The organism is Brevibacterium sp. CT2-23B (assembly GCF_013168765.1).
GTDB classification, from domain to species: domain Bacteria; phylum Actinomycetota; class Actinomycetes; order Actinomycetales; family Brevibacteriaceae; genus Brevibacterium; species Brevibacterium sediminis.
Genome location: NZ_JABBYK010000005.1, coordinates 113,134 through 227,717 on the forward strand (window position 1 = coordinate 113,134; position 114,584 = coordinate 227,717).

General features: G+C 66.2%; 101 protein-coding genes and 1 tRNA gene (2 of these 102 only partly in view). 54 read left to right on the top strand and 48 right to left on the bottom strand.

Translation table 11 applies throughout. The features are described from left to right. The 4 genes from HIM68_RS13495 to HIM68_RS13510 form a co-directional block, all read left to right on the top strand. Positions 1 to 202, top strand: partial view of an alpha-ketoacid dehydrogenase subunit beta gene (locus tag HIM68_RS13495; protein WP_172172984.1) — the final stretch only. Its footprint begins 914 nt before the window's first position; only the last 202 of its 1,116 coding nucleotides appear in the window; its start codon lies off the left edge, out of view; the stop codon is at positions 200 to 202. Then, positions 202 to 1,725 (top strand): dihydrolipoamide acetyltransferase family protein, encoded by a 1,524-nt coding sequence (locus HIM68_RS13500; protein ID WP_253903967.1) that lies wholly within the window; start codon positions 202 to 204, stop codon positions 1,723 to 1,725. The genes HIM68_RS13495 and HIM68_RS13500 overlap by 1 nt, the downstream gene beginning before the upstream one ends. Positions 1,726 to 1,962: 237 nt before the next feature. After that, positions 1,963 to 2,265: a DUF3311 domain-containing protein gene (locus HIM68_RS13505; RefSeq protein ID WP_172172986.1), complete on the top strand. Its 303-nt coding sequence runs from the start codon at positions 1,963 to 1,965 to the stop codon at positions 2,263 to 2,265. Continuing rightward, positions 2,262 to 3,776 (top strand): sodium:solute symporter, encoded by a 1,515-nt coding sequence (locus HIM68_RS13510; protein ID WP_172172988.1) that lies wholly within the window; start codon positions 2,262 to 2,264, stop codon positions 3,774 to 3,776. Before HIM68_RS13505 ends, HIM68_RS13510 begins: the two co-directional genes overlap by 4 nt. A gap of 26 nt (positions 3,777 to 3,802) precedes the next feature. Here HIM68_RS13510 and HIM68_RS13515 read toward each other — a convergent pair whose 3' ends face one another. Genes HIM68_RS13515 through HIM68_RS13525 form a run of 3 tightly spaced genes read right to left on the bottom strand, consistent with a single transcriptional unit; the run spans position 3,803 to position 8,030 of the window. After that, positions 3,803 to 5,008, bottom strand: a complete 1,206-nt coding sequence (locus HIM68_RS13515; protein ID WP_172172990.1) for an acyl-CoA dehydrogenase family protein — start codon at positions 5,006 to 5,008, stop codon at positions 3,803 to 3,805. Then, the gene (locus tag HIM68_RS13520) at positions 5,005 to 6,393 is read right to left on the bottom strand and encodes a beta-ketoacyl-[acyl-carrier-protein] synthase family protein (RefSeq protein WP_172172992.1); all 1,389 of its coding nucleotides are present in this window, start codon (positions 6,391 to 6,393) and stop codon (positions 5,005 to 5,007) included. The genes HIM68_RS13515 and HIM68_RS13520 overlap by 4 nt, the downstream gene beginning before the upstream one ends. After that, complete coding sequence (locus HIM68_RS13525) at positions 6,390 to 8,030, bottom strand: class I adenylate-forming enzyme family protein (RefSeq protein WP_172172994.1); 1,641 nt, start codon at positions 8,028 to 8,030, stop codon at positions 6,390 to 6,392. Before HIM68_RS13525 ends, HIM68_RS13520 begins: the two co-directional genes overlap by 4 nt. 121 nt (positions 8,031 to 8,151) lie before the next feature. On the opposite strand from HIM68_RS13525, the gene HIM68_RS13530 reads away from it, so the two are divergent. Then, entirely contained in the window at positions 8,152 to 8,892 is a 741-nt protein-coding gene (locus HIM68_RS13530) for a DUF402 domain-containing protein (protein WP_172172996.1), read from the top strand. A gap of 41 nt (positions 8,893 to 8,933) precedes the next feature. Here HIM68_RS13530 and HIM68_RS13535 read toward each other — a convergent pair whose 3' ends face one another. The 7 genes from HIM68_RS13535 to HIM68_RS13565 form a co-directional block, all read right to left on the bottom strand. Continuing rightward, complete coding sequence (locus HIM68_RS13535) at positions 8,934 to 10,421, bottom strand: amino acid permease (RefSeq protein ID WP_172172998.1); 1,488 nt, start codon at positions 10,419 to 10,421, stop codon at positions 8,934 to 8,936. Positions 10,422 to 10,515: 94 nt separating this feature from the next. Further along, positions 10,516 to 11,919, bottom strand: a complete 1,404-nt coding sequence (locus HIM68_RS13540) for an aspartate ammonia-lyase (protein WP_172173000.1) — start codon at positions 11,917 to 11,919, stop codon at positions 10,516 to 10,518. 74 nt (positions 11,920 to 11,993) lie between these two features. Further along, on the bottom strand, positions 11,994 to 13,016 hold the full coding sequence (locus HIM68_RS13545) for an asparaginase (RefSeq protein ID WP_172173002.1): 1,023 nt from the start codon (positions 13,014 to 13,016) through the stop codon (positions 11,994 to 11,996). Continuing rightward, positions 13,013 to 13,729, bottom strand: coding sequence for a FadR/GntR family transcriptional regulator (locus tag HIM68_RS13550; protein ID WP_172173004.1), 717 nt, complete (start codon positions 13,727 to 13,729; stop codon positions 13,013 to 13,015). Before HIM68_RS13550 ends, HIM68_RS13545 begins: the two co-directional genes overlap by 4 nt. Positions 13,730 to 14,107: 378 nt before the next feature. After that, entirely contained in the window at positions 14,108 to 15,502 is a 1,395-nt protein-coding gene (locus HIM68_RS13555) for an NAD-dependent succinate-semialdehyde dehydrogenase (protein WP_172173006.1), read from the bottom strand. Between the two features lie 343 nt (positions 15,503 to 15,845). Further along, positions 15,846 to 18,299 carry a pyruvate dehydrogenase gene (locus tag HIM68_RS13560; RefSeq protein WP_172173008.1) on the bottom strand — a complete coding sequence of 818 codons (2,454 nt, stop codon included), beginning with the start codon at positions 18,297 to 18,299 and terminating at the stop codon, positions 15,846 to 15,848. Positions 18,300 to 18,301: 2 nt separating this feature from the next. Continuing rightward, positions 18,302 to 19,318: a 1-aminocyclopropane-1-carboxylate deaminase gene (locus HIM68_RS13565; RefSeq protein ID WP_139467694.1), complete on the bottom strand. Its 1,017-nt coding sequence runs from the start codon at positions 19,316 to 19,318 to the stop codon at positions 18,302 to 18,304. A gap of 185 nt (positions 19,319 to 19,503) precedes the next feature. On the opposite strand from HIM68_RS13565, the gene HIM68_RS13570 reads away from it, so the two are divergent. The 5 genes from HIM68_RS13570 (at position 19,504) to HIM68_RS13590 (ending at position 24,585) form a co-directional block, all read left to right on the top strand. Further along, positions 19,504 to 20,163 carry a GntR family transcriptional regulator gene (locus HIM68_RS13570; RefSeq protein ID WP_172173010.1) on the top strand — a complete coding sequence of 220 codons (660 nt, stop codon included), beginning with the start codon at positions 19,504 to 19,506 and terminating at the stop codon, positions 20,161 to 20,163. A 143-nt stretch (positions 20,164 to 20,306) separates the two neighbouring features. Continuing rightward, positions 20,307 to 21,332 carry a PHB depolymerase family esterase gene (locus HIM68_RS13575; protein ID WP_172173012.1) on the top strand — a complete coding sequence of 342 codons (1,026 nt, stop codon included), beginning with the start codon at positions 20,307 to 20,309 and terminating at the stop codon, positions 21,330 to 21,332. Between the two features lie 58 nt (positions 21,333 to 21,390). Next, positions 21,391 to 22,104, top strand: a complete 714-nt coding sequence (locus HIM68_RS13580; protein WP_172173014.1) for a FadR/GntR family transcriptional regulator — start codon at positions 21,391 to 21,393, stop codon at positions 22,102 to 22,104. Beyond that, positions 22,101 to 22,913, top strand: a complete 813-nt coding sequence (locus HIM68_RS13585) for a creatininase family protein (protein WP_172173016.1) — start codon at positions 22,101 to 22,103, stop codon at positions 22,911 to 22,913. Before HIM68_RS13580 ends, HIM68_RS13585 begins: the two co-directional genes overlap by 4 nt. A 127-nt stretch (positions 22,914 to 23,040) precedes the next feature. Next, entirely contained in the window at positions 23,041 to 24,585 is a 1,545-nt protein-coding gene (locus HIM68_RS13590) for an AbgT family transporter (RefSeq protein WP_172173018.1), read from the top strand. On the opposite strand, the gene HIM68_RS13595 is transcribed toward HIM68_RS13590, so the two are convergent. Next, positions 24,512 to 25,633: a diaminopropionate ammonia-lyase gene (locus HIM68_RS13595; protein WP_172173020.1), complete on the bottom strand. Its 1,122-nt coding sequence runs from the start codon at positions 25,631 to 25,633 to the stop codon at positions 24,512 to 24,514. The two genes, HIM68_RS13590 and HIM68_RS13595, sit on opposite strands and share 74 nt — an antisense overlap. After that, positions 25,630 to 26,907 (bottom strand): M20 family metallo-hydrolase, encoded by a 1,278-nt coding sequence (locus HIM68_RS13600; RefSeq protein WP_172173022.1) that lies wholly within the window; start codon positions 26,905 to 26,907, stop codon positions 25,630 to 25,632. Before HIM68_RS13600 ends, HIM68_RS13595 begins: the two co-directional genes overlap by 4 nt. 142 nt (positions 26,908 to 27,049) lie before the next feature. Here HIM68_RS13600 and HIM68_RS13605 point away from each other — a divergent pair, with 142 nt between their 5' ends. The 4 genes from HIM68_RS13605 to HIM68_RS13620 all read left to right on the top strand — a co-directional run bounded on the left by HIM68_RS13605 (position 27,050) and on the right by HIM68_RS13620 (position 30,410). After that, complete coding sequence (locus HIM68_RS13605; protein ID WP_172173024.1) at positions 27,050 to 27,979, top strand: LysR family transcriptional regulator; 930 nt, start codon at positions 27,050 to 27,052, stop codon at positions 27,977 to 27,979. Between the two features lie 360 nt (positions 27,980 to 28,339). After that, on the top strand, positions 28,340 to 28,954 hold the full coding sequence (locus tag HIM68_RS13610) for a DUF6230 family protein (RefSeq protein WP_139467688.1): 615 nt from the start codon (positions 28,340 to 28,342) through the stop codon (positions 28,952 to 28,954). After that, complete coding sequence (locus HIM68_RS18835; protein WP_216657145.1) at positions 28,954 to 29,571, top strand: DUF6114 domain-containing protein; 618 nt, start codon at positions 28,954 to 28,956, stop codon at positions 29,569 to 29,571. Before HIM68_RS13610 ends, HIM68_RS18835 begins: the two co-directional genes overlap by 1 nt. Then, positions 29,568 to 30,410 (top strand): hypothetical protein, encoded by an 843-nt coding sequence (locus HIM68_RS13620; RefSeq protein WP_172173026.1) that lies wholly within the window; start codon positions 29,568 to 29,570, stop codon positions 30,408 to 30,410. The genes HIM68_RS18835 and HIM68_RS13620 overlap by 4 nt, the downstream gene beginning before the upstream one ends. 96 nt (positions 30,411 to 30,506) lie before the next feature. Here HIM68_RS13620 and HIM68_RS13625 read toward each other — a convergent pair whose 3' ends face one another. From HIM68_RS13625 to eat, 6 genes are read right to left on the bottom strand one after another with little or no spacing between them, the layout of a single operon-like run. Beyond that, entirely contained in the window at positions 30,507 to 31,310 is an 804-nt protein-coding gene (locus HIM68_RS13625; RefSeq protein WP_172173028.1) for a type 1 glutamine amidotransferase, read from the bottom strand. 29 nt (positions 31,311 to 31,339) lie between these two features. Continuing rightward, complete coding sequence (locus HIM68_RS13630) at positions 31,340 to 32,116, bottom strand: 3-oxoacyl-ACP reductase (protein WP_139467685.1); 777 nt, start codon at positions 32,114 to 32,116, stop codon at positions 31,340 to 31,342. A gap of 43 nt (positions 32,117 to 32,159) precedes the next feature. Continuing rightward, a complete protein-coding gene (locus HIM68_RS13635; protein WP_172173030.1) occupies positions 32,160 to 33,527 on the bottom strand; it encodes an aldehyde dehydrogenase family protein in 1,368 nt (455 codons plus the stop codon). Continuing rightward, positions 33,524 to 34,294 carry a gamma-glutamyl-gamma-aminobutyrate hydrolase family protein gene (locus tag HIM68_RS19045; protein WP_172173032.1) on the bottom strand — a complete coding sequence of 257 codons (771 nt, stop codon included), beginning with the start codon at positions 34,292 to 34,294 and terminating at the stop codon, positions 33,524 to 33,526. The genes HIM68_RS13635 and HIM68_RS19045 overlap by 4 nt, the downstream gene beginning before the upstream one ends. Next, positions 34,275 to 35,693 carry a glutamine synthetase family protein gene (locus HIM68_RS19050; protein ID WP_172173034.1) on the bottom strand — a complete coding sequence of 473 codons (1,419 nt, stop codon included), beginning with the start codon at positions 35,691 to 35,693 and terminating at the stop codon, positions 34,275 to 34,277. Before HIM68_RS19050 ends, HIM68_RS19045 begins: the two co-directional genes overlap by 20 nt. Positions 35,694 to 35,740: 47 nt before the next feature. Then, positions 35,741 to 37,177, bottom strand: a complete 1,437-nt coding sequence (gene eat, locus HIM68_RS13650; protein WP_139467681.1) for an ethanolamine permease — start codon at positions 37,175 to 37,177, stop codon at positions 35,741 to 35,743. A gap of 188 nt (positions 37,178 to 37,365) precedes the next feature. Here eat and HIM68_RS13655 point away from each other — a divergent pair, with 188 nt between their 5' ends. Next, positions 37,366 to 38,112 (top strand): FadR/GntR family transcriptional regulator, encoded by a 747-nt coding sequence (locus HIM68_RS13655; RefSeq protein WP_172173036.1) that lies wholly within the window; start codon positions 37,366 to 37,368, stop codon positions 38,110 to 38,112. 72 nt (positions 38,113 to 38,184) lie between these two features. Beyond that, positions 38,185 to 38,994, top strand: a complete 810-nt coding sequence (locus HIM68_RS13660) for a MerR family transcriptional regulator (protein ID WP_172173038.1) — start codon at positions 38,185 to 38,187, stop codon at positions 38,992 to 38,994. 158 nt (positions 38,995 to 39,152) lie between these two features. Here the strand turns inward: HIM68_RS13660 and HIM68_RS13665 are convergent, their stop codons facing one another. After that, the gene (locus tag HIM68_RS13665) at positions 39,153 to 39,620 is read right to left on the bottom strand and encodes a DUF2871 domain-containing protein (protein WP_172173040.1); all 468 of its coding nucleotides are present in this window, start codon (positions 39,618 to 39,620) and stop codon (positions 39,153 to 39,155) included. Positions 39,621 to 39,765: 145 nt separating this feature from the next. Between HIM68_RS13665 and HIM68_RS13670 the strand changes: the two genes are divergently transcribed. After that, a complete protein-coding gene (locus tag HIM68_RS13670; RefSeq protein WP_139467678.1) occupies positions 39,766 to 40,251 on the top strand; it encodes a hypothetical protein in 486 nt (161 codons plus the stop codon). A gap of 115 nt (positions 40,252 to 40,366) precedes the next feature. Here HIM68_RS13670 and HIM68_RS13675 read toward each other — a convergent pair whose 3' ends face one another. Beyond that, positions 40,367 to 41,911, bottom strand: a complete 1,545-nt coding sequence (locus tag HIM68_RS13675) for an 8-oxoguanine deaminase (protein ID WP_172173042.1) — start codon at positions 41,909 to 41,911, stop codon at positions 40,367 to 40,369. Between the two features lie 450 nt (positions 41,912 to 42,361). Here HIM68_RS13675 and HIM68_RS13680 point away from each other — a divergent pair, with 450 nt between their 5' ends. Further along, positions 42,362 to 43,972 (top strand): nucleobase:cation symporter-2 family protein, encoded by a 1,611-nt coding sequence (locus tag HIM68_RS13680; protein WP_139909599.1) that lies wholly within the window; start codon positions 42,362 to 42,364, stop codon positions 43,970 to 43,972. 148 nt (positions 43,973 to 44,120) lie between these two features. Here HIM68_RS13680 and HIM68_RS13685 read toward each other — a convergent pair whose 3' ends face one another. From HIM68_RS13685 to HIM68_RS13700, 4 genes are all read right to left on the bottom strand, one after another. Next, a complete protein-coding gene (locus tag HIM68_RS13685) occupies positions 44,121 to 46,334 on the bottom strand; it encodes an HNH endonuclease signature motif containing protein (protein WP_172173044.1) in 2,214 nt (737 codons plus the stop codon). A gap of 172 nt (positions 46,335 to 46,506) precedes the next feature. Next, positions 46,507 to 47,184 (bottom strand): HAD family phosphatase, encoded by a 678-nt coding sequence (locus HIM68_RS13690; RefSeq protein ID WP_172173046.1) that lies wholly within the window; start codon positions 47,182 to 47,184, stop codon positions 46,507 to 46,509. Positions 47,185 to 47,335: 151 nt separating this feature from the next. Next, positions 47,336 to 48,085, bottom strand: coding sequence for a M50 family metallopeptidase (locus tag HIM68_RS13695; RefSeq protein WP_172173048.1), 750 nt, complete (start codon positions 48,083 to 48,085; stop codon positions 47,336 to 47,338). A 121-nt stretch (positions 48,086 to 48,206) separates the two neighbouring features. Further along, positions 48,207 to 49,313: a Gfo/Idh/MocA family protein gene (locus HIM68_RS13700; protein ID WP_253903968.1), complete on the bottom strand. Its 1,107-nt coding sequence runs from the start codon at positions 49,311 to 49,313 to the stop codon at positions 48,207 to 48,209. 202 nt (positions 49,314 to 49,515) lie between these two features. On the opposite strand from HIM68_RS13700, the gene HIM68_RS13705 reads away from it, so the two are divergent. From HIM68_RS13705 to HIM68_RS13715, 3 genes are read left to right on the top strand one after another with little or no spacing between them, the layout of a single operon-like run. Beyond that, the gene (locus HIM68_RS13705) at positions 49,516 to 50,430 is read left to right on the top strand and encodes a PhzF family phenazine biosynthesis protein (protein WP_172173050.1); all 915 of its coding nucleotides are present in this window, start codon (positions 49,516 to 49,518) and stop codon (positions 50,428 to 50,430) included. After that, a complete protein-coding gene (locus HIM68_RS13710; protein ID WP_172173052.1) occupies positions 50,427 to 51,398 on the top strand; it encodes an isoprenylcysteine carboxylmethyltransferase family protein in 972 nt (323 codons plus the stop codon). The genes HIM68_RS13705 and HIM68_RS13710 overlap by 4 nt, the downstream gene beginning before the upstream one ends. Positions 51,399 to 51,443: 45 nt before the next feature. Then, complete coding sequence (locus HIM68_RS13715; RefSeq protein WP_139467664.1) at positions 51,444 to 51,875, top strand: YdeI/OmpD-associated family protein; 432 nt, start codon at positions 51,444 to 51,446, stop codon at positions 51,873 to 51,875. Here the strand turns inward: HIM68_RS13715 and HIM68_RS13720 are convergent, their stop codons facing one another. Further along, a complete protein-coding gene (locus HIM68_RS13720; protein ID WP_139467663.1) occupies positions 51,876 to 52,301 on the bottom strand; it encodes a VOC family protein in 426 nt (141 codons plus the stop codon). Positions 52,302 to 52,399: 98 nt separating this feature from the next. Here HIM68_RS13720 and HIM68_RS13725 point away from each other — a divergent pair, with 98 nt between their 5' ends. Next, on the top strand, positions 52,400 to 52,882 hold the full coding sequence (locus HIM68_RS13725) for a MarR family winged helix-turn-helix transcriptional regulator (RefSeq protein WP_172173054.1): 483 nt from the start codon (positions 52,400 to 52,402) through the stop codon (positions 52,880 to 52,882). A gap of 81 nt (positions 52,883 to 52,963) precedes the next feature. Here the strand turns inward: HIM68_RS13725 and HIM68_RS13730 are convergent, their stop codons facing one another. The 4 genes from HIM68_RS13730 to HIM68_RS13745 all read right to left on the bottom strand — a co-directional run bounded on the left by HIM68_RS13730 (position 52,964) and on the right by HIM68_RS13745 (position 57,146). After that, positions 52,964 to 53,437 (bottom strand): VanZ family protein, encoded by a 474-nt coding sequence (locus HIM68_RS13730; protein WP_172173056.1) that lies wholly within the window; start codon positions 53,435 to 53,437, stop codon positions 52,964 to 52,966. Positions 53,438 to 53,517: 80 nt separating this feature from the next. Then, complete coding sequence (locus tag HIM68_RS13735) at positions 53,518 to 53,985, bottom strand: VanZ family protein (protein WP_253903969.1); 468 nt, start codon at positions 53,983 to 53,985, stop codon at positions 53,518 to 53,520. A gap of 128 nt (positions 53,986 to 54,113) precedes the next feature. Further along, positions 54,114 to 55,193, bottom strand: coding sequence for an NAD(P)-dependent alcohol dehydrogenase (locus HIM68_RS13740; RefSeq protein ID WP_172173058.1), 1,080 nt, complete (start codon positions 55,191 to 55,193; stop codon positions 54,114 to 54,116). A gap of 162 nt (positions 55,194 to 55,355) precedes the next feature. Continuing rightward, entirely contained in the window at positions 55,356 to 57,146 is a 1,791-nt protein-coding gene (locus HIM68_RS13745) for a bifunctional 3'-5' exonuclease/DNA polymerase (protein ID WP_172173060.1), read from the bottom strand. 161 nt (positions 57,147 to 57,307) lie between these two features. Here HIM68_RS13745 and HIM68_RS13750 point away from each other — a divergent pair, with 161 nt between their 5' ends. The 9 genes from HIM68_RS13750 to HIM68_RS13790 all read left to right on the top strand — a co-directional run bounded on the left by HIM68_RS13750 (position 57,308) and on the right by HIM68_RS13790 (position 67,262). Continuing rightward, a complete protein-coding gene (locus HIM68_RS13750) occupies positions 57,308 to 58,681 on the top strand; it encodes an FAD-binding oxidoreductase (RefSeq protein ID WP_172173062.1) in 1,374 nt (457 codons plus the stop codon). A gap of 138 nt (positions 58,682 to 58,819) precedes the next feature. Then, positions 58,820 to 59,254, top strand: a complete 435-nt coding sequence (locus HIM68_RS13755) for a YciI family protein (protein WP_172173064.1) — start codon at positions 58,820 to 58,822, stop codon at positions 59,252 to 59,254. 10 nt (positions 59,255 to 59,264) lie between these two features. Continuing rightward, positions 59,265 to 60,518 carry an RNA polymerase sigma factor gene (locus HIM68_RS13760; protein ID WP_172173066.1) on the top strand — a complete coding sequence of 418 codons (1,254 nt, stop codon included), beginning with the start codon at positions 59,265 to 59,267 and terminating at the stop codon, positions 60,516 to 60,518. Between the two features lie 84 nt (positions 60,519 to 60,602). Next, a complete protein-coding gene (gene mvk / locus HIM68_RS13765; protein ID WP_172173068.1) occupies positions 60,603 to 61,565 on the top strand; it encodes a mevalonate kinase in 963 nt (320 codons plus the stop codon). Then, positions 61,562 to 62,578: a diphosphomevalonate decarboxylase gene (gene mvaD, locus HIM68_RS13770; protein ID WP_172173070.1), complete on the top strand. Its 1,017-nt coding sequence runs from the start codon at positions 61,562 to 61,564 to the stop codon at positions 62,576 to 62,578. The genes mvk and mvaD overlap by 4 nt, the downstream gene beginning before the upstream one ends. Next, complete coding sequence (locus HIM68_RS13775; RefSeq protein ID WP_172173072.1) at positions 62,575 to 63,705, top strand: phosphomevalonate kinase; 1,131 nt, start codon at positions 62,575 to 62,577, stop codon at positions 63,703 to 63,705. The genes mvaD and HIM68_RS13775 overlap by 4 nt, the downstream gene beginning before the upstream one ends. Beyond that, positions 63,695 to 64,855, top strand: a complete 1,161-nt coding sequence (gene fni, locus HIM68_RS13780; RefSeq protein WP_139467653.1) for a type 2 isopentenyl-diphosphate Delta-isomerase — start codon at positions 63,695 to 63,697, stop codon at positions 64,853 to 64,855. The genes HIM68_RS13775 and fni overlap by 11 nt, the downstream gene beginning before the upstream one ends. Beyond that, positions 64,852 to 65,955, top strand: a complete 1,104-nt coding sequence (locus tag HIM68_RS13785; protein ID WP_172173073.1) for a hydroxymethylglutaryl-CoA reductase — start codon at positions 64,852 to 64,854, stop codon at positions 65,953 to 65,955. Before fni ends, HIM68_RS13785 begins: the two co-directional genes overlap by 4 nt. After that, on the top strand, positions 65,952 to 67,262 hold the full coding sequence (locus tag HIM68_RS13790; RefSeq protein WP_172173075.1) for a hydroxymethylglutaryl-CoA synthase family protein: 1,311 nt from the start codon (positions 65,952 to 65,954) through the stop codon (positions 67,260 to 67,262). Before HIM68_RS13785 ends, HIM68_RS13790 begins: the two co-directional genes overlap by 4 nt. Positions 67,263 to 67,441: 179 nt before the next feature. On the opposite strand, the gene HIM68_RS13795 is transcribed toward HIM68_RS13790, so the two are convergent. Next, a tRNA-Leu gene (locus tag HIM68_RS13795) sits at positions 67,442 to 67,525 on the bottom strand. A 547-nt stretch (positions 67,526 to 68,072) separates the two neighbouring features. Here HIM68_RS13795 and HIM68_RS13800 point away from each other — a divergent pair. From HIM68_RS13800 to pknB, 7 genes are all read left to right on the top strand, one after another. Continuing rightward, a complete protein-coding gene (locus HIM68_RS13800; protein WP_172173077.1) occupies positions 68,073 to 68,945 on the top strand; it encodes an FhaA domain-containing protein in 873 nt (290 codons plus the stop codon). After that, positions 68,942 to 69,451 (top strand): FHA domain-containing protein, encoded by a 510-nt coding sequence (locus HIM68_RS13805; RefSeq protein WP_172173079.1) that lies wholly within the window; start codon positions 68,942 to 68,944, stop codon positions 69,449 to 69,451. The genes HIM68_RS13800 and HIM68_RS13805 overlap by 4 nt, the downstream gene beginning before the upstream one ends. Then, positions 69,448 to 70,872, top strand: coding sequence for a protein phosphatase 2C domain-containing protein (locus tag HIM68_RS13810; RefSeq protein WP_172173081.1), 1,425 nt, complete (start codon positions 69,448 to 69,450; stop codon positions 70,870 to 70,872). The genes HIM68_RS13805 and HIM68_RS13810 overlap by 4 nt, the downstream gene beginning before the upstream one ends. After that, positions 70,872 to 72,464: an FtsW/RodA/SpoVE family cell cycle protein gene (locus tag HIM68_RS13815; protein WP_139909579.1), complete on the top strand. Its 1,593-nt coding sequence runs from the start codon at positions 70,872 to 70,874 to the stop codon at positions 72,462 to 72,464. Before HIM68_RS13810 ends, HIM68_RS13815 begins: the two co-directional genes overlap by 1 nt. Continuing rightward, a complete protein-coding gene (locus tag HIM68_RS13820) occupies positions 72,461 to 73,930 on the top strand; it encodes a penicillin-binding protein 2 (RefSeq protein ID WP_172173083.1) in 1,470 nt (489 codons plus the stop codon). Before HIM68_RS13815 ends, HIM68_RS13820 begins: the two co-directional genes overlap by 4 nt. Beyond that, on the top strand, positions 73,927 to 75,747 hold the full coding sequence (locus tag HIM68_RS13825) for a protein kinase (RefSeq protein ID WP_172173085.1): 1,821 nt from the start codon (positions 73,927 to 73,929) through the stop codon (positions 75,745 to 75,747). Before HIM68_RS13820 ends, HIM68_RS13825 begins: the two co-directional genes overlap by 4 nt. Positions 75,748 to 75,864: 117 nt before the next feature. Then, positions 75,865 to 77,754: a Stk1 family PASTA domain-containing Ser/Thr kinase gene (pknB, locus tag HIM68_RS13830; RefSeq protein ID WP_172173087.1), complete on the top strand. Its 1,890-nt coding sequence runs from the start codon at positions 75,865 to 75,867 to the stop codon at positions 77,752 to 77,754. Between the two features lie 91 nt (positions 77,755 to 77,845). Here the strand turns inward: pknB and HIM68_RS13835 are convergent, their stop codons facing one another. From HIM68_RS13835 to HIM68_RS13850, 4 genes are all read right to left on the bottom strand, one after another. Next, positions 77,846 to 78,358, bottom strand: coding sequence for a GyrI-like domain-containing protein (locus tag HIM68_RS13835; protein WP_139467643.1), 513 nt, complete (start codon positions 78,356 to 78,358; stop codon positions 77,846 to 77,848). Between the two features lie 159 nt (positions 78,359 to 78,517). Then, the gene (locus tag HIM68_RS13840; protein ID WP_172173089.1) at positions 78,518 to 79,162 is read right to left on the bottom strand and encodes an aminodeoxychorismate/anthranilate synthase component II; all 645 of its coding nucleotides are present in this window, start codon (positions 79,160 to 79,162) and stop codon (positions 78,518 to 78,520) included. Then, positions 79,159 to 79,326: a hypothetical protein gene (locus tag HIM68_RS13845; protein ID WP_167443994.1), complete on the bottom strand. Its 168-nt coding sequence runs from the start codon at positions 79,324 to 79,326 to the stop codon at positions 79,159 to 79,161. Before HIM68_RS13845 ends, HIM68_RS13840 begins: the two co-directional genes overlap by 4 nt. 1 nt (position 79,327) lies before the next feature. Further along, entirely contained in the window at positions 79,328 to 80,470 is a 1,143-nt protein-coding gene (locus HIM68_RS13850) for a class E sortase (protein ID WP_367647538.1), read from the bottom strand. A 264-nt stretch (positions 80,471 to 80,734) separates the two neighbouring features. On the opposite strand from HIM68_RS13850, the gene HIM68_RS13855 reads away from it, so the two are divergent. Beyond that, positions 80,735 to 81,439 carry a cell division protein CrgA gene (locus HIM68_RS13855; RefSeq protein ID WP_172173091.1) on the top strand — a complete coding sequence of 235 codons (705 nt, stop codon included), beginning with the start codon at positions 80,735 to 80,737 and terminating at the stop codon, positions 81,437 to 81,439. Between the two features lie 431 nt (positions 81,440 to 81,870). Here HIM68_RS13855 and HIM68_RS13860 read toward each other — a convergent pair whose 3' ends face one another. Continuing rightward, a complete protein-coding gene (locus HIM68_RS13860; RefSeq protein ID WP_139909574.1) occupies positions 81,871 to 82,572 on the bottom strand; it encodes a rhomboid family intramembrane serine protease in 702 nt (233 codons plus the stop codon). Positions 82,573 to 82,610: 38 nt separating this feature from the next. Next, positions 82,611 to 83,153: a peptidylprolyl isomerase gene (locus HIM68_RS13865; protein WP_139467639.1), complete on the bottom strand. Its 543-nt coding sequence runs from the start codon at positions 83,151 to 83,153 to the stop codon at positions 82,611 to 82,613. A gap of 175 nt (positions 83,154 to 83,328) precedes the next feature. Here HIM68_RS13865 and HIM68_RS13870 point away from each other — a divergent pair, with 175 nt between their 5' ends. After that, positions 83,329 to 84,069 (top strand): hypothetical protein, encoded by a 741-nt coding sequence (locus HIM68_RS13870; RefSeq protein WP_229664020.1) that lies wholly within the window; start codon positions 83,329 to 83,331, stop codon positions 84,067 to 84,069. Positions 84,070 to 84,273: 204 nt separating this feature from the next. Here HIM68_RS13870 and HIM68_RS13875 read toward each other — a convergent pair whose 3' ends face one another. Then, the gene (locus HIM68_RS13875) at positions 84,274 to 85,527 is read right to left on the bottom strand and encodes a CynX/NimT family MFS transporter (protein WP_172173093.1); all 1,254 of its coding nucleotides are present in this window, start codon (positions 85,525 to 85,527) and stop codon (positions 84,274 to 84,276) included. Positions 85,528 to 85,556: 29 nt separating this feature from the next. Continuing rightward, on the bottom strand, positions 85,557 to 87,296 hold the full coding sequence (gene argS, locus HIM68_RS13880; protein WP_172173095.1) for an arginine--tRNA ligase: 1,740 nt from the start codon (positions 87,294 to 87,296) through the stop codon (positions 85,557 to 85,559). 87 nt (positions 87,297 to 87,383) lie between these two features. Here argS and HIM68_RS13885 point away from each other — a divergent pair, with 87 nt between their 5' ends. Next, positions 87,384 to 90,707, top strand: coding sequence for a S41 family peptidase (locus tag HIM68_RS13885; RefSeq protein ID WP_367647539.1), 3,324 nt, complete (start codon positions 87,384 to 87,386; stop codon positions 90,705 to 90,707). A gap of 171 nt (positions 90,708 to 90,878) precedes the next feature. Here HIM68_RS13885 and HIM68_RS13890 read toward each other — a convergent pair whose 3' ends face one another. Beyond that, positions 90,879 to 91,517: a hypothetical protein gene (locus tag HIM68_RS13890; RefSeq protein ID WP_367647540.1), complete on the bottom strand. Its 639-nt coding sequence runs from the start codon at positions 91,515 to 91,517 to the stop codon at positions 90,879 to 90,881. A gap of 225 nt (positions 91,518 to 91,742) precedes the next feature. Here HIM68_RS13890 and HIM68_RS13895 point away from each other — a divergent pair, with 225 nt between their 5' ends. The 5 genes from HIM68_RS13895 to HIM68_RS13915 all read left to right on the top strand — a co-directional run bounded on the left by HIM68_RS13895 (position 91,743) and on the right by HIM68_RS13915 (position 97,070). After that, complete coding sequence (locus tag HIM68_RS13895; protein ID WP_172173099.1) at positions 91,743 to 92,576, top strand: enoyl-CoA hydratase-related protein; 834 nt, start codon at positions 91,743 to 91,745, stop codon at positions 92,574 to 92,576. Positions 92,577 to 92,638: 62 nt separating this feature from the next. Beyond that, positions 92,639 to 93,784 carry an acyl-CoA dehydrogenase family protein gene (locus HIM68_RS13900; protein ID WP_172173101.1) on the top strand — a complete coding sequence of 382 codons (1,146 nt, stop codon included), beginning with the start codon at positions 92,639 to 92,641 and terminating at the stop codon, positions 93,782 to 93,784. A 107-nt stretch (positions 93,785 to 93,891) separates the two neighbouring features. Next, entirely contained in the window at positions 93,892 to 94,656 is a 765-nt protein-coding gene (locus HIM68_RS13905; RefSeq protein ID WP_139467633.1) for an SDR family NAD(P)-dependent oxidoreductase, read from the top strand. Between the two features lie 94 nt (positions 94,657 to 94,750). Then, positions 94,751 to 96,445 (top strand): AMP-binding protein, encoded by a 1,695-nt coding sequence (locus HIM68_RS13910; protein ID WP_172173103.1) that lies wholly within the window; start codon positions 94,751 to 94,753, stop codon positions 96,443 to 96,445. Beyond that, positions 96,435 to 97,070, top strand: coding sequence for a TetR/AcrR family transcriptional regulator (locus HIM68_RS13915; protein WP_139467631.1), 636 nt, complete (start codon positions 96,435 to 96,437; stop codon positions 97,068 to 97,070). The genes HIM68_RS13910 and HIM68_RS13915 overlap by 11 nt, the downstream gene beginning before the upstream one ends. Positions 97,071 to 97,275: 205 nt before the next feature. Here the strand turns inward: HIM68_RS13915 and HIM68_RS13920 are convergent, their stop codons facing one another. Continuing rightward, on the bottom strand, positions 97,276 to 98,076 hold the full coding sequence (locus HIM68_RS13920) for a family 1 encapsulin nanocompartment shell protein (protein WP_139467630.1): 801 nt from the start codon (positions 98,074 to 98,076) through the stop codon (positions 97,276 to 97,278). Continuing rightward, positions 98,073 to 99,332: a Dyp-type peroxidase gene (locus HIM68_RS13925; protein WP_172173105.1), complete on the bottom strand. Its 1,260-nt coding sequence runs from the start codon at positions 99,330 to 99,332 to the stop codon at positions 98,073 to 98,075. The genes HIM68_RS13920 and HIM68_RS13925 overlap by 4 nt, the downstream gene beginning before the upstream one ends. A gap of 236 nt (positions 99,333 to 99,568) precedes the next feature. On the opposite strand from HIM68_RS13925, the gene HIM68_RS13930 reads away from it, so the two are divergent. The 5 genes from HIM68_RS13930 (at position 99,569) to HIM68_RS13950 (ending at position 102,996) form a co-directional block, all read left to right on the top strand. After that, the gene (locus HIM68_RS13930; RefSeq protein ID WP_172173107.1) at positions 99,569 to 100,048 is read left to right on the top strand and encodes a DUF488 domain-containing protein; all 480 of its coding nucleotides are present in this window, start codon (positions 99,569 to 99,571) and stop codon (positions 100,046 to 100,048) included. Beyond that, on the top strand, positions 100,045 to 100,563 hold the full coding sequence (locus HIM68_RS13935; protein WP_172173109.1) for a DinB family protein: 519 nt from the start codon (positions 100,045 to 100,047) through the stop codon (positions 100,561 to 100,563). Before HIM68_RS13930 ends, HIM68_RS13935 begins: the two co-directional genes overlap by 4 nt. A 35-nt stretch (positions 100,564 to 100,598) precedes the next feature. Continuing rightward, positions 100,599 to 100,946, top strand: coding sequence for a VOC family protein (locus tag HIM68_RS13940; RefSeq protein WP_172173111.1), 348 nt, complete (start codon positions 100,599 to 100,601; stop codon positions 100,944 to 100,946). A 113-nt stretch (positions 100,947 to 101,059) separates the two neighbouring features. Continuing rightward, complete coding sequence (locus HIM68_RS13945) at positions 101,060 to 101,710, top strand: TetR/AcrR family transcriptional regulator (RefSeq protein WP_172173113.1); 651 nt, start codon at positions 101,060 to 101,062, stop codon at positions 101,708 to 101,710. Next, a complete protein-coding gene (locus HIM68_RS13950) occupies positions 101,707 to 102,996 on the top strand; it encodes an MFS transporter (RefSeq protein WP_172173115.1) in 1,290 nt (429 codons plus the stop codon). Before HIM68_RS13945 ends, HIM68_RS13950 begins: the two co-directional genes overlap by 4 nt. Before the next feature lie 52 nt (positions 102,997 to 103,048). Here the strand turns inward: HIM68_RS13950 and HIM68_RS13955 are convergent, their stop codons facing one another. Beyond that, positions 103,049 to 103,543 (bottom strand): helix-turn-helix domain-containing protein, encoded by a 495-nt coding sequence (locus HIM68_RS13955; protein WP_139909554.1) that lies wholly within the window; start codon positions 103,541 to 103,543, stop codon positions 103,049 to 103,051. Positions 103,544 to 103,619: 76 nt separating this feature from the next. Between HIM68_RS13955 and HIM68_RS13960 the strand changes: the two genes are divergently transcribed. Then, the gene (locus HIM68_RS13960) at positions 103,620 to 105,002 is read left to right on the top strand and encodes an MFS transporter (RefSeq protein WP_172173117.1); all 1,383 of its coding nucleotides are present in this window, start codon (positions 103,620 to 103,622) and stop codon (positions 105,000 to 105,002) included. Between the two features lie 18 nt (positions 105,003 to 105,020). Here HIM68_RS13960 and HIM68_RS13965 read toward each other — a convergent pair whose 3' ends face one another. Then, positions 105,021 to 105,398: a VOC family protein gene (locus HIM68_RS13965; protein ID WP_172173119.1), complete on the bottom strand. Its 378-nt coding sequence runs from the start codon at positions 105,396 to 105,398 to the stop codon at positions 105,021 to 105,023. Between the two features lie 113 nt (positions 105,399 to 105,511). Here HIM68_RS13965 and HIM68_RS13970 point away from each other — a divergent pair, with 113 nt between their 5' ends. After that, positions 105,512 to 106,885, top strand: a complete 1,374-nt coding sequence (locus tag HIM68_RS13970) for an aldehyde dehydrogenase family protein (RefSeq protein ID WP_172173121.1) — start codon at positions 105,512 to 105,514, stop codon at positions 106,883 to 106,885. Between the two features lie 180 nt (positions 106,886 to 107,065). Here the strand turns inward: HIM68_RS13970 and HIM68_RS13975 are convergent, their stop codons facing one another. Beyond that, a complete protein-coding gene (locus tag HIM68_RS13975) occupies positions 107,066 to 107,512 on the bottom strand; it encodes a MarR family winged helix-turn-helix transcriptional regulator (protein WP_172173123.1) in 447 nt (148 codons plus the stop codon). Between the two features lie 168 nt (positions 107,513 to 107,680). On the opposite strand from HIM68_RS13975, the gene HIM68_RS13980 reads away from it, so the two are divergent. Beyond that, positions 107,681 to 108,895 carry an MFS transporter gene (locus tag HIM68_RS13980; protein ID WP_172173125.1) on the top strand — a complete coding sequence of 405 codons (1,215 nt, stop codon included), beginning with the start codon at positions 107,681 to 107,683 and terminating at the stop codon, positions 108,893 to 108,895. 13 nt (positions 108,896 to 108,908) lie between these two features. Here HIM68_RS13980 and HIM68_RS13985 read toward each other — a convergent pair whose 3' ends face one another. The 4 genes from HIM68_RS13985 to HIM68_RS14000 form a co-directional block, all read right to left on the bottom strand. Beyond that, positions 108,909 to 109,583 (bottom strand): metal-dependent transcriptional regulator, encoded by a 675-nt coding sequence (locus HIM68_RS13985; RefSeq protein WP_172173127.1) that lies wholly within the window; start codon positions 109,581 to 109,583, stop codon positions 108,909 to 108,911. A 10-nt stretch (positions 109,584 to 109,593) separates the two neighbouring features. Next, positions 109,594 to 110,901, bottom strand: coding sequence for a sodium:proton exchanger (locus HIM68_RS13990; RefSeq protein ID WP_172173129.1), 1,308 nt, complete (start codon positions 110,899 to 110,901; stop codon positions 109,594 to 109,596). A 140-nt stretch (positions 110,902 to 111,041) separates the two neighbouring features. Next, positions 111,042 to 113,603: an excinuclease ABC subunit UvrA gene (locus tag HIM68_RS13995; protein ID WP_172173131.1), complete on the bottom strand. Its 2,562-nt coding sequence runs from the start codon at positions 113,601 to 113,603 to the stop codon at positions 111,042 to 111,044. Positions 113,604 to 113,748: 145 nt separating this feature from the next. Further along, positions 113,749 to 114,584, bottom strand: the 3' portion of a protein-coding gene (locus tag HIM68_RS14000) for an MDR family MFS transporter (RefSeq protein ID WP_172173512.1). It continues 613 nt past the right edge of the window; only the last 836 of its 1,449 coding nucleotides appear in the window; its start codon lies off the right edge, out of view; it ends in the stop codon at positions 113,749 to 113,751.

The window sequence follows — 114,584 nt, forward strand, 5'->3', positions numbered from 1 at the left end:
CCACGAGGCCGCGCAGTTCGGCGGATACGGCGCCGAGGTGGCCGCCCGCCTCACCGAACGCAACTTCACTTACCTGTCGGCCCCGATCCTGAGGGTCGCCGGGTTCGATGTGCCCTATCCGTCGCCGAAGCTCGAGGAGTTCTACTTACCCACCGTCGAACGCGTGCTCGATGCGCTCGAGTCCTGGGATTGGGAGCTGTGATGAGTGCTGATCTGAATACCGGGATGCGCGGGACTGGCACGCGCGAGTTCATCCTTCCCGACCTCGGCGAAGGCCTCACCGAGGCGGAGCTGATCTCCTGGAAGGTCGAGATCGGGGACGAGGTCCACGTCGATCAGATGGTCGTCGAGGTCGAATCCGCGAAGTCCGTCGTCGAGCTTCCCTGCCCGTACGCCGGGCGGATCGTCAGCCTTCACGCCGCCGCTGGGGACACCGTCAGTGCAGGCCAGGCCCTGCTCTCTGTCGCCGAGGCGGAGAGTGCGGCGGCGAGCGCGAGCGCGAGCGCAGACGACAGCGCCGGCGAATCGAGCGGCGCGAACCTCATCGGCTACGGTACGTCGGAGCCGAAGACCCGTTCGACGAAGAAGCGCTCGTTCGGCGGCAAGCACACGGCTGTTCCGGACGCGACATCCACCGTGCCCCCGGGTGCCGCCCCAGCCGTCCCGACGGTCATCCCGGATGCTCCCGTGCAGCCGCCGACAGAGGCACAGACTCCCACCGAAGACTCGTCGAAGACCGCCATCGGAGAGTCGGCGCCAGCCGCCGGCGACCACGTCTCTCCCGTGTCCTCGCCGCTCGTGCGCAAGCTCGCGAAGGAACACGGCATCAGCGCCAAGCACCTTCCCGGCAGCGGTCCCGGTGGGATCGTGACCAGGGCCGATGTCCTTGCCGCGATCGAGTCGGGCGCAGGCATGAGCGTCGAAGCGGCGAGCGCTCACGCCCCCGCGGGGACGTCACCGGCCGGCGAACCTCAGTCGATCACGGAACGCAGCACCACCTCGGCGGGGGCACCTTCCCTCGTCGGGCGGGCCGACCGCGATACCCGCACCCCGATCACGGGGCTGCGGAAGGTCGTGTCCGAACGCCTCACGAAGTCGCGACAGGAAATCCCCGAGGCGACCATCTGGCTCGATGTCGATGCCACCGAGCTGCTGGGCACGAAGCGCGCGCTCGAGGCGCGCACCGGTGAGAGATATTCGCTGCTGTCCCTCGTCGCCCGCTTCGTCGTGGCCGGATTGAAGAAGCACCCGATCATCAACTCCTCGATCGACACGGCCGCCGGAGAGATCGTCACCCACGGCGACATCAACCTCGGCCTGGCCGCGCAGACCCCGCGCGGACTCATGGTCCCCGTCGTCCACGGGGCCGGCGAGATGAGCCTGAGGCAGCTGCGCGACTCCGTGTCCGAGACCGTCGGGAAGGCGGCCACGGGCAAGTTCGATCCCGCGGAGCTGTCCGGCGGCACGTTCACCCTGAACAACTACGGGGTGTTCGGCGTCGACGGTTCGGCCCCGATCATCAACCTCCCCGAGGTGGCCATGCTCGGCCTCGGTCGGATCAAGGACCGCCCATGGGTCGTCGACGGCGAGCTGACCGTACGCAAGGTGATGTACCTGTCCTTCGTCTTCGACCACCGGGCGTGCGACGGTCAGGAGCCGAGCGAGTTCCTCACCTTCGTCGCCGACTGCATCGAGAACCCGATCTCACTGCTCCCCGAGCTCTGAGTCCCGCCGAGCCGTAGCTTCCAGTTCGGAGCCGACACGACGCTCGTTCAAGCGGCAGCGCACTTGTCGATAGGTACACCGTTCGACAAGTGCGCTCCGCCTTGAACGACGCTTCCCGCATTGCACTTCCTCGTTGCAGTTCCACACTTCGGACGGCCATTCCGTCTGTGACTCACAGCACTAACCTTGCCGAGTCCGCTCACCCGCGGACGCGAAGGCAAGGAAATGAGGTTGAGCATGTCACGGAACCACAGTTCAGCACGCGAGGCGGGGCCGCCTCGGCGGCGGTATTCGCTGGTCCTCCTCATCGTCCCCGTGATCCTCTACGTCCTCACCCCGGTCGTGGCGAACTCGGTCGAGCCGCGCATCGCCGGATTGCCGTTCATCCTCGCCTATACGATCGCGGTCACGATTCTCACCTGGTTCTTCGTGTGGATGACCGCTCGCGGCGACCGGTACTACCGGCACGATCTGCCCGAGCACATCCCCTCCGATGTCGCATTCGGTGAGGACCATGAGATCGAGGAGGCCGGTAAATGAGCACCTCCGCGATCATCGCCTGCATCATCTTCGGCCTCGCCATGCTCGCGACCATCGGTATCGGCATCTGGTCCGGCCGCGGCCGGGAGAAGTCGCTGGACGAATGGTCGGTGTCCGGACGCGGGCTGGGCTTCGTCTTCATCCTGCTGCTCATGGCAGGCGAAACGTATACGAGCTTTTCGTTCCTCGGCACGGCCGGTTGGTCCTACTCCTACGGGGTGCCGATCCTCTACCTCATCGGCTACCTGAGCATCGGTCTCGTCGTCGCCTATCTCGTCGGCCCACTGTTCTGGACCTACGCCGCCCGGCACAAGCTCGTCAGTCTCTCCGACATCGTCGAACACCGGTTTCGCTCGCGCGGGCTGGCGATCCTCGTGGCTGTCCTCGCAACGATCTTCATCGTTCCCTACATCCAGCTGCAGATCCAGGGCATGGGTGCGGTCGTCAACGCGATGAGCTACGGCGCGATCGACCTCAAGATCGCCGCCATCGTCTCCTTCATCGTCGCCGAGGCGTTCATCCTCTTCTCCGGACTGCGCGGTTCCGCCTGGGTCAGCGTCCTCAAGGACGGACTGGTCATCCTCGCTGTCGCGTTCCTCGCGATCTACGTACCGCTGCACTATTTCGACGGCCTGGCGCCCCTGCTTGACCGCGTCGTGAGTGAGAAATCTCAGTGGCTGACCTTCCCCGGCGCAGGCGATGGCATCTACGGGGGTGCATGGTTCATCTCGACGATCATCCTCAACGGGATCACGATCACCGTGTTCCCCACGTCGATCGCCGGCTATCTGTCGGGCACCTCGGCGAATGCTCTGCGACGCAACTCGATCATTCTGCCGTGGTATCAGCTGCTGCTCCTCGTGCCGATGATGGTCGGTGTGGCTGCACTCTTCGTCGTCCCTGCTCTCAAAGACGCCGACCTGGCCCTGTTCTCCGTGGTCATCGATTCCCTGCCCGCGCCGATCGTCGCGATCATCGGCGTCGCAGGCGCGCTCTCGGCGATCGTGCCGATGAGCGTGTACATGCTCTCGATCGGTTCGATGTGGGGACGGACTGTCTTGGGCGGCGGCTTGGCCGGACCGAAGAACGCCGCTTCGATGACTCCTGAGCAGCTGAACGCACGGGGCCTGCGGCAGAAGACACTGTCCCAGTGGGTGTGCCTGGCCGTCGGCATCATCGCCCTGATCATGAGCCTGCTCATGCCGGATGCGCTCGTCGAGCTCTCCGTGCTCAGCTACGAGGGCCTGGCACAGGTCGTGCCGGCCGCGCTGCTCTCCCTGTACTGGCCGCGCATGAGCAAGCAGGCGGCGGCTGCGGGTCTCATCGTCGGCTCCGTCGTCATGGTCGCCCTCCACTACACGGGACTCGACCCGCTGCTCGGAATCAACGGCGGCCTCTGGGCTGTCGCGGCGAACCTCATCGTGGTCGTCATCGTCACTCTGGCCAAGCCGGACCCACGCTGGGTGCCGTCAGCCCAGCGGCAGACGCGCACCGAGGCGGCAGCGTTGTAGGCGCGAGCCCTTCGATCAGCGCGACCTCACCCGTCGAGCAGTGCAGCCGCGTACATCGGGCGGGCGGCGTCGGCGCTCGGCGGGTGGAAGAGCCCGGCCGTGGCATCGCGGAAGAGGCGGGAGAGTTCGTGCTTGTTGCCGAACCCGTTGCCGCTCGTGCACATCAGCGCGGTCTCAGCGTTGCGGCGGGCCGCCTCGGCGGACTTGATCCTCGCCCCCACCAGGCGCAACGGCCAACCGGCACCGTGGTCGATGAGGTCATCGAAGTCCCGAGCGTAGGCGTCGATCATCGCCGTCACTGGTATGAAGTCGAGATGCGCATCGGCCAGGCGCGTCCGGGCCTCGGGCACCTCGGCGAAGGTGACGCCGGCCTTCGCGGACTTCCGCTTGTGCAGCCCGGCGGCGCCCAGCTCGAGCGCACGGGCCGCTACTCCGGCATAGACGGCGGCGATGAGCAGCTGGAAGTTGCTCGTGATCGCGAAGGTGAGCAGGTCGGGGTGCTTGCCGGCGGGGATGACGCGTGAGACCCGTTCGGGTTTCATCGGCACATGGTCGAGGATCGTCGCCCGCGACTGCGAGGCCCGCATTCCCAGCACATCCCATTCGTCGGAGACCGTGATCCCGGGTGCATCGCGTTCGATGAATCCGTAGACGAGCTGCCCCTCGGCCGGCTCGTCCGCATCGGGGCCGGCGATGCCGTCGTCGGCGGCGGCCACGGCACCGTGGACGATGAGCCTGGTCCACACGGGAGACAGCGAGGTGAAGATCTTCACCCCGGTCAGTTCGTATCCGCCGTCGGCCGTCGACACCGCCTCGGTGTTCGAACCCTGCAGGACCCAGTCGTTCGACGGTTCCGAGATGCCGAAGGCGAAGATCTCACCGGCCATGACCTCGTCGAACACCCAGTTCAGCGAGTCGTCACCGCGGTCGGCCAGCGCCTTGACCACCCCGGTGGTCATGAGGTGCATGTTGATCGCCAGAGCCGTTCCGGGCGCCGCCGCTGCCAGCCGCTGCTGAAGTCGAGTGACCTCGAACAGGCTCAGCCCCGGCCCGCCATGCGACTGCGGGACGAACAGCTGAAGATAGCCGAGTTCCCCCAGTTCAGCGAGGTCTTCGTCGAAGAATCGGTTCTCCCGGTCATAGACGTCGGCTCGTTCGCGGAATCGTTCGAGCACATCATCAGGCAGGTACTGCGCGGCGAGCTCGCTCACGCGTGTCTCACGGTCGGTCATCGTCTCTCCTTCGTCGAGGGATCGTCTGCGTCTGTCGAGGGATCGCCTGCGTCTGTCGAGGGTGTCGCGGGCCGCGCGGTGCGGCGCAGGATGATCGAGCCGTTGTGCCCGCCGAAGCCGAACGACGTTGACAGCACAGTGTCGACGGCCGCCCCGGCGGGGTTCGGTCCACCGCCCATCTCACGGGCGTGACCTGCGACGATGTCCCAGTCGGGGAACTCGTTGTCGTCGAGGTTGAACGTCGGCGGCAGCGTCTGGTCACGCATCGTCAGGGTCGCGATGATCGCCTCGACGACCCCCGATGCGCCGAGGAGGTGCCCCGTCGTCGATTTCGTGGCCGAGATCGGGATCGTCCGTCCGACCTCCCCCAGGGCGGCGTCGAAGGCTGCGAGTTCGGCGCGGTCTCCGGCCAGTGTGCCCGTGGCGTGAGCGTTGATGTGGTCGATATCGCCGGGTTCCAGCCTTGCGTCTCTCACAGCCTGAACCACCGCCGAGGCGGCTCCCCGTCCCTGCGGATGCGGATTCGTCGGGTGGTGGGCATCGCTGGCGGCGCCGAATCCGGCGAGCTCGGCCAGCGGCGTCGCCCCACGTGAGGTCGCCGAGTCGGCGGATTCGAGGAGGATCGCGGCCGCACCTTGGCTCATGACGAAGCCGTTGCGGGCCCGGTCGAAGGGACGGCTGGCGGCGGTCGGATCGTCCTCGTATCCGGCGGCGAGCGCGCGCATGTTCGCGTTCGAGGCGAGATTGACCGGACCGAGGCAGTCCTCCATGCCGACGACGAGCACGGCGTCGGCGTAGCCGTGGCGGATCCGACGCATCGCCTCGCCGAGTCCGATCGCCCCGGAGGCGCACGTCGCCGAGACTCCCTGACCGGGACCGCGCAGGTCGTAGCGCTGGCTGATCAGCGCTGCCGCGGAGTCCGGCGCACCGTGGATGGACAGGGTCAGCGGCACCGACCTGGAGCCGTCGGCGTCGAGGCGACGCGTCGCGTCCTGCATGGCGTCGACGGGTCCGGAGCCGGTGGCCGCGATGACGGCCGTGCGGTCACGGTCCCAAGGCAGATCGTCGGCCGCGGACTCGATTCCGCCTGCGCGCATCGCCTGGTCGGCCGCGGCGATGGCCCAATGCTGGACGGGGCTGAGCCGGCGGGCGAGCGCCCGGGGCAGAACCGCCTCGGCGTCGAAGTCCTTGACCTGCCCACCGATCCGCACGGCGAGGTCGTCGAACTGCTCACCTGCGAGGACGTCGATGGCGCTGGTGCCGCTGCGCACAGACTGCCAGAGGGTTTCGGGATCCTGGCCGCTCGGGGTGATGGCGCCGAGTCCCGTGATGACGACCTCGCGCACGCCATCTGTCCGGTGCCGATTGCTCCGGGATGCGTTCACAGCCGCTGTGCCTTTCCGCTCATGACCAAGTCAACGGTTTCGAGGCGTCGAATCTTCCCACCGACGGTCCGCGGCAGCCGGTCGAGTAAGTAGAACCGTCGCGGCACGAACTGCGGGGCCAGCTTCGCCCGGGCCTGGGCCAGCAGTGCTGCTTTGTCGGGCGCAGTCGATTCGCCATCCCCGGCATGGCCCCCCGAACCCAGGGCGCCTGGTTCGATGACGAGGGCGACGATGCTGCCGAGACCGTCGTCGGGCAGCGCGATCGCGCAGACCTCGCCGAGGCGGCCCTGCCCCGAGTGCCGATCACCGTGGTCGAATCCCTCGAAGGCGCGTTCGATCTCGGGCAGGGACACCTTGTGTCCTCCGGTGATCGCGATGTCACCGGCCCGTCCGGCGAGTTGGAGGAGTCCGTTTTCGATCCGTCCCTGGTCACCGACCGTGGCCCAGCCGTCGGAGCGTCGCAGCCGAGCGTCGGTGGTGCCGGTGACATAGCCGTCGGAGCAGGCGGCGGCTCTGATCCAGACCGTGCCGATCTCTCCGTCGGGCAGCCGGGCACCGGATTCGTCGCGGACCTCGACGCCGATGGTGTCGTAGATCGAGATCCAGGTGCCGTCGCCATCACGACTGTCGCCGATGAATCCGATCTCGGCGGCACCGTAGTAGCTGATCAGCCGGGCGTCGGGGAGGACGTCGGCGAGTGCCGAGCGGATGGAAGCGGGCAGGTTCGCTCCTCCGGTGACGACGAGGTCGAGGCCGTGGAAGTTCACCGGCGTTCGGCGGGCCGCCTCGGCGAGGGCCTTGACTACGGCGGGCACGGCGACAACGCGGGTGATGGCTTCGTCGGTGATGCGCGACCCCATGGTGAACGGGTCGAAGTCATCGGCGATGTGGACGCTGCCGCCGGTGGCGAGGCTTTCGATGACGGCATAGAGGGTGAGACTGTAGGACACGGGGCCAGGTGCCAGGGTGGCCACTCCGGCGAAGGGTTCGAGGTGGGCCGAGGACACGGCCACGTTGTCGCGGTACTGCTGGCGGGTCTTGATGAAGGCCTTCGGGTTGCTCGTCGTGCCGGAGGAGAAGAGCATGAGGAACGGCTCGGACGCTTCGCGAACGCTCGGCGGTGCGGTGTCGGCGGGGTCGATGGCGTCCTCGCGGGCACGGAATTCGGTCGCGGTGATGACGGTTCCGGTCCAACCGGCGGCGGCGAGCGCCTCGGCGAGGCGGGTCGAGTCGCTGATGACGAGGCCGATTCCGGTGGTCGTGATGACTCCGACCTGGTGGTCGAGCGGCCAGCGGGGGTCGATCGTGGCCGAGACTGCGCGGAAGCCGGCGAGGCCGGCGATGATGCGGGAGGTCTCGAACGCCGAGGTGAGGCTCACTGCCGTGATCGGGGTGCCGTGGGTTTCGGGAGCAGGATTCGGCGGGTCGGTCTGGGCACTGTGGAGGGCGTCGACGGCGGCGAACATCGTGGCCGAATCCCGGACGAGCTGCGCATAGGTGAGGGAACGTGGGGCTCGCACGTCCGCGGCGGGGTCGGCGCTCTCATCGGGGGCAGGGCTGCCAGAGTGGCCGCCGACGATGGCCAACTGGTCCGGATCGGTGGCCGCGACCTCGAGGATCCTCGACGTGATGGGCAATTCCGTCCTCCTCGAATTCGACTCCCCGGTCCGGCCCGGGCACCGACCCTCAGTATAGGAGCCCTGCGATACCGCCGACTGCTCACGGCTCACGCTCACCCCGGTCCGGGACAATGAGAGCATGAGCGGAGCAGGGAGCCAGGACGAACGGGCAGACGAACCACGCTGGCGATACGGCGACCAGATCCTGTGGACCTACACCAACCCGGCACACCCAGGGCTGTACGACCAACGCCCCGTCACGGTCATCGCCGACGACGAGAACCACCTGGCCGTCTGGCTGGAGTCGGGGACGAGGATGCTTCATCATGTGCTCGCCGACGGCTCGGGAATCCGCACCGCTGACGGACCCGCCCGCTTCGGTGCCCCACGGGCACAGGGCCTCAAGCGGTGGCAGGGACCGGGCATCGTCGCCGTCTTCCAGCCGGGAGCAGCCTATTCGGTGTGGTTCTTCGAGAACCGCGAGGGCCAGACCACCGAGGCGGCCTCCTCCGAGACGGCCTCCTCCGAGGCGAGCTCGTCCACCTCGGCCCGTCGCGATTCCTTCTACGTCAACCTCGAGGAGCCCTTCACTCGCTTCGACAGGGGCATCCTCACCTCCGACCACGTCCTCGACGTCGTCGTCGACTCAGATGGCACCTACCGGCTCAAGGACGAGGACGAACTCGAATTCGCGCGCGAAGCCGGAATGTTCTCCGACGAGAAGGTCGCACGCATCCGCGCCGCTGCGGACGCAGCCATCGACGACATCCGCGCTTGGGCCTTCCCCTTCGACTCCGACTATCCGGGCTTCCAACCGGACCCCGACTGGCCGATGCCTGACCTCCCCGCCGAGGCGACCTGGGACTTCGACGCCAGCTGAGCCGCCCCGCGACCGTCACGGCCCAGCCGGCCGCCCAGCCCTCACATTTCGAACTCGACCTGCTCCCCCGCCTCGGCGATGGCTCGGATCCGCTTCCGGCAGACGAACCAGCCGATGACCATGCACACTGAGGCGATGATCGTCACGACCAGGGTCGGCGGGGAATCGGCGAAGACCATGACGAGGATGACGGCGAGGAAGAGCAGCGTCGCATAGCCGGTATAGGGGGCACCGATCATCCGGAAGGAGGGACGTTCGAGCAGTCCGCGGTCGGCCCACCGCTTGAGCCGCATCTGACACAGCACGATCATGCCCCACGTGAGGATGATCCCCACCGAGGAGACACTGAGCACGATCTCGAACGCATCGCTGGGCAACAGGTAGTTGAGCGGCACGCCGAGGAGGGCGACCACTGCCGTGATGACGATCCCGCCGTAGGGCACGCCGCTGCGGTTCATCCGCTGCGCGAACTGCGGGGCCGACCCGGCCACCGACATCGACCTGAGGATTCGCCCGGTCGTGTAGAGCCCCGCGTTGAGTGAGGACAGGGCCGCAGTGAGCACAACGAGGTTCATCACGGTGTCCGCGCCCTTGACGCCGATGAAGGAGAAGAAGGTGACGAACGGGCTCTCCCCGTCGACGTAGTCGGTGAAGGGCAGAAGGAGGGCAAGCAGGGTGAGCGATCCGACGTAGAAGACCGCGATGCGCAGGATGACGGAGTTGATGGCCTTGGGCATCACCTTCTCCGGGTGCTCCGTCTCGCCGGCGGCCGTGCCCACGAACTCGATGGAGGCATAGGCGAAGACGACGCCCTGCATGAGGATGATCGCCGGCAGCGCACCGTTGGGGAAGAGTCCGCCGTTGTCGAGGATCATCGACAGTCCGGGATCGTGACCGGCCACGGGGGTGCCGAAGATGAGGAAACCGACCCCGACAACGAGGAAGATGATGAGGGCGGCGACCTTGATGAGCGCGAACCAGAACTCGAGCTCTCCGAAGACCTTGACGGAGATGACGTTGAGTCCGAGCACGAGGACGAGCGCGATGAGCGCCCACGCCCATTGCGGCACGGTCGCGATCCAGGCGACATAGCGGCCGAAGAAGCCCATATAGAGCGCGGCCGCGGTGATGTCGACGATCGCGGTCGTCGCCCACACCAGCCAGTAGAACCACCCGGAGATGAACGCGGCTTTCTCGCCGAAGAACTCACGGGCGTAAGAGACGAACGACCCGGTGGTCGGACGGTGCAGGACGAGTTCGCCGAGCGCGCGGAGGATGAGGAACGCGAAGAACCCGCACACCGCGTAGGAGAGCACGATCGAGGGTCCCGCCTCGTGGAGGCGACCGCCCGCACCGAGGAAGAGCCCGGTGCCGATCGCCCCGCCGATGGCGATCATCTGCACTTGGCGCGGGGCCAGGTTCTTCTGATACCCGGAGTCCTCGGCGGTGAGGTTCGGTCGGGTCGGGCCCGAGCTCGGTTCTGCGGGTGCGACGGCGGCGCTGCGGTCGGAGCCGAGATTGTCAGTCATGAGTGTCCTCGTTCGTTGAGTACAGATGGTCTTGTCAGAAACAGGCGGTCAGGTGGTCAGGTGGTCGATTGCAGGCGGCCCGGAGTCGGTTCGCTCACACGGTCGTGAGGTTCGCCAGCCGTTCGGGTCGGAGCAGACGTTCGAGTTCGGAGGCGGTCATCAGCCCGTGTTCGAGCACGAGTTCGGCGACGCCGCGGCCGGTCTTCAGCGCCTCCTGGGCGATCATCGTCGCCGCCTGGTAACCGATGGTCGGGTTGAGTGCGGTGACGAGTCCGATGGAGTGTTCGACGGCAGCGCGGGTGAGTTCCGGATTGGCGGTGATGCCTGCGATGCAGCGGGTCGTCAGCGTCCGCGACGCCGATTCGAGGTGGGAGATCGACTTGTGCAGGCTGTGCAGGATGACGGGTTCGAAGGCGTTGAGCTGCAGCTGCCCGGATTCGGCGGCCGCGGTGATCGTGACATCGTTGCCGATGACTTCGAACGCGACCTGGTTGACCACCTCGGGGATGACGGGGTTGATCTTGCCCGGCATGATCGACGATCCCGACTGCACGGCGGGCAGGTTGATCTCGTTGAATCCGGCGCGCGGACCCGAAGACAGCAGCCGCAGATCGTTGCAGATCTTCGAGATCTTCACGGCGATGCGCTTGAGCACCCCGGACAGGTGGACGAAGGATCCGACGTCCTGGGTCGCCTCCACGAGGTCGGGCGCGGTGACCAGAGGCAGCCCGGTCAGCTGCGCGAGATGGTCGCGGACCGCCTCGGCGTATCCGGCGGGTGCGTTGAGGCCGGTGCCGATGGCGGTGGCGCCGAGGTTGATCTCGTGGACCAGCGACTCGGCCTCTCCGAGGCGCTCGCGGTCCTCCCCGATCGTCACGGCGTAGCTGCCGAAGGCCTGGCCGAGCGTCATCGGCACGGCATCCTGCAGCTGGGTGCGTCCCATCGTGACGATGTCGTGGAATTCGGACGCCTTCACGGCGAACGCGTCCTGAAGTTCCCCGAGGGCGGTGAGCAGCCGTTTGATCGCGAAGATCGTACCGAGCTTGACCGCCGTCGGGTAGGCGTCGTTCGTCGACTGGCTGAGGTTGACGTGGTCGTTCGGGCTGATCCGCGTGTAGGTTCCGCGCGGCTGCCCGATGATCTCGAGCGCCCGGTTCGCGATCACCTCGTTGGCGTTCATATTCGACGAGGTGCCCGCCCCACCTTGGATGACGTCGATCGGGAACTGGTCGTGCAGCTTCCCGTCGATGATCTCCCGGCAGGCTGAGACGATCGCGTCCCGCCGCTGCCCATCGAGGAGGCCGAGGTCGTGGTTGGCCCTGGCTGCGGCGAGCTTGACCGCGGCGAGTCCGCGGATGAGGTCGGGGTTGGACTGCAGGGTCTGCGCGGTGATCGGGAAGTTCTCGACCGCCCGCAGCGTATGGATGCCCCAGTAGGCATCGCCCGGGATCTCCCGATCGCCGAGGAGGTCGTGCTCGATGCGTGTATCCGTGCTCATGGTTCTCGTGTCGCCTTTGTTCGTCGTTGTTGCTGATGCCTGTCGGTGCTGGTGGGTGGTTCGGCTGCGGAGGCTCAGGAGGCGACCGACCGGGTGCGTTCCCACTCGCCGAGGCGTTCCTCGACCTCGCGGGTCACGCGCAGTCCGCCGACTTCCCGTCCTCCGCCGAGGATGGGCGGGCTGACGATGTCGCCAGCCTTTTCGGTCGGTGCGGGCAGAGCGGAGAGGATCCGGGTGGCGATCGGCAGCCTGGCCCGATCCGAGCCGTCGGCGATCTTGACGGCGATGCCCATGCCGTCGATCCCGAGCAGCTGAACCGCTTCGGCGCCGTCCTTGGCGATGAGTCCGGGGACGGTGCGCATGAGCGCGGTGACGTCGCGCCCGGCACCGGCGACCATGTCCGGGTGGTCGCGCATGGCGGCGGCGACGCGCGCCGCGCTCGTGCCGGTCGAGACGGTGGACAGGCGAGCGAAAGCGCGGGCCATTCCGGTCAGCGAGATCGCCGGCAACGGTGTTCCACATCCGTCGGTCGACACGGTCGCCGGCGTCTCGCCGGTGAGTTCGGCGATGGTGGCGCCGATGTGCCGCTGCAGAGGGTGGGTGGGATCGAGATAGCCCGCGAGGTCCCAGCCGTTGATCCGGCAGGTCGCGACCATGGCCGCGTGTTTGCCCGAGCAGTTCTGGGCCAAGCGGCTGCGCTGTCCGCCGGCGGCGAGGTGGGCTTCGCGCTCGGGCGCCCCATAGGGAAGGTCGATGACGTTGCCGAGGGCGGTCTCGTCGAGCTCGTACTGATGAAGGATCCGGCGGGCACCGTCGATGTGTTCGGGGGATCCCGAGTGGCTGGCCGCGGCGAGAGCGAGGAGCTCGGTCGGCAGATCGAGGCCGAGACGCAGCATCGCAAGCAGCTGCAGGGGCTTGAGGGTCGACCGAGGATAGAACGGCGTGCCGATATCACCGGCAGACACGAGCGGACGGCCCTCGGCATCGATGACGGCGAAGGAACCGAAGTGCACGCCTTCGACGAGGCCACCGCGGGTGACCTCGACGAGTGGGACATGGGCACGGTGGGTCGCGGTGGGGGTGGCTGTGTGGGTCATGGTCTTCCTGGATTTCGGGCGAGGTCGGTGACGGCGACGGCGACCTGAGCGAGGTGCTCGGCCATGGCGTCGCGGGCGCGGGCACCGTCTCCGGCTTCGATCGCGCGGACGATCTCCGCATGCTCGACGTCGGAGTCCGGTTGACGGCTGGCGGCGAGGTTGAGGAGCTCGGACTGGGCGGTCAGGGCACCGCGGAGTTCGGCGATGACGCTTTCGAAGACTCGGTTTCCGCTGGCGCGGGCGATGGCGATGTGCAGCTCTCCGTCGAGCTCGACCCAGCCGCGGGGACTCGGCTCGGCGCTCATCGACTGCAGCAGGGCGTGGAGACGGACGAGGTCGGCCTCGGTGCGCCGAGTGGCCGCGAGTTCGGCGGCGGGAACTTCGATATGCGGTCGGGCCTCGTGGAGATCCCGGGAGGAGTAGTCGCCGAGGTGCAGTCCGGTCTCCGGAGCGGAGGCGATGACGAAGGTGCCGCTGCCGGTCTTCGTCTCGGTCAGCCCGAGGGTTGCCAGCGAGCGCAGGGCTTCGCGGATGACGGGACGGCTGACGGCGTATCGGTCGGCGAGCTTCGCTTCGGAGGGAAGGCGGTTGCCGACGTGAAAGGTGCCGTCGGCGATCTCGGCACGCAGACTGCGCACGACGCCCTCACCCGCGGACAGTCGTTCTACAGCCGTGCGTCTGGCCGTGGGTTCGGTCGGGCTGTTCGTCCCCATGACCACTCCTCCGGTTCGATCCGATCATTGATCCGGCACACAGCCCACCAGACAAACCTGTCAAGCTGTATGACAGGTTTGAGTGTAATCCCGCTCACCCAACGTGCGTCAACCCATCAGAGAGGCGTTTCAGACTCTGAGATTCACGGTCGCTTGCCCGTGCTGCCCGCGAGCGGGTGTCTCCTGCGGGTGGATTCACCGCGACATCCGCGCAGAGTTCGAGGTGGACCCACCCGCAGGGAACACCCCGGCCCATGCAGAAAGGGCTGGCCCACATGCAAGACCATGAAAAACGGGCTGGGTGCCGAGAAACGCATGCGCACACGCGTTTCTCGACACCCAGCCCGTTTCTCGACGAAGGCTGAGGCCAAGCCCCAGTCAGTCAGCTACGTAGTACATGCGCTTGTTGACGAACTCATCCATGCCGTAGGGCCCGAGCTCGCGGCCGAAGCCCGAGCGCTTCGTGCCGCCGAACGGGATCTCCGCACCCTCTCCGGCAGGGGTGTTGACGTTCGACATGCCGACATCGAGGCGCTGAGCGAGCTTCGCGGCACGCTCCTCGTCCTTGGCGAACACCGCGCCGCCGAGGCCGAAGCGCGAATCATTGGCCAGGGCCAGTGCTTCGTCATCGCTGCTGACCTTGTACACGGTGGCCACGGGGCCGAAGAGCTCTTCGCGGTAGGCGTCCATCTCCGAGGTGACTCCGGTGAGCACGGCCGGCGAGACGTACGCGGATCCGTCGGTGGCGAGATCGCCGCCGACGAGGGTCGCACCCTGCTCGACGGCACGGTCGAGCTGCTTGCGCAGGTTCTCGGCAGCCGAACGCGAGGACAGGGGCGAGTACTTGCCGTCGCCCGCCTCGGCGGGGGTGCCCTTCTCCCAGGACTGGGCGCGCTCGGTCAGACCGGACACGAAGTCGTCGTAGATGTCGTCCATGACGATCATCCGCTTGTTCGCGTTGCAGACCTGGCCGGTGTTGTACAGGCGGGTGCCCCATGCGGTGTCGACGGCCTCGTTCATGTCGTCGGTATCGAGGATGATGTACGGGTCGGAGCCGCCGAGCTCCAGCACGGCCTTCTTGAGGTACTTGCCGGCCGTGGCGGCCACGGCCGATCCGGCGCGCTCGGAACCGGTCAGGGACACGCCTTCGACGCGGTCGTCGGCGATGATCGTCTCGATCTGCTCGTGCGTGGCGTAGATGTTGGAGTACACGCCTTCGGGGATGCCGGCTTCCTTCATGATCTCGGCGATCTTCGCCGAGGAGCGGGGGCAGATCTCCGCATGCTTGAGGATGATCGTATTGCCGAGCACGAGGTTCGGTGCGGCGAAGCGGGCGACCTGGTAGTAGGGGAAGTTCCAGGGCATGATGCCCAGCAGCGTGCCGACGGGGCGGCGCTGGATGAAGGCCTTGCCGCCGGACATCGATTCGATCGGTTCATCGGCGGCGAACTTCGGGCCGTTGTCGGCGTAGTAGTTGAAGATCGCCTCGCAGAACTCGGCCTCTTCCTCACCTTCGGCGGTGGGCTTGCCCATCTCCTCGGCGATGATCTTCGCGAGCTCTTCCTTGCGCTCGCCGAAGAGAGCGGCGACCTTGTTGACGATCGCGGCGCGTTCCTCGATCGTCTTCTCGCGCCAGCTCAGGTAGCCCTTGTGTGCGGATTCGAGGACCTGCTGGACCTCTTCGTCGGTGGCATTGTCGAACTTCTCGACGACTTCACCGGTGGCCGGGTTCTCGACACGGTAGCCGCCTGCAGCACTGCCTACGTTGCTCATTCCAGACTCCTTTGACTTGTGCGCGCCTGTTGGCGCCGCTGAAGCAATTGCATACCTGTTTGCCGCCCGAATCGACGGAATGCGTATGCCTGCCACCCACGCTATCAATACGTGACCCGCGCAACAAGTGCCGAAACCTGGGGGAATCCTCAGTCCCCGATCGTCCGTGGTCCCCTCGCCGAGGCGGTGCGGATTCCGAATCGGTCACGACGAAATCCGAACCGCACTCGCGAGGAGAGAACTCCGGCCCCGATCGGGGACCACCCTCCTCGGCGAGGGGCCCGCTCCGGTCCCTGTTCATCGAACCAGAGGACCGAAACGGTTCACCTCACGTCGCGGGAACTCACCGCCCCACGAGGTCGAGTCCGGCACGCACGATGGAGTCCGTGTCGATCCCGTGGATCGCATAGGCCTCCCCCACCGAGGATGCCTGACCGAATTCGGTGACCCCGAGGTTCCGTGTGCGGTCCCCGCGCACTCCGGAGAGGAACGAGAGAGTGTGCGGGTGCCCGTCGAGGACGGTGACCAGCGGTGCCGGATGTTCTGCGGGGAAGAGTTCGTCGGCGATGGCCGAGCGGACACTCGAGCGGACCCGAGACCGATCCTGCACCGACCGGAACACCTTCGACGGTGAGCTGAGGCAGACGATTCCCGCCCGCACACCCAGGGATTCCAGTCGGGCCGCCGCCGCAATCACTTCGGTCATGATGGCCCCGGCGCCGACGAGGGTGACCTCGTCCTCGGCAGCCGGTCTGGCGGAGAGCCGGTAACCGCCGGCGATGACCTGGTCACGGCGGCGTTCCCGCAGCAGCGGATCCTCGGGCACACCTGCGAGCTCCTGCGCTACCGGTCTCGTCGTCAGTCGGAAGTAGGCGGAGTCGCCGTCCGGGTCGGCGAGTTCGCGCAGCGCTTCGAGCAGGGTCCACTCGAGGTCCTGGGCGAAGGCCGGCTCCCAGCTCGTCAGGCCCGGGATCTCCAGAGTCACCGAGGGTGTGTTGAACGACTGGTGGGCCCCGCCTTCGGGCGCAAGCGATACCCCCGAGGGCGTGCCGACCATGATCGAACGCCCACCCGCGTAGAGGCTGAAGGTCCAGGGTTCCAGGGCCCGGTTGATGAAGGGATCGTAGATCGTGGCGATCGGCAGCAGCGGCTGTCCCCAGCGCTGCCCGGTCGATCCGAGCTCCCCGGCCAGGGAGACGAGATTGACCTCGGCGATGCCGAGTTCGATGTGCTGTCCGCTCGTGCCCTCCTGCCACCGCAGCACCCGTTCCCGATCGTCGGCGAACCAGTCATGCCGGCCCGCCGGCGACCAGATTCCGGTCTTGTTGATCCATCCGCCGAGGTTCGTCGACGTCGCGACGTCCGGCGAAAGGGTCACAACCCGCTGGGCCACCTCGGGGGCGACGTGCTTGAGGTCGGAGAGGAACCGGCCCAGCGCCGCCTGCGTGGAGATCTGCGGTCGCGGAGTGAATCCCAGCTCGGCAGGCACGGCGGCCACGGCATGGTCGGTGACCGGCTCCCGTCGCAGCCGCTGCGCGGTTTCGGCACAGAATCGGCCGGCCGGGGTGTCCGGAGCGAAGGCGACCCACGGATCGTCCAAGTCCATCCCCGAGGCGGCCGCGAGCTCGCGCATCTGCGCTTCGGTCAGCTGCGCGGCATGGTTGCCGGGATGGCCCTCCGTGGCCAGCCCCTTGCCTTTGATCGTGTAGGCGAAGACCACCGTCGGCCGGTCGTCGTCGATCGCGTCGAACGTCGACACGAGCTGGCCGAGGTCATGTCCACCCAGGTCACGGATGAGGGAGGCGAGACCGTCCGCGTCGAAGCCGTCGATGACCGCGGACAGGGCGGCCGCCTCGGTGTCGGTGAGTCCCGAGAGCAGCCGGTCGTGGATCTCGGACGGATGAGCGCGCAGCAGCCGCTGGTATTCGGGATTGGGCATCTGCACGAGCCGCTTCTTGAGCGCCTCACCGCCGGGGGCCGCGAACACGGCTTCGAGTCGGCGCCCCCACGGGCAGGTGAGCACCTGCCACCCGGCGGCATCGAACATGCCCTGCAAACGGCGGATCTGGACATCGGGAATGACCCGGTCGAGCGACTGCCGGTTGAGATCGACGATCCACACGATCTCGCCGAGGCTGCGCACCTCCGGATCGATGATCGCCTCCCACACCGCCCCTTCGTCCATCTCCGCGTCGCCGAGCAGGGAGTAGAACCGGCCGGCTTCCGGGGTCTCGGGGAACCGGTCGGAGACGTAGCGGTGCGACAGTGCCGCCCAGATGGGAGCGGTTGCGCCGATGCCCACGGATCCGGTGGAGAAGTCCACGGTGTCCGGGTCCTTCGTCCGTGACGGGTAGGGCTGGAGTCCCCCGCGGCTGCGCAGGGTGTCGAGGAATTCCTCGCCGAGGTCTCCGAGCAGATAGTTGATCGCGTGGAGGACCGGCGAGGCATGCGGTTTGACCGAGACGCGGTCGATGGCGCGCAGTCGGGTGAACCACAGCGCCGTCATGATCCCGGTCATCGAGGCCGACGAGGACTGATGGCCGCCGACCTTGACCCCGTCCGGGTTGACCCGGCCGCGGTTGGCACGGTCGATGATCGAGGTCGCCAGCCACAGTACGCGCTGGGCGATCTCGTCGAGGATCTCATCATCTCCCGAGGTCGAGGCGCGCAGCGGACGGTCGTTCGTCCCCGGCGGGCTGACCTGCAGGGAGGTCTCGAATTGGTGGCGGTCCGTGTCCTGTGGTGTTGGCGCCTGAGCCGCCGATTCTTGTGCTGTCGACTCCTGTGCGGTGCTCATCGTCAGAAGATCGAGGAGTAGGCGTTGAGTGCGAGCTGTCCGCCGAGGTGGGCGTAGAGGACGGTGGAATCCCTGCCGATCGTGCCGTCTCCGACGAGGTCGAGGAGTCCGGCCATCGACTTGCCCTCGTAGACGGGGTCGAGAATGACGCCTTCGAGCTGGGCGGTGGTGCGGATCGCGTTCACGGTCGTCTCGTCGGGGATGCCGTAGGCCGGGCCTTCCCAACCGGTGCGGATATCGACGTCGTCGGCGGTGATCTCACGCCCGAGGCCGATGAGTTCGGCAGTGGTGTTCGCGATCCTCTTCACCTGGTCGCGGGTCTTCTCGATGGTGGCCGAGGCATCGATGCCGATGACCTTGCGCTTCGGTCCGCCGGCGGCTTCGAGAGCTGCGAATCCGGCGATCATTCCGGCATGCGTCGAGCCGGTCACGGTGCACACGACGATGGTGTCGAAGAAGACGCCGAGCTCCTTCTCCTGGTCGGCGACCTCATATGCCCAGTTCGCAAAGCCGAGTCCGCCGAACTTGTGCTCGGAGGCGCCGGCCGGGATCGGGTAGGGCTTGCCGCCTGATTCTTCGACCTCGGCCAGGGCGTTCTCCCAGCTCGAGCGGATGCCGATGTCGAATCCGGCCGAGTCGAGGCGGACGTCGGCTCCCATGATGCGCGAGAGTTCGATATTGCCGACCTTGTCGTTGACCGGGTCCTCCCAGTCGACCCAGCGTTCCTGCACCAGGCGCGCCTTCAGTCCAAGGTGAGCGGCAACGGCGGCGACCTGGCGGGTGTGGTTGGACTGGTAGCCGCCGATGGACACGAGGGTGTCCGCACCCGAGGCGAGTACGTCGGGAACGATGTACTCGAGCTTGCGGGTCTTGTTGCCGCCGAAGGCGAGTCCTGAGTTGACGTCTTCCCGTTTGGCCCAGACGCGGGCCCCGCCGAGGTGGTCGCTCAGTCGCGGGAGCTCGTGCACGGGGCTCGGCCCGAAGGTGAGTGGGTAGCGTTCGAAGTCGGTGATGGCCATGATGTCCTCTGTTCTCTGAAGCGTTCGCTTCGAGGCGATCGCTCTCTCGTGCGATGTGTCCTGTGCGATGTGTCCTGGATCGCAATATGCAATATATTGCATTCTGCTGACGGTTACAATGGGTCAGAGTTCGAGTCCCATCCCGCGGGACGAGACCCACCCACTCAGAGACAAGGTGACCGAGCGTGCCGATCCCCACGGATTCCCCCGCCCCGCAGCGCAGCCTGCTGCGCGATGACGTCTATCGGTCGATCCGCGACGCCATCGTCCGCGGCCAGCTCGCCCCCGGAGAACAGCTGCGCGATCAGGAGCTCGGCGCCTGGCTCCAGGTGTCCAGAACGCCCGTGCGCGAGGCACTCCAACGGTTGGCGCAGGCCGGACTCGTCGTGGCGGAGCCGGGCCGGATGACGCGCGTGGCCCCAGAGGATCCGGAACTCATCCTCGCGGCCCGGCAGATCGCCGCCGAACTCCACGGCCTGGCGATCGACCTCGCCTTCCCCGCCCTCGACGCGGCGGCGCTGGGTGAGATGGAGCAGGCGAACGGCCGATTGAGTGCGGCCCTCGCGGCCGGCGACGCCGAGGCGGCGATCGCCGCCGATGACGACTTCCACGAGGTGGCACTCACTCGATCCGGCAATCCCCTCATTCCCGATCACCTCGAGGTCGTCACCGCCACTCTGCGCCGAGCGGAGTTCCTGCACTTCGAATCGGTGAAGGGATCGGCCTCACCGGAGCAGCACACCGAGATCATCGCCGCCGTCCGTGCCGGTGAGCATGCGCATGCCGTCGCGCTGACGAAGGCGAACTGGTCGACCATCGAAGGGGATTCGCCGCACAGGGCTTGAGCCGAACACCTTCCGGCTACGGATTTCAGATCGACAACACCACTGCCTTCTCGACGACGCTGCAATCATCGCCAACTCTTCTAGTCATCTGATGACTTGTGCTAGAGTCCTCACCACGATCACCGACGATCAAAGGACTGACGATGTCATCAATGACGAAACGCATCACGACCGCCCTGCTCGCGACCGCCGCGAGCGCTGCTCTGCTGACGGGCACAGCTGCGACCCCAGGAATGGCCGCCGCCGCAGAGACCGCACCCGCGCATTCTGTCGCCGCTCAAACCATCGGCAATAAAGCATCGACGATGCCGGCCGCCCCCTCAGCCGGCTGCAGCACCGAGCAGAAGCCCGGCAATGATGAGAAGACGATCTCGACGGAAGACGGCGAGCGCAGCTACCGCATCAACATCCCACGCGACTACGAACTTGAGACTCCCCTGCCGCTCGTCCTCGGGTTCCACGGCAACGGGTCCGACGGTGCCGAATTCCAGAACTACACGGGACTGCCGACCCTGCCCGCGATCACCGTCTTCCCCGACGGCGACCTCAATGACGGCAAACGCTCCTGGCAGGGCGCCCCTTACGCCAGCGGTGCCGATGACGTCGCCTTCGTGGCCGAGCTGCTCGATTCGATCGAATCCGAGCACTGCATCGACCTCAATCGGGTCTATGCCACCGGCAAGTCGAACGGGGGCGGCATGGTCTCCGTCCTCGCTTGTCACCTGCGCGATCGCTTCTCCGCCTTCGCCCCCGTCGCCGGCGCCTACTATCCACAGTCGACGGAGGGCTGCGATTACTCGACACCCACGCCGATGCTCGCTATCCACGGCACCGGGGACGCCACGATGCACTACGAGGGCGGCCACCGCCAGGGCGAGGACTACCCGGGAGTCCGCGAGTGGATCCAGCCATGGGCGGAGGCCTCCGGCTGCGCGAGAACGAAGGAACGCCAGGTCGGACGCAAGGGCGAAGACGTGGTCCGCACTCAGTGGACGCGATGCGACGCCTCCGTCGAGCTCTACTCCGTCGCCGACGGCGGCCACGTCTGGCCGGGTGAGGTCGTCTACAGCGGGGGCGGATACGTCACGAAGGACTTCTCGGCCACGAACACGGTCTGGGACTTCTTCCGCAGCCACCCGGGAACAACGCAGGGGCCCACCCAGAAGTGACCGTTGACACACATCAATCAAAGTGATTAGATGACTTAAACACTTGAAGGAGAGCACCATGACGTCCACCGTCGGACTCGTCGAACGCCTCACTCGCGAAATCGTCGACACCATCCGCACCGAGAACCTCCAGCCCGGGCAGACCCTGCCGTCGGCGAAGGTCCTCGCCGCACGCTTCGAGGTCACCGTGCCCACCGTCCGGGAGGCTCTGCGCCGGCTCGAGGCCACGGGGTCGGTCGAGCTCAAGCACGGTTCGGGCACCTACGTCCGCGAAGCGATCAACCGTCGCATCCTCGACAACCCGCACTATGTGCCCGTCGATCTCGCCGCGGCCATCGAACTCCTCGACGCCCGCATCGCCATCGAGCCCGGAATCGCCGAGCTCGCAGCGACAGTCCAGAAACCTGACGCCGTGTCCTCCATGGAATCCGCACTCGACAATGCCCTCCAGGTCGAGACCGCGGTCCCGGCCGGTCACTTCCACGTCGAACTCGCTCGCGCCTCGGGCAACCGCGCTCTGCACGAGATGCTCGTGTCCCTGCTGGCCATCCATTCGCGGACCCAGCAGGCGGCGCGCACGAGCTACGACCGACTGCGCGACCACGACGAACACGCGGACATCCTCGATGCGATCCGCCGCGGCGACGGCTTCGAAGCCTCCCACCGCACCCGCAAGCACCTCGAGGCGATCAAGGCCGCCGTCCTCGCCGACTGGGCGGACGATACAGACCAGACCGGTGACGCCGACACCATCGTTGGATCCCAGCAATGAGCCGCCCGACGATCTCCGAGATCCGCCCGCATATCCGCGACTACGCCGAACTCACCTCTTTGGAGGTCGAGCTCGCGAAGGATCGAAGCAGCCTGCTCGTCCTTCCCGTCGGCGCCTGCGAACAGCACGGTGACGGACTTCCTCTGGGCACCGACAACATCCGAGCCGCTCACGTCGCACGCGCAGTCGTCGACGCGCTCATCGACGGCGATCAGGTTCGAGCGGGCAGCTCCTTCGTCCTGCCGAGCATCGACTACGGCGTCTCCCCGCACCACCGCTTCCTGCCCGGCACGATCAATATCGGTCCGCAGCTGTTCATCGACCTCGTCTCCTCGATCGTGCGTCAGCTCGCCGATGCCGGATTCGACAGACTCCTCGTCATCACCGGCCACGGCGGCAACCTCGCCGCGCTCGGCGTGGTCCAGCAGTCCCTGCTCGCCACCCATCCGGACTTCGTCTTCGCCTATGCTCCGGTCTCAGCATTGGCCACCGAGGCGACCGCCCAGCTGCCGCGCACCGAGGTCAGCGGCCACTGCGGAGAGTCCGAAACCTCGCAGATGCTCGCCATCGACGAATCCCTCGTCGACTCGGGCCACCTCAACCCCGGCGCCACCCGGCTCGACGATCTCGACCCACGTGCCCGACTCTCACGAACGAAAACACCGTCAACAGCGGTGACATTCGACCGCTACGCCGACAACGGCGTCCTCGGCGATCCGCGGACCGCCACGGCCGCGGCCGGGGAGTACATCCTCGGCGAGGTCGTCGACCGACTCGTCGCCTACTGTCAGGAGCTGCAGAGACTGTGACACCCGCTTCTCACTGACCGGCCGCCCGGCCCGCACCCCACCACAGAACACCCGATTCCAGCGCCGTAATCACCGTGCCCTGGTGGACCCTGCCCGAAAATCCCGCCTGGACTCTCAGGAGCTCACAATGAAACCGACCCAGACCACCGATACCGTGCAGACCGACGAGCAGGAGAAGCTGCCGCTGGTCATTCGCGCCCTCAACGTCATCGAAGTCGTCGGCAACAAGCTGCCGAACCCCTTCTGGCTGTTCTGGATCCTCGCGGCGATCCTCGCCGTGTTCAGCCTCGTCCTCTCCCTCGCCGGCGCGGGAGTCGAGGATCCCGGCACCGGGGACTGGACCCCGGTGAACAACCTCCTCAGCGGCGAGGGCATCGCCATGGCCGTGAACACCGCGCTCGACGCCTACGAAACCTTCCCACCACTCATCACGATCATGGTCGTCATCATGGGCGTGGCCCTGGCCGAACGCACCGGTCTGCTGTCGACGGCGATGAAGGTCTCGATCGCCCGCGTCCCGGCCGGACTCATCGTCTTCACGGTCGCGTTCATGGGCACGGTCTCCCACGTCGCCTCGGCAGCGGCCTATGTCATCCTCGTGCCGCTCGGCGGAATGGTGTTCAAGGCCGTGGGCCGCTCCCCCGTCCTCGGCGTCATCGTCGCGTACACCTCGATCGCCTCCGGCTACGATGCCAGCCCGATCCCGACGCCCAACGATGCCATCTTCGCGGGCATCACGACGGCTGCGGCGAACATCATCGACCCCGACTACATCGTCACCCCGATCGGCAACTGGTACTTCAACATCGCCAGCTCCATCCTGTTGGCCATCGTCATCACGATCGTCACCGAGCTCGTGCTCACGAAGCGCGACAACCTCGAAGCCGACGAGGATGCCGAACACGAAGACCTCGTCATCACCGACAAGGAGCGCAAGGCCCTGCGCCTGGCCATGTTCGCCGTCATCGCTGCGGTCATCGCCATCATCGTCCTCGTCGTCCCGGACGGTGCGCCCCTGCGCGGCGACGGCCCCTTCGGCGAGTCCCCGTTCCTCACCGGAATCGCCTTCCTCATCGCCATGCTCTTCGGCATCGGCGGCATCGTGTACGGCTTCCGCGAGGGCACGATCGAGACCTGGTCGGACGTGCCGAAGCTCATGGGTCAGGGGCTCGCCTCGATCTCCGGGGTCCTCGTCCTCTTCTTCGCCATCGCCCAGTTCCTCGAGTACTTCGAGTGGACGAACATCGGCATGCTCGTCTCGGTCTCCGTGTCCGAACTCTTCACCGGTCTCGGTCTGCCGACGTGGGTGGTGTTCATCCTCGTCCTGCTCGTGCTCTCGGTCGTCAACGTGCTCATCACCTCCGGCTCGGCGATGTGGGCGATCATGGCCCCGGTCATCGTGCCGCTGCTCATGCTCCTCGAGGTTCCGCCGGAGACCTCACAGGCGATCTTCCGCATCGCCGACTCGGGGTCGACGGCCATCACCCCGATGAGTCCGTACTTCATCCTCGCGCTCGGCTTCATGCAGAAGTATCAGAAGAGCGCCGGCATCGGCACGCTCGCCTCGCACACCCTGCCCTTGGCCGTGTGCATGACGATCAGCTGGAGCCTGCTGTTCTTCCTGTGGTGGGGTCTGGGCATTCCGCTCGGTCCCGATGCGCCGGTGCGCTGAGTGCGTCGACTCCGGCATTGGCCGCAGCCGATTCCGTGCTGAGCAGGACGATGTGCGCGGACTCATCGAGTCCGAGGCCGCCCGGTCCACCGGACGCGGTGAGCGCGGCTCTCAGCCCCGCCAACGAGGCGGCTCCACACGGGCCGACCGCCACACCGAGGTCATGGAGTTCGTCCTGGGCGGCGGCCGCCTCGGTGTCGGTGACCGTGACCGAATCGTCGAGTCCGGACTGGAGGACGGGCCAGGCCAGGGACGAGACGGTCCCGCAGTTGAGCCCGGCCATCGAGGTCGGCTGCGAGGTGTCGACGCTCACCGGCCGTCCTGCCCGCATCGACGCGGTGATGCACGCAGCCGTGACCGGTTCGACGGCGATCACGCGGGCCTCCGGTCCGTGCCTACCCTGGTGGACGACGGCGGCCTGGAGCAGGGAGCCGACCCCGCTGGGCACGAGGATGAGCGAAGCGGGTCCGCCCAGCTGCTCATCGACCTCGGCGAACAGCGTCGAATACCCGTCGACGATCCACCCTGGCACGTCCTCGTAGCCGTCCCATGCCGTGTCCTGAACGAGCAGCTCCCCGTCGCCACAGCTCGCCGCCGCGTCCTCGACGGACCGGTCGTAGATGAGGCCGGTCTCCACGAGTTCGGCCCCTTCGCCGCGGATAGCCTCAAGCGTGCTGGCAGGCAGACCCGCGGGCACGTGGATGCGTGAGCGCAGCCCCAGGCGGGCGGCGATATGGGCGAGCGCCCGGCCGTGATTGCCGTCGGAGGCGGTGACGAGGACGAGCTCGAGTCCCGCGGCGCGGTCACTGAGTTCGGCGAACGTCGCGGCCGGAGGCAGACCGAGGTGTGCGCTGATCACCCGATTGACTGCCCATGATGCTCCAAGTGCCTTGAATGCCGGCAGACCGAAGCGATCGGATTCGTCTTTCACCCGCACCGAGGCGGCCCCCACCTCGACGGCGAGACCGGGCAGATCGATGAGGTCGGTGACCCGATAACCGGGGATCGTGCGGTGGAATTCCTGCGGATGCGTGGATTCGCCGATCATGAGCTCAGTTCCTTCACTGCTGAGGCCAGGACCTCGACACCGGCGCGGCAGTCCTCGGGGGTCGAGTATTCGCGGGGGTTATGACTGATTCCGTGATGCTGACCGCGGACGAAAACCATGGCCGCCGGGGCGATCGCGGCCATCTCCTGCGCATCGTGACCGGCCCCGGACATCAGCCGCATCGAATCATAGCCGCGTTCCTTCGCTGCGGTCTCGAGCGTGTCCTGCACGGCTTCGCTGAAGGGCACGGCCTTGGTCCGCGCCATCTGCGCCGCCTCCACCCGCAGTCCGGGCTGGCTGTCGGGAAGACGCTCGAGGAAAGCGGCGAGGTCCGCCTCGGCGCGGGCCATGTGCTCATCGTCGGGATTGCGCAGATCGACGGTGATCTCGGCCCGATCGGGCACGACGCTCGGCAGTCCCGGGGAGGTCTCGATGCGACCGACCGTCGCACGCAGCCGTCCGTAGGCGCCGGAGTCAACCATGCGTCGGACCTCGACGATGATCTGCGCGGCGGCCAGGCCGGCGTCGATGCGCAGTTCGGTCGGGGTGGTTCCGGCGTGGGCGGCACGGCCGTGAAGGGTCACCCTCTGCCAGGAGATCGACTGGACTCCGGTGACGATGCCGATCACGCGGTCCTCCTGAGCCAACACGGGCCCCTGCTCGATATGGCATTCGAGGTAGGCGTGCGGCGGGTCGATGTGCACGGGACGCTCGCCCTTGAAGCCGATGCGTCCCAGTTCGTCACCGAACCGTGCTCCGGTCTCATCGGTGAGTCCGTAGGCGTAATCGAGGCTCAGCCGCCCCGCCGCAACGGCGGATCCGAGCATATCGGTGCCGAAGCGCACTCCCTCCTCTTCGGTCCACGCGGCGACGACGATGGGGCGACGGGGCTGGAGGCCCGCCTCGGCGAAGGCGCGGATCACGGCCAGCCCGCCGAGCACACCGAGGCAGCCGTCGAAGGCGCCGGCGGTGGCCACGGTGTCGATGTGCGAACCGACGAGCACGGGCGCGAGCTCGGGCTCCAGACCTTCGCGTCGGCCGAAGATCGTACCCATCTCGTCGATCGTGACCTCAAGGCCGAGCTCCTCCATCCAGGAGATGAGCAGTTCGCGTCCCGCCCGGTCCTCATCCGTCAGCGACTGCCGATTGACCCCCACGAGGCCGGTCGCCTCATCGTCATAGGAGCCGATCGCGGCGAGAGCCATGAGGTCGGCCCACAGTCGGTCACCGTCGATGCGAAGGTCTGTGCTGTTCGGGCACGTGGTCGCGGTCATTGAGCGTCCTTTCTCGAGTGTCTGATCTCGAGCCTACGAACGCGGACTCATGAAATCGATAGACTGGCTTCCACCATTACTCATGAACTTTCTTCATGTTTTGACCTGCATCGTTCAAAGTTCACCCTGCACCGGAGGCACGATGTTCAGTCTCAGACGGCTCCGTCTGCTGCGGGAGGTCGCAGCCCGCGGCAGTCTGGCCGCGGCCGCGGCCGCTCTGGGCCAGGACCCGTCCTCGGTCTCCCATCAGCTCAAGATCCTCGAGTCCGAGGTCGGCGCACAGCTGCTCGAACGCGTGGGTCGCGGGGTGCGCCTGACGGAGGAAGCGCAGATCCTCGTCGCCCGTACCGAGGCGGTCCTGCGTGAGCTTGAAGCCGCGGAGGCCGAGATCGCCGAGGTCCGTCATCGTGTGGGCGGCACCGTGCGCATCGCCGCCTTCCAGACCGCGCTGCATACGATCGTGCCCGGCGCGCTCGCCCGGCTGGCCCGGGACCATCCCGACCTCACGGTCATCACAACGCACATCCGCACCGAGGATGCCGTCCCCGCACTTCTCGCCCGGGACTTCGATCTTGTCCTCCAGGAGGACTACCCGTCGCGTCCAGCACGCCGTGACGAAGGAGTCGAGACCGAGGTGCTCGGCGACGACGAGCTCTGCCTCATCACTCCCGCAGCCGCTGGGTCCGGCGCTTCGGGCCCGCCCTCAGTCCCGAACCTCGCGGCGTGCGCCCACCATGCCTGGGCCATGGAGCCGGCAGATACCCGCGCCGGACACTGGTCGCGCGCCGAATGCCGAAGGGCAGGCTTCGAACCCGAGGTGCGCACCGAGTCCTCAGATATCCTCCTGCTCGTCCGGTTCGTCGCTCTCGGCCTCGCCTCGGCGCTGGTTCCGCGCATGTCTCTGCAGGCGGCCGCAGCGAACGCAGGCATCGATTCTGCGACGATCTCAACTCACCGGCTGCCGGAACCTGCGAGCAGGCGGATCTCGACGGCGATCCGTCGCGGCAGTGCCCGGACTCCGCGGATCATCGCCCTGCGCGCGGCTCTCGCCGCTGAGTTCGCAACGCCCTGAGCGTGCCGATCCAGCTGAGTTGCGTGCCGATCCAGCTGAGTTTTGAAAGTTTTGTTCACGAACTGCTTTTCCTCGGATTCCGTCGTCTCGGGCGGGTCCTCCGGGGCGTCGCTCGTGATTCAGATCTCTCCCACGGCTGCCATTGACGCATCGTCTGACCTGGGCCGATGATGAACGCGATGATCCGACAAGACTGCTTGGGACCTGGCCGCACGACCGTTCACACCCGCGCCCTTTCGAGCCTCGTCGACAAAAGATGTTGACGCTCAAACTTCACCCGCGATACTGTCGGGTAACACCCCGTAGTAACTTACGTCACACGCTGATGCCCACCGAGCCTTCGGTGGTCAAGGAGGATCAATGAAGTTCCGCAATCCCAGCCTCATCCGCAGGCTCGTCTCATCCCATGCCGGTCGCATCGCCATGGTCGCAATTCCCACGGGTGTCGTCTCAGCCATGCTCATGGGCGGGGTAGCCCAGGGCGCGGTGCCGGTCTCGTTCGCCATCTCCGGGACTCAGTTCAAGATCGCCTCGTCGCAGCTCGAGGGAACCGGATTCTCCCAGTACAGCGGAGTCGCCAAGGACGCCGAGGGCGGCAAGCACGCCGTCGTCACCGCGAACATCAAGGATGCGACCCTGGAGAACCTCTGCCAGTCGGCCGTCCAGGAGACCCCTCTGGGCAAGGTGGGCATCCTCATCAAGGCCGGCGGAAAGGGCACCCCCGCCTCGGCGAAGGATCTGCAGATCGGCATGACCGGCCTCAAGGGCGATGCGGAATTCAAAAACATCCGCATCGGCGTCGATGCCTCCGACGTCAATACGAAGGCCAAGGGAAGCAAGGGCGACTTCGCCCAGGATTCCGACACCATCTCGATCAAGGACCTCAAGCAGGATTCCTGGTCGACCACGGCCTCGGTCTTCACCCTCAAGGACATGTCGCTGAAGCTCACCGACGGATCTGAGCAGTGCGACTGATGAGGGACTCAGCAGCCAACGGGCAGCCGACCGATGAACGGGGGGCCGCCGAACAGGAGGACACCGTGCAGAAGACGAGCCTGCTTGCGCTGTCCCGGCGGAGTCGACGCGCCAACGAACAGAGCGACCACACCGAATCCGGCGTCGAGACGGCAGAATTCGCAGTCCCGGCGCCGGAGACGGGTGATGCTGACAACAGCGAGAGAGCCGAGATGACCGAAGGCGCCGAGAAGAAGCGCCAGGGGTTCAAGCACTGGCGTCGGCAGCGGCCCTTCATCGGAGGCGTGCTTGCCGTCCTCGGCGGAATCGAGCTCTTCTTCTCCGGTCAGCTGGACCTCGGCAATATGCAGATCCAGTTCGGCATCGAGGGCCTGCAGGCGACGGTGGTTCCGATCGCCATCGTCGTCCTCGCTCTGCTGTCGATCTTCCGTCCCACGCATCATGTGTTCTACGGGATCATCGCTCTCGTCCTCGCAGTCTATTCACTCATCGGAGTGAACCTCGGCGGGTTCATCATCGGCATGCTGCTGTCCACCATCGGCGCGATCCTCATCGTCGCATGGATGGGACCGCGTGGGCCGAAGGAGTCCGAAGCCGCTGAGGGGGAGACTGCATGAGGGCACCCAGCCGCCGCACGGCCTCAATCCTCGCGGCAGCTGTCCTGATCCTCCCGACGACTCTCGGGGCGGGTTCGGTTGCAGCCGCCCACTCGTCACCGCTGTGCTCGCTCGTGGGCACCTGCGATGACGAGGATTCCGCAAAGGCCAAGGACTCCGCACCTGCGGGGAGCCTGTCGCCCGGAATGCCGGTGAAGCCCAGTGATCCACCGACGTCAGACCCCTCGCTGCCCGCACCGGGCCCCACGGATGAACCGAGCGAGGAACCGACGGAGGAACCGTCCGACGAACCTACGGATCCGGGTGGTCTGGGACTCGATGAGCCCAGCGACGACCCGACCGAGGACGAGGATGAAGACTCGGAGAAAGAGGGCAACGGTGAGTTCCCGTCCGATGCACAGATGGATGAGAACGCACCGGTCTTCACGAAGACTCCGGCCGCAATGGGTTCGGAAGGACTCTCGTTCAAGGGTCTGAAGGGCATTTCTTTCGTTTCGGTGCCCACCGCTGACGGCGGGTCCATCGTGACTCTGAAGCTGCAGGCCGAAGAGATCTCGATCGAAGGCTTCTCGCTGACGGTGAAGCCGCCGGACGAGGAGTATGGACTGGTGACGACGGCCGACACGATGACGCTGAAGGGCGATGTCACCGTGTACATCGGCTCGATCACCGCCACGACGAAGGACGGAAAGTCGCTCACCCTGGGACCGGAGACGCCGCCGCCCATGGACGACGTCGAACCCGGATTGCTGCGAGTGACGATGGGGCTCGTCGGCTCGACCGCCGATGGGATCTACTACACCAACACCGATCAGAAGCTCAAGAAGGCCGAAGACTGACCCACCATCGCCGAGGTGGTTCCTCCTTCACCGTGAGGAGGAACCACCCGACGGGCCAGGCTCAGACCAGAAAGGCCAGGCACGAAGGCCGCGGACTCAGTCCGCGGCCTTCGTGCTTTGCTGTCTGCATTCCGGCTTGCATTCCCGGCCCGCCCGACGCCGGCCCTCCAGGAATTCCACGAAGGCACGAGCCAATCGCCTCCCATTGTCGACGAGAGCGGAATCGTCCACCTCGACCTCGGCGATGATCGAGTCCTCGGTCTTGCCGGCCGGCAAGGCGAGGTCATTGCCGTCCAGCCAGCGCGCGATCTGCGCGGCATCGGTCTCCGGGTGGAACTGGGTGCCCCACGCGAATTCGCCGAGGCGGAAAGCCTGGACCGGGGCGTCGGAACCGGTGATCAGGAGTTCGGCTCCGGGCGGCAGCGCCATCTCCTCCTGATGGAAGAGCACGGAGGGCAGCGACTCCCCTTCAGTCTCCCCAGCGCCGGTTGGCCCACCACCGGCCAGCGCCCCGAAGACCGGGTCGGATGCCCCCGCCGAGGTGATACCCAGTTCGTAGATCCCGATCTGCGGGTGCGAACGCCGCCAGATCGGAGCATCGCCTGCGACGGCAAGCATCTCCCCGCCGAGGCAGATGTTGAGGCTGGGGAACTCCCCCGCGATCGACCGGCGGAGCAGATGCCTGACCTCGGGGAACCAGGGATTCTCATTGTCCTCGGTGGGCCCCGCGGATCCGCCGAGGACGATGAGGGCGTCGAACGAACCGAGCTCCGGTATCACCTCGCCGACGTAAGGACGGGCCACGACCACCTCGGCGCCGGCTTCGATCAGCCATTCACCGAACCTCTGCGGTCCGGTGCCACGTTCGTGTTCGATGGCAAGGATTCTCACGGAAGTCATGGCCCCATCTTCTCACCCTCCGTGCGCCCCTATTCGGCGGTGACGTAAGCCGAGGAGATGCCGCCGTCGACGGTGAAGGTCGAGGCGTTGACGAAGGAGGAGTCGTCGCTGGCGAGGAAGGCCACGGCGGCAGCGATCTCCTCAGGTTCGGCGAAGCGCCCACCGGGGCAGTGGACGAGTCGCCGCTGCGCCTGCACGGGGTCCGAGGCGAAGAGCTCACGCAGCAACGGGGTGTTCACCGGTCCCGGGCACAGTGCGTTGACGCGGATGCCATCCTTCGCGAACTGGACGCCGAGCTCACGGCTCATCGACAGGACTCCGCCTTTCGACGCCGAGTAGGAGATCTGCGAAGTCGCCGCTCCCATGAGCGCGACGAACGACGCCGTATTGATGACCGACCCCGATCCCTGCTTGACCATGTGCTCGAGGGCGTACTTGCTGCAGAGATAGACGGAGGTGAGGTTGACCGTCTGCACCCTCGCCCAAGCCTCGATGTCGGTGGTGAGGATCGAATTGTCGTCGGTCGGGTTGATGCCTGCGTTGTTGAAGGCGACGTCGACGCGTCCGAAGTGCTCGACAGAGCGGGCGAACAGGTTCTTCACCTCCTCCTCATCGGCTACGTTGACTCGCACGAAGAGTCCGCCGAGCTCGTCGGCGACCTCGGGTCCACGCACTTCGTCGAGGTCGCCGATGACGACCTTCGCGCCTTCTTCGGTCAGACGGCGGGCACTGGCGAGTCCGATGCCCGAGGCACCGCCGGTGATGACGCAGATCTTGTCCTTGAGTCGGTTTGCCGCAGTGGTCATGATTCTCCTGATGATCGTGGTGATGTGGTGGCAGGTGGATGGGTCAGCGCACTGGCCGGGTCGCGAAGAAGACGTTCTTGACCTCGGTGAATGCCGACACGGCGTCGGGGCCGAGTTCGCGGCCGAGTCCGGACTGCTTGAATCCGCCGAACGGGGTCGAGTAGCGGACCGAGGAGTGCGAGTTCACCGACAGGTTGCCGGCCTCGACTCCGCGGGAGACCCGCATCGCCCGGTCGAGATCGTTCGTCCAGATTGAGCCGGAGAGTCCGTATTCGGTGTCGTTGGCGATGCGCAGGGCATCCGCTTCGGTATCGAAGGGGACGACGGAGAGAACGGGGCCGAAGATCTCCTCGCGGAAGTCGGCCGTCGCTGTGTCGGGCGGGGTGAGCACTGTCGGCGGAAACCAGAAGCCCGGGCCTTCGGGGGCAGAGCCGGTGAAGGCCACCTCGGCGGCAGCCACATAGCCGGCGACCTTCTCCCGGTGAGCTGCAGTGACCAGCGGACCCATGTCCGTGTCCTCGCGGCTCGGATCCGCACAGGCGAAGGACCCGACGGAGGATTCGAGTGCGGCCATGAAGTCGTCGTAGATCCCGCGCTGGACGAGCAGCCGGGACCGGGAGCAGCAGTCCTGGCCGGAGTTGTCGAAGACGCCTCCGGGGGCGGCGGCCGCGGCGGCCACGACATCGGCGTCGTCGAAGACGATGTTCGCGTTCTTCCCGCCGAGTTCGAGAGTGAGGTTCTTCACCTGCGCTGCACAGCCGGCCATGATCCGCTTGCCCACCTCGGTGGATCCGGTGAAGACGACCTTGCGTACGGCCGGGTGGGTGACGAAGCGCTCCCCGACGACGGATCCCTTGCCGGGGATGATCTGCAGAACACCCTCGGGCAAGCCCGCTTCGAGGGCGAGCTCGCCGATGCGGATCGCGGTCAGCGGCGTGATCTCGGCGGGTTTGAGGACCACGGTGTTCCCGGCTGCCAGGGCAGGGGCGAAGCCCCATCCGGCGATCGGCATCGGGAAGTTCCAGGGGACGATGACACCGACAACGCCGAGCGGTTCGGCGAAGGTGATGTTCACTCCCCCGTCGACGGGGATCTGCCGACCGAAGAGCCTCTCCGGCACCGCCGCGTAGTATTCGAGGACGTCGCGGACGTTGCCGGCTTCCCATCGGGCGTTCCCGATCGTATGTCCGGCGTTGGCGACCTCGAGCCGGGCGAGCTCTTCGTTGGCCGCGTCGACCTTGTCGGCGAAGCGCCGCAGGAGCCGGGCGCGATCGGCGGGGGCGACGGCGCGCCAGGATTCGAAGGCCCGCGCCGCCTTCTCGATCGCCCGGTCCGTCTGTTCGAGATCGGCGAGTTCGACGTCGGCGATCGGTTCTTCCGTCGCCGGGTTGATGACCGTGTAGGTGCTCACTTCGGTGCTCTCCTTGTTCCTCTGTCTGTCGCGTGTCGTCGTGCCGCTTGAACGAGGGCACGGACGACTCGGTCGTCATCGGGGTCGTGTTCGGGATGCCATTGGACGGCGAAGAGCCATCCCCCGTCAGCCGGGTCTCCTGTCTGATCCACGGCCGGGTCCGGTTCGATGGTCTCGACGAGTCCCTCTGGACTGCGGCCGGTCGCACGCAGACCGGCGCCGAGGCGGTCGATCCCCTGATGGTGATAGCAGGGTGCAGTGGTCGCCTCGCCGAGGATCTCCCTGGCCCGTGACCCTGCTTCCGTGGTCACCGTGACCTCGCCGTAGACGCCGGGGGCCGGCTGATAGTCGGAATGTCCGAGCGACTCCGGCAGATGCTGGATCAAGGTGCCTCCGGCGGCGACGTTGATGACCTGCATCCCGCGGCAGATGCCGAGCACAGGCAGGCGGCGTCGCCGCGCGGCCGCCAGGAGCATCATCTCGCTCGAGTCGCGGAACGGGTGGGACACGGTCGTTTCGTGCGGATCCTGACCGTATTCGGACGATCCGACGTCGGCTCCTCCGGCCAACAGCAGGCCGTCGACACGGTCGAGGACCGCAGGAGCCTGTCCGTGGGGCGGCAGCAGCACGGGGATCGCCCCGGAAGCGGCGACCATGCGCACATAGTCGCCCGGGATGAGAGCCGCCTCGGTGTCCCAGACTCCCCACTGGGCCTGCTGCATGTAGCAGCTGATGCCGATGACGGGGTCAGAGTCGTTCGAACCCACGGAGCCTCTCCCAGTCGGTGACAGTCGCGTTGTAGGCCTCCAGTTCGATGTCGGCCGCGTGGACGTAGTGGCGGACGACGTAGTCGCCGAACGCGTCCTCGGCGATCTGCGATCCGTCCAACCGGTCGCGGGCACCCTGGAGGGTGGTGGGCAGTCGGGAGGCACCGGCGGTGTAGGCGTTGCCTTCCGTGATCGCGGGCAGTTCGAGGCCTTTCTCGATCCCGTGGAGTCCCGCCGCGATGAGAGCCGCAGTGGCGAGGTACGGGTTGAGATCGGCCCCGCCGACTCGGCATTCCACGCGCAGGGAGGGCCCCGAGCCGACGACGCGGAAGGCGCAGGTGCGGTTGTCGAAGCCCCAGGCGACCGCGGTCGGTGCGAACGAACCTTCGACGAAGCGTTTGTACGAGTTGATGTTCGGGGCGAAGAAGTACGTGAAGTCCTCGATGCAGGCGAGCTGACCGGCGATGAACTGTTCCATGAGGGTCGAGAACCCATGCTCGCGGTCTCCGGCCATGACCATATCGCCCTCAGCCGAGCGGAAGCTCAGGTGGATATGGCACGAGGAACCCTCCTTCTGGTCGTATTTGGCCATGAAAGTGATCGATTTCCCGTGCTGGGCGGCGATCTCCTTCGCCCCGTTCTTGTATACCGCGTGGTCGTCGCACGCCTTGAGGGCGGGCTGGTAGCGGAACGTGATCTCGTGTTGGCCGAAGTTGCATTCGCCCTTGGCCCCTTCGACGAAGAGCCCGGCCCCAGCCATCGAATTGCGGATGTCGCGCAGCAGAGGTTCGACTCGGGCGGTGCCGAGGAGGGAGTAGTCGACGTTGTACTGGTTCGAGGGCGTAACTTCGGTGTACTTCGAGGCGAAGGCTTCTTCGTAGCTCGAGTCGAAGGTGATGAACTCGAGTTCGGTGCCGACATGCGCGCTCAGCCCATGGTCGGCAAGGCGGGCGAGCTGGCGCTTGAGGATCTGACGTGGGGAGGGCGCCACCTCGGCGCCGGTGGTCGTCAGGAGGTCGCAGTTGACCATCGCGCTGCCCGGCTGCCAGGGCAGGAGGCGCAGGGTCGCAAGGTCGGGCTTCATCACCATGTCGCCGTATCCAGTCTCCCAGGAGGAGACCTCGTAGCCGTCGACGGTATCCATGTCGACGTCGACGGCGAGCAGGTAGTTGCAGCATTCGGAGCCGTGGTCCATGACGTCTTCGAGGAAGAACTGGACGCCGAGTCTCTTGCCCTGCAGGCGACCCATGTGATCGGTGATGGCAACGACCACGGTGTCGATCGTGCCCTCGGCGGCGAGTCGGCGGAGTTCGTCGACGGTGAGCGGTTCGGCCTGGATCGACCCTCTGGAGGTCCTCTGCTCCGAGGTGGGCGAGGTGGGTACCGGAATCTCGGTCATGCGGCGTTCCTTTGTTGTGCGGGGTGGTTGGAGGTGGGTCGTGCGGGCTACTTGAGGCCCTTCTCGGCGGCCTCGATCTGTGCGAACTCCTCTTCCGGTGCGCTCGCGACGAGGTGGTGGCGGGAGTAGAACCAGAAGTAGGCGAGCGCGATGAGGAAGACTCCGGCGGCGATGCCGGCGGCGAGGATGTCGACGAAGAAGGTGGCGATGACGGCCACCGATGCGAGTACGAGGGCGATGGAGGTGGTGACGATGCCGCCGGGAGTGCGGTAGCCGCGGGGCAGATCGGGTTCCTTGACGCGCAGGCGGATGTGGGAGAGGTTGAGCAGGACGTAGGAGACCGTGGCACCGAAGACCGCGACGTTGAGGAGGACTCCGCCGTTGCCGTCGACGGCGATCGCGAGGATGAAGCCGATGGTGCCGGGGACGATGAGGGCGAGGACCGGGGTCTTGCGTTTGCCCGTCAGGGACAGCCACTTGGGCAGGTAGCCGGCGCGCGAGAGGGCGAAGAGTTGACGAGAGTAGGCGAAGATGATCGAGAAGAAGCTCGCAATGAGTCCCGCCAGGCCGGCCCAGTTGACGAAGGTCGCAAGGACGGAGTTCTCGCCGTAGATCGTGCGCAGGGCTTCGGGCAGCGGATTGTCCGATTCCCCCATCGCCGAGGCGCCTGCGAGTCCGGGGACGAGGAGGAGCATGAGGGCGCCGAAGACGACGAGCACGGCCATTGCGGTGATGATGCCGCGCGGCATGTCCTTCTTCGGGTTCGCCGATTCCTCGGCGGCCAGCGGGACGCCTTCGACGGCGAGGAAGAACCAGATACCGAAGACGAGCGAGGCGAGCAGGCCGGAGATGCCCATCGGCATGAATGCCGATGACCCGAGGGCGCCGGTGGGTTCGATGTCGAAGAGATTGCTGGCATCGAAGTGGCCGACCGCGGCGACCACGAAGACGATGAGGGCGATGACCGCGACGGCGGTGATGACGAACATCAGCCGCAGGGCCTCACCGACTCCCCATAGGTGGATTCCGATGAAGACCGCGTAGGCGACGAGATAGATCGTCCAGGTAGGCACCGATTCGGGCAGAATGCCGAGCGCCTGGACGTAGCCGGCGATGAAGGTCGAGATCGCGGCCGGAGCCATCGTGTACTCGATGAGGATCGCCATGCCGGTGGCGAATCCGCCCAGCGGGCCGAGCGCTCGGCGGGCGAAGCCGTAGCCTGCACCGGCAGTCGGCAGAGTGGAGGAGAGTTCGGCGAGGCCGAAGACCATGCACACGTACATGAGTCCCATGAGGAGGAAGGCGATGAGCAGGCCGCCCCAGCCGCCTTCGGCCAACCCGAGGTTCCAGCCGGAGAAGTCTCCGGAGATGACGTAGGCGACGCCGAGGCCTGCGAGGAGGATCCAGCCGGCCGCGCCCTTCTTCAACTGTCGCTTCTCGAGGTAGTGCTCATCGACATTGCCGTATTCGATGTTCTTGCTCATGGCTGCCCCTCGGGGTTCTGGTGAGTCTCGATCTCGTCGTGGTCGAACAGTCGCCCAATGGATCGTTACCAGACCATTAGACTGAGACGAATGTAATCTGACTCACAGACGACTGTCAAGGATTTTCCGCGAGAGTGGAAGAATCAACGAAGACGAGTTGAGTTGCGAGACCAGGAGAGGAGGCAGACTTGGACAGAGCAGAAGAGCCGGGCGGCCCAGGTACCGCGGGCAGCCAACCCCGCCCGGGAGGCAAGCATGCGCGCGGCGGAAATGTGTTCGAACATACGATTGCGGAGCTGCTGCGGGCGATCCGTCTCGGCAAGTACCTCGTCGGCGACAAACTGCCGGCCGAGCGCGAACTCGCCGCCCAGGTCCGGGTCTCGCGGGCGACCCTGCGGCAGGCGCTCATCGAGCTTCAGACTGCGGGCATCGTCACTTCCCGTCGCGGTCGCTACGGCGGCACCTTTGTGACACGACTGCCGTCCGCCGACACCGATGAGCGCATCGACCCCGGCGAGCTCGATGATGCCGTCCGGTTTCGCTTGGTTCTCGAGACAGCCGCGGCCCGCATCGTCGCCGAGCGAGACCTCTCTCCGAACGAGGTCGCTGCCCTGACCGCAGCGGAGACGGATTGTCGTACGGTGTTCGCCTCCGCCGAACAGTTCCGCGTGCTCGATGCCAGATTCCACCTCATGATCGCCGAACTCACGCACATGCCGTCACTCATCTACGCCTCAGCGAGCACTCGCGATCGGGTCAACGCCCTGCTCGACCGGATCCCCTTCATCCATACGAACGTCGAGCACTCCTGCGATCAGCACCGAGAGATCGTCGACGCCATACTCGCCTCTGACCCTGATCGTGCCGCCGATCTCGCCGCACAGCATGCGGAAGGCACCGAGAAGCTGCTGCGCGGATTCCTCGAACAGAGGTGAGACCAGCGGCGAATGCTCTTGAACCTGACACCGTGTCAGGTGGTGGACTGTCGATGACGACGAGGAGAGCACATGAGGATCGGTGAATTCGCGCAGCTGGGGCAGGTATCGGTGCGCATGCTCCGCCACTATGAGTCGATGGGTCTGTTGGCTCCGGATTCGGTCGAACCGTTCTCCGGACACCGCAGCTACACGGTGGCGCAGCTGCCGCGCCTCAACAGAATCATGGCGCTCAACGCCCTGGGGATCTCGCTGCGGAAGATCGCCGAACTGATTGACGCCGACCTCAGCACGACCGAGCTGACCGGCATGCTCAATCTGCGTCGTCATCAACTGCGAGCCGAGCAGTCGGCTGCAGCCGCGAAGCTGGCCGAAGTCGAATTTCGGCTGGCACTCATCGAAGGGACTGCTATGAACCATCCGGACTGCATCATCAAAGAACTGCCTGCAGAGAGGGTACTCGGACAGACGGTCGTTCTCGGCGAGCCGCCGTTCGACACTTCTGAGATCGGACCGCTGTTCGGCAGTGTTGCCGACCGTCTCGCGGAAGCGGGGATCCGACACGCAGCCGGCATCGGCATCTACTCCGACGCCGGACACGGGACCGAGGTCACCTGCGGGTATCGCACGGAAGCAGCTCAGGATCTTGCGGATCTGCAGGTCACAGAGCTGGAGGCGTGCACTGCGGCAACTCTCATCCACGAGGGGTCGATGAGCCGCATCGGCGCCAGCTGGCAGCACCTTTCCAAGTGGTGCATCAGTCAGGGGTATTCCCTGACCGGCCCGTGCCGCGAGGTCTATCTCGACACCGATGACGACACCGCAGCCAACTCCGACCAAGCTGGGTGGATCGTCGAGCTCCAGCAGCCGATCATCGCGTGACGGCGACGCCCGAGGGGGCAGGGTTCCATTCCCTCATTCAAGGCGAACCGCGTCTGTCGGTTCGTGTACGGATCGACAGACGCGGTTCGCCTTGAACGACGCTGCGGCACCGCCTCGGCGACGGTGTCCTGGTCAGCGCGACGGCGACGGTGTCCTGGTTAGCGCGACGGCGAAGTCGCCTCCGCGCCTTCGGTCACAGCCTTATCGGCTACAGCCTTGCCGACCACGACCTTCTTGCGCAGGGCGAGGAAGAACAGGACGAGGCTGACGGACAGGGCGATGTGGCCGAGGCCGGCGATTCCGGCGATCATGGCGTTCGACTCTTCGCCGAGGACGGTGAGCGAGCCGCGCCAGACCATCACCCCCGCAGTGAGGATCACGCCGACGTTGTAGAGCCAGAAGAACCACGAGAACAGCTTCGTGCCGGAGAGTCCGAACACCTTGTCGAGGACGAGGACGATGAGCAGGACGATGAAGCCGAGTGTGAGCAGGTGGGTGTGGACGAGGCCGAGCTGCGTGAACTCGCCGGAGGGGAAGTCGTTGGCCTTAGTGAACTCGCGGTAGAACAGTCCCGAGAGGACGCCGATGATCATGTACGTGAACGCTGCATTGAATATCTTCTTCATGCTTCCACTTCATCAGCACGCGGGCGCGGTTTCCTGACCCACAGGATTGAACTGCATCCCCAACTTTCGATTGATGTTCCATCACACAGGGTCCTGAGGCCCCGAAAATCGGTTCCGGAGCTCGTGATCCCGCTAGCCTGGAGGCATGGCCATGGAGAACTTGCTCGCGAAGATCGACCGCCTCGCCGGCGGCAGGAAAGCCGGAATCGTCGTGCCCTCGGACGGCCTCGCACACCCGAAGACCAAACGCGCCTTCGCGTGGATCACCTGGCTGCTCGTGTTCGAACTCGTGCTCGGCTTCGGAGCCGTGGTCTACGCAGTGCTCATCGCCCGGGCCGGGGAACCGGTGCCGTTCGCCGTGTGGATGCGCACGATCGTCGTCCTCGGCATGACCGTGACCCTCTTCTACTTCTTCTGGCGCGCAACGAAGGGCTTCTACTGGGGATACCAGCGCCTGCGCCTGTTCACGCAGATCTTCCCCGTCATCACCCTCGTCATGGCCGCGATCCCCGGCCTCTACCCGGTCTGGATGATCACCGAGCAGATCGTGTTCAGCCTGGTCATGATCGGCGTCGGCGACTTCCTCACCGGCGACCACCTGCGCGAGGTGTTCCGCAAACCCGAGGACTGAGCGGGCGGCATCCTCCTCGTGCCCGGGCCCGTACCGGAGGCCCATCGGATGAGGCCCCGGACCACGACCACCGAGGCGGCACCCGCCCACCACGCCATCCGACCTCAGCCGGAACTCACCCTGCAACGAGGCGGCGCGCCTCCTCCTGATGCGCAGCAATGAGCGCTTCTTTGTCGAGCGCGTGCCCGTTCGCGCCGATGGCGTGGCCGTCGACGACCCGCCACTGACCGCCAACCATCACGCGATCGGCCTTCTCTGCACCGCAGAGGACGAGTGCGGGGATCGGGTCGTGCGATCCGGAGAAAGCGAGGCCGTCGAGGCGGAACATTGCGAGGTCGGCCTGCTTGCCCACCTCGATGGTGCCGAGATCGTCGCGTCCGAGTGCCGCCGCCGATCCCTTCGTCGCCCAGTCGAGGACGCGGCCGCAGGTGACCGCCTCGGCGCCGTAGCGCAGACGTTGGATGTAGAGCGCCTGCCGGACCTCGCGGATGAGGTTCGAGGCGTCATTCGACGCGGATCCGTCGACACCGAGTCCGACGTTGACTCCGGCGTCCTCGAGTTCGACAGCGCGGGCGATTCCCGAGGCCAGCCGCATGTTCGAAGTCGGGCAGTGGGCGACGGAGACCCCGGCGGCGCCGAGGCGGCCGATCTCCGAATCGTCGAAGTGCACACCGTGCGCCAACCAGGTCCGCTCCCCCAGCCAGCCGACGGATTCAAGGTAGTCGACGGTGCGCAGGCCGAAGGTCTCGCGACAGAAGTCCTCTTCGTCGATGGTCTCGGCCAGGTGGGTATGGAGGCGGACATCGAGTTCCGCAGCGAGTGCGGCGGAATCGCGCATGAGCTCGGTGGTCACGGAGAACGGGGAGCATGGGGCGAAGCCGATCTGGATCTGAGCGCCGGGCTCACGTTGGTGGTAGGTCTCGACGAGACGGCGGGAATCGTCGAGGATGACCTCCGAGTCCTGGACGGTCTGCTGAGGGGGCAGTCCGCCGTCGTCCTGGCCCAGTGACATCGACCCGCGAGTCAGCATGGCACGCATGCCGAGTCTCCGGACGACGTCGACCTGGATGTCGATGGCCTCGTCCATGCCGGTGGGGAACAGGTAGTGGTGGTCGGCTGCGGTCGTGCATCCGGATTCGAGGAGTTCGGCCATCGCCACGGTCGTGGCGAGTTCGAGCGCGCGCGGGGTCAGCCTGGCCCAGACCGGGTAGAGGTTCTGCAGCCATCCGAACAGCGGCAGGTCGGCGACGGGCGCCCATGCACGGGTCAACGTCTGGTAGAAGTGATGATGGGTATTGATCAGCCCGGGAGTGATGACATGCGCCGAGGCGTCGATGACTTCGAGGGCAGCCGTGTCACCGGCGGTTCCGCCGGCCCCGGATGAAGTGGGTTCGCCACCGGCGGGAACGAGTTCCACGATAGTTCCCGTGGCGGGGTCGATGACGATTCCCCGCGCCGCCCGGTTCGGATCGACACCGGCACCGAGGTGGACGGCCAGCGGATCGCGCAGCCACAGTCGCGCGGTCGATGTGTTCCCGGAAGCCGGGGAGTTCCCCGGCAGCGGGGAGTTCCTCGATGCGCGGTCTCCCGTATTGAATGAGCTTCCTGGTGCCGAGAAGCTTCCTGCTGACGGTGTGCCGGTTCCATTGATGTCGATCATCGTGTCGCCTTTCCCTCTTGAACCGTGCGCGTCGAGCGCGCACTATTGGTCAGTGGCGACAGAACTGGGGCTGACGCCACCAGCTCAGGTTTTCCGGCGTCTGCTGCTCCGCCGGTCGGTATCCCATCCGGGAGCCCCGACTGTACCCACCGATCGGCGAGACGGTACGATGATCCAAAACCATCGAACTGAGCGAACGTTCAGTAGATCGTCGGGGGATGAGTACACGACTGCCGTGCACTCTAGCATGTGCCGCGGGTCACTAAAATAGCTTGCGGCGAAAATGGTATTCCTTTAGAGTTTTGCGATAAGGAAATTTCCTTTCGCATAACGGAATTATGCAACCGATCCCTCGGTCGATCTGATGCCCGCTCGGACGCTACACCGGCCACTGAGGTCGGTCAGTCACAGTGAGGTCTTCGCCCGAGGACGCACTCAATGGAGAGATAGATGTCGGTATCCCATCAGTCACCCAGCAACGACCGCAAGTCCGCGGTCGCGAGCAAGTCGGCCCGTCCGGAGGACGAACGGCTTCCCGTCGGCAGTTCCTTCGCCTACGGTCTGCAGCACGTGCTCACCATGTACGGCGGAATCATCGCCGTTCCCCTCATCATCGGCAATGCCGCCGGTCTCGACGGCAACGGCATCAGCCTCCTCATCGCCTCCTGTCTGTTCATGGGCGGTCTGGCCACGATCCTGCAGTCGGTCGGTGTGCCGTTCTTCGGCTCGCAGCTGCCGCTGGTCCAGGGAGTCTCGTTCGCCGGCGTCGCGACGATGACGTCCATTCTGGCCGGCGGCGACGGCCTGCCTGCGGTCTTCGGGTCGGTGCTGGTCGCCTCGGTGATCGGCCTGATCGTCGCCCCCGCCTTCGCGCTCATCGTGAAGTTCTTCCCTCCGGTGGTCACCGGCACGGTCATCACCACGATCGGTCTGTCACTCATGCCCGTGGCCGCAGGTTGGGCCATGGGCGGGGATGCCGAGGCCGCCGATTACGGCAGCATGCGCAATATCCTCATCGCCGTGGTCACCTTGGCCATCGTGCTCATCCTCAGCCGGATTCCCGTCGCGGTGATCTCCCGCCTGTCGATTCTGCTGGCCATCGTCATCGGCACCATCGGCTGTCTCATCTTCGGCTGGGCCGATTTCTCCCATGTGCTCGATCGCGGGATCTTCGCGTTCCCCGAGCCGTTCGCCTTCGGTATGCCGACATTCTCGGCCGCGGCGATCATCTCGATGTTCATCGTCATCATCGTCACCTTCGCCGAGACTACGGCGGACATCATCGCCGTCGGAGAGATCGTCGATACGAAGGTCGATTCCAAGCGCATCGCATCGGGCCTGCGCGCTGACATGCTGTCGTCGGCGGTCTCGCCGATCTTCAACTCCTTCACCCAGTCGGCATTTGCGCAGAACGTCGGCCTGGTGGCGATCACCGGCGTGAAGTCGCGCTTCGTCGTCACGGCCGGTGGTGCGATCCTCGTCGTTCTCGGTCTGCTGCCCGTGATGGGCGGGGTCGTTGCGGCGGTCCCGACTCCGGTTCTCGGCGGCGCGGGCATCGTGCTCTTCGGCACGGTCGCCGCGTCGGGCATCCGCACGCTGTCGAAGGTCGAGTACGAGGGCAACCTCAATATGATCATCGTGGCGGTCTCGCTGGCCTTCGGCATCATCCCGGTCGTCGAGCCCGACTTCTACAATGCTTTCCCGGATTGGGTCGGCATCATCCTCCATTCGGGCATCTCCTCGGCCACTCTCATGGCCGTGCTGCTCAACCTCGTCTTCAACCACATCGGAGTGAAGACGAAAGACCGTTCTGATCGGTCGGTCTTCGTGGCCGGCACCGGACGAGTCATCCGCAAGGAAGAGCTGCAGCGACTCATCGACAACGAAGCCATCCTCTATGAAGGCGATACCGTCAAGGACGGCAAGATCGTCGATTGCAACGGAGAAGAGGTTCCGGTCGTCACCGAGGAGCAGCACGAGAAGGTCGTCGACGCCGCCCAGAAGGGTGAGGTTCGCACCCAGGAAGACGTCCGCCGCCTCATCGCCGAGGACGGTAACTGAGGCCGGATACGCCAACTGGACCCGGATACACCGAACGGGCCCCGGCCGCCGTCTGCGAAGGCGCGCGTCCGGGGCCTCGTGCGATTTCGGGCTCCAGTCAGATCGGGCTGGTCGTCAGAACGGGCGGGCCGTCAGATCGGACCCGCCGTCAGAACGGGGGAGGATCTCCGGAGTCCCAATAGTCGTTCCACGGGGGCTCCCGGCCGACGCTCGAGACGGGCTTGGCGCCAGCGGTCGGGGCACACTTGTCCCCTCGTTCCCTGGAGCCTGGTTCGGAGTCCCTTGGCTCGGAGGCTACTGGTTCGGAGCCCCCTGTTGCGGTGTGGCCCTCTGGTTCAGGAGGGCGAAATGCATCTGTATTGTCGAGTCGTCCGGCTGGGCCCAGATTTCCGACGTCGCGAAGCTGCTCCGCGTCGACGGGATTCTGCCGGTCGAGCAGATTCGGCAGTTGGTCATAGTTCTCCACCTGTCGAGCGTGCTCGGCGTTGATTGGGTTGTCCGGTGGATACATTGTTGCGACGACTCCGCGGGTGAAGGAGTACTCCACTGCCCCGTCCTCGGTCATTCGGACCGCGAGCCTGCGGTCGGTCTTGGCCTGGTGGTCGGGTTTGCACAGCGGGTGGAGGTTTTCGAACGTCGTCTGACCGCCTCGGGCCGGATCGGCATGGTCGAACGGAATGATGTGATCGACTTCCGAGGTCTCCGCTCGTCGGGTGCAGCCTGGAGCGGTGCAGGACTGCCATCTGCCGACCAAGGGCGCGCGCACGTCTGCCGGGATGTAGTAACTGCGCGAGCGGGCATCGATCGGTGTCCCGGTGGCGGGATCGGTGAGGATCCGGTGCCAAGTGGGGCTCTCGCCTGCGAGCGCACGTGCCGCGTCGGGCGGCACCGGGGTGCCGTCGGAGAACGTCCCCGGGAGCTCCGACTTTCCCACCGCGGTGAGGTAGGGAACCGTCACCATCATCTTCGCCTGCTCTCGCACCCACTGCCCGTGGGTGGGCATGACGAGCTTGATGGTGGTCGTCACCTCGACGCCGGTGTTGGCGGTCGCTTCCGCTTCGCTCTGCGCCTCCTGCACGGCACGATCGACCGCGGCTGCCGTGATCGGAGCCGTGGAGTCGGATTCGTCGGCGACCGAGGAGTCCGAGCCGTCGGCGGCTTCGAGAGCGATCTCGTTCGTGGTGGTCTCACCGGTTGTGGTGTCGTGCGTCGTCACGGCGATGCTCATCTGCGGGGTCGCTCGAGTGGCGATGTCGAACATGAGGGCGGCGATGCTGTCCTGGTCGGCGACCTCGAGGCCGGCGGTGCTCTCTTCGGAGAGCGCGGAGATGTTGCCGTTGCGGATCGCTCGGGCGAATGCTTCGATGCGCAGGTAGAAGGCGTTGAGTTCCACGGCGGGTCCGGACAAGGTCACCGAGGCGGTGCCGTCGGGGTAATTCATGATGTCGACCCGGCGACGCTTCTCGGCCAGTTCGGTCCGGTCGTCGACCGGGACGAGTGCCGCGATCTTGAGGTTGAGCGACTTCTTGAAGGTCTCCATAGTGATATCGGCACGGCGGTCGCCCAGGTAGGCATCGAGACGGGGCAGATATTCGAAGGCGACGTCTTTGATGGCACGGGTCGCTGCAAGTACGTGTTCGATCGTGAATTCACCGGCGAGGCAGCGCTGCAGGAACTTCGGCAGTCCGAACGCCAGTGTCACGGCGTTCGTGATCTCGTTGTAGGCACCGTTGCTCGTCGAGCCGAGGACCGTGGTCAGCTCGGCGATCTCTTCGCGCGTGGCAAGGTCGTGGACCCAGCTGTTGAAGGATTTGTGCAGTCCGAACTTGGGGAAATTCGGAAGCGGGGCTGCCGGCGGAGCCAGTGGCTGCTCGACGATGCTCTCCCCGGTTTCGCTGTCGTCGACGGCAGTGCCGGTGGAGGAATCAGCGTCATCAGACCCGTCGAGAGCGCGGTCTTCGAGAACGAAGCCGGTGGATGTCCACGGGTCCACGAAGTCGTCCTTTTCAGGCCGCAGTCCGTCACGTGCCGTGATGAAGCGGCCGGCCGTTTCGGTGAACGTTGCGTGATAGTAGATCTTGTCGCCCTCGGCGTAACGGAGCTTCTCAATGACATCGGTCAGAAACAGGCCCGCGATGGCCTGGAATTCGGCGAGGCGAACTCCCGTGCTCAAATGAGCCAGACTGACGACCACGGCCATCGGCGAATCGGGTTCGACGTCGAGACGACGGGGTGAGTCGGGGCCGATCAGAGGAACCTGAGGTGATGAAGAGAGGTCTGCCGATGTCGCGGGTGAACCGGAGACTGATTCATTCGAGGCACGCTCGAGACCGTTGTTGCCCGGATCCTGAGGATCCTTCATCGATCTCGCCGCCTTTCACGTCGATGTGAATGCCTTGACTCTATTTTACTCCCAAGGAGAAGAAATGAAGGTCACAATTCGATTACGAAAAGAATCTCTGCGAATTTGGGTGCTGTTTGATGTATTTTGATGATGCAGTTTTGCCCCAGGCGAGGCTCGGCGAGCCAGGAACTTACTCAGTCAGCAGGCCGGGCAGCTGGTCCATCGCGTTGAAGGTCTCGGCGGCACCCGCTGCCAACAGCGTTTCCGCGCTCTGATGAACCGGAGAATCCGGGCAGAACCCGAGCACACGGGATCCGGCCGCAGCGCCGGCGATCACACCGGTGGGGGAATCTTCGATCACGGCCGCCTCGGCGGGGTCGATCTGCAAGGATTCGGCTGCTGCCAAATAGACGTCCGGGGCAGGCTTCGAGTTCGGCTGCTCCATGCCGGAGAAGATCCGACCCTCGAAGGCATCGAACAGGCCGATCTTGCGCAGCTGCAGCTCGATCTTCGGACGATCCGCTCCCGAAGCGCAGGCGATCCTGCCCCGGTAGATCTCGGCGATGCGGTGAACGGCATCGACGACCCCCGGAATCGCTTGGAGGGAGGCCTCGAGCTGGGCATTGCGGCGCCGCCGGAACTCCTGCATCCAGTGCTCGTCGATACGGAATCCGGTGTGCGCCTCAATGACATCGGCCTCGTCGCGGAGCATTTTGCCGACGAATCGCGCAATGCACTCCTCGGCGCTCAGCTGCCAGCCGAGTTCCTGCAGCATCTGGTGGAGGACGCCGTTCGTGATGCTTTCGGAGTCGACGAGGACTCCGTCACAGTCGAAGAGGACAGCGGAGAATTTCGGAAGTGGGGCCATACTCCGATTCTGCCACCCGGCACTGACGCGCAATCACGGGCATCCGCGCCAGCTCGTCCCTGAATCTCGCGGACCCGATACAGCCGCCGTCGCACTGTGCCGACCGGCACCGCCCCTGCTGCTCCAGCTCAGGAAACTGAGAGAGCCCCAATCACACCGCGCCGACCGACACCGCCGTATACAGCACCCGTGCGGTGGCGAGCGCGCAGACGATGATGACCAGCGCAAACAGCGTCAGCCAGGCACCGGCGGGCAAGGCCGAGCCCTGCGCGAGGATATAGGCATCGGACTGCTGCACATGGCGCCGGCGCGTATGGACGCGGATGACCTTGACGAGGTCCTTGAGCGACCCGATCGTCAGCGCCGTGCCGAGCGCGGCGACGAAGACCGAGATCCATTCCAACGGCAGGAACACGACGACGAGCTGGGCCGCGATCGCCGTGATCACGGCGATGACCGCGCCCGCGAAGTTCCGGATGAAGATGAGCGCGACCAACAGGATCAGCGCGCCCACAGACAGTGCCAAGGGGGCCCAACCGAAGGCCGCCGAGGTGGCCAGGACGAGTCCGAGCACGCCCGGTGCCGGATATCCCCAGAAACCCGCCCATGTGGCGGAGAAGCCGACTCGGCCGAAGGAGTTCATCTGCCCCGAATGATCGAAGTTCAGCGAGATCCCCTTGACCACTCGTCCCGTCATGAGCGCGGCGAATGCGTGACCGAGTTCGTGGATGAAGGTCACGAACAGTCCGAAGAACCTCCAGATCCCCGGAGTCAGGGTCACGACCAGGGGCACTCCGATGACGAGCACGAGCCCGAGGACGTCGAGCTCGAGCCCGTCCTGCCGCCCGAAGCCCGAGGTGATGGCATCCCACCACGTCGCCGTTGCCTGCTTGAAGTCCATAGCGGCCCAGTGTACGAACCGCTCCTGAGCGGGACCCTCAGGACCTCCTCAGCGATTCGGGAGGTCGGGACTCCTATGACTCAGGCGGTCAGAGTGCCTATGGTTCGGCAGATCGCGGTGCCTAGACGGCCAGCGACTCTACATCGACCCAAGAACGTTCGTGTACCGACCGCAGCACGGCCTCAGTCACGAGCACGGCTCGCACCCCGTCTCGCAGAGTCGGCAGCCCCTCCGGTCGCTCGCCGGCGAAGTAGGCATAGGAGTCGGCGACGAAGCCGTTGAACGCATCCTGGTATCCCTGCGGATGGCCGGCCGGGACCATACACAGGCGCGCGGCATCGGCGGACAGGAAGTCGGGATCGCGGACGAGGAGGCGGCTGTCGGCGCGCTGACCGAACCACAGCTGCTCGGGCCGCTCCTGCTCGAAGCGCATGCTCGCCTCGGTGCCGGCGATCTCCACTGTCAGCCCGTTCTTGCGTCCGGGAGCCAGCTGAGACACCAGCAGCGAACCGATGGCGCCGCCGGAGAACTCGACGGTCACGGCTACAGTGTCCTCCGTGGTCACCGCGGCACCTCCTCGGCGTGGATGAACGGTTCTCGTGGTCGCCACCAGGGACGATATCCGGTCATCGACGATGAACTCGATGAGGTCGACGAGGTGGGAGCCGATATCGGCGAAGGCCCGCGACGGGCCGCCGCGTTCGGAGTCGACGCGCCAGTTCTCGTCGCCGGAGCCGAGCAGCCAGTCCTGGAGGTATCCGGCATCAACGGTCAGCAGCGTCCCGGCCTGACCCTCGCGGAATCGCGCACGGGCCTCACGCACCATCGGGTGGTAGCGGTAGACGAATGGAACGGTCCCAAGCAGACCAGCCTCGTCGGCGCGGGCCAACACGGCACGCGCGGCCGTCGAATCAGTGGCCAAGGGCTTCTCGCAGATGATGTTCGATCCCGCGTCCAGAGCTTGCAGGGACTGCGAGGCGTGGACGTCATTGGGAGTGCAGATGTGGATCGCGTCGAGGGTGCGGCCGAGCAGTGCGTCGGACGCAGTCGAATTCTCGAAGCCGAGCTCGGCCGCCGCTTGTGCCGATCTCTCCGGCCGCGACGATGCGGCCGAGTCGAGCACGGCTCCGGCCGACCGTGCGGCTCGACTGTGAATGCGGCCCATGAACCCGCCGCCGAGCATTCCGATGCGAGGACCTCGTCCTCGCGCATTGTCATCTGAGGGCATGCCTCATTATGCAATCACCGGTCGCACCGAGTCGACAGCATCCATCCGCACCGAGTCGACCGAACCGCCGCCCTCCGCGGCTGACACCCCCGCGCTACCGGGGGCCAATCCACCGACGCTCCGGCCTGGGCCTTTACACTGTGAGAAGCGCCCGCGCAATCCCCCGCTCGCAGCGTGGTCCGCAACTCGCGAAGGAGTGTCATTGTCACAGCACCGCCGATTCGCCCAGGTCGATGTCTTCTCTGCCGTGCCCTTCCACGGCAACCCCGTCGCGGTCATCGTCGACGCCGATGGCCTCGATGAGGAGCAGATGGCCCGCATCGCGAACTGGACGAACCTGTCCGAGACCACCTTCATCCTCCCGCCCGCCGACCCAACAGCCGACTATCGTCTGCGCATCTTCACCCCGCATCGAGAACTGCCCTTCGCCGGCCACCCCACGCTCGGTTCGGCCGCGGCCTGGCTCGACGCCGGCGGCGCCCCGAAGCACACTGACCGCATCGTCCAGGAGTGCGGTGCCGGCCTCGTCGACATCCGCAGATCCCCTCGCCGAGGCGACCCGACCGACAGAATCAACTCGACCGACCCGACCGACAGCACCGACCCAAGCGGCGATTTCTCCGAAACCCTCGCCTTCGCCGCCCCCGATCGACTGCGCTCGGGACCGCTCGACGATGCCTACGTCGACCAGATCGCGGTCGCCCTCGGCGTCGATCGTGCCGAGATCCTCGGACACCAGTGGGCCGACAACGGCCCCGGTTGGGCGGCCGTGCGACTGTCCAGCGCCGACCAGGTGCTCGCGCTCACCCCGGACTTCTCGGCCATCCCCGATGCGAAGCTCGGCGTCCTCGGCGCCCACCCGGACGGGGCAGAACACGAGTACGAGATCCGCGCCTTCGTGCCGGGAGTCGGCGTCGCCGAGGATCCGGTGACCGGCAGCCTCAACGCCTCCGTCGCCCAATGGCTCATCGGTGAGAACCTGGCCCCGAACAGCTATACCGCGACCCAGGGAACCGCGCTCGGCCGCTCCGGAGTCATCTCCATCACCGCCGAGAACGACGAGATCTGGGTCGGCGGAGACACTTCCATCTGCATCCGCGGGACGGTGCACACATGAATCGACATCTCACCGAAGTGAACAAACCGAAGAAACGACTGCGCATCTTCCACGGCCGCATGTACTTCGCCCTCCAGGCCCTCGCCGGAGCGGCATGGTGGCTGGGCACCGCGATGATTCCCGGGGTGGCGACCGCGACTCTCGGCAGCATCGACCCGCTGCTCATCGCGATCGTCGACATTCCGCTGTTCGTCATCGGTTCTGCCCTGGCCGCGCTCAACTTCCGCTGGGCGGTGTGGATCGCCACCGGGTGGACCGTGCTCGTGGCGCTGGGCATGGTCATCTACGCAACCGCCACCACCGAGGCGGGGCTCGGCGCCGTCCTCATGATCCTCGCCGCACTCGGCAGCCTCCTTGCAGGTGTGCTCATGATCGTCGGCCGCATCCCGTCCGAGAAGCTCCTGGTCGGGCCCTTCGCGTTCCACAGTTCGCATACCCGCATCCGGTCCCGCCTGCTGATGCGGACCACCATCCAGATCGTCGTGTTCTGGGGCGTCTTCCTCATCATCATCCCGGTCATCATCAATGCCTTCGAAGACCGCTGGAACCTCGCCTACAAGTTCCCGATCCTCCTGGTCGTCGTCGGTTTCGCCCTGCTCGCCATCTCCAGCGTCATCGGCGTCTGGTCGGCCCGCGCGATCGCGAACTTCGGCTCCGGCACCCCGCTGCCCTCGCAGATGGCCCACCACCTCGTCGCCCGCGGCCCCTACGCCTTCGTCCGCAATCCGATGGCCATCGCCGGCGTCGTTCAGGGCATGGCGATGGGTCTGCTCATCGGTTCGTGGCTCGTCGTCGTGTACGCGCTCATCGGCTCACTTCTGTGGAACTGGCTCATCCGCCCCCACGAGGAGACCGACCTGCTGGAGCGCTTCGGCGACGAATACCGCGACTACGCCAAACGCGTGCGCTGCTGGTGGCCGACCTTCTCGACCGCCGAAACCGCTCCCGACCTTGTCGACGAGGACTGATCGGCCTACGCTCGGTCAAGACCATCCACTCACCGAGGAGGCCGCATGGTCACGTTCACCACTGAACTCCTGAAACTCGGCAACAATGTCGGCATCGAAGTTCCCGAGGACATCGTCCTCGACTTCGGCGTGGGCAAACGGGTCCCGGTCATCGTCACGATCGAAGGCTATTCCTATCCCTCGACGACCGCGGTGATGGGTGGGAAGTACCTGCTCCCGCTCGCCAAGGAGCACCGGGAGAAGATCGGCGTCGCCGGCGGTGAGACCCACGAGGTGACGCTGACTCACGACACCTCGAACCGGGAGACCCCGGTTCCCGATTCCCTCGCCGAGGCGCTCGCCGCCGCCGGTGTCCGCGCGGCTTTCGATGCGCTCGCACCGTCGAAGCGCAAGGAACATGTGCGGCAGGTGACCTCGGCGAAGGCCGAGGAGACGCGGAACAGACGGATCAAGAAGATCGTCGACTCGTTCGAGTGATCACCCTGCGTCGTGCAGGGTCACCGCATAGCCGTCGGGATCGGCGAAGGCGAAGGTCAGCCCGAAGGGGCTGGGAGCGGGCGCCCGGAGGATCTCCACCCCCGCCTCGGCGAGGGAATCGTGCAGCGCCTGAGCATCATCGCACCTCAGCCACAGTGCCACCCCGTTTCCCGGACGGTCGCCGGAGTCGAGGTCGACGCCGGGCAGCGGTTCGCGCACGGCGAAGGGGATCGGCGAAGTCGTGAAGACGACCGCTCCGGGAGGAGCAGCCGGGGCACGGGTGAGTCCGAGTCGCGATTCGTAGAACTGTGCGGCCGCTTCCACGTCTCGGACCTGCAAGGCGATGAAGTCCGGACCGCTCACGGTGCCGGTCTCCTCGGTGCTCGTGGTGCCGGCTTTCACTGTATCGGTCGTCGATGCATTCATGTTCGTTCCCTTCTCTCGGCATCCCTCCCTTTCATGGAGAGCCGCCTTTGTCACATGTCAGTATCCTGACATCGATAAATGTATGTCAGAATACTTACATGAGTCAAGGGTCAGAGGATCACAATGAGGGAACCTGCGAAGAGCCGGTGGAACTCGAGTCGCTGCTCGGCTATCAACTCAAGCATCTGCAGTCGGAGCTGCGGTCGAAGATGGACGAGACGCTGCGGCCGCTGGAGCTGACCACCCCGCAGTACAACTGCCTCGAGCAGCTGCGCCGGAGGCCGGGGGCGTCGAATTCCGAGCTCGCGCGCGGCGCCTTCGTCACCCGGCAGACGATGAATACGCTGGTGCGCGGCCTCCAGGAACGGGGACTGATCACGAGGCCGGCCACGGCCGAATCCGGTCGAGTCCTGCCCACACGTCTCACCTCGGCAGGCGTTGAGGTGCTCGATCAGGCCGTCTCCCGCGTCGAGGCGGTCTCCGCTCGCATGGTCTCGCCGCTCGATGATGAGACTCGGACGATGGTCACCGAGGCGCTCGGCCGGTGCATCGCGGCCCTCGAAGAGGCCGAGGACGGCTGAGGGCCGGGAGATCGAGCGGTCACCGATAGGACGACTGGAAGACCGGCGGACAACCAGGGCCTTGGACCGACGTGATCGGACCTACACCGGCGCGAGCTCCTTTTCGGATTTCCGCCTCGTCGACCGTTTCGGCCATGCGGCCAGGCAGCACAGGCCGAGGATTGCGCCGATGCCGGCGCCGAGGGTGTTCGTGACGAGATCGCTGAGCGTGGCGAAGCGGGACTGAGTGAGCACGGTGCCTTGGAAGATCTCGATGGCAGCGCTGAAACCCGCGCCGAAGAGGAATCCGAGCCACCAGCGTCGGAGTCCGAAGTGCAGGGCCGCGAGGAATCCGAAGGGAATGAACATCGCCACATTGCCGAGCTTCTCGACCCGTTCATAGGTCAGCCAGGCGGTCTCCCGGTGAGCGGCGAAGAGGTCGAGTGCGTGCCCGATGAGAGTGTCCGGGCCGGTGCCCATCTGCTGCAGGGTCAGCGTGATGGCGGCGATGAAGAGTGTGTAGAGGACGAGAAGAGCCAGCGGCGCACCGACTGTGCGCTGATCACGATCGGTCATCACCGCCCAACTTACGACCGAATCCTGGGCACATCCTCAGATGCGGATATGACCCGGCTCTCACCGGACCTCACGATCTGTCAACGAACCTCATGGTCGACGGGAACGACGTCCATCCTCGGCGGCCAGATCCTCATGACGATGAGTCCGACCACAGCCCCGATGCCGGCACCGAGGCTGTTCGTAACGAGATCGCTGATCGTGGCGAAGCGCGTAGGCGAGAGCAGGGTCGCCTGAGTGCCCTCGATGAGGCACGTGAAGGCGATGCCCGCGACCCAGCCGACCCACCAGCGGCTGCGGCCGCACTGGAGGGCCACAAGCAGGCCGAAGGGAATGAACATTCCGACGTTCGCGAGCTTCTCGAGGATGTCAAAGCTGATCCATGCGGTCACTCGGTGGGAGGCGAGGAACTCGAGCAGTCCTGCGATGAACGACCCGGGGCCCGTGTCCAGCTGATTCGGTGTGAGCGTGACGAGGCCGATGAAGACCGTGTAGAGGATGAGCAGCGCCAGCGGCACCGTCCGCAGCTGTCGCCTCGTACCCGTCATCGCTCCCCTGTCCCTCGACCCGGTCTCATTGTGCCCGCCTGCGGCATGAGGGTCGAGGGATTCCCGCATCGATTGCGGGAATCACCCCGACCATTGCGGTCTCACGCCCGGGATTCGGACGAGGCGGATCAGGCGACGGCCTCGACGTCATCGAAGCTCGCGGTGTCGATGACGACGCGGAACTGCACGTCTCCGGCCACGACCCGGTCGTAGGCGGCGTCCGCCTCGGTGACGGGGATCGTCTCGATCTTCGCGGCGATGCCGTGTTCGGCGCAGAAGTCGAGCATCTCCTGGGTCTCGGCGATGCCGCCGATGTTCGATCCGGCGATCGCCTTGGCCCCGCCGATGACGGCACCGAAGGAGAACTCCTGCTTCTCCGGCGGGAGGCCGACGACGGCCATGACCCCGCGCGGCCCCAGCAGACGCAGGTAGCGGTTGACGGGGATGTCGGCGCTGATCGTGTTGAGGATGAGGTCGAACTCGCCGGCGTGGTCGGAGAAGAAGTTCTCGTCGGTGGTGGCGAGCATCCGCTGCGCGCCGAGTTCCAGTGCCGCTGCTTCTTTCTTCAGTGTGCGCGAGAGGACGGTCACCTCGGCGCCCATGGCCGCGGCGATCTGCACACCCATGTGGCCGAGTCCGCCGAGTCCGAGCACGGCGACCTGCTTGGGAGCGCCGTTCTTCTTCTCACCGGCGCCCCAGCGGTTGAGCGGTGCATAGGTGGTGATGCCCGCGCACAGCAGCGGGGCGGCGACGTCGAAGTCGAGCGCATCGGGGATCCGGCAGACGAAGCGTTCGTTGACGACGACCTTCTGTGCGTATCCGCCCTGGGTGATCGTGCCGTCGACGTCTTCGACGTTGTACGTTCCGACGTTGCCGTTCAGGCAGTTCTGCTCCTGACCGGCCCGGCATTCCTCGCACTCGCCGCACGAGTTGACCATGCAGCCCACGCCCACGCGGTCGCCGACCTTCCAATCAGTGACATCGGAACCGACGGCCTCGACGACGCCGGCGATCTCGTGGCCGACGGTGAGCGGGAAGTGCGCCTCGCCCCATTCGTTGCGGATGGTGTGGATGTCGCTGTGGCAGATGCCTGCAGCCTTGATGTCGATGACGACGTCATCGGGTCGGGGATCCCGGCGTTCGATCGTGGCCACGCGGAACGGCTGATCCGCTCCCGTCTTCTGCAGTGCCTTGACGCTGATGCTCATGTGATCTCCTTGGACTTGCGTATCCGTTGCTGGGCCACATCGTCCAGCGCTTGCGGCTCGCAGTCTATTCCATGCACATGGACTTATTCTTCGTAGATCCGCTCAGTCCCTCATTCGGGCCCATCGAACGCCTCAGTCCTTCATTCGGCCCCATCGAACGGCTCAGTCCTTGATCGCGCGCTCACCGATGCTCAGATCGAGGGGGAAATCGACGGGGGCATCCCCGAACAGCAGTCGACCCGCCGAGGCGGCCGCCGCCCTGATCGCCTCCGCCGCCTCCTCGGCCTGCTCGGTCGGGGCATGGACGATGACCTCATCGTGGAGGAAGAACACGAGGTGAGCACGGCGGGAGAACACCGGCCCCGAGGCGGCCGCCTCAGATGTGTCCTCGATCTCCGGCAGCCGCGCCAGGCGCAGCCGCAGGTCGGCCAGCCAGGCCAGCGCCCATTCGGCCGCTGTGCCCTGAACGACGAAATTGCGGGTGAAACGTCCCTGGTCACCGGCGGCCCGCCGGGCCCGCTGTTCATCGGCACCGGTGGCATCGAAGCGGTTCGCGGCCCTCTGCAGTCTCTGCCACCCCTCGCCGGGCGGCGGGGAGGTCCGTCCCAACCAGGTGGATACGACTCCTCCTTGTCGTCCCGCCTCGGCGGCGGAATCGACGAGGTGCATGGCGGCGGGGAAATTCTGCCGCAGACGCGGCACCAGGGCTCCGGCCTCCCCGGTCGTCGATCCGTACATCGCCCCGAGCACCGCGATCTTCGCCTCCTGCCGGGTGGCCACGACGCCGGCGTCGACGAGCCCGGAGTAGAGATCGCGGCCGAATCCGGCCGCGGCCATCGCCCGGTCTCCGGACATGGCGGCGAGCGCACGGGGTTCGAGCTGGGCGACATCGGCGGCAACGAGCCGCCATCCCTCGTCGGCACGCAGGGCCGGACGCAGCTGTCGCGGGATCTGCAGGGCCCCTCCCCCGCTGGCCGCCCACCGTCCGGTGACGACTCCGCCGGGCACATAGACCGGACGGTAGCGGCCGTCATCGACCCATTCATCGAGCCAATGCCACCCGTTGGCACTCAGCAGCCGCGCCATCTTCTTGTACTCGAGCAGGGGCGCGATCGCCGGATGTTCGCTCGTCTGCAACTCCCATTTCGAGGTCGAGGCGACATTGATGCCGGCATTGCGCAGCGACGCGAGCAACCGGTTCGGCGAATCGAGGTTGACCCGCGGATCTTCAAGGGCCGCGCGGACTTCCTCGGCCTTGGACAGCATCTTCTGAGGCTTCCCGTCCCGGATCGGCCGGGGACCGAGCAGTTCGGTCAGTATCCGATCGTGTTCGGCTTCGTCCCAGGGCACCCCTGCCGCACGCATCTCTGCGGCGACGAGTCCTCCCGCCGATTCCGCGGCCAGCAGCAGCCTCAGGCGTCCCGGATCGCTCGCGGTCTCGATCGCCGCGGTCTGCCGGACATGTTCGGCCAGGGCCGCCTCGAGGTCGTGCGGAACCTGTGGGATGAATCCGCGACCGGCATCGACGTCGAAGAGAGCGGCCGCCTGTTCGGGTGCGGCGGCGTCGGCGGGCGCGGCGTCCCATTCGGAGGCGGCGCGCACCGCCTCCGGTGCGGTGACGAGTTCGGAGCGGGCGAGGATCGCATGAGCCAGACGCAGATCATGGCAGCGCTCGAGGCTCACCCCGGCCGCGAGCAGCGGGGGGCACCATTTCGCGGTGTCGCTGAGGACCCAGCGAGGGCGGGCTCCGCCCGGTTCGCTCGGATCTCCCCCGGCTCCGCCCTCACGGTCACGGACGAAATCGGGCAGGTCCGCCTCGGCGAGGTCGATCCGACCGATCTCCCGACCTGCGCTGTCGAGGTCGGCGATTCCGAACCGCTGCCCCTCGAACCCGGTTCCGGGCACGGTTCCGAACACGCAGGCGGCGGGCCGCTGAGCGGGGGCGGAGGTCATGGATCCAGCCTACGCCGCGGGCTCGCTCGGACAGTCGCTCGGACGATCTCCCGCTCTCCTGTCCGCACCCTGGCCCTGGCCGCCTGCCGCGAACGTGATCCTGGTAACGTCGAGAGCGAATTCCGGGTGCCGAACTCCGCTCGAAAGGTCAGACACACAACATGGACGTTGTCTCCTCCCTCACCTCCGCTCTACCGGCCGAAGCCGTCATCACCGATCCCGATTCGATGGACGCCTACCGCTGGGACCGCGCGAACGACCCCGATGCCGGGGTGCCTGCCGCCGTGGTCCGAGTGAGGACCACCGAGGAGGTGCAGACGGTGGTCCGCATCGCCGCCGAGGCGAAGGTCCCGATCGTGCCCCGCGGCGCCGGATCCGGCCTGTCGGGCGGCAGCTCCGCGGTCGCGGGCGGAATCGTGCTGTCCCTGGACAAGATGCGCGAGATCAGCATCGATCCCGTCACCCGCATGGCCACGGTCCAGCCGGGCGCCTTCAACGCCGAGGTCAAGGCCGCCGCTGCCGAACACGGCCTGTGGTATCCGCCGGACCCCTCGTCCTTCGAGTTCTGCTCCATCGGCGGCAACATCGCCACGAACGCCGGCGGCCTGTGCTGCGTGAAATACGGTGTGACAACGGACTATGTCCTCGGCATGACCGTCGTCCTCGCCGATGGACGGGCGGTCAAACTCGGCGGCCCGAGGCTCAAGGACGTCGCGGGTCTGCCGCTGACGAAGCTCTTCGTCGGTTCCGAGGGGACCTTGGGCGTGATCACCGAGGTGACCCTGCGGCTCATTCCCGCCCAGTTGCCCCCGACGACTGTCGTCGCGATGTTCCCGAGGCTCGCCAATGCCACGAACGCCGTGCTCGAGATCGCGAAGGCCATGCGACCCTCGATGCTCGAGTTCATGGACAAGCCCTCGATCAACGCCGTCGAGGATGAGCTGAAGATGGGGCTCGACCGTGAGGCCGAAGGCATGCTCGTCATCCAGTCCGACGAACCCGGCGAGCACTGCACTGTGCAGGCGAAGATCATCGAGGAGATCTGCAACAGCAACTCTGCCTCAGAGTGCTATCTCACTGCCGACCCCGACGAGGGCGAAGCCTTCGTCACGGCCCGCCGGATCGCGATCCCGGCCGTGGAGAAGAAGGGTGCTCTGCTGCTCGAGGACGTCGGGGTTCCGCTGCCGAAGCTCGGCGACCTGGTCCTCGGCATCGAGAAGATCGCGGCCGAACGCAAGGTGACAATCGCCGTCATCGCGCACGCCGGCGACGGCAACACGCATCCGCTGCTCGTCCTCGATCCCAAGGATGAGGAACAGCAGAAGCGCGCGCAGATCGCCTACGGCGAGGTCATGGATCTGGCCACGGGGCTGGGCGGGACGATCACCGGTGAGCACGGCGTCGGCCGACTCAAGGCGCCGTGGCTCGCGCCCTACCTCGGCGAGGACGTCATGGAGCTCAACCACCGGATCAAACAGGCCCTCGATCCGGACAACATCTTCAACCCGGGATCGGTCTACACCGGACTCGTCTGAGGGTTCGGCTGGGTCGGGACCGCCTCGGCGGAGGGGATTCGTGGAAGAATTCTGCACAGCTGTCGAATCGGCGTCGATTCGATCGTCTTCTCTGTGAGCGGCCGAAATCCGGCCGCCGCACACAGAACGGAGCGAACCATGCGCTATTCACTGATCTTCCACGCACCCGAGCCCGGAGCCGACGGCCCTGCCCCCACCGAAGAGGACTTCCAGGAGATGATGCGCCTCATGGACGACTTCGGCCAGGCGCTGACCTCGGCCGGGGTCGTCGTCGCCTGGGAGATGCTCGCACCCCACTCCGAGACGAAGACCGTGACCCGCAGGACCGGAGAAGTCGTCATCGAGGATGGGCCCTTCGCCGCGGCGAAGGAGGCCCTGGCCGGGGTCGTCGTCATCGACGTTCCTGACATCGAGGCGGCCCTGGCCTGGGCCGAGAAGTTCCCCGGCACGAGCTACGGCACCATCGAGGTCCGACCCGCGGCGACTTCGTTCGTCGACGGCGCCTGGACCCGACCGGGTGACGGGCCGGCCGGACCCGGCGAATGCCCGTCCCGCCCGGACGGCTCCTCCTGATCGCTCGCCGATGATCGAGTCCGCCGATCCTGCCGAGCGCGCGATGATCCTGTCCCAGGACGGCTGGGGCAGGATCGTCGCACTCATCGCGGCCGCCGATGGTGATATCTCCGGCGCCGAGGATGCGCTGTCCACGGCGCTCGAACGTGCCGTGACCGCGTGGCGGGCCCAAGGTCCTCCTTCCAATCCCGAGGGCTGGCTCTACCGGGTGGCTCTCAATGCCCGCCGGGACGTGTGGAGATCGGCGGCGGCACGGACCTCGACGGCCCTCGATGAGGAGACGATCGACCGCATCGACGCCGGCACCGACCCTGCCCATCACGACCCTGACGCCCTGCCCGACCGCCGGCTCGAACTCCTCGCCGCCTGCGCCCACCCGGACATCGAGCCTCCCGCCCGGCCGCTGCTCATGCTCTCGGCGGTGATGGGGATGACGGCAAAACAGATCGCGGCGGCCATGGCCCTGCCCGCCGCCACCGTCTCTGCCCGTCTGACCAGGGCGAAGAAGCGCGTTGCCGGTCTCGGTGTCGCCTTCGGCAGTCCCGACCGTCTCGACCTCGAGTCCCGTCTGCCCGATGTGTTTGAGGCGATCTACGGGGCATTCGCCATCGAATGGGCTCAGGCGGCCGCGCAGCCACGGGAGGGCATGATCGGCGAGGCCCTGTACCTGTCCCGCCTCGTGGCCGAACTCTGCCCCGGTGACGGCGAATCCCACGGACTGGCCGCCCTCATCCACCTCTCCGCCGCCCGGTTCCCCGCTCGTCGCAGCGGCGACGGACGATTCGTGCCCCTGTCCGACCAAGACCCGGGCCGCTGGGACGGAACTCTCACCGAGGCGGGCGAGCGCCACCTCGTCGAGGTCCACCGCTGCGGACACGTCGGCCGATTCGGGCTCGAGGCGGCCATCCAACTCCTCCATATGGCCGGAATCCGCACCGGATCCACGGATTGGCCGATGCTGCTGCGCCTCCACGACGATCTCGCGCAGGTAGCCCCGAGTCTCGGCGGGTCGGTCTCCCGAGCGGCCGTCCTCGCCGAGGTCGACGGCCCCGAGGCGGGACTGGCCGCACTCGACGCGCTGGGCTTCGACCCGGACGGCCAAGACGATAAGCGCGTCTCCGCCTTCCAACCTGCCTGGGTGCTGCGGGCTCATCTGCTCACCCGCCTCGGCCGCACAGACGAGGCGGCCACCGCCCGCCGGCGGGCGCTCGACCTGACCACCGACCCGGCCGAACGCGAGTACCTCTCGGCAGGACTCACCTGAGACGGACGTCACCTCGTCTTCGGGATGGGCGGGGGTACGGCATATGATGGTGAAATCAATCCACAGACTCCGAAACCATCCTGCATGCACAATTCCTCTCAGACCGAACCCGCCCAGGGCACGTCCCAGGGCTTCGCCCACGCAAAGGCGATCCTGTTCGGCGAACACGCGGTTGTCTACGGCTCTCCGGCCGTCGCAGTGCCATTGCACGGGCTCGGAGTCCAAACCGATATCCGCCGGTCCCCGCACCAGGAGACCCGGATCGAGAGCCAGCTGTTCTCCGGAAATGCGCAGACCGCTCCGGAGCCGATGGGCCCCGTCGTCGCCGGTCTCAACGCCGCGCTGAAGGCCGTGGGAAATCCCGACGCCGAGGTGGAGCTGCTCATCCGTTCGGCGATCCCCCACAGCCGGGGCTTGGGTTCGAGTGCAGCCGTGGCCACCTCCGTGGCCCGCGCGGTCGCGAACCTGCATGCGACGGTCTTCGACGAGAACACCCTCCACGAGATCGTGCAGGCGGCCGAGACCGTCGCCCATGGCCGACCCAGCGGAATCGACGCCTGGGCCGTGGCCAAACCCGCCCCCATCCGCTTCCAGACCGGGTGCGCCCAGACCATCGACGTCGGTCAGCGCCTCGTCTTCGTCCTCGCGGACTCCGGTCATCACGGGTCCACCGCCGAGGCGGTCGGAGGAGTCCGTGCCCGCCGTGACGCCGATCCTGTGCGCATCGGAGGGATGATCGACCGTCTGGCCGAGATCACCGATTCCGCCGTCGACAACATCCGCTCCGGTGATCGTCGGGCGATCGGCACGCTGATGAACGAAGCCCATGGACTGCTCGGCAGCCTCGGTGTGTCGACCCCGACCCTCGATTCCCTCGTCGACGCCGCCACCGCGGCCGGAGCCTGGGGCGCCAAACTCACCGGCGGCGGACTCGGCGGCTGCGTGCTGGCCCTGGCCGATGACGATGATTCGGCCGAAGAGCTCGCCGAGGCCCTGCGCAAGGCGGGAGCACCCCGCACCTGGACGACGGAGGTCAGACCGACATGAGAACGACGACGGCGCGGGCCTACCCGAACATCGCCCTGGTCAAGTACTGGGGCAAGGCCGATGAGGAGCTCATCCTGCCCGCTGCAGGCAGTCTGTCGCTGACCCTCGACCATTTCGAGACCACGACCACCGTGGTGCCCGCCCCGGACGCCGAGACCGATGTCCTCGAACTCGACGGCGCACTCGCCGATGCCGGTCAGACGGACCGCATCTCCACCTTCCTCGACCATGTCCGTGACCTGGCCGGACGCGATGATCGGGTCCTCGTCCGGTCCCGCAACTCCGTGCCCACGGGTGCCGGTCTGGCCTCCTCGGCGTCGGGCTTCGCAGCTCTGGCGACGGCCGCCGCCGCGGCCTTCGACCTCGACCTCGCACCCCGCGATCTCAGCCGGCTGGCCCGCCGCGGTTCGGGGTCAGCCTGCCGCTCGATTCCCGACGGCATCGCCGTCTGGCACGCCGGCGACGACGCCTCCTCCTTCGCCGAAACCGTTCCCGCTCCGGATATGCGGATGATCATCGTCACCGTCAACCGGGCCAGGAAGGCCGTGTCCTCCCGCGAGGCGATGCGCCTGACAGCCGCCACCTCCCCCTTCTACTCCGGCTGGGTGTCCTCGACCGAGGACTACCTCGAGCAGATGGTCGCCGCATGTGCGGCCGGGGACTTCACCCGCATCGGCGAGATCACCGAATCCCACGCCCTGCGCATGCACGGCCTCATCCAGTCCACCGTGCCGCCGATCCGGTTCCTCAATCCGACCAGCCACGCGATCTTCGACGCCGTGGCCGAAGCCCGCGAGTCGGGGATCGAAGCCTATTCGACCGCCGATGCCGGCCCGAACGTCGCCGTCATCGTCCGCCCCCATGACGCCGAGGCACTCGCCGAGAAGCTCTCCGGCTTCGGCGACGTCCGCATCGTCGGACCGGGACCGGGAGCCCACCTGCTCACCGCCGCCGCCGCAGTCCCGCCCGCAGACGCAGTGAACCCGGCTGCGGGTGAGGGCAGCCGGGCATGATCGAGACCCGGGCGCCCGGCAAGCTGTTCATCGCCGGCGAGTACGCCGTCGTCGAACCCGGACAGCCCGCCGTGCTCATCGCCGTCGACCGGTGCATCACCGTCCGGCTGACCGAGAGCGAAGGCGCCGGCCGCATCCATTCGAGCGAATACGGTCAGGCTCCCGTCGTGTGGCGGCGCGAAGACGATGGTGAGCACATCATCGTCGACGAGCGTCCCTTCGACTATGTGCTCTCGGCGATCTCCACCGTCGAAGAGCTGCGCTCCGGCCGGGGCGCCAGCCCCCGCTACTTCGATCTCGAGATCTCCAGCGAGCTCAATGACTCGGACGGCCGGAAGTTCGGTCTCGGCTCCTCAGCGGCGGTGACGGTGGCGACGATCGCCGCGCTCGATGAGTTCTATCGCCTCGGGCTGACCCTGACCGAACGCTTCAAACTCGCCGTCCTGGCGACCATCGCGATCTCCACAAAGGCCTCCGGCGGCGATCTTGCCGCGAGCACCTTCGGCGGCTGGATCCGCTACTCCTCCCCCGACCGTGCGGCCCTGCACGCTCACCGCGAGGCCCACGGGGTCGTCTCCGCCATGAGCTGCTCGGAATGGGCCGGCTGCTCGGCCAGACGGGTCACCCCACCGAGCTCGCTCGACCTCCTCGTCGGCTGGACCGGATCACCGGCGTCGACCGAACATCTCGTCACACGGGTCCACACCCCGCGCGAGCGGACGGACGAATCCTCCTCCGAATCGTCCCCGGCAGCGCAGAAACCGCGCCCGCTCGTGTCCTTCGCCGCCGAGTCGCACACGCTCGTCGACGATCTCGTGGCGGCCTTCGACGCCGACGATGCCGAGGCGAGCCTGACCACGATCCGCTCCGTGCGTGGCCTGCTGCGGCGGCTGAGCGACTCCACGGGCAGCCTCATCGAAACCGAAGCCCTGCACGACCTGTGCGAGATCGCCGAAACCCACGGGGCCGCAGCGAAGCCTTCGGGAGCCGGCGGCGGTGACTGCGGAATCGCCCTCGCTCACCCCCACACCGAAGCACAGACCATTCTCAGCGGCTGGGAAGCCGCCGGAATCCGACCCCTGGACCTCGGTGCCCACCGAGAGGAAGGCGAGATCGATGAGTTCTGAGACCCCGGCATCAGTTGAGACACCGGAGACCAAGGCCTCACGGGCCTCCCGCAAGGACGACCACGTGCGCCTCGCCTCGGCGCAGCAGACGGAAGGCCCCCGCCGCACCGACTTCGACGACCTCGAATTCGTCCACCATGCGCTCTCGGGCACGAACCCCGAACTTGTCGACCTCAGCGTCGAACTAGGCGAGTGGACCTGGCCGACGCCTTTCTACGTCAACGGCATGACCGGCGGCACGGAGACCACGGCGAAGATCAACCGGGACCTGGCCATCGCCGCCGCCGAGACCGGTCTGCCCATGGCCTGCGGATCGATGAGCGTGGCGCTCGACGACGCCGAGGCCGCAAAGGGCTTCACCGTCATCCGCGAGGAGAACCCGGACGGCTTCGTCATGGGCAACCTCGGTGCCGGTCGCAGCGCCGATGATGCCCGGCGGGCCGTCGAGCTGCTGAACGCCGATGCCCTCCAGCTGCACATCAACCCGGTGCAGGAGACCGCGATGCCCGAAGGCACCCGCGACTTCTCCACCTGGCTGTCCGGGCTCGAGGACATCGTCGCCGCCTGCCCCGTGCCCGTCGTCGTCAAGGAGGTCGGATTCGGACTCAGCCGCCGGACTCTGACCCTGCTCGCCGATATCGGAGTCCAGTACGCCGATGTCTCCGGCGCCGGAGGCACGGACTTCCTGCGCATCGAGAACGATCGCTCACCGGCCGATGACTTCTCCATGCTCACCGGCTTCGGCCAGTCCGCCCTGGCCTGCCTGCTCGACGCCCCACCCGAGTGGACGACGGAGACGACGATGGACGACGGCGTCTCGAACCGCGTGCTCCTGGCCTCCGGCGGCGTGCGCAACCCCTATGATGTCGTGAAAGCACTGGCCTGCGGTGCTCGGGCCGTCGGCGTCGCCGGCACGTTCCTGCAGACCGTGCTCGACCACGGACCGGACGGGCTCGTCGATCTCGTGCGCACCTGGCAGACTCAGACCTCGGCTCTGTTCGCCCTGCTCGGGGCGCAGCGGTCCACGGACCTCACGGCCACGGACCTGCTCACGCGGGGCCGCCTCGGCGAGTTCGCCCGCCTGCGCGGAATCGACGTCACCGCGCTCTCGCACCGATCCGACGTCCTTTCGAGGAGGAATCAGCTGTGAATCAGCAGACCACGATCACCGGGATCCCCACCACGTGGGTCGGTCCCCTGCGGGTCAGCGGCGAAGCGCTGGCGCCGAGTGGCACCCACACCGAGGTGGCTGTGCCCCTGGCAACGTACGAGACCCCGCTGTGGCCCTCCGTCGGCCGCGGGGCATCGATCTCCCGTGAGATCGAGGGTGGGATCCGCACCGTCATCGTCGATGAGCGGATGACCCGATCCGTGCTGTTCGTGGCCGAATCAGCGATCGGCGCCGAGGCGGCCGCGCAGGCCATCCGTCACCGCACCCGCGAACTCGAAGCCGTCGTCGAAGCCGGGTCCGGCCACTGCCGGCTCATCGAGATCCACCCCGAGATCGTCGGGAACCTGCTCTTCGTCCGCTTCGCCTTCCGCACCAACGACGCCTCGGGCCACAATATGGTCACCCAAGCTTCGGATTCGCTCATGGACACCATTCTGTCCTGGCAGCTGGGCCTCGACTACGGCTCGGTGTCCGGCAACTACTGCTCGGACAAGAAGGCCACCGCGGTCAACGGGATCCTCGGACGCGGACGCAATGTCGTCGCCGAGATCGTCCTGCCCCACGAGGTCGTCGAGCGTCGCCTGCGCACGAGCGCTGAGAAGATGGTCGAACTCGTCGTGCGCAAGAACCTCGTCGGATCGACGATCGCCGGAGCCCTGCGTTCGGCGAACGCCCACTATGCGAACATGCTGCTCGCCTTCTACCTGGCCACCGGTCAGGATGCGGCGAACATCGTCGAAGGCTCGCAGGGCATCACCTATGCGGAGAACCGCCCCGAGGGCCTGTACTTCTCGACGACGCTGCCGCACCTCATCGTCGGCACCGTGGGCAACGGCAAGGATCTGCCGCATGTCGATGAGGCGCTGGAGCGGCTGGGCTGCCGGGAGGATCGTGAGCCGGGAGCGAATTCGCGTCGACTGGCCGCACTCATGGCCGCGACGGTGCTCTGCGGTGAGCTCTCTCTGCTCGCCGCTCAGACGAACCCCGGTGAGCTGATGGACACTCACCGTCAGATGGAACGCAAGGCTGATGAGCAGCGCGCTGCCGAGACTCAGCGAGAGGACGGCGAGGCCGCATGACATCACACACTGCTGCGGGCACTGTACCGATCGGCATCGACGACATCGAACTGGCCACGAGCCATCATGTCGTCAGGCTCGATGACTTCGCCGAGGCGAACGGCACCGATCCGAACAAGTTCCGCCTCGGCCTCGGCCAGGACGAGTTCAGCTTCCCGGCACCCGATGAGGATGTCGTGACCATGGCCGCCGCGGCCGCCGCGCCCATCATTCAGCGGTGCGGGACGGAGGGCATCCGCACGATGCTCTTCGCCACCGAATCGGGAATCGACCAGTCGAAGGCCGCCGGCATGGCCGTGCACTCGCTGCTCGACCTGCCGTCGCAGATGCGCGTCGTCGAGGTCAAGGAAGCGTGCTATTCCGCGACCGCCGCCCTGCAGGCAGCCGGCGGCATCGTCACGCGCTCTCCCGGCCAGCGCGTGCTCGTCATCGCCTCGGATGTGGCCCGCTATGCCCTCGATTCTCCGGGTGAACCGACCCAGGGTGCCGGTGCCGTGGCGATGCTCGTCTCGGCGGATCCGAAGCTGCTCGAGATCGAACCGGTCTCGGGCCTGAACTCGGCCGATGTCGATGACTTCTGGCGCCCGAACGATTCGACGACCGCGATCGTCGACGGGGCCCTGTCGGTCACCGCGTACCTCGATGCGCTCACCGGAGCGTGGACCGATCTGGCCGCGCAGGGCGGACCGGCCATGGCCGAGATCGACCGTGTGCTCTACCACCAGCCGTTCACGAAGATGGCGAAGAAGGCGCAGGTCCACCTCGCCGGACTCACGGGTGAGGATCTCGACACGGAGATCGTCGCGGGTGTCTCCGGCGCGGGCGCCGCTGCTGCCAGTCCCGGCCCGGCTGCCGCCCACTCGGCCGCCGCCACGGACTCGGCCACTGCCGGCGCTTCCGACAACTCCGTTGCCACTGGCCCGCGCGATACGGGGCTGGCCACGAGCACTCTGTACAACCGGCGCCTCGGCAACTCCTACACCGCTTCGCTCTACGCAGGACTGTGCTCACTGCTCGATCACGATGACGATCTTGCCGGCAAGCGCATCGGGCTGTTCAGCTATGGGTCGGGCAGCGTCGGCGAGTTCTTCACCGCCCGTGTCCTCCCCGGCTATGAGCAGCATTCGCGCCGGCAGGCCGTCACCGACGCCCTCGACGCCCGGGTTCCGCTGTCCATCGACGCGTACCGCGCGCTCCACGCCGCCGAGCTCTCCAGCGCCGAGGACGTCACGACCCCGAAGGTGACCGCGGGACCGTTCCGCTTCGCCGGGATCAAGGGCCGCGCCCGCCTCTACGAGCGCGCCTAGGCGGCTCACCCGACACTTCACGCACTGCGTTCGGCCCAGTTTGGGGCGAACAGCCCATGTTTGAAACTGGGCTGCTCAACTCAAACTGGGCCTTTCGCGAGTTTTCAACCGACCGCAGGCACGAAGAAGCCCCTCACCTTGACCCTGACGGGACCCGGTGAGGGGCTTCTCGTTCGCTGTGCGCGAGGGGGGACTTGAACCCCCACGACCTTGCGGCCACTGGCACCTGAAGCCAGCGCGTCTACCAATTCCGCCACTCGCGCGAACAAGGTAAAACTCTAGCATCGGAGGCGGCGAAACTGAAAACCGAGGAAGCCGAATCGAGGCAAACGTGTCCACCTTCACATTTTCGCCCCGCGCGGTCACTCACGCTGTGTCGCCCGCGCGGACCACGTCCATTCCGCACGGTCACTCATCGCGCATTCCACGCGGCCACTCATCTTCGCCCTTTGCAGTCATACGCCCTCGACCCTCGCAGCCCCACGTCCTCAGCCTTCCCAGCGCCCGCCCTCGCCGCACACGGCCCCACCCGCTCGCCCCGCACTCACCCTGCGCGGCCACACACGCTCGCCCCGCACGCAGACCCACCGGCACCGCGTGCACTGCCTCGATCTTCCCTGGACGCGCGCAGGGAATCCCGGCACAGCTTCGCCCCGCGAACACGCGTGACGTGAGTTGAGAGCGTCACCGCGTTAGGATTGGGTGTTGATGTGCCCAGAGTGCACGTGATCAGGACCACCTGGTCAGAGCACTCAAAGACGCTAGGCGAAGAGTTCGTCCGGCAACGGCAACACCTGATGAGGAGGTGCCATGGGGTTACTCGATCGCTTCGAGAAGGGGCTGGAGAACGTCGTCAACGGCGCCTTCGCCAAGGCTTTCAGATCCCAGGTCGAACCCGTCGAGCTCGCCGGAGCCCTGCGCCGTGAAGCCGACAACAAAGCCGCCGTGGTCTCCCGCGGTCGCACTCTGACGGCCAACCACTACGTCATCGAGCTCTCGCAGACCGACCACGACCGACTCTCCGGCCTCGAGTCCGAACTGCGCTCCGATCTGCGCCAAGTCGTCGGCGACCACGCCGTCGAACAGGCCTACAGCTTCGTCGGTCCCGTCTCCGTCGAGTTCGCTCTCGCCGACGACCTCGACACGGGAATGTACCGCGTCGTGTCCTCGACCCAGCGCCCCGACGGATCCCCCGCCGCTCAGCCGGCCAACCGCGGCGGCTACGACCCGATCTCGCGGGCGAATCCGATCGTCGGAGAGTCCCCGAACTCCGGTTCCCGGCCCGCGACCCCGCGCCGCACCCCCGAACCTGCCCGTTCGGCTCCGACCCCCGCCACGACCTCGCGACCGAACCCTGCCGCCCGGCCCACACCGGCGCCGACTCCCGCGCGCTCCATCGAAGCGAGCGTCACCATCGACGGTCGCACGCAGATGCTGCGTCAGGGCACGAACACCTTCGGCCGATCCTCGTCGAGCTCGGACTTCGTCATCGACGACCCCGGCGTCTCGCGACGCCACTTCGAGATCGTCGTCGAAGGCGACCGTGCCGTGGCCAATGACCTCGGTTCGACGAACGGCACGCTTCTGCACGGACGCAAACTGACATCGGCGACCCTGTCCGACGGCGATGTCCTCCTCGCCGGAGAGGCCGAGGTCCACTACAACGAGCGGGATGCCCAGTGAGCGAATTCACCGTCACCGTCTTCCGGTTGGCATTCTTCGTCATCCTCTGGCTCTTCGTCCTCGGAGTCGCCGGAGTCCTCCGCCGCGACATCTTCGGCCCCCGGAAGGCCCGGGCCGGAAAGAAAGCTCGCCGAGGCGGCTCCAAGTCCGCCCCGCCGCCACCGTCGCGTCCGGCTCCCGCACCTCGTCCGGCGGCCGCCCCGGTCGCCCACGCCCATCCGGGCACCATCCGCATCACCGACGGCCCCTTGGCCGGGCAGACGCTGATGCTCTCGGGAGCGCCAGTGACCTTCGGCCGAGCCCCCGACAACACGATCATCATCAATGACGACTTCGCTTCCAGCCATCACGCGCGGATCTCGGCGAAGAACGGAGCCTGGATGCTCGAAGACCTCGGGTCGACGAACGGCACCATCGTCGACGGCACGCGCATGACCGGGCCCATCCAGTTGGCCATCGGCACCCGGATCACCATCGGACATACGACCCTGGAGACCCAATCGTGACGACCGGCGGTACCATCACTCTCCGTTCGGCAGCCCGGTCTCATACCGGGCTGGTTCGTAAGAACAACCAGGACTCCGGCTACGCGGGACCCAATTTCCTGCTCATCGCCGACGGAATGGGCGGTCACGCCGGCGGAGACGTCGCCTCGGCGATCACCGTGTCCCGCTTGGCCGAACTCGATCACGAGCCCGGAGGCGAGGACGCCCTCGAAATCCTGCGGACCTCGATCCTCGAGGCCAATGACCGCATCTGCCGCGGCGTCGGCGAACAGCCCGAACTCGCCGGGATGGGCACCACCGTCACCGCCGTGCTGCGCGCCCCCGGCAATCGCTTCGCTCTCGCCCATATCGGCGACTCCCGCGGCTATGTGCTCCGCGACGACAGACTCCAGCCGATCACCCACGACCACACGTTCGTGCAGATGCTCGTGGATGAGGGCCGGATCACCGCTGAGGAGGCCGAGACCCACCCGCAGCGCTCGGTCGTGATGAAGGTCCTCGGCGACGTCGGGGCCTCCCCCGACCTCGACCTGTCCCTGCGTGAGGCCCAGGTCGGCGACCGTTGGATGCTGTGCTCGGACGGTCTGACCGGATTCGCCGATATCGACGACATCACCCGCGTGCTCAAAGAGGTGGCCGACCCCGACGAGGCCTGCCGTCAGCTCATCGACCTGGCCCTGGCCGGCGGCGGAGCCGACAACGTCACCGTCGTCGTCGGCGATGTCCTCGAAGGCGAAGTCGAGACCACCGAAGGCGTGTCCGTCGGCTCCGTCCACCTCAACCCCCGCTACGCCGCGATCGGTGCGAACCCTGATGCCGAGGCGGCCGCGGACACCGAAGCCCATGCGACCTTCGCCGAGGATGACGTGTCCGCCGACACCGCCCCGATCCAGGCCGTGGACGGCGAGGACGTCGAAGCTCAGGACGGAACCACTCAGCAGCTGCGGACGAACACCGCGGCAGACGAGGAGGCCGACCTCGACGATGAGGTCGAGAAAAGGTCCTATCTCGGATGGATCATCACCGCCATCGTGATCGTCGCGCTGGCCGTCGGCGGATTCTTCGCCTATAACTACGTCAGCCACCAGTACTATGTCGCCGACGACGACGGCAAGGTCTCCCTCTACCGCGGTCTCGACACGACGCTCGGGCCCATCGAACTCAGCCGCCTCGTCGACACCACGGACATCGAGGTCGGCAGCCTCAACAGCTACTCCCAGGACCGTCTGCGCGGATCGATTCCCGCCGGGTCACGCGATGAGGCCGATCGCATCATCGACAATCTGCGCAAGGAATCCGATCGCTCCTCCGGCATGTCCGGCGATGTCGAGGACTCGACGAGTCCGAGCGACCCGGCTCCCTCACCTCCGGATTCGAAGTCTGCCGACCCCAGTGACGCCATCACCCGGGAGTCGCAGTGATGAACCAGGCTCCCTCGCAGACCGCGCGCCCCAGAACCTACCGGTTGGCCGAGCTCGGTCTCCTGATCCTGGCTATTGCCGTCGCCACCACCGCCTACGCCCTGGTCGGTCTCGGCGTCGAAGACACCATCCCGGCCAACGTCTACGGCTATGCCGCATGGCTGGCGGCCCTCGGCGTCATCCTCCACATCATCGTGTGGATCAAGGCGAAATACGCCGATCCCGTGCTCGTGCCGATCGCGGTGCTGCTCAACGGCCTCGGCCTGGCCATGATCTACCGCGTCGACCTCGGCCGCGACGAATACCTCGGTTCGGCGATGACCCAGCTGGTGTGGATGACACTCGGCGTGGGTCTGGCCATCGCCGTGATCTTCATTGTCCGCGACCACCGCTGGCTGCGCCGCTACACCTATGTCTCGGGCTTCGCCGCCCTGGTCTTCCTCCTGCTGCCGCTCATCCCAGGCATCGGCAAGACCATCAACGGCGCCCGAATCTGGATCGGCGTCGGCCCTCTGTCCTTCCAGCCCGGCGAGATCGCGAAGATCCTGCTTGCCATCTTCTTCGCGGGCTACCTCGTCACCTACAAGGACCAGCTCGTCGCCGCCGGGCCGAAGATCCTCGGCATCCGCTTCCCCCGTCTGCGCGACTTCGGCCCGATCGTCGTCGCCTGGGTCGCCAGCGTGGGCGTGCTCGTCTTCGAACGCGACCTCGGCACCTCGCTGCTCTTCTTCGGCCTCTTCGTCGCCATGCTCTACGTGGCCACCTCAAAGGTCTCGTGGATCATCCTCGGCCTCGGATTCTTCTCCGCCGGCGCGGTTGCGGCGACCTTCCTCTTCTCCCATGTGGGACAGCGTGTGTCCGGTTGGCTCAATGCGCTGACCGCCGAGGAGTACAACAAGACTCCCGGTGGTTCCTACCAGCTCGTGCAGGGCCTGTTCGGCATGTCCAACGGCGGACTCATCGGCACCGGCTTCGGCGAAGGCCGGCCGAATATGGTTCCCTACGCCGAATCCGACTTCATCTACGCCAGCTTCGGAGAGGAGATCGGCCTGGCCGGGCTCTTCGTCATCCTGCTGTGCTACCTCTTCATCTTCCAGCGCGGAATCCGCACCGCTCAGCAGCTGCGTGACGGCTTCGGCACTCTGCTGGCCACGGGCCTGTCGTTCACGATCGCCCTGCAGGTCTTCGTCGTCGTCGGCGGCGTCACGCGCCTCATCCCGCTGACGGGTCTGACCACGCCGTTCCTCGCACAGGGCGGTTCCTCGCTCATCGCGAACTGGATGATCATCGGCCTGCTGCTGCGGATCTCGGACAATGCCAGGCGCCCCGTGGAGGAATTCCACACCGGAGTGCTCAGAATCACAGAGGATCCCGAACCCGTTCCCGCGGGTGCTCGCGCCAACGACACGGCCGCCTCGGCGCTCACGGTCGACGAGGATGCCCCCACGACGAACCTGCCGCCGGCGGATTCCCGCGTGTTCGATGACGAAGCCCCGACCACGAATCTGCCGCCCGCAGGCGCACGGCCCCGCGGCCAGGCACCGAACGATACCGATGCCACCGACCAACGACCCACCGGAGGTGAACGATGAAGAAGCCATTGACGCATATCGCCGTCGTCGGATTCGTCATGTTCGCGCTCCTGTTCGGGTCGACGAGCTGGGTGCAGTACGTAACTGCGGATTCGCTGAACAACAATCCGCTGAACAACCGGCGGATCCTCGACCAGCTGTCTCGTGATCGCGGTCCGATCCTCGTCGACGGCACACCGATCGCCTATTCGGAACCCGTCGACGACAAGTACAAGTACCAGCGCAAATACGGTTCGGACAACCTCGATCCGCGCGCCTACGCCTCGCTGACCGGCTACTATTCCGTCGTGTCCGGCGCCTCGGGGATGGAGCGCGCCTCCGGCGATTACCTCTCCGGCGATTCCGACGCCCTGTTCTATGACAAGGTAGGCAGCTTCTTCACCGGTGAGCAGCCGCGCGGCGCCGCCGTCGAGCTGACGATCGACCCGAAGGTGCAGCAGGCTGCGTGGGACGGTCTGGGCAACCAGAACGGCGCCGCCGTGGCTCTCGACCCGAAGACCGGGAAGATCCTGGCCATGGCCTCGACCCCGGGCTGGGACCCCAATGCCCTGGCCAGCCACGACTCGACCGAAGCCAGCCAAGCCTTCAAGAACCTCGAAGCCGCCGACGGAAAGCCCGCCTACAACCGCGCTATCGGCGGCAACCTGTACCCGCCCGGCTCGACGTTCAAGGTCCTCGTCGCCGCGGCCGCCCTGGAATCCGGCGACTACGAGCCCGATTCCCAGCTAAACGGACCCGCCACGCTCGATCTGCCGCAGACGACGGCGACGATCGGCAACTCGCATCCCGGTGCCTGCCGCAACGGGGGCAAGCCGACGCTGGCCGATTCGCTGGCCGAATCCTGCAACACCTCATTCGCCTCCTTGGGAATGGATCTCGGAGAAGACGCAATCGCGAAGCAGGCCGAGAAGTTCGGCTTCGGCGAGGATCTCGAGATCCCTCTCAATGTCACCCCGTCCTCGTTCCCGTCCGACCTCAATCCGCCGCAGCTGGCTCAGTCCTCGCTCGGTCAGTACGAAGTCAGGTCGACTCCGCTGCAGATGGCGATGATGACCGCAGGAATCGCCAACGGCGGCAAGATGATGAAGCCCCAGCTCGTCGACAGGGTGCTCAATGCGAACACCCTCGAGCCGATCTCCGAGACCCGCCCGAGCCAGATGTCCCGGCCCGTGTCCGGAGATACGGCCGACAAGCTCACCGACATGATGACCGGTGTGGTCGAGAACGGCACCGCCTCGGTGGCGAAGATGGGCGACACGAAGGTCGCAGCGAAGACCGGCACCGCCCAGCACGCCAAGGGCGCGGCACCCCATGCCTGGTTCATCTCCTTCGCCCCCGCCGACGACCCTCAGGTCGCGGTCGCGGTCGTAGTCGAGAACGGTGGAAACGCGGGCAACGAAGCTTATGGTGCGACGGTCGCAGGGCCGATCGCGAAGAACATGATGGAAGCGGTGGTCGAGAAATGAGACCCGTCGAAGGCACCCTGTTGGGCAACCGTTACAAACTCACCTCCCGCATCGCCGTCGGCGGCATGGGCGAGGTCTGGAAGGGTGTGGACTCCGTGCTCGGCCGCGAGGTCGCGGCGAAGATCCTCAAGGACGAGTACCTCTCCGAATCGACCTTCCTCGCCCGGTTCCGTGCCGAAGCCCAGAACATGGGCCGAGTCTCCGACCCGGGAATCGCCGGCGTCTACGACTACGGTGACGAGCAGGGTTCGCCCTACCTCGTCATGGAATACGTGCCCGGTGAGGCTCTGTCGGCCATCATCGAGCGCAGTGCTCCCCTGTCCGAGACCGATACGCTCTCCATCGTCACGCAGGCCGCTCAGGCCCTCGGTGCCGCACACAAGGTGGGCGTCATCCATCGTGACATCAAGCCCGGCAACATCCTCATGACCCCGGACTTCCGGGTCAAGATCACGGACTTCGGCATCGCCCGAGTCACCGATCAGGCACCGCTGACGAAGACCGGGCAGGTCATGGGCACCGCCCAGTACCTCGCCCCCGAACAGGCCACCGGAAAGGGTTCGGGACCCGGTTCCGACCTCTATGCACTGGGCATCATCGCCTATGAGGCCCTGGCCGGTCAGCGTCCCTTCACCGGAGACTCGCAGGTGGCCATCGCCATCGCCCAGGTCAATCAGCAGCATCCGCCGCTGCCGGACACGGTCTCCGAACCGCTGCGCCGCTTCGTCGACTGCCTGCTGGAGAAGAAACCCGAACGCCGTCCCTCGGACGCGTTCAAGGTCGCCAAGGCCGCCGAGGCGCTCTCGGCCGGGGACATCGCCGGGGCCGAGGAGCTCGTGCCGCAGATGCGCCACGGAGCCGCGGCGTCCGAAGCTCTGACCCAGGTCTTCAACAACCCGGAGCCGGCAGCCACGACGAAGACCCTGCCCGTCACCTCCTCGAACGATGCGACCCAGGTGTACCCGAACGGTGCCGCCGCCGGAATCGTCGGCGCCGGTGCCGCCGGTGCCGGAGCAGCTGCGGCGAATACGGGACAGATCGATCCCAACGATCCGCAGAATCAGGATCTGGAGAAGGACAAGCAGTCGAACAAGGGCCGGGTCCTCATCTGGATCCTTGCGATCATCGCCCTCATCGCGGTCGGTTCCCTACTGTGGTTCTTCCTCGGCGGAGGCAATGCCGAACCCGAACCGGAGCCATCGACCTCGGCGCCCACCTCGGAGGCGGCGAAGACGATCGAGATCGATAAGAACGATTACATCGGACTCACGGAATCCTCGGCGACGCAGAACCTCGAGAACAAGGGACTCGAGGTCGAGACGACCGACATCAACTCGGATCGGGCGGCTGGAACCGTCGCGGACGTCGGCGAGGGCGACAACGGTTACACCTTCGAAGAGGGTGACACCGTGACCCTCTACATCTCCGCCGGTCCCGCCGAGCAGCCCGAAGAGCCGGCCTCGGACTCCGGATCCGATTCGGGGCTGGGCAATGACTCGGAGTCGAGCTCGGATTCCGGTTCCTCATCCGATTCGCAGGATCAGGGTTCGAACTCCGGTGACAACGGTTCGTCCTCCGATCAGGACTCCTCGAGCTCGTCGAGTTCGTCGTCGGACTCCGAGACCTCGAGCGAATCGGACTCCTCATCGTCGACGGACACGTCAGGCGAGTCGGATACCGCGAGCTCCGGCGATTCGGCCGACACCTCCGGCGGCTCCAACCCGAACAGCGGCAATAACGGAGCGGGCAGCAATTCCGGCTCGGCGAGCAGCTCGGAGGCCGGCGGCAACCAGAACGGAAACAACGGCAATGACTAGACAGTGATCGATACAGAGCAGCGATTACGAGAAGCGAAGAGTTTGAGATACTGAAACTCGACCCGGTTCAGGTGAGAATGAAGCCTGAAGCTCGGGTGAGACAAGCGGAGGACATACATGAGTGAACCCAAGGTGCTGTCGGGGCGTTACGAAGTTCGTGCGCTCCTCGGCCGTGGGGGCATGGCAGAAGTGCATGAGGGCGTCGACAATCGTCTCGGCCGTCGCGTGGCCATCAAACTTCTGCGCTCCGATCTCGCCCGCGATCCGTCGTTCCACACCCGCCTCAAGCGCGAGGCCCAGTCCGCGGCCGGTCTCAACCATCCCGGAATCGTCTCCGTCTACGATTCGGGTGAAGAGGAATTCGTCGAATCCGGCGGCTCCTCCGTGTCCGTTCCGTTCATCGTCATGGAATACGTCGAGGGCCAGACCCTGCGCGAAGTCCTCAACGAGCACGGCACACTCACCGTCGACGAGGCCCTCAACGTCATCGCTGGAGTCCTGGCTCCGCTCGAATACTCCCACCGCAACGGCATCGTCCACCGGGACATCAAACCCGCGAACGTCATGCTCACTCCTGAGGGCGACATCAAGGTCATGGACTTCGGCATCGCCCGGGCGCTCAAGGACAATTCGGGACTGACGCAGACCCAGTCGGTGGTGGGCACCGCCCAGTACCTCTCCCCGGAGCAGGCCCGCGGCGAAGTCGTCGACGCCCGTTCCGACCTGTACTCGACCGCCTGCCTGCTCTACGAGCTGCTGGCCGGTCGTCCCCCGTTCGTCGGCGATTCCCAGCTGGCCGTGGCGTACCAGCACGTGGGAGAGACTCCGCAGCCGCCGAGCTTCTACAACTCGAACATCCCACCGGCCGTCGACCGGCTCCTTCTCCACGCTCTGCTCAAGGACCGCGACGCCCGCTACCAGGACGCCTACACCTTCCGCGAGGACGTGCTCGCCGCCCGCGACGGCCGTCCCATGAGCTTCGAGGACGATGTCGAGGCCACGCAGGCGTATCCGATGATGGCCCCGCCCATGACCGCTCCGATGGCTCATGCCAACGAGGCTGAGCCCACTCCCGAAACCGGGCCCGTATCGGCGATCATGACCAATCAGGAGGAACGTCCTCCGCAGAAGCGCTCCCGCGCCTGGGTCTGGATCGGCAGCATCTTCGTCCTCCTCGCCCTGGCCGCCGTGGCCCTGTGGGTGTACGAGATCAACAAGCCGCCTGAGGTCATCGAGGTCCAGGTCACGGATGTGGCGAACATGGACGCCGATGAGGCCGAATCCGCGCTCATCCAACAGGGACTGCGAGTCGACCGCGACGAGAAGTACAGCGCCGAAGTCGATGAGGGCAAGGCGATCGAGACCGATCCTCCCGGGGGTCAGACCGTGGAGAAGGACAGCGTCGTCAAGCTGATAATCTCCTCGGGCCCCGAGTCAGTGAAGGTCCCCGACGTCTCCGGCAAGACCGAGGAACAGGCGCGGAAGATCATCAACGACGCGAAGCTGCAGGCCGGCACCCATATCTCCCAGAATTCCCCGGATGTGGAGAAAGGCGTCGTCATCGAGACCAAACCCGGTGACGGTCAGGAAGTCGACGTCGATTCGAATGTCGATCTCGTCGTCTCCTCGGGCATGGTCGAGGTCCCCGACGTCACGGGTCAGACCGCCGAGGAGGCGTGCAAGACCCTCGAGGGTGATGAGTACCAGCTCACGTGCAAGACCGAAGAGGTCGAGACCGACGAACACGATGAGAAGGAGGTCTTCGAACAGTCAGCGACCGGCGGAAGCGAGGTCAAGCAGGGCTCGGAGATCACCGTGAAGGTGGCCAAGAAGCCGCCGGAGCCGTCGCCGTCGATCCCGTCGGTCCCCGGTGGAATCCCGACCGCTCCCGGCGACGACGGCGGAGACAACGGAGACGAAGGCGATCAGGGCAAGGACAAGAAGGACAAAGATTCGATGGGCGGAGGGCTCTTCGACAACTGGTCCGAAGGCATCATCGGCAACTGAGTTCGCAGCGCACAGCGGCCGGGTCAGTCATCGACTGACCCGGCCGCTGTCGTCTCCGGTGTGTGTCTGTGGGCGTCGGTGACGCCGTTCCTCACTCCAAGGTGAGGAACAGATCGGTGCGCATATCGGCGGGATCCGCCTCGGGGCTGGGTTCGGTGACATAGAGTTCGATGAACGGCAGTCCCGGACGATGCCCGGCCGCCACCGCGTCCTTGAGCAGCTGCGCCCATGACTCCCCGAGGCCGTCGTATCCGCCGAGGTGGCTGCGCACGGCCATGGAGCCGCCGGGCAGCTCCGCGGGGATGACGATATGACCGCCGGCGATCGGCTGCGCATTCGTCAGCCCCGCCGAGGTGGGGATCCCGACCTGCAGATCCACCGTTTCGCTCGGCTGTCGAGTGTAGAGGGCGAAGGCCGGTCCCGCGGGTTCGAGGCCCGCCTCGGAGAGCACGGGGAAGAGACCGGAGAACGTGGCATCGAAGAGTTCCGGCAGGTCTGACATGTGCACTTCACGCGCTTCGACGACCGCCGCCGGAGTGGCAGGGACCTCGATGACGGTGAGTTCGGTGAACGGTTCGTCGCGCAGATAGGTCGGTTCTGACATCGTCGCTGTCTCCTGTTCGTCGGCAGTGCACGGCCCTTGAGGTCGTGCACGGATCCCGGCGCTGATTCGGATCATCTGAGCACGGGGACCACTGTGCTCACGATCATAACGATGGGCCGCCTCGGCGAGAACCCTGAGAACAGGGATCGGCGGGAATTCTCAGGCGATCGCGGTCGCCAGCGGCGACATGCCCGCCGCCGCCTGCGCAGCGCCTTCGAGACCGCACACCTCGAGCCAGTTGCCGAGCATGAGGTATCCGCACTCCGTGAGCACGGATTCGGGGTGGAACTGGACCCCGAACAGGGGCTTCTCCCGGTGTTCGATGGCCATGACGATGCCATCGTCGGTGCGGGCGGTGACGGCGAACTTATCGAGGTCGAGGGTCTCGTCGACGATCGCCAGCGAATGGTAGCGGGTGACCGTCAGCGGGCTCGGGCAGCCGAAGAAGATGCCTTCGCCGTCGTGGGTGATGACCGAGGTCTTGCCGTGCATGAGCACGGGAGAATGGGTGACCTCGGCGCCGAACACCTCGCCGAGTGCCTGATGGCCCAGGCAGACGCCGAACACGGGCATGCCAGCCGTCTCCGCCCAGGACAGAAGGGGCGGGCAGACTCCGGATTCTGCGGGCACGCCGGGGCCCGGGGACAGGAGCACGCCGTCGTAGGCGCTCACGGACTCCGCGATCGCGGAGGCGGGGATGTCGTCGTTGCGGACGACGTCGACCTCCGCGCCGAGCTCACGCAGATAGGACACGAGCGTGTAGACGAAGCTGTCGTAGTTGTCGATGACGAGGATCTTTGTCATTGTCCGCCTTCGGTCACTGTGGCGTTGTTGAAGGGCATGTACGGGGCGATCACGGGGAAGACGTACTGCATGAGCAGCAGCACGACAGCCGCGATGAGGATGAGGGCGAGGATGAGCTTGACCACCCAGTTGCCCGGGAGGATCCGCCAGATGAATGCGTACATATCAGGCACCGCCGTTCTTGCTGACCTTGTCATAGGCCTTCGAGTCCTTGATATTGTCCGGTGCTCCGTCACTGGCCGGCGTCCAGTCCGTGAGTTCGGCGTAGGCGACGTAGCGTTCCCGGGCGGAGAACATCGGGTTGCAGGCCGTCATCGTCAGGATCCGATCCTTGCCCTTGAAATCGGGGGCGTCGGGCACGGGCGAGAGCACTTCGACGGCATCGGGGAGGATGATGTCGAAGTTGCGGAAAGTGTAGGTGTAGAAGCCGTCCTTCGTCTGGACGATGATCTCATCGCCCGGGCGCAGGTTCGCGATCTGGTTGAGCGGCTTGCCGTAGGTCACGCGGTGGCCGGCGATGGAGAAGTTCCCGACTTCGCCCGGCATCGCCGAGTTCGGGTAGCGGCCCACGCCCATCCGGTTGAGCACGGGTTCGAGGTCGACGCCCTCGGCGACGGTGCGGTAGTAGTCGTCGCCGAAGCGCGGGATGTAGAAGATGCCGAAGGCCTCGTTCTTGCCCACGGGATCGGAGACCACGGGTTCGTCCGGGTCATCGGGCAGCTCGTTCGGATCCTGGTTCGCCCAGTCCTGGGTGAGTTCGTCGGCGAGCACTTCGTTGTCGCGGTTGGCCTGGATGTCCGTCCACCACAGCTGCCAGACGACGAAGAGGATGAGGACGAGACCGGCCGTGATGCACAGTTCGCCGAAGGTGCGCACGGTCCCGCGAATCGGGCCCAGCGGTTCCTTCTCCACGGGCTGACGTCGTCGCTGGCGGCGGGTCTGAGGCCGGCCCTGAGGTTGGGGTGCGGCCGCATATCCGTTGCCGGCCGCGCCACCGGCGTTCTGTGCCGCATTGGGAGCGTTCTGCGGGACCGCGGGCATGGCCTGGGTGGCCTGCGCGTGCGTCGAGTGGGGCTGTTCGTAGACGGGCGGGGCGTCGGAGTAGACGGCGGTCGGTTCGCCCTGGGAAGCAGCGGCTTCGGCTTCCCTGCGTCGCAGCTCGCGTCGGCTGGGCAGCTGCTGATCGCCCCCGGCACCGGAACCACCTGCAGACTGATCGGCGGAGTGACCGAGCTGCTGGTCACCGTAGTCAGATGGAGCCTGCCGTCTCTGAGCAGGACGGATAGTGGGTCGCGAGGGCGGATTCACGCCCGGCTCGTTACCCGAGGAGGAACTATTCACCACTTCTGCTCCGTGACTGTCACTGCATTGTCGGGGGCCGTCGAAGAAGACAGGCGGGGACACCCCTATGCACTTTATCCTATGGGAATCATCGTTCGGGGCGCGCTCGGGGCGCTTTCAGGGTAGTCGGAGTTTTTCACTGTGACCCCCGCCCCGAGTAGACTGGTTTGCGATCGTCCCCAACCATTCATTCGGCGACCCCAACGACGGTCGGCCGACAAAGGAGTACTTGTGGCCAAGTCCAAAGGACGCCCCCAGCGCACTTCTCGCACTTCGTCGGCGGCCAAGGCGAAGCAGGCCGAATCCGCAGAAACGGTCGAGGCGACCGAGATCGAGGAACTCGAGACCGAATCGCTCGACGCCGATGTCGCCGAAGCTGCCGACACCGAGTCGGATGCGACGGAGTCTGCTGCGGATGACCTGAAGGACGATTCCGCGGATGAGGACGCAGAGAACTCCGAAAAAGCTTCCGCGAAGGACTCAGCGACCGCGGCCGCCGGAAAGAAGGACAAGGCGTCGACGGACGAGAAGTCGGCCACGAAGTCCGACTCGGCCAAGGATGCGAAGTCGTCGAAGACCTCGGACTCCAAGACCTCAGGATCGAAGGCCTCTGATTCCAAATCATCGGCCTCCAAGACAACCGGCTCGAAAGGTGCGGCCGCCAAGCGCACGGCCCGGTCGGGCACTCCCGCCAAGCGCCCGCAAGGTCGCAAGACGGCGAGCTACACCTCGACCTCGGGGCAGCAGACCATCAAACCGAACCCGAGCTGGTTCCTGCCGGTCCTCATCGGCCTCCTGCTCATCGGTCTGATCTGGCTCGTCACCTTCTACATCACCCAGGGCGCTTTCCCCGTCGAAGCGTGGGGCAACTGGAACATCCTCATCGGCTTCGCCTTCTTCGTGGCGGGTCTGATCATGTCCACACGCTGGCGGTAGCCGACCCCGGCCGCAATCGCTGACGATTGTCTGGTCGATCCGCGGTGATTCTGAGCTCGGAATCACCGCGGATCGACCAGACAATCTGCATTCACCGGTCCACGCTCGCACCGGCAACGGCGCTCCGCTCGCTCCGGTAGCGGCGCCCCGGCATCAACAATCCACAAGCGCCGAGTTATACCCAAGCCGGGTGCGTCGCTTGTGGAAAACTTAATTTAAGCCTCTGACCAGTCTAAACACACAGGTGTAAGTTATCCACGTTGTGGATAGAGCTTGTGGACAAAGAATTTTCCACTGCAGAGTGCACACAAAACGGCTTTTGTCTGGTAAAAGCCTGATAGCGCCTGTGCGACTTCGCTCAGCAGACGAAAACGTCGCACTCTGCGACTGAGTCCAGGGCCTCAGCCGAGTTCGGAATTCGATCTCCTAGCTCAGGGCAGGGCTGAGAGGCCGGCCAGCTTCCACGCTCCGCCGGCCGCCAGGAGCACCACCAGACCGACCGCGGTCGACGTGAACACGAGCGTCCGTGAGCGCTGTGGCCCGAGCAGCCCCGCACACCCGAGCACGAACCCGGTGAGCAGACCGCCGAGGTGGGACTCCCAGGACACGCCCGCGACGAGGAATCCATAGCCGAAGTTGAGCGCCACGAACACGAGCACCCCGGCGATGTTCCGGTCGAGCCGACGGGTCGGGGCCAAGAGGACACCGACGATCGCGAACACCGCACCCGAAGCACCGATATGATGCGTCACCCAATCGACGCCGAGGGGATCGGCCAGCAGGAGCACCATGGCCGAACCACCCGCAGTGCCGATGATGTAGACGGCCAGGAACTTCCAATGCCCCAGCGCCCGCTCGACGAAGGATCCGAAGAAGAACAGTCCGATCATGTTCGCCAGCAGATGGAACGGTGAGGGCTCCTCGTGGACGAGGGCGACCGTGAGCACCCGCCACGGCTGTTCGAGCGTGAGCGCAGGCACGAAGCTCAGTCGGCGCAGCAGGTCGAGGCCGGGAATGAGCTCCGCCAGGAACGCCACGATGGTGACGATGAGGAGCGTGCGGGTGATCAGCGGCGGGGATGCAGAGAGGGCCCGGCCGGTTTCCCGTGCCGAGCCCTCCTCAGGTGTGTCCATCACACCATGGTACTCAGTGGTCCTCTACGGACAGTGACTCACTTCGCGGTGACGTCGACCTTCTCGATGACGACCGGCTCGACCGGCTTGTCCATCGCAGCGGTGCGCACACCCTCGATCTCGTCGACGACCCGCTGCGAGGCTTCATCGGCAACCTCACCGAAGATGGTGTGCTTGCCGTTGAGCCAAGGGGTCTCAGCGGTGGTGATGAAGAACTGCGAGCCGTTGGTGCCGCGTCCCATCTGCTTGCCGGCGTTGGCCATGGCCAGCAGGTACTTGCGGTCGAACTGCAGTTCGGGGTGGATCTCGTCATCGAAGGTGTAGCCGGGTCCGCCGGTGCCGGTGCCCAGCGGGCAGCCGCCCTGGATCATGAAGTTCGAGATGATGCGGTGGAAGCCGAGTCCGTCGAAGAACGGGCGCTTGGTCGGCTCGCCGGTCGAAGGATCGGTGAACTCACGCTCACCCTGGGCGAGTTCGACGAAGTTGGCCACGGTCTTCGGAGCATGATTGCCGAAGAGGTTGATGGTGATGTCACCGTGGTTGGTGTGCAGGACTGCGGTATGTGTCGAAGCTGTAGTCATGCCTTCATTCTTCCACGCCGAGACGGCGAATGCAGTTTCGCACCAGGTCCATTGCCCAACCTGTCAGGCGATCCGCAGACAATTCGATGACATCCGCTGTCCACAGGGTTGCCCCTAGGCCGTAGACTGGTCAATGATCACCTGACCACCGACATCTAAGGATTGGGAACTGTTTATGTCGAAGAAGCCCACTCGAGATCAGCTCACTTCGAAGCTCGATTCCGCGAAGCAGACGTCGCTCCGAGTCCTGGCAGATGCCAGCGAGAACGCCGCCCCTAAGCTGCGTGAGGCCGCAGACAAGGCTCGCCCCCAGGTCGAGGCGCTGGCCGGCAAGGCCGAAGAGTTCGCTGAGAAGGCGCGTCCGCAGGTCGAAGCTCTCGCCGACAAGGCCAATGATCGGGTCCACGACTGGGCCGACAAGCTCGAGTCCTACCGACCCGAAGCCACCGAACGCGCCGGCAAGTTCGCATCGAACGCCGCGACTTCGCTGTCCGCTGCCGAGACCCCGAAGCTCATCGATGACCTGGCTGTCCGCCTCACCGGCGACAAGAAGGCCATGAAGAAGGCCCGCAAGGCTCTCGCCAACGCCGGAAAGCGCATCGAGAAGGACACCGCCCGCAAGTCCGGTGGCGGAAAGGCCGCACTTGTGTGGACCCTCGTCATCGGTTCGGCCGCCGGAATCGGCTACTACGTGTGGAAGAAGGCCCAGCCGGTCGAGGATCCCTGGTCGACCCCGCTGCCGAACAACCGTCCCGCCGATGCCCGTCCGGTCGGTTCGACCCCGGCTTCGCGCCAGGCAGCGGCCACCGAGGTCTCGCAGACCGCTGTGCCCTCGACCAAGGCTGAGGCCGCGGACGAGGTCCCCGCACCGAAGCCGGCCGTCAAGCCTGCCGAAGGCTCCGACGCCAAGCACTGAGTCACTGACGACTGATCAGTGACGCTGTTCAGTCACCAGGCGAATCCACGGATTCGCATGACCGTCACCGAGGCGGCCCGCCGTTACGGTGGGCCGCCTCGGTGTTTCTATGCGCGCCGACTCCTTATTGCTACCTGACGGCGGCCCAGCAACCTGGCGCGAGGTTGCTGGGCCGCCGTCAGGTAGTAATTAGGGAGGGCGAGCCTATTCGGGGTCGAGGACCTCGCGCCCACCGCGGGGGAAGCCGCCGGCACGGCGGGCGGCCACGAGACCGGTGATCGTGAATGCGAGGGTTGCGGTGAGGATGAGCAGCAGCGGTGCCGTCCACCCGCCGGTCGCGGTGTTGAGCCAACCGGCGAACGGCGGAGCCAAGGTCGCTGCGAGGTAGCCGCCGAACTGCACGCGCGCCGATGCTGAGGCGGTCTGGGCGTCGCTGCCGGCGGTGCGGGCGATGATCGAGAAGATCGCGGTGAACCCGCCGCCCTGGGCGATGCCGCCGGTGGTCGCCCACAGCCAGTACGAACCGGGCGCTGCCAGCAGGCCCACGGGCAGCGACAGCCAGAGGACTGCGACGATCGCCACGGGCACCCACGGCTTCGTCTTCACTGCCAACAGCGGCACTCCGAAGGCGCCGAGGATCGCCGCGATCTGGAACAAGGACGCTGTGCCTCCGGCGGCGGTGGGAGCGAGCCCGATCGTGTCGCCGAGATAGCTCGGCAGCCAGGTCGTCGTCACGTAGTAGGCAGTCGACTGCCCGGAGAACGTGATGATGAGCAGGGCGATGATCACTCGGAAGGAGGGGGGAGCCTCGGCCCACGACTGCTTCGCAGCGGGGGCGGCCGCCTCGGCGAGGGACGGGTCAGTCGAATCGACGGCCTCCGCGGCAGCGCGGGCGGCCTCCCCCTCGCGGCGCACGCGCACGCGGATGAGCACCATCCAGAAACCGAGCCCTGCCAGGGCGAGAACGCCCCATGCGGCCAGCGCCCAGCGCCAGCCGAAGGCCGCGGCCAGCGGGCCGGTGCCGATGAGCGTGGCCATCGACCCGACGTTCATCATCGCCGAGTACAGGCCGGTGACCATCGACACCTGTTCCCACGGGACCTCGCGGCGGATGAGGACGGGCACGACGATATTGCCCAGGGTGATCGCGAGGCCGATGATTCCGGTGCCCACGAGCACGAGCCAGGACGGACCGACCGACCGCAGCACGGTGCCCAGCAGGACACCGGACAGACAGGCGAGAACCGTGGCTTCGGCCCCGAGGCGGGTGATGAACTTCCCCGCCAGCGGCGTGGCCAGCGCAAACAGCAGAACCGGCAGACCGGTGAGGAGACCGAGTCCGGCCGCGCTGAATCCCGTGCCCTCCTGGATGTCGGGCAGGATCGCCGTCGGCGCGATGATCGGGGTGCGCAGGTTGAGGGCGAGGATGACGATGCCCAGAACGATCCAGGGCAACATCCTCTTCTCGGAGGGCAGGTGAGGTGAACTCACATCCGCTCGGGAACGCGGATACCGAGCACCCCGAGACCGGCCTGGAGGACCTCGAGCACGATCGCCGAGAGCCGCAGACGGGAGTCGCGCAGCTCTTCGGTCTCGGCGATGAGCACTGGGCACTGCTCGTAGAACGAGGTGAAGGCCTGGGCGAGATCGAACAGGTAGGTGCACAGGCGGTGGGGCGTCGACCCGGCAGCCACCTCGGTGACCACATCGGCGAAGCCGAGGATCGACAGGGCCAGTTCACGCTCGGCCGTCTCACCGAGACTGATCGCAGCGTTCGCGACCTGGGAGGCATCGACGCCTTCGGCCTCGGCTTTGCGGCCGATCGAACGGATGCGGGCACCGGCGTACTGGAGGTACGGGGCGGTGTTGCCGATAGGGGCGAGCATCCGGTCGAGGTCGAAGGTGTACGAGGTGTCGTGGGCGACGGAGAGGTCGGCGTATTTGACCGCGCCGATGCCGACGATGCGCGCAACCTCGTCGGCCTCCTCGGGGCCGAAGTCAACGCTCGACTCTGCCAGGGTCGTCTTCGCCCGGGTCACGGCCTCTTCGAGGAGTTCGGCCAGGCGCAGCGGGGCACCGGAACGGGTGCGCAGGATCTTGCCGTCGGATCCGAGCACATTGCCGATCTTCACGTGTTCGGGGCTGAAGGTCTCCGGCAGCCAGCCGGCCGCGCGGGCGACGGTGAAGACCATTTCGAAGTGCATGGCCTGCGGGGTGCCGACGACGTAGAGCGCCCGGTTCACACCGAGGTTGATCGCCCGGTTGCGGACGGCCGCGAGGTCGGTCGTGGCGTAGCCGTAGCCGCCGTCGGACTTGCGGATGATGAGCGGCAGGGGTTCGCCCTCACGGCCGGTGAAGCCTTCGGGGAACACGCACAGCGCTCCATCGGAGATCGTGGCCAGGCCCTTCGCCTCGAGCTCGTCGCAGACCTCGCCGAGCATGTCGTTGTAGGTGGACTCTCCGGCGAGGTCGGCGTCGGTGAGGGTGACGTCGAGGAGGGAGTAGATGCGATTGAAGTACTCGCGGGAGTAGCCGACGAGCGTCGTCCACAGGCCCAGGGTCTCTTCGTCGCCGCCCTGGAGTTTGACGACGCGGGACCGGGAGCGTGTGGCGAAGGCTTCATCGGAGTCGAACTTCGCCCGGGCCGCCTGGTAGAAGGCGTTCGGGTTCTCGGACACTTCGGAGGCCTCGTCGGAGTCGACTCCCACATCGAGGAGGTGCTCGATGAGCATGCCGAAGGGGGTACCCCAGTCGCCGATGTGGTTCTGGCGGATGACCGTGTTGCCGAGGAACTCGTGGGTGCGGGCCAGGGCGTCGCCGACGACGGTGGTCCGCAGGTGCCCGACGTGCATCTCCTTGGCCACATTCGGGGCCGAGTAGTCGATGGCCACGGTCTGCGGGGCATCGTTTTCCGGTGCCGCTGCGGCGCCCCCCGCTTCGAGGGTGGAGGCGAGGAACTCCGGGGTGAAGGTGAGGTTGATGAACCCGGGTCCGGAGATCTCCGGTGCCTCGCACACGCCCTCGAGGTCGAGGTTCTCGACGATCTGTGCGGCGATATCGCGCGGCTTCGACTTCAGCTCCTTGGCCAGCGGCAGGGCCACATTGGCCTGGAAGTCTGCGAACTGGCTGCTGCGGATGACGGGGTCACGTCCGGCGAAGTCCTCACCGAAGGCCTGGGTGAGGGCGGCGGCGAAACGGTCCGTGAGCACAGAAGTCAGAGATGGCATGTGCCCATTCTATTGCCGGGTGCAAGTTGCCTGGGCATCGGTTCCGGCCCGCGGTCGCCGCACTGTCGAGCTTGTAATGTGGGTCACGTGACTTATCTTCGCTATCCCCATATCCAGTCCGATCTCATCACCTTCACCGCCGACGACGATGTCTGGCTCGTTCCCTCCGCCGGCGGCCGCGCCTGGCGGCTGACCTCCGATCATGCGCCGGTCCGGTCACCGAGGATCTCGCCCGACGCAGCGCACGTCGCGTTCGTATCCTTCCGCACCGGCCAGGCGGAGCTCATGGTCGCCGAGGTGGCCACCGGGTCCCTGCGTCGGCTCACCTGGTTGGGGTCGAGCGCGATGACGATGCTCGGGTGGGCCGATGCCGCCCATGTCCTCGTCGGCGCGAATGCCGGGGAGTTCGAGGTCCGCAACCATGTCGTGAAGTCCGTGAGCCTCGACGGCGAGGTCGATCGGCTGTCGTTCGGTCGTGCCTCGGGTCTGGCCCGGCACCACACGGGAGTGACCGCTCTGTCGACGCCGTTCTCCCGTCCGCCCGCGCACTGGAAGCGCTACCGGGGTGGGACTGCGCCGAGGCTGTGGCTCGATCGAGTCGGCAGTACGAACGCTGCCGGCATCGGAGATGGATCCGGGGCCCGGTGGCAGCGGCTGCTGCGCGAGGACGAGGCCTCTCTGACCGACCCGCTGTGGGTCGGCGATTCGCTCGTGTTCACCTCGGACCGGGCCGCGACCTTCCCTCACCATGCAGATGAACAGGCGAACCTGTGGATCATCGACGGACTGGCCACCTCGGCGAGTTCGGGTGATGACTCGGTCGAACCACGGCAGCTCACGCACCAGTCCGAGGCCGAGGGCTATGTCCGTGACGCCACGACCGACGGCACCCGCATCGTCTGGCACTCCCGTGGGGAGATCAGGATCCTCGACAGCCTCGACGCCGAGGTCCGCACCCTCGCAGTAGCTCTGCCGGGCACCCAGGTGCAGCCGCTCAGTCTCGACCCGAAGACCGGGCTCAACCACATCAGCCCCGACAGAGAAGGCAATGCCTCGGTGGTGGAATGGCGGGGAAAGACCTTCTGGCTCGCCCACCGCGAGGGCCCGGCCCGGGCGCTGTGCGCGGATTCGTCGATCCGCACCCGCGAACCTCTCGTCCTCGGTGACACCGGGTTTGCCGCGTACATCACCGACGTCGAAGGGGAGGACGCGATCGAGGTCGCGTCCGTGACCGGGGACAAGCCGCCTCGGCGAATCGGGGCCGGAGCCCTGGGACGGGTCCTGCACCTGAAGGCGGATCCGGCGGGGAAGATGCTCGCCACAATCTCCCACGACGGGTCGATCCGGACCGTCGAGGTGGGCAATGGTCGGACGCGTCTGATCGGGCATTCGGGACACGGCGAGGCGCGCGATCCGCGGTTCTCACCCGATGGGAAGTACCTCGTGTGGTCGCAGCCGACGCAGGGTGAGGAGCTGCTCGCACAGCTGATGATCGCCGAGGTGAAGTCGGATCGCGAGGCCCAGCCGCTGACGACGGGCAAGTTCAATGACTTCTCGCCGACGTTCACCCGGGACGGGAAGTTCGTCGCTTTCCTCTCCGATCGCACCTTCGATCCCTCGTACAACCAGCATTCCTTCGATCTGTCGTTCAACGGCGTCACCCGACCGTGGCTGCTGCCCTTGGCCGCCGATGAGCCTGCGCCCTTCGGACCGAGCGCCGGCGGATGGGCGATCAGCGAGGTCACCGAGGAGGCGAAGTCCGAGCGCGGTCGCGGGGACAAACCCGCCGCCACCGTCGAGGTCGAGCTCGAGGGAGCCGAAGAGCGCATCGTGCCGTTCCCGGTCGCCTCGGGGGTCTTCCGGGATCTCGAATCCGCCGAGGGAGGTCTCGTCTGGCTGCGCACCGGCGACGTCGAAGCCGGTGAGCTCGGCACCGGACGGGCCGGAGATGCCGGTGAGAAACCCGCCGAGGTGGTCCAGTACTTCGACTTCGCCAAGCGGAAGGTCAGCACCGTCGTCGACAAGGCCGACGAGTATGAGATCTCCGGAGACGGCAAGCTGCTCGTCGTGCGCAGCGACGATGCGATCAGCGTGGTCCCGGCGAACCGGAAGGTCGAGGCCGACGATGATGACAACATCTCCGTCGATCTCTCGCGTCTGCGGTTCGAGCTCGACCGCCGGGCCGAGTGGCTGCAGATGTTCGAGGAGAACTCCCGGATCATGCGCGACCACTATTGGCGCGAGGACATGAACGGGGTCGATTGGGAGTCGGTGACGCTGCGCTGGCGTGCCGTGGCCGCGAAGGCGCTGACTCATGACGACCTCGTCGACGTGCTGTGGGAAACCGTGGGCGAGCTCAACACCTCGCATGCTTATGTCACGCCGTCTGGGCTCGGCGATGGGTCGAAGAAGCTCGGATTCCTCGGTGCGGATCTTGAGCGGAGCGCTGAGGGTTGGACGATCTCTCGCATCCTTCCCGGTGAGAGCAGTGAACCGGGGGCAAGGTCGCCGCTGCGCCAGGCCGGAGTCGGAGCTCAGCCCGGCGATGTCATCGTTGCTGTCAACGGTCAGCCCGTCGACGAGGCGGCCGGTCCCGCCGCTCATCTGCAGGGGGCCGCGGACACAATCGTCGAGCTGACTCTGCGCCGCGGTCGCAAGGACCGCGCGGTCGCCGTGATTCCACTGCCCACCGAGGAGAAGCTGCGCTATCAGGATTGGGTGCGCTCCCGCCGGGAGTATGTGGCCGAGAAGTCATCCGGCCGCATCGGCTATGTGCATGTCCCGGACATGACCTCCTACGGGTGGGCGCAGATGCACCGGGATCTGCGGCAGGCCATGGGTTGCGAGGGCGTCATCGCCGATGTGCGGTTCAACCGAGGCGGGCACACGAGTGCTCTGGTGGCCGAACGCTTCGCCGATCAGGTGGTTGCCTGGGGTGCGGCTCGCAGCTATGACCAGATGGACCGGGACCCCGAGGATGCTCCGCGCGGCCCGGTGGTGTTCGTGGCCAACGAGTTCTCCGGCTCCGACGGCGACATCATCAACGCGCGCGTGCAGGCCAAGGGCATCGGCCCGGTGATCGGCGTGCGCACGTGGGGCGGAGTCGTCGGCATCGACGGTCGCTACGATCTCGTCGATGGCACCGGAGTGACGCAGCCGCGCTATGCCTTCTGGATCGAGGGCAAGGGCTGGAGTGTGGAGAACTACGGCGTCGACCCCGATATCGAGGTCGAGCACGATCCCGGTCAGATCTTCGCCGCCGACGATCCGCAGCTCGATCGTGCCATCGCCGAGGTGTTCGCTGGGCTGGAGGCCCGTCCCGCCGCCCAGGCTCCGGAGTTCCCACCGCCGCGCGTGCAGCCGCTGAAGAAGGACGGAACCGGGGTCTTCGAAGCCCCCGCCGAGGACTGACCTCCCGCCCCGCCGAGTGGCCACGAGCGCACGCGAAGCGACGTGAGGAGCCGCCCGGCCGGGCCACCTCGTGGGGAGTCATCGGGTTCTGATCCAGTCATCGGGAGAAAACTCGATGACTGGATCAGAACCCGATGACGAACCGAACGAAACTCGATGCGTGCCAGTGCCCTACCGCTCGGTCGGGACGAGGGCCCACATGCCGAAGGCGAGCAGCACGAAGCCCGAGATCACGCCGCTGATGACCGGGATGAACGCCGGAGCTGCCGCGAAGAAGGCGATGAACCCGCCGATTCCGCAGAGGGTCACGACGGTGGCGAGCACATGAAAGCGATTGAGCTCGAACACCCAGCCGAGCGCATAGAAATGAGTGCCGACGACCACTGCCACCCACGCCACTCCGAGCTCCGGATGGCCGAGGCTCGTGAGCAGTCGGGCTCCGGCGAACAGGAGAACCGCCTCGATGAGCACGATGATCCAGTAGGCGCGACCGAACGGCGGTTCCCGGCGCCCGCTCTTCCCTGATTCGCCGAGGCGGCCGCCTCCACCACGGTTCCGCAGCAGTCCGCGAACCGCGAGGACCGCGATGCCGGCGAAGACGATGACGCCGACCGCGATGACAAGCGTGCGCCCCAGGGTCGAGAACTGGCCGGTGTTGATGATGAGGAACAGCAGCCCGAAGCCGGCGCCGATGAGCGCCCCGATCTCCGCACCGGCAGCTGTCTGCCTGCCCCTCGGTGACGTCGAGCCGTTCGGCCCAGGTTCTACAGCGGTCATCGTCGTCCGTCTCTCGTCGTCATCGTCAGCCACGCCCGACCCATTGCCGGGGTTCGGATCGGCCGGCACCCGAGCAGTGCATTCTGTCGGCACCCTTGCCGGCAACATTCTTCCACCAGTTCACCGTCGCTCCGATGCGGACGGACGAAACTCGGCGAACTCACAAGAATCTTCCGGCACCGCGACTCTTGACCTCGTTCATGAACTGATGTTCACTAGGTGTGAACATAGATTCATTATTCGTTCGAGGAGGCAACGATGCCAACATCCACCAGCCCGACTCAGCAGACCGCAGCCACGGATTTCGACGACATCCTCTACGTGGTGGAAGAGACCTTCGCGGTCATCACGATCAACCGGCCCGATTCCTTCAATTCGTTCCGGTCGCAGACCGTCGACGAGCTCATCGAAGCCTTCACTCTCGCCTGGGGCGACAACCGCGTCCGTTCGATCATCCTCACCGGTTCCGGGCAGAAGTCCTTCTGCGCCGGCGGCGACGTCAAACAGAAGGCGCGGACCGGCGACTACGGCCCCGGCCGCTACGGCATGTTCCGCATCTCCGAACTCCACAAGGTCATCCGCTCGGTGCCGAAACCGGTGATCTCCGCGGTCAACGGTGTCGCCATCGGCGGCGGAAACGTGCTCACCACCCTCTGTGACATCACGATCGCGGCCTCGCACGCGCGCTTCGGCCAGGCCGGCCCCAAGGTCGGATCCTTCGACGCCGGCTACGGTTCGGCTTTCCTCGCCCGGGTCATCGGTGAGAAGCGCGCCCGTGAGATGTGGTACTTCTGCGAACTCATCGACGCACAGAAGGCCGAATTCTGGGGCCTGGCCAACGAAGTCGTCGACGCCGACGAACTCATGCCCCGCGCCAAGGAACGCGCCCGGGCCCTCGGTCTCAAGGCACCGACGGCGCTGCGCTTCCTCAAGCAGTCATTCAACGCCGATTCCGAGATGCAGACCGGCTTCACGAACCTCGCCATGAGCGCCCTCGACCTCTACGCGCACTCCCCGGAATCACACGAAGGAGCGGCCGCCTTCGCGGAGAAGCGTGATCCGGACTTCAGTCGCTTCGACGGCGCGTACTGACCCCCGGCGCCCCGCCGGCACAGATCCCACCCGCACAGACCCTGACAGCACAGAGGATTCCCGTGGACACGACTCTCACCCCCGATACCCAGACCCTGCTCGATGCGGCGGCCGGATTCGAGGAGCGGCTCATCAGCGAGGCCCGAGAACGCGAAGCCGCCGGCCGCATCGGTGCCGATATCACCCGGGAGATGGGCCACGCCGGTCTCATCGCCCCCGAACTGCCGACCCACCTCGGCGGGGCCGGACTGACCAAGGTCACCGCGGGTCTCGTCACCGAGGCCATCGCCCGTGGAGACCTCACCGTCGCCTATATCCAGGTCGTCGGATCCCTCATCGGACAGGTCATCGCCCGCAATGCCAGCACCGAGGTGGCCGCCCACTACTGCCGCCTCATCACAACCGGTGACGAAACGGTGGCCATCGGACTCTCCGAACCCGAGGCTGGTTCGGACGCCGGAAACCCCTCGACCACGGCCCGACGGGACGGCGACGACTGGATCGTCAACGGCACGAAGTCGATGTCGCTGGCCATGACCTCGACGGCAACGGTGATCTTCGCCCGCACCGACCCCGAGGCGGGGCGCGGAAAGGGCATCTCGGCGTTCCTCGTCGACCTCGACGCCCCCGGAGTCACCCGGAACCCCATCATCGACATGGGTCAGGCGGCCGTCGCTCGCGGCAGCGTGGACTTCACCGATGTCCGTGTGCCCGCCGACCACCTCCTCGGCGAGGTCGGTGGAGCATTCACCCAGGTCATGCAGGGATTCGACTTCTCTCGAGCTCTCATCGGACTGCAGTGCACGGGGACTGCGACGCGCGCGATCGAGGATGCCTGGGCCTACGTCAAGGGACGTGAGGCCTTCGATCAGCCGCTGTCGAAGTTCCAAGGGGTCTCCTTCCCCCTGGCCGAGGCGGAGACGAAGATGGCGGCGGCCCGACTGCTATGCCTGGACACTCTGCGCCTCGGCGACGAGGGCCACCCGCACACCTCTCAGGCGGCCATGTGCAAGTGGTGGGCCCCGCTCGAGGCCTACCATGCGGTCCATCAGTGCCTGCTTCTGCACGGACAGAACGGCTACAAACAGGACCGGGACGTCGAGAAACGACTGCGCGACGTGCTCGGCATGCAGATCGGCGACGGCACCGCCCAGATCATGAAGCTCATCATCGCCCGCAACTCCGCCGGTCGCGATTACGCCCCCTGACCGGGAAGAACACAAACCGGTCCCACCCATAGCTTCTCCACTGGCACTCCTCTCGCACGGCTCACATTCCAACCGCAGCATCAGACTCTCCACTGGAAGGACACACCATGTCAGCACCCACTCAGACCGCACCTCTGACCGATCGCATCATCATCGTCACCGGTGCCGCCTCCGGAATCGGCAAGGGAATCGCGACCCGCCTCGCCGCCGACGGCGCCACCGTCGTCGTCGCCGACCTCGACGCACAGACGGCCGCGGACACCGCCTCGGCGCTGGGGCATGATTCGATCGGGCTCGCCGCCGACGTCACCGACCGTGCGGCCGTGGACGCCATGATCGCCGAGGTGGTCGAGCGCTTCGGACGCATCGACGTCCTCGTCAACAACGCCGGCTGGGACAAGGTCGAACCGTTCATGGAGTCGACGCCGGCGACCTGGCAGCGGGTCATCGCGATCAACCTCCTCGGCACGCTCAACTGCACGCAGTCGGCGGCCGAGCACATGATCGCAGCCGGATCGGGATCCGTCATCAGCATCGGCTCGGACGCCGGCCGGGTCGGGTCGAGCGGGGAGGCCGTGTACTCGGCGGCCAAGGGCGGGATCATCTCGTTCACGAAGACCTTCGCCCGCGAGGTCGCCCGTCACGGGATCTCCGCGAACTGCGTGTGTCCCGGACCGGCCGACACGCCGCTGTTCGCTGAGATCTCCGCGGACAATCCGAAGCTGCGCACCGCACTGGAGAAGGCGATTCCGATGCGTCGGCTCGCCCAGCCCGAGGACCTCGCGAATGCCGTGGCCTTCTTCGCCCGTCCCGATTCCGCTTATGTCACCGGCCAGACACTCTCCGTCTCCGGCGGACTGACGATGGCCTGAGCATCACGGCCGTCTCCCGTCGGCGGCAGTTGTCAGCACGACTACCAGCACCACCCGAGTCACAGGCACGACACCAGAGCAAAGGAGCCCTGCTATGCCCACCCGATTCGAGACCATCCTGACCGACTCCCTCATCAAGGAATTCACCTCATCCGGGGACTGGAAGAACCAGACCCTGCTCGACCACCTCGAGCACTGGAGTGCACAACGACCGGACGCGGTCGTCACCCGCGATCCCTACGGTGCTCACACCTATGCCGAGCTCAGCTCGGATGTCGACAGCTGTGCCCAGGCGCTCGTCGACCTCGGGGTCGAACCCGGCGACGTGGTGGGTGTGCAGCTGCCGAACTGGTATGAATGGCTGGTCATCCACCTCGGCGCGATCAAGGCCGGCGCTGTGACCAACGGCCTCATCCCGATCTATCGGGACCGCGAGATCGGGTATATGGCGAAGAAGGCGTCGGTCTCGGTGCTCTTCGTGCCCAATCGCTTCCGAAAGTTCGACTATCCCGATATGGTCGACCGACTGCGTCCGAACCTGCCAGAGCTGCAGCACACGATCGTCCTCGACACCCCTGGCGAGGCGACCTTCGACGGTCGGGACGGCTTCGAGAGGTGGACGGAATTCCTGGCTCGAGGGGAACGCGACTCAAGCTCGGACGGTTCACGGTCGGCCGCCTCGGCGATCGAATCCATCGCTTGGGACGGCCGGCGCCCGGACCCCAATGATGTCGGACTCATCCTCTTCACCTCGGGGACGACGGGCAATCCCAAGGGTGTGATGCACACGCACAACAACGTGCTCGCGGCCTCGCTGCCGTGGCCGGATCACCTGGGCCTGGACGAGGATTCGGTCATCCACATGGCCTCGACCTTCGGCCATCTCACCGGCTACATGTACGGAGTGTGTCTGCCTCTGCTCATCGGCGGTTCGGGCGTGTTCCAGGACGTGTGGAACGGCGAGGAGTTCGCCCGTCTCGTCGCCGAGCACGGAATCCAGCACACATCGGGGGCGACTCCGTTCCTCCACGATCTGCTCGAGGTGGCGAAGTCGACGCAGCACGACCTGTCCTCCCTCAAGCACTTCTGCTGCATGGGCGCCCCGATTCCACGCGTCATGGTCAATGAGGCGCGCACGCTGCTTCCGGAGCTCAACGTCTTCGGCGGCTGGGGACAGACGGAATGCGGGCTGGTGACGATGACGGCGCCGGGCGATTCGGAGGAGAAGGTCACGAGCACCGACGGACGAGCACTGGGCTCGATGAAGGTCCGCATCGTCGATCCCCTCGGGGAACCCGTGCCCGCGGGCGTCGAAGGAAAAATCCAGGTCACGGGCCCATTCCTGTTCGTCGGCTACCTCGATGAACCGGAGCAGACGGCAGACGCCTTCGCAGGCGTTTGGCTCGATACCGGAGACCTCGCCGAAATGGATGCCGAAGGCTTCATCCGGATCGCGGGGCGGTCGAAGGACATCATCATCCGCGGCGGCGAGAACATCCCGGTGGCCTATATCGAGAACGTTCTCTACGAACATCCCGCGGTCTCCCAGGTCGCCGTAGTCGCGGTGCCGCATCCCCGGCTGCAGGAGATCGCGTGCGCGGTCGTGACCCTCAATGAGGGCCACAGCCTGACGATGGACGAGCTGCAGGAGTTCTTCGACGCGAAGGGAGTGGCCAAGCAGTACTGGCCCGAGGCCCTGCAGTGCCTCGACGAGTTCCCTCGCACGCCAAGCGGTAAGATTCAGAAGTTCAAGCTCAGAGAGGAAGTCGCCGCCGAGCATGTCAGCTGAATCCGAAGATCTCAACGCGATCGTCCGTGGTGCCCGCGCGGAATTCCGAGAGCGGCAGATCGTCGACGCCGCCGTGCGTCTGATGCAGGAGAAGGGCACTCATTCGGTGTCCATGCAGGCGATCGCGAGGTCCGGCGGGGTCAGTGTCGGACTGCTGTACAAGTACTTCTCGGACAAGGAGCAGATCGTGCTCGCCGCGATCACCCGCGTCCTCGAGGAGTTCCGTCTCCGTGTCCCTTCCGCCATCGCCGAGGCGGCCGAACCCGTGGACAAGGTCATCGCCGCGTTCACGGAGTTCTGCCGCATCGTCGGTGAACAGAGACATGCGGTCGTGCTCACCTATCAGGTCTCCAGGGCACTGTCGAAGGACGGACTGAAGTCGATCCAGGACCAGGAGCTCGAGACCCTCCAGCCCCTCGTCGACGTCGTCACCGCCGCCGTCGAGGCAGGCGACCTGCGTGATGTCGATGCTCAGGTGCTCGGGCACGACCTCATGTCGATCGCCCATATGTGGGCGCTCAAGTACTGGTACTTCCAGCGGATCGGGCTCGACCTGGAGACCTATATCGACCGGCAGGTGCGCACGCTTGTGCTGAGCAACCTCAGCGAGGCTGCCCGCCGCTAGGCCACCTCGTGGGGAGTCATCGACTTCTGATCCAGTGATCGCAATATAGCTCGATGACTGGATCAGAACTCGATGTGCAACCGTACAGAACCCGATGATTCAGGGAACAGAACCCGATGCCTAGGCAACTGCGGCCCTCTGCTGTGCAGCGCGACCTGGGGGCTGCGCCGCGACTCCGCATGCGCAGCAGTTCACCGAGCCGGGCTCAGGGGTGCAGGGGGACGCTCGATTCGTCGGTGAGCGCGAGGAAGCCGAAGGTCTCCTGCAGGTACAGGTCGACGGTCTCGCTGTCGTGGCCGCTGTAGCCGATCGACAGGTCCTGGCCGAGGTGGAGTTCGTAGTCGCCGCCGCGGGTGGACACGAGCAGGGCACCTTCGAGCGCCGGCGCCCAGACGATCTCCCCGGCGCCGAGCTGGCGGGAGAGGTGATCGCGGATCGGGAAGCCGTGGTCGGTCGACTCGGAGACCTTCGTGTATTCAGCCTCGGACAGCAGCAGGCTGTAGGGTCCGTCGACACCGGCCGTGCGCAGGCTCGACAGCGCCTGCGCCACCGCGTCCGCATAGTCCTCCACTGCATCGGGCAGGGTCACGGCCGCGTTCGACGAGTTCGGGACGATTCCGCCGATGCCCGCGGAGTCGAGTCCGTGGAGGATGGCCCGGTCCTCGGCCAGGGCGATCGTCGTCGCTGCGTCCTTGACCGGCTGCCAGTCCGAATCGCCGGAGCCGCGTGCAACATCGTCGATGGCCTCACGCGTGACAGTGAAGGGGGCGCGCAGTTCGACGAATTCCTGCACGATGCGCTGTCGAATGTGCAGACCCGACGAATAGGACTGCACATCCTTGATATGTCCCGTGGTCACCGAGGAGGTCTCGAAACCGGTCGGCCCCTCGACGTCGACGATGCGCCGACCGGCGATATTGCGCTTGAAGGTGCGCCGAGCCTCCTCCTCGATCTCCGCCCAGGCCGGGCCGGTGATCGGGGCGAGTTCGCGATAGAGATTGTTCACTGTCGTCTCCTGTTCAGGCTGCCGATTCCCAGGCTGCCGTCCGTGGGTGCTGAGGTGTCCGAATCTGTCGGGTCGTCGCTGTCTGTCGGTTCATCAGCGACCGGATCGTCGTCCGATCCGTCGTCGATGTCCGGTCCATCGACCTTCGCCGAGGCGGCTCCGCCGATCCCGAGTCCCGCCTCCGCGAGTTCCCCATCGGGATCGTCGAGGAAATCCTGGGACGGGACGAAGAACAGCCCTCCGGTCACCGCGGTCGAGAAGTCGAGGATCCGGTCGTAGGTGCCCACCGGGTCTCCGATGAACATGTTCGTAAGCATCTGCTCGGTCGTCGTCACGTCTGCTGCATAGGCGATGAAATAAGTGCCGTACTCCGCGGAGCCGACGGATCCGAAGACCATATTGTCGCGCACGATCTCCCGGTCGTTGCCGTCCTCGTCCTCGATCGAATTGAGCACGAGGTGCGAGTTCGGTGCTTTGTCCTCCTCGGCGAATTCGACGTCGGAGAGTTTGTGCCGCCCGAAGGCCGCTTCCTGCTCCTCGACGCTGAGTGCGTCCCAGGCGGCCATGTCGTGTGTGTACTTCTGAACGATCACAAAGGTGCTGCCCGGATAGCCCGGGGCGCCATCGCCGGGAACGGCTCCCACCTCGGCTCCTGCCCCGGCGGCGGCAGCGACATCGGGTCCCGCCTCGGCGGAATCCAGGATGGCCTCCGGGCCGGAATCCTGGGCGACGTCATCGGGGTGGCGGAACACGGCGTCGACGGCACCCTGGTCCTCGGGGTTCTCGGTGCCGTCGACGAAACCGAGGATGTCGCGTTCGTCGAAGTAACGGAAGCCGTGGACTTCGTCGGCTACGTCGACGGCGCCCTGCAAAGCATCGCCGATGAGTCGGGCGAGTTCGAAGCACATGTCGATGCGGCGAGCGCGGATGTGGAACAGCAGATCACCCGGGGTGGACGGTGCCGTGTGGACGTCTCCGCGCTGTTCGATGAAGGGGTGGAGACCCCGGGGGCGGGGCGCGGTGAACATGCGGTCCCAGAGGTCGGCGCCGATGCCCGTGACACAGCTGAGATCGGCTTCGCGGGAGCGGAAGCCGACGGTTCGAGTCAGCCCTGCGATCTCGGACAGGAAGTCCTTGACTCTGCTCTCGAATCCGGGGCGGACCGTGAGGACGAGGAAGATCGCAGACGGCGACGGCGGGACCAGCACCCGTTGCGGACTCTTCCCATTGGGGAATGCCTGTTGCCAGACGGTCACTGCATCATCTCCTCCGCTCGCGGCTTCGGCGCGGTGCACCTCGGGACACCAAGGTGACCTACGTCTCGGAGTCTACGCCTCACCAGGCGCGATTGGCCACGGTGCCCATACCGACTGTCGTTGAGAGCAGCTGTCGTCAGAAACAGCTGTCGACAAGACCGGCAGAGGCAGACGGGCACTGCCGCTGCATTCGCGTCGTAGACTCGAAGGGAAGCGAGCGAAAGGAACATCCTCCGATGTCCGGGAAGAAGAGCTCCGCCGAGAGCAGCGCACACATGGTCCGGGTCCGCCGCATCTACGACGAAGCGCAGACCTCCGATGGGACCCGGATCCTCGTCGATCGAGTCTGGCCGCGCGGTGTGAGCAAGGACAAGGCCGAACTCGACGACTGGGTCAAGGACGTCGCGCCCTCGACCGAACTGCGCAAATGGTATTCCCACGACCCGGAGAAGTTCGACGAGTTCGCCCGCCGCTTCCGCGAGGAACTGAAGAGCGATGAAGCCGAGCAGGCCCTCGATGAACTGCGCGAGCTCGCGCAGAAGGGGACCTTGACCCTGCTCACGGCGGCCAAGCGCGATGACATCAGCCAGGCCACCGTGCTCGCCGAGATCCTCAACGACGGCAAGAAGACGAGTGGCAGGAAGGCGAGCGGCAAGACAACCGGAACCACCAAGTCCGGAAGCAAGAAGGCGAGCTCCAAAAAGGACAGCGAATGAGCGAGATCACCCCTGACACCCGCGACTGGACCGATGTCCTCGCCGGCGGCTGCTCCGAGTGCGGCTTCACCGGCACCGAAGACCCGCCCGACGTCCCGACCACCCTCACCGAGGCGGCCGCCACCTGGCAGACGGTTCTGACCAGGGATGACGCTACCGAACGGCGCAGTCCGGACCGGTGGTCGGACATCGAATACGCCGCTCATATGCGCGATGTCCTCGACGAATTCCGCCGTCGCACCGAGCGCATGCTGGCCGAGACCGACCCGATCTTGGACAACTTCGACGGCGATGCGGTCGCCGTCGAATCCGACTATGCCCACGCCGATCCCGCCGAGGTGGCCCCCGCCGTGCGTACGGCCGCGGAGTCCTACGCCGGCCTCCTGTCCCAGGTCAGCGGGGAGGAATGGGAGCGTCAGGGTTTCCGCTCCGACGGTCACGCCTTCACCGTCGCCTCGCTCACGCTCTACGGACTCCACGAAATCCGGCACCACCTCGGCGACGTCGGGGCCTGAGGGCACAACCGAGACAACTGTCGAAAGGTGAAGCCATGTCATTGGAATGGGAACAGATCGTCATCGATTCGCCCGACCCATTCACGCTCGGGCGCTGGTGGGCTCGAGCGCTCGGCTGGGTGATCGTCGACGAGAACGACACGGAGATCGAGATCCGGCAGAATCCCGGTCGCCTGCCGGGAATCATCGTCGGCATCGACCGGGAAGAGAAGGTCGTGAAGAACCGACTCCACCTCGATTTCCGGCCCGATGACCGTGACGCCGAGGTGGCCCGCCTCCTCGATCTCGGAGCACGCCGTGTCGATGTGGGTCAGACCGGAGACGAACCCTGGGTCGTCCTCGCCGACCCCGAAGGCAACGAATTCTGCATCCTCAACTCCTGATCGGGCCGAGAACGGCCGCAACACAGACCGAAGCCGGGCCGGAGACCAGGGCGTCGAAACCGTCACCACTGTTTTATTGGACACATGTGTCCAAAATGCTTTAGTCTCGTCACATGGGCAGGAAGAAGAGCTTCGACGAGCAGTCCGTCATCGATGCCGCCATCGCCGTGTTCAGCGAGCACGGCTATGCGGGAACCGATGTCGGACTGGTCTGCGAACGCGCGAACATCGGCCGCTCGAGCTTCTACAACACCTTCGACAGCCTCGACGCCGTCTTCCTCCGCGCCCTGCGTGACTACACGGCCACGGGCATCCCGCTCAGGGAGGAACTCGAGCACAGCCCCGAACCCGCACCCGTCCTGCTCATGCACCGCCTCGGCGGCGAGCTGAAGAAGCAGTGCGACGACGAGAACCGGACCGGGTGCCTGTCGGCGAACACGGCGGCCGAGCTCGGCCGCGAAGTCGATGCCGTGTGCTCGATCCTCGACCCCGACCGCGACGCGTGGCTCGACACCTACTCAGGCATCATCGAGCGCGGTCAGACCGCGGGCCATATCCTCGCTGACCTCGACCCCCGAATCCATGCCCCACTCATCCACAGCGTGCTCGCCGGCCTGCGCATCGCCGCCCGCGTCATGACCACGGAGGACGTCCTCGCCCAGGCCCGAGCCTTCGTCGCCGGACTGTGCACTCCGGCCGGCAAGGCCACCCTCGAAACCGGAGGTGCTCCAGGCGCCTCGACGAAAGGCAGCCCCACCCCATGACCACTTCACCACCGCCTTCTCTCAGGCCTCGGGTCCCCGGTCAGGTCTATCTGCTGGCCGCCGTGATCTTCTGCCTCGGCACCAGCGAATTCATGATCGCCGGAATCCTCGAACCCTTGAGCGCTGACCTCAGTGTGACGATCCCGCAGGCGGGCCTGCTCATCACCGGTTTCGCCGTCGGCATGATCGTCGGGGCACCGGCCATGACGCTGCTGACGCTGACCCTGCCCAGGCGAGCGACGATGATTGTCATGATCATCGGCTTCTCCGCCCTCCACATCCTTGCGGCGCTGTCACCGAGCTACGGACTGCTCATGGTCTCAAGGGTGCTGTCGGCCTTCGCCTGCGGCGGGTTCTGGGCCGTTGCCGCCGTCCACACCTCGGCCATCGCTCCCGCCGCCGTGCAGGGCCGCGCACTCGCCAGCCTCGTCGGCGGACTCACCGTGGCCAACCTCGTCGGAGTGCCGATGGGAACATGGATCGGCACCCAGTTCGGGTGGCGATCGACTTTCTGGGCGGTCGCCCTCGTCACCGCCCTAGCCGCCGTTCTCATCGCCGTGACCACCCGGTCGAGCGCGAAGTCCACCGACCCATCGAAGTCCACCGACCCAGACGAAGCAGAATCGCCTGCTCCCGCCGAGGCGGCCCCCAGCCTGCGTACGCTGCTGCGTGCCGAGATCGCGGCGTTCAAGGGACCCCGAATCTGGTTGGCCCTGGGCACGACGGCGCTGTTCCAGGCTTCGGTGTTCGCGTCCTTCTCCTACTTCTCCCCGCTGCTCACTCGGGTGGCCGGCCTGTCCGCGGACCTCGTTCCCGCAGTCCTCGCTGCCTTCGGCGTCGGTGCCTTCGTCGGTGTCGTCGTCGGCGGGCGCTTGGCCGACAGGAATATCTTCGGCAATATCGTCGGCAGCCTCACGGCTTTGGCGCTCAGCCTCGGCGCCCTGTGGCTGGTCGCGGACAATGCGATCCTTGCCGTCATCATGATCGTCCTCGTCGGCGCCAGCGGTTTCTCGATCGCCGGGGCGCTCAATGCCCGCGTCTTCCAGATCGCGACTCAGGCGCCGACCCTGGCCGCCAGCGTCAACACTTCGGCCTTCAACGTCGGCAATGCAGTGGGACCGGCCGTCGGCGCCTGGGTCATCGCCGCCGGGTTCGGCTTCCCCTCCACGGTCATCGCCGCCATCGTCCTCGCGCTCGCTGCACTCGTCGTGGTGGCCGTGGCGATCCGCGTCGAACGGACGTGGGCACGGCGATCAGAGCCCATCCTCGCCGAGGTGGCCTGCTAGTCCCAGCAGACCGTACAGCTTGTCCCAGCGGACCGTACAGTCCGGTCAGTGCTCAGCTCAGAGTCCCAGCCGGCTGCAGCCGTTCGCGCGCGTCCTTCCATGGCTTGACCCAGGTCATCTGTTCGGGAACCAGAGTCTCGCCGCAGGCGCTGCAGACCTCGCCCTGAGTCGTCTCCTGCCCGCAGGCTTCGTGGATGAGTCCCATATGGCCTCCGCCGGCAGGCAGTTCGGTGTGCTTCTCTGCCCACAGCGACAGCTGCTGCAGGATCGGCAGCAGATCGGCCGCGGCCTCGGTGGCCGCATAGCCCTGCCGGATCCGGGCCCCATCGGCGTAGTCGACCTTCGTCAGCAGCCCGGCCTCGATCATCCCGGACAACCGCCGGCTGAGCACGGCTTCGGAGATTCCGAGATTCTCACGCAGCTGATCGAAACGCCCCCGACCATGGAGGACGTCGCGGACGATGAGCAGCACCCACGGATCGCCGAGCACGTCGAGGGACCGCTTCACCGGACAGAACTCCTGCGACCAATCCGAACGCAAAGCCATCTCGACTACCTTTCTTCGACGAAGTCTGCTTATACTTCCCCCAGTATAACTTCTTTGAAGAAAGTTCGAGGGATCGATGTCGACCACTCCACCCGCGCAGCGGCGGCACCGCCGCGTCCACCCCGCCTGGTGGGTCGCTTCCGTCGCCTTCATCGCCCTGCTCGCTGCCGCCGGATTCCGGGCTGCTCCCGGAGCACTCATGGTCCCGCTCCATGCGGACTTCGGGTGGTCGATGAGCAGCATGTCCCTGGCCGTGAGCGTCAACCTGCTGCTCTACGGACTCACGGCCCCCTTTGCCGCGGCACTCATGGATCGCTTCGGCATCCGCCAGGTCGTGGCCGCGGCTCTGGCTCTCGTCGCCCTCGGCGCCGGAGGCAGCGTGCTCATGACCGCGTCGTGGCAACTGCTCATATTCTGGGGAGTGCTCATCGGGCTGGGCACTGGTTCGATGGCCCTTGTCTTCGCTGCCACCATCGCCGATCGCTGGTTCGTCGCCCGCCGCGGGCTGGTCATGGGCATCCTCACCGCCGGATCGGCCACCGGTCAGCTGATCTTCCTGCCGCCGGTCGCGACGATCGCCGAGTCCACGGGGTGGAAGCCGGCATCCCTGCTCATCGGCATCGCGGCGATGGCCGCCGTGCCGCTGGTCTGGTTCGTCCTCCGCGATCATCCCACTGACCTGGGCGTCCTGCCCTACGGTGCGGCTGATGCGAGCACGGATCGCCCGACCGACTTCAACGACGAGACCGAGCCTGAGGGCGACACCCCGACCACGGCGGAGTCCGCCCCGACCACGCCCGCCGAACGCCGCGGCACCGGTGCCGCCCGACGCGCCTTCGCAGGTCTCTTCTTCGCCGCCCGTCATCGCTCGTTCTGGGCCCTGGCCATCGCCTTCGCCATCTGCGGCGCGACGACGAACGGCCTCATCGGCATCCACTTCATCCCCTCGGCCCACGACCATGGGATGCCCGCCTCGACGGCGGCCGGCCTGCTCGCGGTCGTCGGGATCTTCGACATCGTGGGCACCGTGTTCTCCGGTTGGCTGACCGATAAATTCGATCCCCGGATCCTCCTCGTCGCGTACTACACGTTCCGCGGGGTCGGCCTGCTGCTTCTGCCCTGGCTGCTCTCGGACACGGTCCACCCGAGCATGATCCTCTTCATCGTCGTCTACGGCCTCGACTGGGTCGCGACGGTCCCGCCGACGGCCGCTCTGTGCCGGGAGATCTTCGGCGACAACGGCACCATCGTCTTCGGCTGGGTCTTCGCCGCCCATCAGATCGGGGCCGCCGCCGCGGCCTTCGCCGCCGGCGCCGTCCGTGACGCCTTCGGTGAGTACACCTACGCCTGGTGGGGCGGGGCGGCCATGTGCGTCATCGCCGCGGTCCTGTCGTTCGCGGTCAGACGCCGTCTGATCGATGATCGCAGGGAACCCGCCACCGCCGAGGCGGCCGCGTAGTCCCAGTTCAACCGAGATTCAGTCCTGTTCCTCCGGTTCCCACAGCTCGATCCGATTCCCTTCGGGATCGGTCACCCAACCGAAGCGTCCGATTCCGTCCATCTGCTGGGTCTCGTCGTCCACTTCGGCGCCGGCAAAGCGGAGCTGCGCGATCATCGCGTCGAGGTCGCCGACACGGAAATTCAGCATCGTCTGCTGCCGGTCCTGACCCTCCGGCCGCGTCCCGAAATAGTCGGTGTCGGCCTCGAAGAGTCCGATCACGGTCGGTCCGGCCGGCTGCTGCCACAATCCGTGATCACCGAAGTCGACGCCGAGGACGTCGCGGTACCAGGCCGTCATCGCCTCGGGGTCGGCCGCCCGCAGGAAGTATCCGCCGATTCCATTCACTCTCTCCATGTCCGAATCCTATGCCCGATCCCAATCCCAGGGATGGACTCAAGTGTCGCGGAATGTCGGGAGACTGTAGTTTGTTACAGGGCACAGATCGTCAACCCGTGAAAGGACGTTCCATGAGCAAGTTCGCTGTCACCAATGCCAACACCGGCGAAGTCGAGGAGGAGTTCGCCTCGGTTCCCAAAGAGGAGATTCCTTCCTACATCGATCGTGCCCACGAGGCACATCTGGCGTGGAAGGAGACGCCGCTGCATGAGCGCGCGGCGATCCTGCGCAAGTTCGCCGATCTCGTCGATGAGAATGCCGATGAGATGACCGACATCATCGGTCGTGAGATGGGCAAGATCAAGAAGCAGGGCCTCGGCGAGGTCGACAAGGTCGCCCGCACCGCCCGCTGGATGGCCGACAACGCCGCCACCCATCTGTCCACGACCCACCTGGCCGCCGCCGGTGCGGCCAGCAGCTATGTCGAGCACCAGCCGCTTGGCGTGTTGCTGGGCATCATGCCGTGGAACTTCCCGTACAACCAGATCGCCCGCTTCGTGCTGCCCAACCTCATGGTCGGCAACACGATCATCATGAAGCAGGCGTCGATCTGTCCGAAGTCCTCGCAGTACTTCGAGAACCTCCTCACCGAGGCGGGACTGCCGAGGGGCGTGTACCAGAACATCTACCTCGATTCCTCCCACGCCGAGGAGGTCCTCAAGGACTTCCGCGTCAAGGGCTTCTCACTCACCGGTTCCGAGGGTGCCGGTGCGTCGGTGGCCGCGATCGCCGCGAAGTACTACAAGCGCGCGGTCCTCGAGCTCGGCGGAAATGACCCGGCCGTCGTCCTCGACTCGAAGGACGTCGCCTCGGTGGCGCAGAAGCTCGTCGGGATTCGTCTGGCGAACGCCGGCCAGGTCTGCACCTCGCCGAAGCGCATGATCGTCGTCGATGAGCTCTACGACGAATTCGTCGCCGAGGCGGTCAAGGCCGCCGAAGCCATGAAGATCTCCGACTTCGACGACCCCGAGGTCGGCATGGGACCCGTGTCCTCCGAAGGTGCTCGCGACGAGATCATCGAGATGATCGAGAAGGCCGTGGCCGATGGTGCGACCCTGCACACCGGCGGCAAGAAGCTCGACCGCCCCGGCTGGTTCATGTCCCCGGCCGTGCTCACGGACATCGACCCGCACTCGGACCTCGGCTGCAACGAGCTCTTCGGACCGGCCGTGATGATCTACCGTGCCAAGGACGAAGAGGATGCTCTGCGTCTGGCCAATGATTCCGAGTACGGCCTCATGTCCTCGGTGTGGACCGACGATCTGGAGAAGGGTCAGGAGTTCGGCAAGAAGATCAACGCCGGCATGACGCTGATCAACAGCCACATGGAATCCGGACCGGAATACCCCTTCGGCGGCATCAACCGCTCCGGCTACGGACGTGAGAACGCTCAGTGGGCGTTCCAGGCGTTCACCAACGAACACCTCATCCGCGTCCACGTCTGATCAGTCGCACCTGTTCTCAGGTGGAATTGATCGGCTGAGTCCTGTGCCCTAGTGCAGGATCACCATCGCCGAGGCGGTCGAAAAGGCCCGATCGACAGCGAATTTCCGCTGTCGATCGGGCCTTTTCCTTTGGGCCAGCTCTGCCTCTGCGGTCAGAGTGAGTCAACTCAGGATGCAACTTCAGACGACCGACTCGGCATAGAGCGCCGAGACCAGTGGCGCGAGCTCCGGCGTCTCACGAGCTTCGGCGAGAGCGGATTCGAGCACACTGTCATGCGTCGGATGGGCTTCGGCGAGCAGCGTCTCACCGGCAGGGGTGAGTTCGGTGTAGATGCCGCGACGGTCGTCGGCACAGAGCACACGAGTGAGCAGCCCGCGGTCCTCGAGGCGAGTGACCAGCCGCGTCGTCGCGCTCGATGACAAGGCGGCGGCGCGGGCGAGTTGCCGCATGCGCATATGCCAGCCGTCCTGCCGGCTCAGCGCATCGAGGACGGTGAATTCGACCACGGAGAGGTCGTGCTCGCGCTGGAGACTGCGTTCGAGCTCGACCTCGATGAGTCCGTGCAGAGCAGCGAGCGTGCGCCAGCCCTTGGCCCGGATCTCCACCGCGTCGTCCCTGATGCCCACGTCATTCTCCTTGTTCTCGACGTCTCTCAAGGATACACCACTTGCGCGGATAAGACGCGTGTGCAACTATATTCATTGCGTCTGCAACTACTGCACACGCGCTCTATTGCACACGCACGTGATTTCGCGACCGCGGAATCCGCTCCCCACCGAAAGGTCTGCACCACCATGCCGCTCGCACTGCTCGCTCTCGCCATCGGCGGGTTCGGAATCGGACTCACCGAGTTCGTCATCATGGGCCTTCTGCCCGAGGTGGCCGCAGACTACGCGGTCTCCGAGACCGTCGCCGGATACCTCATCTCCGGCTATGCCCTTGCTGTCGCCATCGGAGCCATCGCGATCACCGTGGCGCTGAGCCGGGTCGATCGGAAGACGGCTCTCATCGGCCTCATGGTCCTCTTCATCATCGGCAACGGACTCTCGGCTCTCGCCCCGAGCTACGAGATGATGATGGTCGGACGCATCGTCGCGGCACTCTGCCACGGCGCCTTCTTCGGCATCGGCGCGGTCGTGGCCGCTTCCCTGGTGCCCGCGAACCGTCAGGCCGCGGCGATCTCGATGATGTTCGCGGGTCTGACCACGGCAAACGTCCTCGGAGTCCCCTTGGGCACCTTCCTCGGCCAGGCCGCCGGATGGCGGTCGACCTTCTGGACCATCGCGGTCATCGGCATCATCGCCCTCATCGGCATAGCCGTCCTCGTCCCCTCGATTCCGGCACGATCGGACGCGGCCTCGGGCATCCTCGGCGAATTCCGCATCTTCGCCTCCGGTCAGGTGTGGGCGTCGATCCTCATCACGATCCTCGGCTACGGGGGCATGTTCGGAGCCTTCAGCTATATGGCGTTCACGCTCACCGGAGTGACCGGCTTCTCCAGCGCCGCCGTCCCATGGCTGCTCGTCCTCTTCGGAGTCGGCCTCTTCATCGGCAACATCCTCGGCGGTCGGGCGGCCGATAAGAACCTCGGGGCGACCCTGCTCACCCTGCTCATCGGTCTCGTCGTCATCCTCGCAGTGTTCTCTCTGATCGCCGAGAACAAGGTCGCCACGATCATCGCGCTGGTGTTCATGGGCGGGTTCGGCTTCGCCACGGTTCCGGCCATGCAGATGCGCATCATGCGCCACTCCGGCGACGCGCAGACTCTCGGGTCAGGAGCGAACATCGCGGCCTTCAACGTCGGCAATGCCTTCGGGGCGTGGGTCGGCGGACTGACCATCGCCTCGGGCCTCGGCTATACCTCACCGCTGTGGGCGGGTGCGCTCGTCACCGTCGGCGGGCTCATCACCCTCCTCATCGCCGGACACGCGCGGGGAGGGGAATTGCGCCAGAAGGCAGTACACACCGAGGCCACCGCGGATCCCGAGTGGGAATCGCAGTCGGTCTGAGGCTCTGTCTGCCTCAGCCGACGCAGGGTGCGACGCGGATCGCGTCGGCGGCGTCGAGGGCGAGTTCGATGATCTCGTCGCCGACGCTGACCGCGATCGCCGAGGCGGCCGAGCTGATCGATCTCACCTGCAGCTTCGTGCCGATGACGATTCCACGATCGGTGAGGTAACGCAGCAGTTCAGGCGACCGGTCGGACACGCGCACGACCTCGACCTCGACGCCCGGGGCGGTCTCCTGCAGCCGCCGGCTCGGGAAATCGGCTGTGTGCCCGTCGGCATCGGGAATCGGATCGCCGTGCGGGTCACGCTGCGGGCTTCCCAACGCTGCGTTCATCCGTTCGAGCACGAGATCGGAGACGGCATGTTCGAGTCGATCCGCCTCGTCATGGACCTGATCCCAGGTCAGCCCCAGAGCCTCGACGAGGTAGGACTCGACGATGCGATGGCGTCTGACGATCTCGACGGCGATCTGCCGGCCCACATCGGTGAGCACGATCTGCCCGTAGGGTTCGTAGTCGATGTAGCCGTCGCGAGCGAGCTTCTTGAGGTTCGCCGACACCGTCGAGGCGGTCACTCCCAGCTGTTCGGCCATCTCGGTGGTGGCGGGGCGACCGCCGGGCCATTCGTAGGCCTTCCAGATGAGGGTGACATAGTCCTCGACCATGCGAGTGACAGAGGGGCGCGGCATGATCGTCATTCTACGCGCGGGTACCGGTCGACTTCGGGTCGGCGGACATTGTGACGGGCGGTTCGCGCTCCGGATCGGCCGCCTCGGCGGGGTCTGCACCGTCGTCACTGCGCTGCGGTCTGCGGAACGGGGCAGCGAGCGTGGGGAGGATGTCACTGCGGTGGAGGATAAGGAAGACGATCGCCAGCACCGCTTGGATCGCGGAGAGAACATAGCGGCCGGAGGTGTCCGTGACGAAGAACTGCACCCCGAAGAGCGCGGCGAGTCCCAGCGCTGGTGCCCAGTGGAAGCGCAGGGCCAAGATGATCGCCACACCGAGGAGGGTCTGCGTGGCCGTGAGCGTGAACTCCTCGATCTGCCGCCCGTCCAGAGGCAGCCCGAGACCACCCCCACCCGCGAAATGCGCGATCGGCAGGGAGCCGACGAGCAGGCTCCATTGGTTGACCTTCGAGGCGATGAGTGTGCCGATGGCGGCCCCGCCCATGCCGCGCAGGGCGAACATTGCGGCGATGATGAACTCGGGGGCCTCCGAGGCCAGCGGGGCCAGCCACTGGACGAGGAAGTAGCTGTCGATGCCCAACGCCGAACCCGAGGCCACGAGCGCCTCGGCGAATGGTTCGGCAGACAGCAGGATGATCGCTGCCGAGACGACGAACATCGTCACCACCGTGATCCGACGGGCCTTCTGCGGCATGGCGACGATGAGAGCCGCGGCGCCGACGAACTCCTCTTCGTCATCGCCGGCGGCCTGCCCGGCCCGCCACAGATAAGCGACGAAGATGAGCACGAGGGCTGAGCCGAACCAGATGGGGATGCTGCCGAGCAGCGGAATGGCGAAGGCGATCACACCGAGGATGACGAGGAAGCCGATGTCCATCCGGCTGCCCGAGTCGATGTGCAGGGAATGCTGGAAGGGGGACTTCGTCCGCTTGGCCATGCGGCGGGCGACGAGGAGGGCGATGATGACGACGAGCGGCCACCCGAAGCCGAGCAGCAGTCGGTTCGATCCGGTCATATTCGCCGCCGCGAAGTGCAGGTAATCCGGATCCGTTCCGGAGCGGAACGCGTAGTAGAGGTCCACGGCGTATTCCGGGAGGACCGCGATGAGGGCGAGCAGGGCGATCGCGAGGGCACCCGAGATGTCCTTCTGCGCCGCCTCGGCGGCCCAAGCCAGGAGGAAGGCGGCCGCGACGATGGCGGCGCCGAACGCGAGGAGCTCGAGAACCGGGGCGAGTTCGATGCCGGTGATGCGCAGCACCACGGCGGGTGCGGCGATGACGAGGCAGATCGCGATACGGCGGATGATTGCGGTGGGCATATCTCAAGACTTCCCGCCGCGAATCGGGTGTGTCTACGCACAACTGAGACTTAGACGCCTCCAACAATTCCGGCAGGCCCCGGGATCCGCTTGCTTCTGGGGATCACACGGCCCGCTGAGATGAAGTCGTGTGCCTCAGATCACCGGAGTTCGGAGAGTGCCGCGGCGAGGTATTTCGCGGAGGGGCCCGCTCCGACGTCGACGATGTCGGCGGGGGTTCCGGTCGCCACGACCCGGCCGCCGTCGTCACCGGCGCCGGGACCGAGTTCGACGACGTGGTCGGCGACTGCCACGACGCGCATATCGAGTTCGACCATGACGACCGTGTTGCCGGCGTCGACGAGGGTCTGCAGGTGCGCGACGAGCCGGTCGGCATCCGCGCAGTGAAGTCCGGAGGTGGGTTCGTCGAGCACGTAGAGAGTGTCGCCGCGCTGGGAGCGCTGGAGCTCGCTGGCGAGTTTGACCCGCTGCGCCTCACCGCCGGAGAGCTCGGTGGCAGGTTGGCCGAGGCGCAGATAGCCGAGGCCGACGTCGATGAGTGCGGTCAGGGAGCGCATGATGTCGAATTCGCCGGTGAAGAAGTCGTGGGCTTCCTCGACGCTCATCCCCAGGATCTCGGCGATATTGCGTCCGCGCCACAGGATCTCCAGGGTGCTCGACTGGAAGCGGGTGCCGTGGCAGTCGGGACACTCGGTGTAGACCGAGGGCAGGAACAGCAGCTCGACCATGACCGATCCTTCACCCTCGCAGGTGGGGCACCGTCCGCCGGCGACGTTGAAGGAGAAGCGACCGGGCTTGTAACCGCGCTCTCTGGCCTCAGGCGTCTCGGCGAAGCGGCGACGCACATGGTCGAACAGGCCCGTATAGGTGGCGACGTTGGACCGGGGCGTGCGGCCGATGGGCCTCTGATCGATGCTCACCACCCGTCGGACCCCGGTGAGTTCCCCGGTGACGGTGCCCTCAAGCTCCTCGGGTTCGTCGGTGAGCAGGAGCTCGTCATCATCGGACGCGGGTTCATCAGCAGTCGTAGAGGTGCCCAGCCGGTCGCCGACGATGGCCGGGAGCACCTGGCTGACGAGGCTGGACTTGCCCGAACCCGATACTCCGGTCACGGCGGTCAGCGAGCCCAGCGGCAGATCGAGGCTGATGTCGTGGAGATTGTTGCGGCGGATGTTCTCAAGGTGCATCCAGCCTCGCGGCTGCCGGGGTTCGTGGGGTTCGAGTCCACGTCCACCGAAGACATAGCCCCTGGTCACGGATTCGTCGATCTCGGCAAGTCCGGCCGTAGGTCCGCTGTAGAGGACGTCTCCGCCGCGTTCGCCGGCGCCGGGTCCGATGTCGACGAGCCAGTCGGCATGGCGCATGATGTCCACGGAGTGTTCGACGACGAAGAGGCTGTTCCCGCGGTCCTTCAACCCGTCGAGGATACCCAGCAGGGCATCCACGTCCTGCGGGTGAAGGCCGGCGGAGGGTTCGTCGAGCACGTAGACGACGCCGAAGAGGTCCGAGGTCAGCTGAGTGGCCAATCGCAACCGCTGCAGCTCACCTCCGGACAGCGTCGGTGTGGTCCGATCGAGTGAGAGGTACCCGAGACCGAGATCGACGATCGGCCGGAGCCGATCGATGAGACCCTCGCCGAGGCGGACGAATGCGGCGAGCTTGTCCGCCGCCGGGTGGTCGTCTGCCTCCGCAGCCACCTTCGCCGAGGCGACCTCATCGCGGAGGACGGACATGAGTTCATGCAGCGGCAGCGCGGAGAATTCCGCGATGTCGAGACCGGCGATCGTCACCGACAGAGCGTCGGGTCTGAGTTTCTTTCCGTGGCACACGGGGCAGGGACCGGCACTGAGGAATTCGGCGACGCGCCGTTTCATCCCGGCACTCTTCGTGTTCGCAAACGTGTCGAGCACGTACTTCCGGGCTCCGACGAAGGTTCCCGAGTAGGTCGGTTCGGCGCCTGCTGCGATCGCTTCGCGCGCCTCGTCCAGCGTCAGCCGGGAGTGGACGGGAAGGTGCGGAGTCTCTTCCGTGTAGAGGATCCAATCGCGGTGTTCGCGCGGCAGGTCCTGCCAGGGGACATCGACGTCGTAGCCGAGAGCGACGAGCACATCGCGCAGCTGGTGGCCGTGCCAGGCCTTCGGCCAGGAAGCGATCGCGCGCTCCCGGATCGTCAGCGTCGGATCCGGGACCATCTTGTCCTCGGGCACCTCGTAGACGCGGCCGATTCCGTGGCATTCCGGGCAGGCACCTTCGACGGTGTTGGTCGAAAAATCCTCGGCCAACAGCATCGACTGCCCCTCCGGGTACCATCCCGCCCGTGAGTAGAGCATGCGCACGAGGCTGGACACCGTGGTGATGCTGCCGACGCTCGAGCGTGCGCTACGCCCGCCGCGCTGCTGTTGCAGGGCGACGGCCGGCGGCATTCCCGTGATCGAATCGACGTCGGGGACCCCTGCCTGATCGATGAGCCGGCGGGCATACGGTGCCACAGATTCGAGGTAACGGCGTTGGGACTCGGCAAAGAGGGTGCCGAAGGCCAGGGAGGATTTGCCCGATCCGGACACTCCGGTGAACACGACGAGCGCATCCCGGGGCACGGTGAGATCGACGTTGCGCAGATTGTGTTCCCTGGCCCCGCGGACCCGCACGTCCGGCTGGATCTCGGTCGAGGATGTCGGAGCCGAGGGCACAGAGGAGGTCATGAGGTCACCGTACCAAGGTCGGAACCTCCGATCACCGAGGTGGCCGACGACAGAACCCCTCGTTCCGGGAAATTCGGAACGAGGGGTTCGATGTGCCTCAGTCGGCCGCTGTCATGGGCCGACCTTTATTCGGCGGGGCCGACCGTCATTCGGCGGGGCTGGCCTCGGTCGGTTCGACCACCTCGGCGGGGTACTCTTCCTGGTCCTCCGGCTTGCGGATGAAGAACGCGAGGACGATCGGGACGATCGCGATGACCGTCGCCAACAGGAACGCGGCGTGACCGCCGGGGGCACCCGCCTCGGGGACGGACTTGCCCTCCGCCTGACCCGAGTGCAGGGCCGCGGAGTAGATCGAGATGAGCAGCGCGGTGCCGGCAGCTCCCGCGACCTGCTGCAGGGTGTTGAGCGCTGCCGAACCATGGGAGTACAGGTGGCGCTCCAGCGATCCCAGCGAGGCGGAGAACAGCGGGGTGAACGATGCGGCCAGGCCCAATGACATGACGATCTGGACGATGATGAGCAGCCAGATCGGCGTTCCCACGCCGGCCGTCGAATACGCGAACATCGAGGACGCGATCATGATCGTGCCGGGCACGAGGAGCGTCTTCGGTCCGCGGGCGTCGTAGATCCGACCCATCACCGGTCCGAGCAGACCCATGATCACCGAACCGGGCAGAAGTACGAGACCGGACTGGGTGGCACCGAGTCCGACGACGCTCTGCAGGTACAGCGGCAGCAGGGAGAACGTGCCGAACATGGACAGGGCGACGACGGCCATGATGATGACCGAGAAGACGTAGTTCCGCGAATTGAACACACGCAGGTCGAGTAGGGCGCGATCGCCCTTCTGCAGGACGAGCTGACGCCACACGAAGAGCGCGAGGAAGACGACTCCGCCGCCGATCGTCGCCCAGGCCAGGGTGCTCGTCGATCCGCCGCCCGCCTCACCGCCGTGGCCTCCGCCGAACTGGCTGAGGCCAT

Bases quoted from the DNA above. Each gene is read 5' to 3' on its own strand.
- HIM68_RS13560 (WP_172173008.1), bottom strand. From the start codon at position 18,299: ATGAGCACCGCACAGGAGTCGACAGCACAAGAATCGGCGGCTCAGGCG.
- HIM68_RS19050 (WP_172173034.1), bottom strand. From the start codon at position 35,693: ATGACCGAGATTCCGGTACCCACCTCGCCCACCTCGGAGCAGAGGACC.
- mvaD (WP_172173070.1), top strand. From the start codon at position 61,562: ATGAGAACGACGACGGCGCGGGCCTACCCGAACATCGCCCTGGTCAAG.
- HIM68_RS13625 (WP_172173028.1), bottom strand. From the start codon at position 31,310: ATGACTTCCGTGAGAATCCTTGCCATCGAACACGAACGTGGCACCGGA.
- HIM68_RS13820 (WP_172173083.1), top strand. From the start codon at position 72,461: ATGAAGAAGCCATTGACGCATATCGCCGTCGTCGGATTCGTCATGTTC.
- HIM68_RS13835 (WP_139467643.1), bottom strand. From the start codon at position 78,358: ATGTCAGAACCGACCTATCTGCGCGACGAACCGTTCACCGAACTCACC.
- HIM68_RS13715 (WP_139467664.1), top strand. From the start codon at position 51,444: ATGGTCACGTTCACCACTGAACTCCTGAAACTCGGCAACAATGTCGGC.
- HIM68_RS13735 (WP_253903969.1), bottom strand. From the start codon at position 53,985: ATGACGGGTACGAGGCGACAGCTGCGGACGGTGCCGCTGGCGCTGCTC.
- eat (WP_139467681.1), bottom strand. From the start codon at position 37,177: ATGAGCAAGAACATCGAATACGGCAATGTCGATGAGCACTACCTCGAG.
- HIM68_RS13905 (WP_139467633.1), top strand. From the start codon at position 93,892: ATGTCAGCACCCACTCAGACCGCACCTCTGACCGATCGCATCATCATC.
- HIM68_RS13915 (WP_139467631.1), top strand. From the start codon at position 96,435: ATGTCAGCTGAATCCGAAGATCTCAACGCGATCGTCCGTGGTGCCCGC.
- HIM68_RS13600 (WP_172173022.1), bottom strand. From the start codon at position 26,907: ATGACCGCGACCACGTGCCCGAACAGCACAGACCTTCGCATCGACGGT.
- HIM68_RS13665 (WP_172173040.1), bottom strand. From the start codon at position 39,620: ATGAAGAAGATATTCAATGCAGCGTTCACGTACATGATCATCGGCGTC.
- HIM68_RS13700 (WP_253903968.1), bottom strand. From the start codon at position 49,313: ATGCCCTCAGATGACAATGCGCGAGGACGAGGTCCTCGCATCGGAATG.
- HIM68_RS13845 (WP_167443994.1), bottom strand. From the start codon at position 79,326: ATGTACGCATTCATCTGGCGGATCCTCCCGGGCAACTGGGTGGTCAAG.
- HIM68_RS13565 (WP_139467694.1), bottom strand. From the start codon at position 19,318: ATGGCCATCACCGACTTCGAACGCTACCCACTCACCTTCGGGCCGAGC.
- HIM68_RS13970 (WP_172173121.1), top strand. From the start codon at position 105,512: ATGAGCAAGTTCGCTGTCACCAATGCCAACACCGGCGAAGTCGAGGAG.
- HIM68_RS13940 (WP_172173111.1), top strand. From the start codon at position 100,599: ATGTCATTGGAATGGGAACAGATCGTCATCGATTCGCCCGACCCATTC.
- HIM68_RS13950 (WP_172173115.1), top strand. From the start codon at position 101,707: ATGACCACTTCACCACCGCCTTCTCTCAGGCCTCGGGTCCCCGGTCAG.
- HIM68_RS13690 (WP_172173046.1), bottom strand. From the start codon at position 47,184: ATGGCCCCACTTCCGAAATTCTCCGCTGTCCTCTTCGACTGTGACGGA.
- HIM68_RS13860 (WP_139909574.1), bottom strand. From the start codon at position 82,572: ATGGACACACCTGAGGAGGGCTCGGCACGGGAAACCGGCCGGGCCCTC.
- HIM68_RS13610 (WP_139467688.1), top strand. From the start codon at position 28,340: ATGAAGTTCCGCAATCCCAGCCTCATCCGCAGGCTCGTCTCATCCCAT.
- HIM68_RS13875 (WP_172173093.1), bottom strand. From the start codon at position 85,527: ATGTTGCCCTGGATCGTTCTGGGCATCGTCATCCTCGCCCTCAACCTG.
- HIM68_RS13550 (WP_172173004.1), bottom strand. From the start codon at position 13,729: ATGGGGACGAACAGCCCGACCGAACCCACGGCCAGACGCACGGCTGTA.
- HIM68_RS13995 (WP_172173131.1), bottom strand. From the start codon at position 113,603: ATGACCTCCTCTGTGCCCTCGGCTCCGACATCCTCGACCGAGATCCAG.
- HIM68_RS13825 (WP_172173085.1), top strand. From the start codon at position 73,927: ATGAGACCCGTCGAAGGCACCCTGTTGGGCAACCGTTACAAACTCACC.
- HIM68_RS13865 (WP_139467639.1), bottom strand. From the start codon at position 83,153: ATGACTACAGCTTCGACACATACCGCAGTCCTGCACACCAACCACGGT.
- HIM68_RS13990 (WP_172173129.1), bottom strand. From the start codon at position 110,901: ATGCCCACCGCAATCATCCGCCGTATCGCGATCTGCCTCGTCATCGCC.
- HIM68_RS13755 (WP_172173064.1), top strand. From the start codon at position 58,820: ATGCGCTATTCACTGATCTTCCACGCACCCGAGCCCGGAGCCGACGGC.
- HIM68_RS13530 (WP_172172996.1), top strand. From the start codon at position 8,152: ATGAGCGGAGCAGGGAGCCAGGACGAACGGGCAGACGAACCACGCTGG.
- HIM68_RS13775 (WP_172173072.1), top strand. From the start codon at position 62,575: ATGATCGAGACCCGGGCGCCCGGCAAGCTGTTCATCGCCGGCGAGTAC.
- HIM68_RS13585 (WP_172173016.1), top strand. From the start codon at position 22,101: ATGAGCCGCCCGACGATCTCCGAGATCCGCCCGCATATCCGCGACTAC.
- HIM68_RS13910 (WP_172173103.1), top strand. From the start codon at position 94,751: ATGCCCACCCGATTCGAGACCATCCTGACCGACTCCCTCATCAAGGAA.
- HIM68_RS13980 (WP_172173125.1), top strand. From the start codon at position 107,681: ATGCCGCTCGCACTGCTCGCTCTCGCCATCGGCGGGTTCGGAATCGGA.
- HIM68_RS13605 (WP_172173024.1), top strand. From the start codon at position 27,050: ATGTTCAGTCTCAGACGGCTCCGTCTGCTGCGGGAGGTCGCAGCCCGC.
- HIM68_RS18835 (WP_216657145.1), top strand. From the start codon at position 28,954: ATGAGGGACTCAGCAGCCAACGGGCAGCCGACCGATGAACGGGGGGCC.
- HIM68_RS13695 (WP_172173048.1), bottom strand. From the start codon at position 48,085: ATGGACTTCAAGCAGGCAACGGCGACGTGGTGGGATGCCATCACCTCG.
- HIM68_RS13955 (WP_139909554.1), bottom strand. From the start codon at position 103,543: ATGGCTTTGCGTTCGGATTGGTCGCAGGAGTTCTGTCCGGTGAAGCGG.
- HIM68_RS13790 (WP_172173075.1), top strand. From the start codon at position 65,952: ATGACATCACACACTGCTGCGGGCACTGTACCGATCGGCATCGACGAC.
- HIM68_RS13575 (WP_172173012.1), top strand. From the start codon at position 20,307: ATGTCATCAATGACGAAACGCATCACGACCGCCCTGCTCGCGACCGCC.
- HIM68_RS13540 (WP_172173000.1), bottom strand. From the start codon at position 11,919: ATGAGCACGGATACACGCATCGAGCACGACCTCCTCGGCGATCGGGAG.
- HIM68_RS13815 (WP_139909579.1), top strand. From the start codon at position 70,872: ATGAACCAGGCTCCCTCGCAGACCGCGCGCCCCAGAACCTACCGGTTG.
- fni (WP_139467653.1), top strand. From the start codon at position 63,695: ATGAGTTCTGAGACCCCGGCATCAGTTGAGACACCGGAGACCAAGGCC.
- HIM68_RS13660 (WP_172173038.1), top strand. From the start codon at position 38,185: ATGAGGATCGGTGAATTCGCGCAGCTGGGGCAGGTATCGGTGCGCATG.
- HIM68_RS13800 (WP_172173077.1), top strand. From the start codon at position 68,073: ATGGGGTTACTCGATCGCTTCGAGAAGGGGCTGGAGAACGTCGTCAAC.
- HIM68_RS13870 (WP_229664020.1), top strand. From the start codon at position 83,329: ATGTCGAAGAAGCCCACTCGAGATCAGCTCACTTCGAAGCTCGATTCC.
- HIM68_RS13840 (WP_172173089.1), bottom strand. From the start codon at position 79,162: ATGACAAAGATCCTCGTCATCGACAACTACGACAGCTTCGTCTACACG.
- HIM68_RS13670 (WP_139467678.1), top strand. From the start codon at position 39,766: ATGGCCATGGAGAACTTGCTCGCGAAGATCGACCGCCTCGCCGGCGGC.
- HIM68_RS13725 (WP_172173054.1), top strand. From the start codon at position 52,400: ATGAGTCAAGGGTCAGAGGATCACAATGAGGGAACCTGCGAAGAGCCG.
- HIM68_RS13545 (WP_172173002.1), bottom strand. From the start codon at position 13,016: ATGACCCACACAGCCACCCCCACCGCGACCCACCGTGCCCATGTCCCA.
- HIM68_RS13945 (WP_172173113.1), top strand. From the start codon at position 101,060: ATGGGCAGGAAGAAGAGCTTCGACGAGCAGTCCGTCATCGATGCCGCC.
- HIM68_RS13960 (WP_172173117.1), top strand. From the start codon at position 103,620: ATGTCGACCACTCCACCCGCGCAGCGGCGGCACCGCCGCGTCCACCCC.
- HIM68_RS13745 (WP_172173060.1), bottom strand. From the start codon at position 57,146: ATGACCTCCGCCCCCGCTCAGCGGCCCGCCGCCTGCGTGTTCGGAACC.
- argS (WP_172173095.1), bottom strand. From the start codon at position 87,296: ATGCCATCTCTGACTTCTGTGCTCACGGACCGTTTCGCCGCCGCCCTC.
- HIM68_RS13985 (WP_172173127.1), bottom strand. From the start codon at position 109,583: ATGCCGCGCCCCTCTGTCACTCGCATGGTCGAGGACTATGTCACCCTC.
- pknB (WP_172173087.1), top strand. From the start codon at position 75,865: ATGAGTGAACCCAAGGTGCTGTCGGGGCGTTACGAAGTTCGTGCGCTC.
- HIM68_RS13730 (WP_172173056.1), bottom strand. From the start codon at position 53,437: ATGACCGATCGTGATCAGCGCACAGTCGGTGCGCCGCTGGCTCTTCTC.
- HIM68_RS13620 (WP_172173026.1), top strand. From the start codon at position 29,568: ATGAGGGCACCCAGCCGCCGCACGGCCTCAATCCTCGCGGCAGCTGTC.
- HIM68_RS13720 (WP_139467663.1), bottom strand. From the start codon at position 52,301: ATGAATGCATCGACGACCGATACAGTGAAAGCCGGCACCACGAGCACC.
- HIM68_RS13590 (WP_172173018.1), top strand. From the start codon at position 23,041: ATGAAACCGACCCAGACCACCGATACCGTGCAGACCGACGAGCAGGAG.
- HIM68_RS13750 (WP_172173062.1), top strand. From the start codon at position 57,308: ATGGACGTTGTCTCCTCCCTCACCTCCGCTCTACCGGCCGAAGCCGTC.
- HIM68_RS13515 (WP_172172990.1), bottom strand. From the start codon at position 5,008: ATGACCGACCGTGAGACACGCGTGAGCGAGCTCGCCGCGCAGTACCTG.
- HIM68_RS13680 (WP_139909599.1), top strand. From the start codon at position 42,362: ATGTCGGTATCCCATCAGTCACCCAGCAACGACCGCAAGTCCGCGGTC.
- HIM68_RS13895 (WP_172173099.1), top strand. From the start codon at position 91,743: ATGCCAACATCCACCAGCCCGACTCAGCAGACCGCAGCCACGGATTTC.
- HIM68_RS13510 (WP_172172988.1), top strand. From the start codon at position 2,262: ATGAGCACCTCCGCGATCATCGCCTGCATCATCTTCGGCCTCGCCATG.
- mvk (WP_172173068.1), top strand. From the start codon at position 60,603: ATGCACAATTCCTCTCAGACCGAACCCGCCCAGGGCACGTCCCAGGGC.
- HIM68_RS13595 (WP_172173020.1), bottom strand. From the start codon at position 25,633: ATGATCGGCGAATCCACGCATCCGCAGGAATTCCACCGCACGATCCCC.
- HIM68_RS13930 (WP_172173107.1), top strand. From the start codon at position 99,569: ATGTCCGGGAAGAAGAGCTCCGCCGAGAGCAGCGCACACATGGTCCGG.
- HIM68_RS13675 (WP_172173042.1), bottom strand. From the start codon at position 41,911: ATGATCGACATCAATGGAACCGGCACACCGTCAGCAGGAAGCTTCTCG.
- HIM68_RS13630 (WP_139467685.1), bottom strand. From the start codon at position 32,116: ATGACCACTGCGGCAAACCGACTCAAGGACAAGATCTGCGTCATCACC.
- HIM68_RS13580 (WP_172173014.1), top strand. From the start codon at position 21,391: ATGACGTCCACCGTCGGACTCGTCGAACGCCTCACTCGCGAAATCGTC.
- HIM68_RS13710 (WP_172173052.1), top strand. From the start codon at position 50,427: ATGAATCGACATCTCACCGAAGTGAACAAACCGAAGAAACGACTGCGC.
- HIM68_RS13500 (WP_253903967.1), top strand. From the start codon at position 202: ATGAGTGCTGATCTGAATACCGGGATGCGCGGGACTGGCACGCGCGAG.
- HIM68_RS13935 (WP_172173109.1), top strand. From the start codon at position 100,045: ATGAGCGAGATCACCCCTGACACCCGCGACTGGACCGATGTCCTCGCC.
- HIM68_RS13685 (WP_172173044.1), bottom strand. From the start codon at position 46,334: ATGAAGGATCCTCAGGATCCGGGCAACAACGGTCTCGAGCGTGCCTCG.
- HIM68_RS13740 (WP_172173058.1), bottom strand. From the start codon at position 55,193: ATGAGCATCAGCGTCAAGGCACTGCAGAAGACGGGAGCGGATCAGCCG.
- HIM68_RS13555 (WP_172173006.1), bottom strand. From the start codon at position 15,502: ATGAGCAACGTAGGCAGTGCTGCAGGCGGCTACCGTGTCGAGAACCCG.
- HIM68_RS13965 (WP_172173119.1), bottom strand. From the start codon at position 105,398: ATGGAGAGAGTGAATGGAATCGGCGGATACTTCCTGCGGGCGGCCGAC.
- HIM68_RS13535 (WP_172172998.1), bottom strand. From the start codon at position 10,421: ATGACTGACAATCTCGGCTCCGACCGCAGCGCCGCCGTCGCACCCGCA.
- HIM68_RS13505 (WP_172172986.1), top strand. From the start codon at position 1,963: ATGTCACGGAACCACAGTTCAGCACGCGAGGCGGGGCCGCCTCGGCGG.
- HIM68_RS13760 (WP_172173066.1), top strand. From the start codon at position 59,265: ATGATCGAGTCCGCCGATCCTGCCGAGCGCGCGATGATCCTGTCCCAG.